Origin of the sequence: Micromonospora sp. A3M-1-15, from assembly GCF_024213425.1 — a bacterium.
Lineage (GTDB): Bacteria > Actinomycetota > Actinomycetes > Mycobacteriales > Micromonosporaceae > Micromonospora > Micromonospora chersina.
Window position 1 is genome coordinate 56,583 of sequence record NZ_JANAVK010000005.1, and the last position, 113,950, is coordinate 170,532.

At 75.4% G+C, this 113,950-nt stretch carries 102 protein-coding genes and 1 riboswitch (2 of these 103 only partly in view); of the genes, 45 read left to right on the top strand and 57 right to left on the bottom strand.

The window, feature by feature from the left end; translation table 11 throughout:
• The 8 genes from NLX85_RS24455 to NLX85_RS33140 form a co-directional block, all read left to right on the top strand.
• Window positions 1–83, top strand: partial view of a Gfo/Idh/MocA family protein gene (locus tag NLX85_RS24455; RefSeq protein WP_254338912.1) — the 3' end only. 1,246 nt of this gene lie to the left of the window's left edge; the window shows 83 of its 1,329 coding nt (coding positions 1,247–1,329); the start codon falls outside the window, past its left edge; the stop codon is at window positions 81–83.
• Between the two features lie 18 nt (window positions 84–101).
• Window positions 102–1,532 carry a glucuronate isomerase gene (gene uxaC / locus NLX85_RS24460; protein WP_254338913.1) on the top strand — a complete coding sequence of 477 codons (1,431 nt, stop codon included), beginning with the start codon at window positions 102–104 and terminating at the stop codon, window positions 1,530–1,532.
• Window positions 1,529–2,830 (top strand): enolase C-terminal domain-like protein, encoded by a 1,302-nt coding sequence (locus tag NLX85_RS24465; RefSeq protein WP_254338914.1) that lies wholly within the window; start codon window positions 1,529–1,531, stop codon window positions 2,828–2,830. Before uxaC ends, NLX85_RS24465 begins: the two co-directional genes overlap by 4 nt.
• Window positions 2,821–4,311 carry a mannitol dehydrogenase family protein gene (locus tag NLX85_RS24470; protein WP_374628336.1) on the top strand — a complete coding sequence of 497 codons (1,491 nt, stop codon included), beginning with the start codon at window positions 2,821–2,823 and terminating at the stop codon, window positions 4,309–4,311. Before NLX85_RS24465 ends, NLX85_RS24470 begins: the two co-directional genes overlap by 10 nt.
• Window positions 4,308–5,534 (top strand): Gfo/Idh/MocA family protein, encoded by a 1,227-nt coding sequence (locus tag NLX85_RS24475; RefSeq protein ID WP_254338916.1) that lies wholly within the window; start codon window positions 4,308–4,310, stop codon window positions 5,532–5,534. Before NLX85_RS24470 ends, NLX85_RS24475 begins: the two co-directional genes overlap by 4 nt.
• Window positions 5,535–5,717: 183 nt before the next feature.
• Window positions 5,718–7,067, top strand: a complete 1,350-nt coding sequence (locus NLX85_RS24480) for a polysaccharide lyase family 1 protein (RefSeq protein WP_254338917.1) — start codon at window positions 5,718–5,720, stop codon at window positions 7,065–7,067.
• 71 nt (window positions 7,068–7,138) lie between these two features.
• Window positions 7,139–8,746, top strand: a complete 1,608-nt coding sequence (locus NLX85_RS24485) for a polysaccharide lyase family 1 protein (RefSeq protein ID WP_254338918.1) — start codon at window positions 7,139–7,141, stop codon at window positions 8,744–8,746.
• A 135-nt stretch (window positions 8,747–8,881) separates the two neighbouring features.
• Window positions 8,882–9,007 carry a hypothetical protein gene (locus tag NLX85_RS33140; RefSeq protein WP_256567476.1) on the top strand — a complete coding sequence of 42 codons (126 nt, stop codon included), beginning with the start codon at window positions 8,882–8,884 and terminating at the stop codon, window positions 9,005–9,007.
• A 40-nt stretch (window positions 9,008–9,047) separates the two neighbouring features.
• Here NLX85_RS33140 and NLX85_RS24490 read toward each other — a convergent pair whose 3' ends face one another.
• Window positions 9,048–9,683, bottom strand: a complete 636-nt coding sequence (locus tag NLX85_RS24490) for a DedA family protein (RefSeq protein ID WP_254338919.1) — start codon at window positions 9,681–9,683, stop codon at window positions 9,048–9,050.
• Window positions 9,684–9,864: 181 nt separating this feature from the next.
• On the opposite strand from NLX85_RS24490, the gene NLX85_RS24495 reads away from it, so the two are divergent.
• Together NLX85_RS24495 and NLX85_RS24500 are read left to right on the top strand one after the other, a co-directional pair.
• Window positions 9,865–10,308: an ATP-binding protein gene (locus NLX85_RS24495; protein WP_308210801.1), complete on the top strand. Its 444-nt coding sequence runs from the start codon at window positions 9,865–9,867 to the stop codon at window positions 10,306–10,308.
• Between the two features lie 43 nt (window positions 10,309–10,351).
• Window positions 10,352–11,071, top strand: a complete 720-nt coding sequence (locus NLX85_RS24500) for an HD domain-containing protein (protein ID WP_254338920.1) — start codon at window positions 10,352–10,354, stop codon at window positions 11,069–11,071.
• A 221-nt stretch (window positions 11,072–11,292) separates the two neighbouring features.
• On the opposite strand, the gene NLX85_RS24505 is transcribed toward NLX85_RS24500, so the two are convergent.
• The 3 genes from NLX85_RS24505 to NLX85_RS24515 form a co-directional block, all read right to left on the bottom strand.
• A complete protein-coding gene (locus tag NLX85_RS24505; protein WP_254338921.1) occupies window positions 11,293–11,724 on the bottom strand; it encodes a barstar family protein in 432 nt (143 codons plus the stop codon).
• Window positions 11,725–11,786: 62 nt separating this feature from the next.
• Window positions 11,787–12,158, bottom strand: coding sequence for a ribonuclease domain-containing protein (locus NLX85_RS24510; RefSeq protein ID WP_370464071.1), 372 nt, complete (start codon window positions 12,156–12,158; stop codon window positions 11,787–11,789).
• Window positions 12,159–12,417: 259 nt separating this feature from the next.
• Window positions 12,418–13,113: a hypothetical protein gene (locus tag NLX85_RS24515; RefSeq protein ID WP_254338922.1), complete on the bottom strand. Its 696-nt coding sequence runs from the start codon at window positions 13,111–13,113 to the stop codon at window positions 12,418–12,420.
• A 362-nt stretch (window positions 13,114–13,475) separates the two neighbouring features.
• Here NLX85_RS24515 and NLX85_RS24520 point away from each other — a divergent pair, with 362 nt between their 5' ends.
• Window positions 13,476–14,561 carry a hypothetical protein gene (locus tag NLX85_RS24520; protein ID WP_254338923.1) on the top strand — a complete coding sequence of 362 codons (1,086 nt, stop codon included), beginning with the start codon at window positions 13,476–13,478 and terminating at the stop codon, window positions 14,559–14,561.
• A gap of 9 nt (window positions 14,562–14,570) precedes the next feature.
• Here NLX85_RS24520 and NLX85_RS24525 read toward each other — a convergent pair whose 3' ends face one another.
• On the bottom strand, window positions 14,571–15,128 hold the full coding sequence (locus NLX85_RS24525) for a M23 family metallopeptidase (RefSeq protein WP_254338924.1): 558 nt from the start codon (window positions 15,126–15,128) through the stop codon (window positions 14,571–14,573).
• 85 nt (window positions 15,129–15,213) lie between these two features.
• Between NLX85_RS24525 and NLX85_RS24530 the strand changes: the two genes are divergently transcribed.
• Window positions 15,214–18,015 (top strand): AAA domain-containing protein, encoded by a 2,802-nt coding sequence (locus tag NLX85_RS24530; protein ID WP_254338925.1) that lies wholly within the window; start codon window positions 15,214–15,216, stop codon window positions 18,013–18,015.
• A gap of 12 nt (window positions 18,016–18,027) precedes the next feature.
• On the opposite strand, the gene NLX85_RS24535 is transcribed toward NLX85_RS24530, so the two are convergent.
• A complete protein-coding gene (locus tag NLX85_RS24535) occupies window positions 18,028–19,821 on the bottom strand; it encodes an ABC transporter ATP-binding protein (RefSeq protein ID WP_305885064.1) in 1,794 nt (597 codons plus the stop codon).
• 82 nt (window positions 19,822–19,903) lie between these two features.
• Between NLX85_RS24535 and NLX85_RS24540 the strand changes: the two genes are divergently transcribed.
• Window positions 19,904–20,326 carry a MarR family transcriptional regulator gene (locus NLX85_RS24540; protein ID WP_254338926.1) on the top strand — a complete coding sequence of 141 codons (423 nt, stop codon included), beginning with the start codon at window positions 19,904–19,906 and terminating at the stop codon, window positions 20,324–20,326.
• A 159-nt stretch (window positions 20,327–20,485) separates the two neighbouring features.
• Here NLX85_RS24540 and NLX85_RS24545 read toward each other — a convergent pair whose 3' ends face one another.
• The 9 genes from NLX85_RS24545 to NLX85_RS24585 all read right to left on the bottom strand — a co-directional run bounded on the left by NLX85_RS24545 (window position 20,486) and on the right by NLX85_RS24585 (window position 28,745).
• Window positions 20,486–21,112, bottom strand: a complete 627-nt coding sequence (locus tag NLX85_RS24545; RefSeq protein WP_254338927.1) for a TetR/AcrR family transcriptional regulator — start codon at window positions 21,110–21,112, stop codon at window positions 20,486–20,488.
• A 138-nt stretch (window positions 21,113–21,250) separates the two neighbouring features.
• A complete protein-coding gene (locus NLX85_RS24550; protein WP_254338929.1) occupies window positions 21,251–22,522 on the bottom strand; it encodes an ABC transporter substrate-binding protein in 1,272 nt (423 codons plus the stop codon).
• Window positions 22,523–22,573: 51 nt separating this feature from the next.
• A complete protein-coding gene (locus tag NLX85_RS24555; RefSeq protein WP_254338930.1) occupies window positions 22,574–23,713 on the bottom strand; it encodes a branched-chain amino acid ABC transporter permease in 1,140 nt (379 codons plus the stop codon).
• Window positions 23,710–24,588 (bottom strand): branched-chain amino acid ABC transporter permease, encoded by an 879-nt coding sequence (locus tag NLX85_RS24560; protein WP_091305667.1) that lies wholly within the window; start codon window positions 24,586–24,588, stop codon window positions 23,710–23,712. Before NLX85_RS24560 ends, NLX85_RS24555 begins: the two co-directional genes overlap by 4 nt.
• Window positions 24,589–24,615: 27 nt before the next feature.
• Complete coding sequence (locus NLX85_RS24565) at window positions 24,616–25,323, bottom strand: ABC transporter ATP-binding protein (RefSeq protein ID WP_254338931.1); 708 nt, start codon at window positions 25,321–25,323, stop codon at window positions 24,616–24,618.
• A gap of 5 nt (window positions 25,324–25,328) precedes the next feature.
• Entirely contained in the window at window positions 25,329–26,150 is an 822-nt protein-coding gene (locus NLX85_RS24570; RefSeq protein ID WP_254338932.1) for an ABC transporter ATP-binding protein, read from the bottom strand.
• A 194-nt stretch (window positions 26,151–26,344) separates the two neighbouring features.
• Entirely contained in the window at window positions 26,345–27,181 is an 837-nt protein-coding gene (locus NLX85_RS24575; protein WP_254338933.1) for an SMP-30/gluconolactonase/LRE family protein, read from the bottom strand.
• Window positions 27,178–28,398, bottom strand: coding sequence for an RNA polymerase sigma factor (locus NLX85_RS24580; protein ID WP_254338934.1), 1,221 nt, complete (start codon window positions 28,396–28,398; stop codon window positions 27,178–27,180). The genes NLX85_RS24575 and NLX85_RS24580 overlap by 4 nt, the downstream gene beginning before the upstream one ends.
• Window positions 28,395–28,745 (bottom strand): YciI family protein, encoded by a 351-nt coding sequence (locus NLX85_RS24585; RefSeq protein WP_091305648.1) that lies wholly within the window; start codon window positions 28,743–28,745, stop codon window positions 28,395–28,397. Before NLX85_RS24585 ends, NLX85_RS24580 begins: the two co-directional genes overlap by 4 nt.
• Window positions 28,746–28,804: 59 nt before the next feature.
• Here NLX85_RS24585 and NLX85_RS24590 point away from each other — a divergent pair, with 59 nt between their 5' ends.
• The 5 genes from NLX85_RS24590 (at window position 28,805) to NLX85_RS24610 (ending at window position 32,936) form a co-directional block, all read left to right on the top strand.
• Window positions 28,805–30,193 carry an FAD-dependent oxidoreductase gene (locus tag NLX85_RS24590; protein ID WP_308210802.1) on the top strand — a complete coding sequence of 463 codons (1,389 nt, stop codon included), beginning with the start codon at window positions 28,805–28,807 and terminating at the stop codon, window positions 30,191–30,193.
• Between the two features lie 111 nt (window positions 30,194–30,304).
• Window positions 30,305–31,051, top strand: coding sequence for a lysozyme (locus NLX85_RS24595; RefSeq protein ID WP_091305642.1), 747 nt, complete (start codon window positions 30,305–30,307; stop codon window positions 31,049–31,051).
• 116 nt (window positions 31,052–31,167) lie between these two features.
• Window positions 31,168–31,842: a peptidoglycan recognition family protein gene (locus NLX85_RS24600; protein WP_254338935.1), complete on the top strand. Its 675-nt coding sequence runs from the start codon at window positions 31,168–31,170 to the stop codon at window positions 31,840–31,842.
• Window positions 31,843–31,935: 93 nt separating this feature from the next.
• On the top strand, window positions 31,936–32,298 hold the full coding sequence (locus tag NLX85_RS24605) for a helix-turn-helix transcriptional regulator (protein WP_254338937.1): 363 nt from the start codon (window positions 31,936–31,938) through the stop codon (window positions 32,296–32,298).
• On the top strand, window positions 32,295–32,936 hold the full coding sequence (locus NLX85_RS24610) for an SRPBCC family protein (protein ID WP_254338939.1): 642 nt from the start codon (window positions 32,295–32,297) through the stop codon (window positions 32,934–32,936). Before NLX85_RS24605 ends, NLX85_RS24610 begins: the two co-directional genes overlap by 4 nt.
• Window positions 32,937–32,987: 51 nt before the next feature.
• Here NLX85_RS24610 and NLX85_RS24615 read toward each other — a convergent pair whose 3' ends face one another.
• Window positions 32,988–33,335, bottom strand: a complete 348-nt coding sequence (locus tag NLX85_RS24615; RefSeq protein WP_254338941.1) for an ADP-ribosylation/crystallin J1 — start codon at window positions 33,333–33,335, stop codon at window positions 32,988–32,990.
• 122 nt (window positions 33,336–33,457) lie between these two features.
• Here NLX85_RS24615 and NLX85_RS24620 point away from each other — a divergent pair, with 122 nt between their 5' ends.
• The 4 genes from NLX85_RS24620 (at window position 33,458) to NLX85_RS24635 (ending at window position 36,493) form a co-directional block, all read left to right on the top strand.
• A complete protein-coding gene (locus NLX85_RS24620; RefSeq protein ID WP_254338943.1) occupies window positions 33,458–34,030 on the top strand; it encodes an NADAR family protein in 573 nt (190 codons plus the stop codon).
• A 10-nt stretch (window positions 34,031–34,040) separates the two neighbouring features.
• A complete protein-coding gene (locus NLX85_RS24625; protein ID WP_254338944.1) occupies window positions 34,041–34,568 on the top strand; it encodes a DUF2199 domain-containing protein in 528 nt (175 codons plus the stop codon).
• Between the two features lie 40 nt (window positions 34,569–34,608).
• Window positions 34,609–35,124, top strand: coding sequence for an NUDIX domain-containing protein (locus tag NLX85_RS24630; protein ID WP_254338946.1), 516 nt, complete (start codon window positions 34,609–34,611; stop codon window positions 35,122–35,124).
• A 97-nt stretch (window positions 35,125–35,221) separates the two neighbouring features.
• Window positions 35,222–36,493 (top strand): sulfite oxidase, encoded by a 1,272-nt coding sequence (locus NLX85_RS24635; RefSeq protein ID WP_254338948.1) that lies wholly within the window; start codon window positions 35,222–35,224, stop codon window positions 36,491–36,493.
• Window positions 36,494–36,561: 68 nt separating this feature from the next.
• On the opposite strand, the gene NLX85_RS24640 is transcribed toward NLX85_RS24635, so the two are convergent.
• The 4 genes from NLX85_RS24640 to NLX85_RS24655 form a co-directional block, all read right to left on the bottom strand.
• Window positions 36,562–37,110: an RNA 2'-phosphotransferase gene (locus NLX85_RS24640; protein WP_254338950.1), complete on the bottom strand. Its 549-nt coding sequence runs from the start codon at window positions 37,108–37,110 to the stop codon at window positions 36,562–36,564.
• Between the two features lie 41 nt (window positions 37,111–37,151).
• Window positions 37,152–38,219, bottom strand: a complete 1,068-nt coding sequence (locus NLX85_RS24645) for a hypothetical protein (RefSeq protein ID WP_254338952.1) — start codon at window positions 38,217–38,219, stop codon at window positions 37,152–37,154.
• Between the two features lie 123 nt (window positions 38,220–38,342).
• Window positions 38,343–39,392, bottom strand: coding sequence for an aldo/keto reductase (locus NLX85_RS24650; RefSeq protein WP_254338953.1), 1,050 nt, complete (start codon window positions 39,390–39,392; stop codon window positions 38,343–38,345).
• A gap of 78 nt (window positions 39,393–39,470) precedes the next feature.
• Window positions 39,471–41,411 (bottom strand): ABC transporter ATP-binding protein, encoded by a 1,941-nt coding sequence (locus tag NLX85_RS24655; protein WP_254338954.1) that lies wholly within the window; start codon window positions 41,409–41,411, stop codon window positions 39,471–39,473.
• A 249-nt stretch (window positions 41,412–41,660) separates the two neighbouring features.
• Between NLX85_RS24655 and pgi the strand changes: the two genes are divergently transcribed.
• The gene (gene pgi, locus NLX85_RS24660; protein ID WP_254339436.1) at window positions 41,661–43,295 is read left to right on the top strand and encodes a glucose-6-phosphate isomerase; all 1,635 of its coding nucleotides are present in this window, start codon (window positions 41,661–41,663) and stop codon (window positions 43,293–43,295) included.
• Window positions 43,296–43,340: 45 nt separating this feature from the next.
• On the opposite strand, the gene NLX85_RS24665 is transcribed toward pgi, so the two are convergent.
• From NLX85_RS24665 to NLX85_RS24675, 3 genes are read right to left on the bottom strand one after another with little or no spacing between them, the layout of a single operon-like run.
• Window positions 43,341–43,751 carry a type II toxin-antitoxin system Phd/YefM family antitoxin gene (locus NLX85_RS24665; protein WP_254338955.1) on the bottom strand — a complete coding sequence of 137 codons (411 nt, stop codon included), beginning with the start codon at window positions 43,749–43,751 and terminating at the stop codon, window positions 43,341–43,343.
• Between the two features lie 40 nt (window positions 43,752–43,791).
• A complete protein-coding gene (locus tag NLX85_RS24670) occupies window positions 43,792–44,334 on the bottom strand; it encodes a GNAT family N-acetyltransferase (RefSeq protein ID WP_254338956.1) in 543 nt (180 codons plus the stop codon).
• A 53-nt stretch (window positions 44,335–44,387) separates the two neighbouring features.
• A complete protein-coding gene (locus NLX85_RS24675) occupies window positions 44,388–45,665 on the bottom strand; it encodes a collagen binding domain-containing protein (RefSeq protein ID WP_254338957.1) in 1,278 nt (425 codons plus the stop codon).
• Between the two features lie 200 nt (window positions 45,666–45,865).
• Between NLX85_RS24675 and NLX85_RS24680 the strand changes: the two genes are divergently transcribed.
• Window positions 45,866–47,200, top strand: coding sequence for an SWIM zinc finger family protein (locus tag NLX85_RS24680; RefSeq protein WP_254338958.1), 1,335 nt, complete (start codon window positions 45,866–45,868; stop codon window positions 47,198–47,200).
• The gene (locus NLX85_RS24685) at window positions 47,197–49,740 is read left to right on the top strand and encodes a hypothetical protein (RefSeq protein WP_254338959.1); all 2,544 of its coding nucleotides are present in this window, start codon (window positions 47,197–47,199) and stop codon (window positions 49,738–49,740) included. Before NLX85_RS24680 ends, NLX85_RS24685 begins: the two co-directional genes overlap by 4 nt.
• 51 nt (window positions 49,741–49,791) lie before the next feature.
• Here the strand turns inward: NLX85_RS24685 and NLX85_RS24690 are convergent, their stop codons facing one another.
• From NLX85_RS24690 to NLX85_RS24700, 3 genes are read right to left on the bottom strand one after another with little or no spacing between them, the layout of a single operon-like run.
• Window positions 49,792–51,513, bottom strand: coding sequence for an acyl-CoA dehydrogenase family protein (locus NLX85_RS24690; RefSeq protein ID WP_254338961.1), 1,722 nt, complete (start codon window positions 51,511–51,513; stop codon window positions 49,792–49,794).
• The gene (locus tag NLX85_RS24695; protein ID WP_254338963.1) at window positions 51,510–52,082 is read right to left on the bottom strand and encodes a PadR family transcriptional regulator; all 573 of its coding nucleotides are present in this window, start codon (window positions 52,080–52,082) and stop codon (window positions 51,510–51,512) included. Before NLX85_RS24695 ends, NLX85_RS24690 begins: the two co-directional genes overlap by 4 nt.
• Before the next feature lie 40 nt (window positions 52,083–52,122).
• The gene (locus NLX85_RS24700; protein WP_254338965.1) at window positions 52,123–53,382 is read right to left on the bottom strand and encodes a hypothetical protein; all 1,260 of its coding nucleotides are present in this window, start codon (window positions 53,380–53,382) and stop codon (window positions 52,123–52,125) included.
• A gap of 199 nt (window positions 53,383–53,581) precedes the next feature.
• On the opposite strand from NLX85_RS24700, the gene NLX85_RS24705 reads away from it, so the two are divergent.
• From NLX85_RS24705 to NLX85_RS24725, 6 genes are all read left to right on the top strand, one after another.
• A complete protein-coding gene (locus NLX85_RS24705) occupies window positions 53,582–55,057 on the top strand; it encodes an NAD(P)/FAD-dependent oxidoreductase (RefSeq protein WP_254338967.1) in 1,476 nt (491 codons plus the stop codon).
• Window positions 55,058–55,125: 68 nt separating this feature from the next.
• Window positions 55,126–55,236: riboswitch (SAM riboswitch) on the top strand.
• A 32-nt stretch (window positions 55,237–55,268) separates the two neighbouring features.
• On the top strand, window positions 55,269–55,400 hold the full coding sequence (locus tag NLX85_RS33145) for a hypothetical protein (protein WP_255509826.1): 132 nt from the start codon (window positions 55,269–55,271) through the stop codon (window positions 55,398–55,400).
• A 102-nt stretch (window positions 55,401–55,502) separates the two neighbouring features.
• Complete coding sequence (locus NLX85_RS24710; RefSeq protein WP_254338968.1) at window positions 55,503–56,360, top strand: ABC transporter substrate-binding protein; 858 nt, start codon at window positions 55,503–55,505, stop codon at window positions 56,358–56,360.
• A gap of 35 nt (window positions 56,361–56,395) precedes the next feature.
• Window positions 56,396–57,175, top strand: coding sequence for an amino acid ABC transporter permease (locus tag NLX85_RS24715; protein WP_254338971.1), 780 nt, complete (start codon window positions 56,396–56,398; stop codon window positions 57,173–57,175).
• Window positions 57,172–57,921, top strand: coding sequence for an amino acid ABC transporter ATP-binding protein (locus NLX85_RS24720; RefSeq protein WP_254338973.1), 750 nt, complete (start codon window positions 57,172–57,174; stop codon window positions 57,919–57,921). The genes NLX85_RS24715 and NLX85_RS24720 overlap by 4 nt, the downstream gene beginning before the upstream one ends.
• A gap of 128 nt (window positions 57,922–58,049) precedes the next feature.
• A complete protein-coding gene (locus tag NLX85_RS24725) occupies window positions 58,050–59,162 on the top strand; it encodes an aromatic acid exporter family protein (protein ID WP_254338975.1) in 1,113 nt (370 codons plus the stop codon).
• A gap of 55 nt (window positions 59,163–59,217) precedes the next feature.
• Here the strand turns inward: NLX85_RS24725 and NLX85_RS24730 are convergent, their stop codons facing one another.
• The 7 genes from NLX85_RS24730 to NLX85_RS24760 all read right to left on the bottom strand — a co-directional run bounded on the left by NLX85_RS24730 (window position 59,218) and on the right by NLX85_RS24760 (window position 64,864).
• A complete protein-coding gene (locus tag NLX85_RS24730; protein WP_254338977.1) occupies window positions 59,218–59,907 on the bottom strand; it encodes a dihydrofolate reductase family protein in 690 nt (229 codons plus the stop codon).
• On the bottom strand, window positions 59,904–60,539 hold the full coding sequence (ribA, locus tag NLX85_RS24735) for a GTP cyclohydrolase II (protein ID WP_254338978.1): 636 nt from the start codon (window positions 60,537–60,539) through the stop codon (window positions 59,904–59,906). Before ribA ends, NLX85_RS24730 begins: the two co-directional genes overlap by 4 nt.
• A gap of 69 nt (window positions 60,540–60,608) precedes the next feature.
• Window positions 60,609–61,586, bottom strand: a complete 978-nt coding sequence (locus NLX85_RS24740) for a lysylphosphatidylglycerol synthase domain-containing protein (protein ID WP_254338979.1) — start codon at window positions 61,584–61,586, stop codon at window positions 60,609–60,611.
• 52 nt (window positions 61,587–61,638) lie between these two features.
• Entirely contained in the window at window positions 61,639–62,448 is an 810-nt protein-coding gene (locus tag NLX85_RS24745; RefSeq protein WP_254338980.1) for an SAM-dependent methyltransferase, read from the bottom strand.
• Window positions 62,445–63,482 (bottom strand): glycosyltransferase family 4 protein, encoded by a 1,038-nt coding sequence (locus tag NLX85_RS24750; protein ID WP_254338981.1) that lies wholly within the window; start codon window positions 63,480–63,482, stop codon window positions 62,445–62,447. Before NLX85_RS24750 ends, NLX85_RS24745 begins: the two co-directional genes overlap by 4 nt.
• A 4-nt stretch (window positions 63,483–63,486) precedes the next feature.
• Complete coding sequence (locus NLX85_RS24755) at window positions 63,487–63,885, bottom strand: 6-carboxytetrahydropterin synthase (protein ID WP_254338982.1); 399 nt, start codon at window positions 63,883–63,885, stop codon at window positions 63,487–63,489.
• A gap of 1 nt (window position 63,886) precedes the next feature.
• Window positions 63,887–64,864, bottom strand: a complete 978-nt coding sequence (locus NLX85_RS24760) for a zinc-binding alcohol dehydrogenase (protein ID WP_254338983.1) — start codon at window positions 64,862–64,864, stop codon at window positions 63,887–63,889.
• A 92-nt stretch (window positions 64,865–64,956) separates the two neighbouring features.
• Between NLX85_RS24760 and NLX85_RS24765 the strand changes: the two genes are divergently transcribed.
• Together NLX85_RS24765 and NLX85_RS24770 are read left to right on the top strand one after the other, a co-directional pair.
• Window positions 64,957–65,859: a CDP-alcohol phosphatidyltransferase family protein gene (locus NLX85_RS24765; protein WP_254338985.1), complete on the top strand. Its 903-nt coding sequence runs from the start codon at window positions 64,957–64,959 to the stop codon at window positions 65,857–65,859.
• 32 nt (window positions 65,860–65,891) lie between these two features.
• Entirely contained in the window at window positions 65,892–67,640 is a 1,749-nt protein-coding gene (locus NLX85_RS24770) for a sulfatase (protein WP_254338986.1), read from the top strand.
• A gap of 51 nt (window positions 67,641–67,691) precedes the next feature.
• Here NLX85_RS24770 and NLX85_RS24775 read toward each other — a convergent pair whose 3' ends face one another.
• The 6 genes from NLX85_RS24775 to NLX85_RS24800 all read right to left on the bottom strand — a co-directional run bounded on the left by NLX85_RS24775 (window position 67,692) and on the right by NLX85_RS24800 (window position 73,308).
• A complete protein-coding gene (locus tag NLX85_RS24775; RefSeq protein ID WP_254338987.1) occupies window positions 67,692–67,970 on the bottom strand; it encodes a hypothetical protein in 279 nt (92 codons plus the stop codon).
• A gap of 96 nt (window positions 67,971–68,066) precedes the next feature.
• Complete coding sequence (locus tag NLX85_RS24780) at window positions 68,067–69,128, bottom strand: ABC transporter ATP-binding protein (RefSeq protein WP_374628353.1); 1,062 nt, start codon at window positions 69,126–69,128, stop codon at window positions 68,067–68,069.
• The gene (locus tag NLX85_RS24785; RefSeq protein ID WP_254338988.1) at window positions 69,125–69,925 is read right to left on the bottom strand and encodes an ABC transporter permease; all 801 of its coding nucleotides are present in this window, start codon (window positions 69,923–69,925) and stop codon (window positions 69,125–69,127) included. Before NLX85_RS24785 ends, NLX85_RS24780 begins: the two co-directional genes overlap by 4 nt.
• Complete coding sequence (gene modA / locus NLX85_RS24790; protein ID WP_254338989.1) at window positions 69,922–70,701, bottom strand: molybdate ABC transporter substrate-binding protein; 780 nt, start codon at window positions 70,699–70,701, stop codon at window positions 69,922–69,924. Before modA ends, NLX85_RS24785 begins: the two co-directional genes overlap by 4 nt.
• Entirely contained in the window at window positions 70,698–71,099 is a 402-nt protein-coding gene (locus tag NLX85_RS24795; RefSeq protein WP_254338990.1) for a molybdopterin-binding protein, read from the bottom strand. Before NLX85_RS24795 ends, modA begins: the two co-directional genes overlap by 4 nt.
• 97 nt (window positions 71,100–71,196) lie before the next feature.
• Window positions 71,197–73,308, bottom strand: coding sequence for a heavy metal translocating P-type ATPase (locus NLX85_RS24800; RefSeq protein WP_254338991.1), 2,112 nt, complete (start codon window positions 73,306–73,308; stop codon window positions 71,197–71,199).
• A 133-nt stretch (window positions 73,309–73,441) separates the two neighbouring features.
• On the opposite strand from NLX85_RS24800, the gene ygiD reads away from it, so the two are divergent.
• The gene (gene ygiD / locus NLX85_RS24805) at window positions 73,442–74,311 is read left to right on the top strand and encodes a 4,5-DOPA dioxygenase extradiol (RefSeq protein WP_254338993.1); all 870 of its coding nucleotides are present in this window, start codon (window positions 73,442–73,444) and stop codon (window positions 74,309–74,311) included.
• An 8-nt stretch (window positions 74,312–74,319) separates the two neighbouring features.
• On the opposite strand, the gene NLX85_RS24810 is transcribed toward ygiD, so the two are convergent.
• Together NLX85_RS24810 and NLX85_RS24815 are read right to left on the bottom strand one after the other, a co-directional pair.
• Window positions 74,320–74,796, bottom strand: coding sequence for a macro domain-containing protein (locus NLX85_RS24810; RefSeq protein WP_254338995.1), 477 nt, complete (start codon window positions 74,794–74,796; stop codon window positions 74,320–74,322).
• A gap of 31 nt (window positions 74,797–74,827) precedes the next feature.
• On the bottom strand, window positions 74,828–75,211 hold the full coding sequence (locus tag NLX85_RS24815; RefSeq protein ID WP_254338997.1) for a DUF1622 domain-containing protein: 384 nt from the start codon (window positions 75,209–75,211) through the stop codon (window positions 74,828–74,830).
• 232 nt (window positions 75,212–75,443) lie between these two features.
• Between NLX85_RS24815 and NLX85_RS24820 the strand changes: the two genes are divergently transcribed.
• A complete protein-coding gene (locus NLX85_RS24820; RefSeq protein WP_187399457.1) occupies window positions 75,444–75,611 on the top strand; it encodes a hypothetical protein in 168 nt (55 codons plus the stop codon).
• A gap of 9 nt (window positions 75,612–75,620) precedes the next feature.
• Here the strand turns inward: NLX85_RS24820 and NLX85_RS24825 are convergent, their stop codons facing one another.
• The 5 genes from NLX85_RS24825 to NLX85_RS24845 all read right to left on the bottom strand — a co-directional run bounded on the left by NLX85_RS24825 (window position 75,621) and on the right by NLX85_RS24845 (window position 80,911).
• Window positions 75,621–76,286: a DUF2238 domain-containing protein gene (locus NLX85_RS24825; RefSeq protein WP_254338999.1), complete on the bottom strand. Its 666-nt coding sequence runs from the start codon at window positions 76,284–76,286 to the stop codon at window positions 75,621–75,623.
• A 104-nt stretch (window positions 76,287–76,390) separates the two neighbouring features.
• Window positions 76,391–77,056: a TcmI family type II polyketide cyclase gene (locus tag NLX85_RS24830; RefSeq protein ID WP_254339001.1), complete on the bottom strand. Its 666-nt coding sequence runs from the start codon at window positions 77,054–77,056 to the stop codon at window positions 76,391–76,393.
• A gap of 38 nt (window positions 77,057–77,094) precedes the next feature.
• Window positions 77,095–78,321: a cytochrome P450 gene (locus NLX85_RS24835; RefSeq protein ID WP_254339003.1), complete on the bottom strand. Its 1,227-nt coding sequence runs from the start codon at window positions 78,319–78,321 to the stop codon at window positions 77,095–77,097.
• Window positions 78,318–78,638, bottom strand: coding sequence for a putative quinol monooxygenase (locus tag NLX85_RS24840; protein WP_254339004.1), 321 nt, complete (start codon window positions 78,636–78,638; stop codon window positions 78,318–78,320). The genes NLX85_RS24835 and NLX85_RS24840 overlap by 4 nt, the downstream gene beginning before the upstream one ends.
• Window positions 78,635–80,911 (bottom strand): FAD-dependent monooxygenase, encoded by a 2,277-nt coding sequence (locus NLX85_RS24845; RefSeq protein ID WP_256567483.1) that lies wholly within the window; start codon window positions 80,909–80,911, stop codon window positions 78,635–78,637. Before NLX85_RS24845 ends, NLX85_RS24840 begins: the two co-directional genes overlap by 4 nt.
• A gap of 259 nt (window positions 80,912–81,170) precedes the next feature.
• Here NLX85_RS24845 and NLX85_RS24850 point away from each other — a divergent pair, with 259 nt between their 5' ends.
• Genes NLX85_RS24850 through NLX85_RS24860 form a run of 3 tightly spaced genes read left to right on the top strand, consistent with a single transcriptional unit; the run spans window position 81,171 to window position 83,610 of the window.
• On the top strand, window positions 81,171–81,632 hold the full coding sequence (locus NLX85_RS24850; RefSeq protein ID WP_254339008.1) for a GntR family transcriptional regulator: 462 nt from the start codon (window positions 81,171–81,173) through the stop codon (window positions 81,630–81,632).
• The gene (locus NLX85_RS24855) at window positions 81,629–82,549 is read left to right on the top strand and encodes an ABC transporter ATP-binding protein (protein WP_254339011.1); all 921 of its coding nucleotides are present in this window, start codon (window positions 81,629–81,631) and stop codon (window positions 82,547–82,549) included. The genes NLX85_RS24850 and NLX85_RS24855 overlap by 4 nt, the downstream gene beginning before the upstream one ends.
• The gene (locus NLX85_RS24860) at window positions 82,546–83,610 is read left to right on the top strand and encodes an ABC transporter permease (protein WP_254339012.1); all 1,065 of its coding nucleotides are present in this window, start codon (window positions 82,546–82,548) and stop codon (window positions 83,608–83,610) included. Before NLX85_RS24855 ends, NLX85_RS24860 begins: the two co-directional genes overlap by 4 nt.
• Here NLX85_RS24860 and NLX85_RS24865 read toward each other — a convergent pair.
• Together NLX85_RS24865 and NLX85_RS24870 are read right to left on the bottom strand one after the other, a co-directional pair.
• A complete protein-coding gene (locus NLX85_RS24865) occupies window positions 83,597–84,661 on the bottom strand; it encodes an alpha-hydroxy acid oxidase (protein WP_254339015.1) in 1,065 nt (354 codons plus the stop codon). The genes NLX85_RS24860 and NLX85_RS24865 overlap by 14 nt on opposite strands.
• A 49-nt stretch (window positions 84,662–84,710) precedes the next feature.
• On the bottom strand, window positions 84,711–86,699 hold the full coding sequence (locus NLX85_RS24870) for a glycosyltransferase family 39 protein (protein ID WP_254339017.1): 1,989 nt from the start codon (window positions 86,697–86,699) through the stop codon (window positions 84,711–84,713).
• Window positions 86,700–86,884: 185 nt separating this feature from the next.
• Between NLX85_RS24870 and NLX85_RS24875 the strand changes: the two genes are divergently transcribed.
• Complete coding sequence (locus tag NLX85_RS24875) at window positions 86,885–87,172, top strand: chorismate mutase (RefSeq protein ID WP_254339018.1); 288 nt, start codon at window positions 86,885–86,887, stop codon at window positions 87,170–87,172.
• A 43-nt stretch (window positions 87,173–87,215) separates the two neighbouring features.
• On the opposite strand, the gene NLX85_RS24880 is transcribed toward NLX85_RS24875, so the two are convergent.
• Window positions 87,216–88,544, bottom strand: coding sequence for a cation:proton antiporter (locus NLX85_RS24880; RefSeq protein ID WP_254339020.1), 1,329 nt, complete (start codon window positions 88,542–88,544; stop codon window positions 87,216–87,218).
• A gap of 418 nt (window positions 88,545–88,962) precedes the next feature.
• On the opposite strand from NLX85_RS24880, the gene NLX85_RS24885 reads away from it, so the two are divergent.
• Both NLX85_RS24885 and NLX85_RS24890 read left to right on the top strand, forming a co-directional pair.
• Complete coding sequence (locus NLX85_RS24885) at window positions 88,963–89,184, top strand: MbtH family NRPS accessory protein (RefSeq protein ID WP_254339022.1); 222 nt, start codon at window positions 88,963–88,965, stop codon at window positions 89,182–89,184.
• Between the two features lie 81 nt (window positions 89,185–89,265).
• Window positions 89,266–91,026, top strand: coding sequence for a fatty acyl-AMP ligase (locus tag NLX85_RS24890; RefSeq protein ID WP_254339024.1), 1,761 nt, complete (start codon window positions 89,266–89,268; stop codon window positions 91,024–91,026).
• A gap of 108 nt (window positions 91,027–91,134) precedes the next feature.
• Here the strand turns inward: NLX85_RS24890 and NLX85_RS24895 are convergent, their stop codons facing one another.
• The gene (locus NLX85_RS24895; protein WP_254339025.1) at window positions 91,135–92,040 is read right to left on the bottom strand and encodes an ABC transporter ATP-binding protein; all 906 of its coding nucleotides are present in this window, start codon (window positions 92,038–92,040) and stop codon (window positions 91,135–91,137) included.
• 117 nt (window positions 92,041–92,157) lie between these two features.
• Here NLX85_RS24895 and NLX85_RS24900 point away from each other — a divergent pair, with 117 nt between their 5' ends.
• The 4 genes from NLX85_RS24900 to NLX85_RS24915 all read left to right on the top strand — a co-directional run bounded on the left by NLX85_RS24900 (window position 92,158) and on the right by NLX85_RS24915 (window position 96,383).
• On the top strand, window positions 92,158–92,712 hold the full coding sequence (locus tag NLX85_RS24900; protein ID WP_254339026.1) for a hypothetical protein: 555 nt from the start codon (window positions 92,158–92,160) through the stop codon (window positions 92,710–92,712).
• On the top strand, window positions 92,709–93,971 hold the full coding sequence (locus NLX85_RS24905) for a sensor histidine kinase (protein WP_254339027.1): 1,263 nt from the start codon (window positions 92,709–92,711) through the stop codon (window positions 93,969–93,971). The genes NLX85_RS24900 and NLX85_RS24905 overlap by 4 nt, the downstream gene beginning before the upstream one ends.
• Entirely contained in the window at window positions 93,968–94,624 is a 657-nt protein-coding gene (locus NLX85_RS24910; RefSeq protein ID WP_107077565.1) for a response regulator transcription factor, read from the top strand. Before NLX85_RS24905 ends, NLX85_RS24910 begins: the two co-directional genes overlap by 4 nt.
• Window positions 94,625–94,904: 280 nt before the next feature.
• Window positions 94,905–96,383: a tryptophan 7-halogenase gene (locus tag NLX85_RS24915; protein ID WP_254339028.1), complete on the top strand. Its 1,479-nt coding sequence runs from the start codon at window positions 94,905–94,907 to the stop codon at window positions 96,381–96,383.
• A gap of 78 nt (window positions 96,384–96,461) precedes the next feature.
• On the opposite strand, the gene NLX85_RS24920 is transcribed toward NLX85_RS24915, so the two are convergent.
• The 7 genes from NLX85_RS24920 to NLX85_RS24950 all read right to left on the bottom strand — a co-directional run.
• Window positions 96,462–97,766 (bottom strand): glycosyltransferase 87 family protein, encoded by a 1,305-nt coding sequence (locus tag NLX85_RS24920; protein ID WP_254339029.1) that lies wholly within the window; start codon window positions 97,764–97,766, stop codon window positions 96,462–96,464.
• Between the two features lie 155 nt (window positions 97,767–97,921).
• Window positions 97,922–98,497, bottom strand: a complete 576-nt coding sequence (locus tag NLX85_RS24925; RefSeq protein WP_254339030.1) for a hypothetical protein — start codon at window positions 98,495–98,497, stop codon at window positions 97,922–97,924.
• Window positions 98,498–98,677: 180 nt separating this feature from the next.
• Window positions 98,678–99,304 (bottom strand): class I SAM-dependent methyltransferase, encoded by a 627-nt coding sequence (locus tag NLX85_RS24930; protein WP_254339032.1) that lies wholly within the window; start codon window positions 99,302–99,304, stop codon window positions 98,678–98,680.
• A gap of 62 nt (window positions 99,305–99,366) precedes the next feature.
• Window positions 99,367–102,153: an amino acid adenylation domain-containing protein gene (locus NLX85_RS33530; protein WP_254339034.1), complete on the bottom strand. Its 2,787-nt coding sequence runs from the start codon at window positions 102,151–102,153 to the stop codon at window positions 99,367–99,369.
• 16 nt (window positions 102,154–102,169) lie between these two features.
• Entirely contained in the window at window positions 102,170–103,030 is an 861-nt protein-coding gene (locus tag NLX85_RS24940) for an SDR family oxidoreductase (protein ID WP_254339036.1), read from the bottom strand.
• Window positions 103,027–103,722 carry a thioesterase II family protein gene (locus NLX85_RS24945; RefSeq protein WP_254339037.1) on the bottom strand — a complete coding sequence of 232 codons (696 nt, stop codon included), beginning with the start codon at window positions 103,720–103,722 and terminating at the stop codon, window positions 103,027–103,029. Before NLX85_RS24945 ends, NLX85_RS24940 begins: the two co-directional genes overlap by 4 nt.
• Before the next feature lie 29 nt (window positions 103,723–103,751).
• Window positions 103,752–113,950, bottom strand: partial view of a non-ribosomal peptide synthase/polyketide synthase gene (locus tag NLX85_RS24950; protein WP_254339038.1) — the 3' portion only. Its footprint extends 16,042 nt past the window's final position; the window shows 10,199 of its 26,241 coding nt (coding positions 16,043–26,241); the start codon falls outside the window, past its right edge — the gene reads right to left on this strand; the stop codon is at window positions 103,752–103,754.

Consider the following 113,950-nt stretch of genomic DNA (forward strand, 5'->3'; position numbering starts at 1 on the left):
CCCTGCTCACCGGCCTGGCCGCGAACCGCTCCCTGGACACCGGCGCCCCCGTCCGCGTCGCCGACCTGCTCACCCTCCCCTGACCGAGGAGTCACGCCCCCGTGCCGACCGTCCCCCGCAGCGACCTGCTCCTGCCCGCCGAACCCGGCCAGCGCGCCCTCGCCCGCGAGCTGTACGCCCTGGCGGCCGAGCAGCCGATCATCTCCCCGCACGGACACGTCGACCCGGCCCTGCTGGCCGAGGACCGCCCGTTCCCCGACCCGGCCCGGCTGCTCATCGTGCCCGACCACTACCTCACCCGGATGCTGCTCAGCCAGGGGGTGCCCCCGGCCGACCTCGGCGTGCCCACCGTCGACGGCAGCCCGGTGGAGACCGACGGGCGGACCATCTGGCGCCGCTTCGCCGCGCACTGGCGCCTGTTCCGCGGCACCCCGTCCCGGCTCTGGCTGGAACAGACCTTCCACGACGTGTTCGGGGTGACCACCACGCTGTCCCCGGCCACCGCCGACACGGTCTACGACGAGCTGGCCGCGCGCCTCGCCGAACCGGGGTTCCGGCCCCGGGCGCTCTTCGAGCGCTTCGGCATCGAGGTGCTCGCCACCACCGAGTCGCCGCTGGACGACCTCGGCCAGCACGCCAAGCTCGCCGCCGACGGCTGGGGCGGGCCGGGCGGCCGGGTGGTCACCACGTTCCGCCCCGACGACGTGGTGGACATGGAGTTCGACAACTGGTCGGCCAACGTGGACCGGCTCGGCGAGGTCTCCGGCGAGGACACCGGCACGTACGCGGGCTACCTGGCCGCGCTGCGGCGGCGCCGGGCGGCGTTCGTCGCGGCGGGCGCGACCTCCTCCGACCACGGGCACCCCACGGCCCGTACCCTCGCCCTCGACGCCGCCGAGGCGGCGGCGCTCTACGACCGGGGCCGGCGCGGGCGGGCCGACGCCGCGGACGCCGAGGCGTTCCGGGCGCACATGCTGCTGGAGTTCGCCCGGATGTCGCTCGACGACGGCCTGGTCATGCAGCTGCACCCGGGCGCCGTGCGCAACCACAACCGCTGGCTGTACACCCGGCACGGCCGGGACGTCGGCGGCGACGTGCCGCAGGCCACCGAGTACGTGCACGGCCTGGCCCCGCTGCTGGACGCGTACGGCAACGACCCGCGGCTGCGGGTGGTGCTCTACACCCTGGACGAAGACACCTTCACCCGGGAACTGGCCCCGCTCGCCGGCGGGTACGCGGCCCTGCACCTCGGCGCGCCCTGGTGGTTCCTCGACTCGCCCGAGGTGCTGCGCCGGTTCCGGGAGGCGGTCACCGAGACCGCCGGCTTCTACAACACCGCCGGGTTCGTCGACGACACCCGCGCGTTCTGCTCCATCCCGGTCCGCCACGACGTGGCCCGCCGCGTGGACGCCGGCTACCTGGCCCGCCTCGTGGCCGAGCACCGGCTGCCCATGGACGAGGCCGCCGAGACCATCGTCGACCTGGCGTACCGGCTGCCCAAGCGGGTCTTCAAGTTCGGGGAGGGTTCATGACCAGGATCACCGACGTCCACGTGCACGACGTCCGGTTCCCCACGGCCGCCAGCGGCGACGGCTCGGACGCCGTCAACCGGGGCGACTACTCGGCCACCTACGTCGAGCTGGCCACCGACGGGGGCCCCACCGGCGCCGGGTTCACCTTCACCAACGGCCGGGGCAACGAGATCACCTGCGCGGCCGTGCGCGCCCTGGCCCACCACGTGCGCGGCCGCAGCATCACGGAGATCGCCGCCGAGCCGGTGGCCTTCTGGCGCTCGCTCACCGCCGACGTGCAGCTGCGCTGGCTCGGCCCGGAGAAGGGCGTCATCCACATGGCGGCCGGCGCGCTTGTCAACGCCGTCTGGGACCTGCGCGCCAAGCTCGCCGGCAAGCCGATGTGGCAGTTCCTCGCCGAACTGCCCACCGACGACCTCGTGGCCAGCGTCGACTTCCACCACATCACCGACGCGCTCACCCCCGACGAGGCGGCCGCCCTCCTCGACAAGGGCCGCGACGGGCTCGCCGACCGGCTCGCGACGCTGGAGCGGGACGGCTTCCCCTCGTACACCACCTCGGTCGGCTGGCTCGGCTACCCGGACGACAAGGTGCGGGCGCTGACCCGCGCCGCGTACGCCGACGGCTGGCGGGCCGTGAAGATGAAGGTCGGCGGCCCGCTCGACGACGACCTGCGCCGGGCCCGGATCATCCGCGCCGAGATCGGGCCGGAGGCGCTGCTCATGATGGACGCCAACCAGGTCTGGGACGTCGACGAGGCGATCACCGCGATGACCGCGCTGGCGGAGGTCGACCCGTACTGGATCGAGGAGCCGACGCACGCCGACGACGTGCTCGGCCACGCCCGGATCGCCCGCGCGGTCACCGAGCTGACCGGCGGCCGGTGCCGGGTGGCCACCGGCGAGGTGGCCGCCAACCGGGTGATCTTCAAGCAGCTGCTCCAGGCCGAGGCCATCGGCGTCATGCAGGTCGACGCCTGCCGGGTCGGCGGGGTCGACGAGGTCCTGGCCGAGCTGCTCATGGCGGCGAAGTTCGGCGTGCCGGTCTGCCCGCACGCCGGCGGCGTCGGCCTCTGCGAGTACGTCCAGCATCTGGCGATCTTCGACCATCTCCGGGTCGGCGCCAGCCTCGACGGCCGGATGGTCGAGTACGTCGACCACCTCCACGAGCACTTCGTCGACCCGGTGCGCACCCGCGGCGGCCGCTACCTGCTGCCCACCGCCCCGGGCTACAGCAGCACCATGAGACCGGAGTCGATCGCCGAGTTCCGCTTCCCGGACGGGCCGGTGTGGCGGTGAGCGCCGGCGCCGACCGGCTCGGCCTGGCCACCCTGCGCCGGCTGCCCGTCGAGTCCCGGCCGCTGCTGCGCCCCGGCACCGTGCCGGCCGGCATCGTCCACCTCGGACTCGGCGCCTTCCACCGCGCCCACCAGGCCGTCCACACCGAGGCGGCGGTCGGCGCGGCCGGCGGGGACTGGGGCATCGTCGGGGTCGCCCCGCGCAGCACCGCCGTGGTCGACGCGCTCGCCGTGCAGGACTACCTGTTCAGCGTCACCACCCTGGCCGCCGAGGGCGCGGCCACCCGGGTGGTCGGCGCCCTGGCCGGGGTACGCCACGCGGCCGGCGACCCGGCCGCCGTGGTGCGCCTGCTCGCCGACCCCGCGATCCGGGTGGTGACGCTGACCGTGACCGAGAAGGCGCACCAGCTCGACCCGGTCACCGGCACGCTGCGCGCCGATTCCGACCTGGTCGCCGACCTCACCACCGACCGGCCGCCGCGGACCGTGCCGGGGCTGCTGGTGCGCGGGCTGCTCGCCCGCGCCGCCGCCGACGCCGGCCCGGTCGCGCTGGTCAGCTGCGACAACCTGCCGGCCAACGGCCGCCGGCTGCGTGGCCTGGTGACCCAGGCGCTCGCGCTGGCCCGGGTGCCCGACGGGCCGGCCGGCTGGATCGAGCGGCAGGTCCGCTTCCCCGGCACCATGGTCGACCGGATCGTGCCGGCCCCCACCCGGGACACGGTGGACACCGCCCGGCGGGCACTCGGCGTGACCGACCTGGCGGCGGTGGCGGCCGAGCCGTACTCCCAGTGGGTGATCGAGGACGACTTCCCCGCCGGGCGGCCGGCCTGGGAGCGGGCCGGGGCGGTGCTCACCGCCGACGCCGGCCCGTGGGAGCGGCTGAAGCTGCGCACCCTCAACGGGGTGCACTCGGCCACGGCCTACCTGGGCGCCCTGGCCGGCGTGGAGACCGTCGCCGAGACCCTGGCGCTCCCGGGGCTGGACGCCGTGCTGCGCCGGCTGGTGGCCGAGGACGTGGCGGCCAGCTTCACCCCACCGCCCGGCGTGTCCGTGCCCGCGTACGGGGAGGAGGTGCTGGGCCGGTTCGGCAACCCGGCGATCCGGCACCGCACCCTCCAGATCGCCATGGACGGCTCGCAGAAGCTGCCGCAGCGGGTGCTGCACACCATCGCCGACCTGCGCGCCGCCGGCCGCCCGGCCCGCTGGGCCGCCCTGGTGGTCGCGGCCTGGCTGCGCTTCCTGCTCGGCCACGCCGACGACGGCCGTCCGCTGCCGCTGGACGACCCGCTCGCCGACCGGATCCGCGCCGCCCTCGCCGCCGCCCCGGGCACCCCGGCCGGGGTGGTCGACGCGCTCTTCGCCCTGCGCGAGGTCTTCCCCGCCGACCTGGCCGCCGACGACGAGGTCCGGGCCGACGTGACCGGCTGGCTGACCGACCTGGAGCGGCACGGCGTCCGGGCCACCCTGGCCGGTGCGGGGTGACCGGCCCGGGCGCCGCGCGGCGCGGTGACGCCGGAGCGGGTCGGGCGGACCCGCCAACGGTCGCGCTGGTCGGCGCGAACGGGCACGGGCGCTGGCACCGGCGGGCCATCGCCCCGCTGCACGCCGCCGGCCGGGTACGCCTCGCCGGCCTGGTCGATCTGCACCCGCTGGAGGACGAGCCGGCCGCCCCGGTCCCGCCCGGGGCGCGGACCTTCACCGACCACCGGGCCATGCTCGCCGCCGTACGCCCCGACGTGGTGGTGGTCTGCACCCCGCCGCACACCCACCTGCCGATCGCGCTCGACGCCCTCGCCGCCGGGGCCGACCTGCTGCTGGAGAAGCCGCCGGTGCTCGACCCGGCCGAACACCGGCGGCTCTCCAGGGCGGCGGAGGACGCCGGCCGGGCCGTGCAGGTCGGCTTCCAGGCGCTCGGCTCGGCGGCCCTGGCCGAACTGACCGCCGCCCTCGCGGCCGGCCGGCTCGGCACGGTCACCGCCGTCGCCACCGTGGCGGCGTGGCGGCGGCCCGACGCCTACTACGCCCGCTCCCCCTGGGCCGGCCGGCGGAGCGTCGACGGCCGGCCCGCGCTCGACGGGGCCCTGGCCAACCCCCTGGCGCACGCGGTGATGCAGTGCCTCGCCGTCGCCGAGGCGGTGGCCGGTGGCCCGGTCCGGCCGGCCCGGATCGAGGTGGAGCGCTACCGGGTGCGGCCCATCGAGGTGGACGACACCGCCGTGCTGCGGGTGACGCCGCGGACCGGGCCGCCGGTGCTGGCCGCGGTCACCCTGGCCGGCGAGGAGTTCATCGCCGGCGAGGTGCACGTCCGCGGCGACCGGGGCCGGGCCGTCCTGGAGTATCCGACCGACCGGCTGCGGCTGCCCGGCGACCCGGCGCCGCGTGAGGTGCCCGGCCGGCGCGGGCTGCTGGAGAACCTGCTCGACCACCGGGCCGCCGGCGCCCCGCTGATCGCGCCGCTGGCGCGTACCGCGCCGTTCACGGCGATCGTGGCGGCCCTGCGGGACGCGCCCGAGCCGGCCCTGCTGGGCGGCGCGCTGGTGCGCACCGAGGGCGACGGGCCGGAGCGGGTGCGGATCATCCGGGGCGTCGACGCGGTGCTGCGGCGGGCCACCGAGACCGGGGCGCTGCCGTCGGAGTCGGGGGTGCCGTGGGCCGTGCCGCCGTACCGGATCGAGCTGCCCGACGGGGAGGCGCCGCAACGGTAGTGCAAACCCCGGCCCGGACGATCCGGACAGATGACCGCCCATCCCGTCGTATCGGGTCGGGGCAATACCGCACACAATCCCCCATTGCAACAAACCTGCACACAATACACATTGACTCATATAAAACAATGACTTTACCGTCACAGATATCGGCCACCAGAAGCTGACAGGACGGTACGAGTCATGCGTAGAACAACAGCGGGCGCCGCGCTCCTCGCCGCCGCGCTCGTGGTCACCGGCGCCGCCCCCGCGCCGGCCGCCCCGACCGACCCGGCCCTGTCCCGGCCCGCCCGGGAACTCGGCCGCCAGGCGCTCCCCGCGAACGACGGCTGGGCCGCCGAGGGCGCCGGCACCACCGGGGGCGCGGCCGCCGCTCCCGACCGGATCCGGCTGGTGCGCACCCGGGCCGAACTGGTCGACGCGCTCGGCGGCGACAACGCCACCAACGCCGCGGACGCCACCCCCAAGATCGTGTACGTGGCGGGCGCCGTCGACGGCTTCGAGGGCCCCGACGGCGCCCTCCTCGACTGCGCCGACCTGGCCGACCCGGAATACACGCTCGACGGCTACCTGGCCGCGTACGACCCGGCGGTGTGGGGGCGGGTCAACCCGAGCGGGCCCCTGGAGGCGGCCCGGGTGCGCTCGGTGGCCAACCAGACCCGGCAGACCCAGGTCAACGTCGGGTCCAACACCACAATCATCGGCCTGCGCGGCGCCCGGCTCACCGGGCTGACCCTGATGATCGACAGGGTCAGCAACGTCATCGTCCGCAACCTCACCCTCGCCGACGCCCGGGACTGCTTCCCGGCGTGGTCTCCCACCGACGGCGACGCCGGCAACTGGAACTCCCAGTACGACCAGATCTCCGTCCGGCGCAGCGAACACGTCTGGGTCGACCACAACACGTTCACCGACGGCGACAACCCGGACAGCGGCCAGCCCACCTACTTCGGTCGGCCGTACCAGGTGCACGACGGGTCGCTGGACGTCACGCACACGGCCAGCCTGGTCACCGCCTCGTGGAACCGGTTCGCCGGGCGGGACAAGCTCATGCTGATCGGCTCGTCCAACACCGTCGGCCCGGACGTCGGCCGCCTCAAGGTGACCGTGCACCACAACCTCTTCGACGGCGACCTCCAGCGGCTGCCCCGGGTCCGGTTCGGCCAGGTCGACGTCTACGACAACCACTACCGGCTCGGCGGCCCCGGCTTCGAGTACGCCCTCGGCGTCGGCGTGCAGTCCGCCCTGTACGCGGAGAACAACTTCTTCACGCTGGCCGACGACGTCGACCCGGCCGACCTGATCCACGACTGGGGCGGCACCGCGCTGACCGAGCGGGGCAGCTGGCTCCGCCAGGCCGGCGGCCCCGCGCACCCGGTCGACCTGCTCGGGGCGTACAACGCGGCCCACGACCCGGACCTCGGCGGCGACGCCGGCTGGACGCCCACCCTGCGCGCCGGCCCCCTGCTGCCCACGCCGCTCGTGCCGCTCGCGGTCGGCGCGTTCGCGGGCGCCGGCCGGCTGCCCCTCTGATCCCCGGCCCGCGTGCGTCCCCCCGCGCGGCGCCCGGCCGTCCCACCCCCACCCACCCTGGAGGAAGCACCGTGCGACTCCGACACCACCACCGAGGAGCGCTGGCCGCGGCCGGCGCCGGCCTCACCGCCCTGCTGCTCGCCGTCGGCATGACCGGCAACGCCGCGGCGGCCACCCTGTTCGGCGACACCTTCGACGACGGCAACGCCGACGGCTGGTCCAAGTCCGGCGGCGACTGGTCGGTCGTCACCGACGGCTCACCCGCGTACCGGCAGGGCAACAACGCCAGCGAGCTGGCCCGCGCCTTCGCCGGCCAGACCGGCTGGACCGACTACCAGGTGCAGGCCCGGGTCAAGCCGCTGTCGTTCAACGGCGCCAACCGGCTGGTCGGCCTGGCGTCCCGCTCCACCAGCTCCACGAAGATGTACCGGCTGGCGCTGACCAACGCCAACCGGGCCGAGCTCCAGATGGTCAACGGCAGCCAGATCTCCGTGCTCGGGTCCGCCGCGCTGACCGTCGCCACCGGCACCTGGTACACCTTGCGGATCGAGGCCAGCGGCAGCACCATCAGGGGCTTCGTCAACGGCACCCAGATCGCCGCCGGCACCGACCCCGCGTACGCGGCCGGCCGGATCGTGCTGGTCACCGCGTACGCCAGCGCGGTCTTCGACGACGTCGCGGTCGACGGCGCCGGCGGCACCCCGACCACGCCGCCGACCTCCTCCTCCCCCACGACCTCGCCGACCACGCCGCCGCCCACCAACCCGCCACCCACCACGGGGCTGGTCGGCTGGGCCACCCAGAACGGGGGCACCACCGGCGGGGCCGGCGGCGGCACGGTGACCGTGAGCGACCCGGCGGCACTGGCCGACGCGGTCGAGGGCGACGTGGCGACCACGGTCCGGGTGAACGGGAACTTCAGCTGCTCGACCGAGATCCGGGTCGGCTCGAACAAGACGGTCATCGGGGTCGGCGCCGGCTCCGGGCTGACCGGCTGCGGCCTCAACCTGCGCGACGCCCGCAACATCGTCGTCCGCAACCTCAAGATCGCCAAGGTACGTGCCGGCGTCGGCAACGGCGACGCCATCCACCTGGACAACTCCACGAACGTCTGGATCGACCACAACGACCTGTCCAGCGACACCACGAGCGGCACCGACTACTACGACGGGCTGCTCGACGTCACCCACGGGTCGAACTTCGTCACCGTCTCCTGGAACCGGCTGCACGACCACGTGAAGTGCTCGCTGGTCGGGCACAGCGACAGCAACTCGGGCGAGGACACCGGCAAGCTGAAGGTGACCTACCACCACAACGTGTTCAGCAACTGCTTCCAGCGGAACCCGCGGGTGCGCTTCGGCAACCCGGTGCACGTGTTCAACAACTACTACGTGAACACCGCCAACCCGTCGTACAGCTACGGCATCGCCACCACCTGCGGCGCCGGGGTGCTGGTCGAAGGGAACTCCTTCGAGAACATGACCGACCCGACGCACGTCGGCGAGGGCTCCTCGCCGCCCGGCAACCTGGTCGAGCGGAACAACCTCTACGTCAACTCGGGCGCACCGCAGACCGCCGGCAGCGTGGCGTCGATCCCGTACGCGTACACCCTCGACGCCGCCAGCACGGTGAAGGCCACGGTGACCGCCGGGGCCGGCACCGGGAAGATCAGCGGCTGACCCCGGCGCCCTCGCCGGGCCGGCGCTCCCCCTCGGGGCAGCGCCGGCCCGGCCGGTAATCCCGTTGCCGCTCGCGGGCGGTCCTGCGACCATCGAAGCCATGATCAAAAGAGAGGGCGTGACCACCTCGGCGCGATGAGCGCGCCGCACCGGCAGCGGGACCAGCACCGCTCCGGACTGTGCAACGGCCCGGCGAACCACCACCGCCGGCACCGGACGGCAGGGCTCCGCGACTGGCTCTGGACCGTCTTCCCCATGTGACCCACGACCACGCTCCCGCCGGCTCGGACCACCGGCGCGGTCAGCGGGGTCCGGCGGCGTGCGCCCGTTCGCGGCGGGCGGCCCGCCGGGCCCGGACCACCCGCACGACCACCACGAGCACCACGAGGGCGAGCAGCGCCTCGCCGCCCCAGCCGAGCCGCCGCTCCAGCAGCCGGAACGACGCCCCGGCCAGGTAGCCGAGCAGCGCCACGGTCACCGCCCACAGCGCGCCCCCGGCCAGGTTCGCCAGGGTGAACGCGCGGCGCGGGAGACCGCTCATCCCGGCCAGCCCGGGCACCAGCGCGCGCAGCGCGGCCGCCCACCGGCCGAACACCACTGCGGCGGCGCCCCGGCGGCGGACCAGGTCCAGCGCCCGCGACACCTCCCCGGAGCGGACGAACCGGCGGGGCGTGCGGGCCAGCAGCCGCCGGCCGTACCGGCGGCCCACCAGATAGCCGACCTGGTCGCCGAGGGCCGCCCCGAGGACCGCCGCGAGGATCACCGCCCAGAGCGGGAGCCGCCCCTCGTGCGCCAGCACGCCGCCCACCAGCACCGCGATCTCGCCCGGCACGAGCAGCCCGAGAAAGGTGGACGCCTCCAGGGCCGGCAGCAGGAACACCAGGGCCAGCACCAGCGCGGGCGGCAGCGCCACCAGCAGATCCAGCACCCGGTCCACCCGCCGATTGTGACCCGCGACCCGGCGGCGCCGCGCCCGCCCGGCGGGATCGGACATCCGGTGGAAACCAACCGCCGGGTCGAGGAATAAGGCCGGCCCCGACCGGGGACAATGACCGACAGGACGGGACGGTGACGGCAAGCGCCCAGGCCCGGGACGTGCGCGGGACGGGGGACCGGACGTGGAGGGTGGGACGGCCGCCGGGCTGGTGCCGGGCGACGACCCGGCCGGGACGGCCCCGGTCTTCACCGTCGACCTGCCCGCCGACCCCGCGCGGCTGGCGCCCACCCGGGAGCGGCTGCGGGGCTGGCTGCGCGCGCACGGGGTGAGCGAGTGGGACGTCGAGACCGTGCTGATCGCCACCGGTGAGGCGTGCGCCAACGCCATCGAGCACGGCTACCGGTTCGCCCCCGAGGGGATCACCGCGCTCCGCGCCGAGCTGCGCGACGACCACCTGGTGATCGAGGTGCGCGACCGCGGGGGCTGGCGGGCGGACGCCGACGGCGACCCCGGCGACCGGGGCCGGGGACGGATGATCATGAAGCGGGTGATGGACGAGGTGAGCATCGTCGGCACCGCGGAGGGCACCACGGTCCGCCTGGTCAAGCGACTGACCGGGAGCTGACCCGGGCCGGCCGTTCCTGGCGAAGATCAGCTATAAGGGACGCATGGAGTTCCCGGCGTACCTGGCGACCATGCCGATGCACGCGATCACCGAGATCCACGGCGAGCCGGGCCTGCTGGCCCGCTTCCGGCTGGAGGTCGAGGCGTTCGACGAACCCGCCCGGGAGCGGCTCACCGCCGCCCTCGACCTCGCCGCCGAACTGCACCGGGACGACCGGCGGGTGCGCGAGCCGTACCTGAACCACCTGCTCCGGGTGGCGATCCGGATGATGCACCACTACCAGGTGCGGGACGTGGACGTGATCGTGGCCGGCCTGCTGCACGACGCCGTGGAGGACCACCCCGCCGAACTGGCCGGCCCGGCCGTCCCGGGCGACCCGACGCCCGCGGCGCTGGCCGCGCTGGCCGCGCGGTTCGGTCCGCGGGTCGCCCGGCTGGTCGGCGCGGTCACCAACCCGGCGTACGACCCGGGGCGCGACCGGAACGTCCAGTACCGGGAACACGTGGCGGCCAGCCTGGACCGGGAGCCCTGGGCGCGGGTGATCAAGGTGTCGGACTTCACCGACAACGGGGTGGGCGTGATCCACACGGTCGGGCCGAAGGTGGCCCGCTCGGCGGCCAAGTACCGGCCGCTGGTGCCCGTCTTCCGTGACCTCATCGCCCGGCCGGACACGCCGCTGTCGGCGCCGGTGAAGCGGCACATCTTCGCCCAGCTCGACCTGGCCGAGGAGCGGTTCAGCGCGATCCTCGACCGGCCGAACTGACCGGCGGGTTGGTTCAGCCGGCGTCCGGGGGCGGGGCGGCGACGCGCTGCGGCCCGGTCGGCCGGCGTCCGCGGGTGGGCGCCGACGCGGCGGACCGGTCAGCCGGCGTCCGCGGGTGGGCGCCGACGCGGCGGACCGGTCAGCCGGCGTCCGCGGGTGGGCGCCGACGCGGCGGACCGGTCAGCCGGCGTCCGCGGGTGGGCGCCGACGCGGCGGCCCCGTCAGTCGGCGTCGGGGGGTGGGGCGCCGACCCGGCCGCCCAGGGCGGCGGTGATCCGGGCCCGCAGCGCGGGCAGCCGGTCGGGGTGGTCGCGCAGCACCACGCGCAGCGACCGGTGGCCGCCGGCGGCGACCCCGCCGAGCACGTCGAGCAGGGTGCCGAGCTGGGCGGGCGGCTCGTCGGCGAGCAGGTCCGCCGCGTCCCGGACGACGAGGGTCAGCGGGCCGGCGTCGAGCCGGTCGGCCAGCACGTCGGCGAGGGCGTCCCAGTTGCGCCCGAACCAGGCGGGCAGGGGCAGGGCCTCGGTCAGCGCCTCGTACAGGCCGGCCCGGGTCCGGGCGCCCGCCCCGGCCACCGGCACCCCGGCCGGCTCGGGCTCCGGCCCGGCGGCGAGGACGAGCCAGGCCGGCGGGTGCGGGGACGCTGCGCCCATCGGTCGATCCTTTCCGGTCGGCGCGGGTCGGGCCCGCCGGCCCGACCCGCTCCGAACGCCTGTCAGAGCCGGTAGAAGTTGGCGTAGTGGTCGGGCGAGAACCAGGTGGCCCCGGTGCTCTTGTTGACCACGATCCGGTACGCGTCCCGGGCCGCGCCGCAGGCGCGCGGGTAGACGTCGTACTCGTAGTAGGTGGCGTTGGTGGGGAGCTGCCCCTCGTAGTTGTAGAACCGACCGCCGGCGAAGTTGCACAGGCCGCCGCTCCAGGAGTACCAGCCGCGGCTGGTCGGGAAGCTCTTGGCGGACCAGCCCGAGCGCGCGGTGCGGGCGTCGGCGCAGCGGGTCATCGTGCACGAGCTGTAGACGGCGGCCTGTGCCGGCTCGGCGAGCCGGGTGGAGACCGCCGGCGGGCCGACGAGCGCGGCGGCGACCATGGCGGTGAGCAGGGCGCACGCGCCGAGGGCCCGGCGTACGCGGGCGCCGGTGGAGCGGAGCGGGGTCGCAAGCGTGGTCAAGGGATCCTCCCCGAACTGGGCGACGGCATCGACCGGTGTCGTTGTCCGGTCGCGCCCAGTCTGGCGGTGATCCTGCCCGGCGTACAGACCCGCGCGGCGACCGCGCCCGGAACGCCGGGTGAACGCTCGATGATCGACCGTGGCCGGGCGGCCCCGTCGGACCGCCCGGCCGGGCCGGTCAGCAGCCGATCCGGGTGGCGCCCAGCGCCACGTCGTCGAACCAGAGCGTGTCGGCCGCGCCGCCGTAGCTCTCCCAGCCGATCTTGAGGTCGGTGAGCTGGGGACGCCAGGTGCGGCCGTACCACTGCTTGGGCGCGGCCCTCATGGCCTCCACGAGCCGCTGGGGCGTGGTGAGCCGGTCGTTGACCGCCCGGATCACCGGCGCTCGCCGCTCGCCGGACGGCAGCAGCGGCCAGGAGTCGACGAGGGCCTGTTCGAGTCGGGTCACGGTGAGGCCCCGCCGGACCACGACGTGCGGCGGATCGAGGAGGAGGCCCTGACGCCGGTGCACGGCCACCCCGGGCCGGCTGCGGATGCCCGCGCCGGCCGGGGCGCTCAGGTGCAACAGGTCCCCGGCCCGCGGCCGGCGCAGCCCCCATGTCGCGAGCGCGCTGAGGTGGCTGAGCGCGCCCCGCCCGTCGGCCCATGCCTGGGCCGCCCGGATGCCCACGGCGGGGTCGAGTCGGCCGATGGCCGGCTGTTCCGGTCGATCATTCAGCAGGTGCGCCGCCACGAACACCTCGGGCAGCACCCGCACCAGGTCACCACTGCCGCACGCCCGCCGCAGCGTCCACTCCGGCACGACCTGCTCGGCCACCGCACGGGTCACCAGTCCCCCGCCCCGCTCCACGAGTTCCCGAAGCGCCGCATTCACACCCCAAGGCTGCCGCCCCCACGGCGCCTCCCCCCACCAACGCACCACCCCCCCTGTGCACAGCCACCACACTGTGGACAACACCCACAAACCCCTCGCAATCCGCTAGGGCAGCCGATCGCTGGCGGCTGGGGTGTCGTGGCGTCGGCGTGTCCGGTCATCGGTCCGTCAGTGATCGAGACGTCCACCAGCGGCGCGCGGCGCCCCGGTCCCGCGCGGCTGCCGGGGGCCGCCGCGTCGGCTTGTTAGCGTGGGACGGCGGAGGGCCGACTCGGCGTCTCCGCACACCCCTCGAACGGCCGCACCGACCCCGTACCGGCGCGGCCGTACGACGCGCGGCTGCTCCAGCGGAGAGGGGTGCGATGACCGGGACGCCCGGCGAGGACGGCGGCGAGACGGACGGCGGCGGCCCGGGCGCCGACCGCGGCCAGGGCGTCGAGGGCGGCCGGGTCGGGGTACCGGCGCCGGACCGGCAGGAGCGGCGGGAGCGGTGGCTCGTCCACGCGCGGCAACTCTGGGCGGTCACGCGGCGCGGGGCGGAGCGGCTGTGGGTGGCGGCCCGGCCCCTGCTGGACCAGTTGCGGTGGCAGGAGGCGGAACCGTCGGCCGTGACGCTCGTCGACCGGCGGGCGGCACCGACCGTGCTGGTGCCGGCGCAGGGGCAGGTCTACCACTTCGTCGTCCGGGCCACCTTCACCTGGACCTCGCACAACGCGCGGCCGGAACTGTTCGGCTGGTACGTCGACCAGTTCCAGCCGCAGGCGCTCCAGCGGTTCCGGCGCATCGCCGTCCGGTGCGCCGCGGACATCCCGCCGGACCGCCCCCGCGCCTTCATGGTCGCGCTGGAGGGTGCGATGACCGGGGACGACGCCCTCCCTTGGGCCTACGAGCGCGGCGAGGTGGCGTTCACCTGCGAGCCGGACGTGTCCGTGTACCTGGACGAGCCGGTCCGCAGGCTGCTCCAGCCCTACTGGGACCAGCGCATCGCCCTGGAGTGGCAGCGCGACCTCGACCGCCGGCGCGCCGAGTACGCCGAGGAACAGCGCGGGCGCCGCCCCGCGGACGCGGGCACCGCGCCAACGGCCGGCATGCCCGAGAACGGTGCCGCGCCGACAGCCGGCATGCCGGAGAACGGTGCCGCGCCGACAGCCGGCATGCCGGAGAACGGTGCCGCGCCGGCGGCCGGCACGCCGGAGGACGGCGCTGCCCCGACGGCCGGCAAGCCGGAGGCGCTCCGGACGGATCACCCGCCGCAGCAGCGGAAGCGCCAGCCGGGCGGCCGGCGGAGTCCCCGGCCGGATGCCCCGGTGGAGCAGTTCACCCCACTCGAACCCTTCCCGCCGCCCGCCCCGCCTCCGGTGCGTCCCCCCGGACCACGACCCGCACCGCCGCAGTCCGGCGAGACCCCGTCGGGCGACCCGGACAACTCCGGGCCGCCCAACACATGAGCCGGCGAATCAGCAGTTGTTGGTGCTGGTCTGGTTGCGCTTGAGGTAGTCGGACCAGGTGACGCCCTGGACGACCGAGACGACGACGCTGCCGTCGTGGATCTGCTCGTAGTGCAGGTGCGGGCTGAGGTCGTAGATCGCCGAGGAGGCGCCGACCTTGCCGATGACGGTGCCCTGGTTCACGGTGTCGCCCGCGGCGACCAGGCGCTCGCTGAGGTGGGCGTACCGGGTGCGCCAGCCGTCGCCGTGCCCGATGACGATGGTGTGCCCGTAGCCGGTGGTGGTCGAGTAGTACGACTCCAGCACGGTGCCGCCGGCGCTGGCGACCACGCGGCGGCCGAAGTCGTCGGCGTTGCCGTTCGCGTCGTAGTGGTTCCAGTCGATGGAGTGGGCCGGGCTGTGCCCGTTCCAGTTGTTGCCCTGCCAGGTCTGGCCGCACAGGAACGGCATCCGGAAGCCCGGCCGGGCGGCCTGTGCGGGCTGCACCCCGGTCAGTGCCCCGACGATGACGGCCACCGTGAGCAGTGCGAGCACGCGCCACCGGGCGGCGGTGAACGGTACGGACATCGGTTCCCCCTTCGAGCGACAGGCATCGATGCTATGCCACGGGGGGCGGGTCGGACGCGTCCGCGTACGGCAGAATCGGCGGGCGATGGAGGCGGCGAGGATCCTCACCGCGCTCGCCGAGCTGGCCCCGGCCGGCGCCGAGCGGTCCTTCGACGTGTCCGGCGCCGGCCGTCCGCTGATCTGGCTGCCCGAGCCCGACCGGGGGCCGCGCGGCACCCGGCTGGACCGGCTGGCGGCCCTGGACGCGCTGCACCGCGACGAGCGGATCCTGCGCCGGGGCCTGGCCTTCGTCGTCGGCGGGGCCGACCTCGACGGGGCCCGCCGGCGGGTCCGGGTGCCGTTGCTGGCCCAGCCGGTGCGCCTGGACCGCACCCGCCGCGGCTACCGGATCGTGCCGGCCGGGGACCTGGAGCTGACGTCGCTGATCGAGGACCGGGATCTCGCCGCCCGGCTGGAGGCCGCCCCGGGCCTCGCCGGACCGGGCTGGCTCGGCGCGCCCGGCACCACGGCGTGGATCACCGCCGCCGCCGAGGCCGCCGGCCTGAAGCTGGAGGCGGTGCTGGCGCGGCCACCGCGCAGCATCGACGAGGGCACGCTCACCGGGGTCGCCGCCGCCGCGCTCTTCACCACCCGCGACGTGCTCGCCGGCCGACTGCGCGACACCCTGCTCGGCTGGGCGGCCCGCCCCGGGCTGGCGGACACGGCGCTGAGCCGGCTCTACGGCGACAGGACCGGAAGCGTCGAAACGCCGGCCGTGTTGCCGGCGCCGACCAGGTCGCTGGACTCGACCGGCCAGCGCGGCCCGGCCGACGACGCCGAGGTGCTGTCGCCCCTGCCGTTGAACAACGCCCAGCGCGACGTGGTGCGGCGGACCAGGACCGAGCCGGTCGTGGTCGTCTCGGGCGCGCCCGGCAACGGCAAGAGCCACGCCCTGGTGGCCGCCGCGCTGGACACCGTGGACCGGGGCGGGTCCGTGCTGGTGGCCACCCAGTCGGTGCACGCCGCGGACGTGCTGGGCGAGCTGCTGCGCCGGCACCCGGGGCCCACGCCGGTGCTGTTCGGCGACGCGGAGCGCCGCGAGACGATCGCCGCCGACCTGGCCGGCGGCGCGGCGGCGGGGGCGGACGACGCCACGCTGCGGGCCGACGAGGCCGCCGTGGCGTCCGCCCGGGACCGGGTGGCGGCCGTGTCGGCCGGCGTCGCCGCCGCCCTCGACGAGGAACGCCTTGCCGCCACGCTGCCCGGTTGGCAGCCGCTGCTGCCCGCCCTGGGCCGGGACGCCCCGAGCCTGTTCGACCCGGACACCGACCTGGCCGCGGTCCGGTCCGCCCTGGCCGGCGCCACCGCGGCCGGCGACGGCTGGTGGCGGCGCTGGCGGCGGGCCCGCGCCGGACAGCGGCTGCGGCGGCTCGTGGGCGGCGACGTGCCGGTGGAGCGGGTGCGGGCCGCCGTGGAGGCGGCGAGCGCGGTACGGGCGGCGGCGCGGCTGGCCGCCACCGGTGGCACCGACCTGGCGGCCGCGTGGCGCGGCCTCGCGGAGGCGGACGCCGCGCTGGCCGACGCCGTCGGCACGGCGATGCGCCACCGGGCGGCCAGCGCCCGGCGGTGGACCGGTACGGCACGGCGCGCGACCAGCGGGCTCGGCGCGGCGCTGCGGGCCGGCCGGAACCGCCGTCGCGAGCTGCTCGCCGGGCTGGACGCGGAGGCGCTGGTACGGGCGCTGCCGCTGTGGGTGGGCACGGTCACCGACGTCGAGGACCTGCTGCCACCGGTCGCCGGGATGTTCGACCTGGTGGTGCTCGACGAGGCCGCACACATCGACCAGCTGCGGGCCGCGCCGGCGCTGGCCCGGGCGCGGCGCGCGCTGGTGGCCGGCGATCCGCGCCAGCTCCGGTTCGTGTCGTTCGTGGCCGACGTGGACGTGGCCGCCACCCTGCGCCGGCACGGTCTGGACCGGTTCGGCGACCGGCTCGACGTACGCCGGTCGAGCGCCTTCGACGTGGCGGCCGGCGCCGCCCCGGTCACCTGGCTGGGCGAGCACCACCGGTCCGTCCCGCACCTGATCCAGTTCTCCGCGCGCCGGTTCTACGGTGACCGGCTGGAGCTGGTCACCCGCCATCCGCGCAACGAGCGCGCCGACGTCATCGACGTGCTGACCGTCGACGGGGCGACCGTGGTCGAGGGTGTCAACCAGGCCGAGGTCACCGCCGCCCTCGACCTGGTGCGGCGGCTCGCCGACGACCCGCCGGCGGGCGGGATCGCGGTGGTCAGCCCGTTCCGCGCGCAGGCGGACGCGCTGGAGGCCGCGCTGCTGGCCGCGTACGACGTCGACGAGATCGAGCGCCTCGGCCTGCGGTCGGGCACCGTGCACGCGTTCCAGGGCAGCGAGGCGGACGTGGTGATCGCCTCGCTGGGGCTGGTCGACGGCGACCCGCCGTCGCGGCACCGGTTCGTGGCCGAGCCCAACCTGTTCAACGTGCTGGTCACCCGGGCACGCGCGCGGCTGGCCGTGGTGACCTCCCTGCGGTCGCCCGAGGGCCTGGTGGGTGACTACCTGGCGTACGCGGGCCGGCCGCCGGCCGCACCCGACGTGGAACCGGCGACGGGCTGGACCGCCGAGCTGGCGGAGGAGCTGCGCCGGCTCGGGCTGCCGGTGCGGCCCGGGTATCCGGTGGGCCGCTGGCGGGTCGACCTCTGCGTGAGCACGGGCGCGGACGCGGTCGGTGTGGTCTGCGCGGTGCACCCGGAGGGGGTGGCGGCGCACCTGGAACGGCAGCGCACGCTGACCCGGGCCGGGTGGCGGCTGCACGACGTGTTCGCGAGCCGCTGGGCGGACGACCCGATCCGGGCCGCCCTGGACCTGGCGTCCCGGATCAAGGCGCGCTGACGGCCCACTCGCTCAGGCGGCGAGCGACGCGTACCGGCCGGCACGGTCGAGCAGGCTGGCGTGGGTGCCGGACTCGACGATCCGGCCGTGGTCGAGCACGGCGATCTGGTCAGCGTCGCGGACCGTGGAGAGGCGGTGCGCGATGGTGACCACGGTGCGGCCCCGGGCCAGCTCGTCGAAGGCCCGCTGCACGGCGCGCTCGGTCTCGGTGTCCAGCGCGCTGGTCGCCTCGTCCAGCACCAGGATCCGCGGGTCGCGCAGCAGCGTGCGGGCGATGGCCAGGCGCTGCTTCTCGCCGCCGGAGAACCGGTGGCCGCGGGAGCCGACCACCGTGTCGTACCCGTCGGGAAGCGCCGCGATCAGGTCGTGGATCTGCGCGGCGCGGGCGGCGGCCTCGATGTCGGCGTCGGTGGCGTCCGGCTTCGCGTACCGGAGGTTCTCCCGCACGGTGGCGTGCAGCAGGTAGGTCTCCTGGCTGACCACGCCCACGACGGCGGCCAGGTCGGCCAGGCGCACGTCGCGCAGGTCGACGCCGTCGACGGTGATCCGGCCGGCGTCGGGGTCGTGCAGCCGGCTGATCAGCGCGGCAAGGGTGCTCTTGCCGGAGCCGGTCTCCCCCACCAGGGCCAGGCTGGTGCCGGCCGGGACGTCCAGGCTGACCCCGGCCACGGCGGCGGTGTCGCTGCCGGGGTAGCTGAAGGTGACGTCGGAGAAGCGCAGGTGGCCGCGGACCCGGGCCGGGTCGAGGGCCACCGGGCGTGCCGGGTCGGCCACCTCGACGGGCAGGTCCAGGTATTCGAAGATCCGGGCGAACAGCGCCATCGAGGCGGTCAGCGAGACGCCGACGTTGAGCAGGCCCATGAGCGGCCGGAACAGGTTGCCCTGGAGGGCGGTGAAGGCGACCAGGGTGCCGATGGTGAGCGTGCCGGCGGTGCCGGGCAGGCCGGCGCCCAGGTAGATGACGGCGGGGATGGCCGCGAAGATCACCGTCATCGAGGCCATCCGCCAGCGGCCGGCCAGCTCCGAGCGGAGTTCCAGGTCGACGAGGCGGGCCGAGGAGGCGGTGAACCGGTCGACCAGGGTCGCGCCGGCGCCGAGGGTCTTGGCCAGCTGCACGCCGCTGATCGACAGCCCCTCCTCGATGGTGACGTTGAGGTCGGCCAGCTCGCGCTGGCGGCGGGCGGTGATCTCGCGGCGCAGTCGGGCCACCCGCCGGGTCAGCCAGATGGCGGGCGGCAGCACGACCACCGAGACGAGGGTGAGCCGCCAGCTCAGCGCGACCATGGCGATGACGGTGGCGACCACGGTGGTGAGGTTGGCGGCGATCGACGTGGCGGTGGAGGTGACCACGGCCTGCATGCCGCCGATGTCGTTGGTGATGCGCGACTGCACCTCGCCGGTGCGGGTGCGGACGAAGAAGCCGATCGACTGGCGCTGGAGGTGGGTGAAGACGTCGGTGCGCAGCCGGTGCATGACCTCCTGCCCCACCTGGGTGGAGATCCAGGTCTGGGCCACGCCGAGCACGGCGGTCACCGCGGCCACCCCGACCATGCCCGCGACCAGCCAGGCCAGCAGGGTCAGGTCGCGCTCGGGAAGGGCCCGGTCGATCACGGTACGCAGCAGGAACGGCGACGCCATCGCGATCACGGACGACGCCATGATGATCGCCACCACGGCGGCGAGGGGGCCGCGATGGTCGGTGAAGAGGCCGCCGATCCGGCGCAGGGACACCTGGCGGGCCTGCGTCTTCTCGGCGGGGGTCACGGTGGTCCGGCCGCCGCCGCGGCCGTCTCGGAATCCGTCCAAGGGTGTGCTCTCTTCCGTCGGGTACATTGCTGAGGTTACCTCATCATGAGGCAACAACAGCATGTGCTGCTACCGTATTCCGGTGACCGGCAGCGACGACGAGGAGAGCCTGGCCGAGACGTTCTGGGCGGTGGCCCGGCGGCTGCGCCACCAGTCCAAGCGCACCCTCGAACCCTGGGAGATCAACCCGGGGCACGCCCGGGCGCTCGCCGTGCTCATGCGGCACGGCGCGGTCCGGCTCAGCACGCTCGCCGAGCACCTGCGCATCGCCCCCCGCTCCGCCACCGAGGTGGTCGACGGCCTGGCGGAACGCGGGCTGGTCGAGCGGCAGCCCGACCCGGTGGACCGGCGGGCCACCCTGGTCGCGCTCACCGGCGAGGGCGAACGGGTCGGCGAGGCCATCCGGGTGGCCCGGGCCGCCGAGGCGGAACGGTTCTTCGGCGCCCTCGACCCGGCCGACCGGGCCGAGCTGACCCGGATCCTGCGCCGGCTGCGCGACGACTGACCGGTATCGAGGGCCCGGCGCGGACCGGCCGGGCCAGGGACCGCGCCGCGCGGCGACCGTCAGCGCGCGCCGGCGACCGTCAGCGCGCGCCGGCGACCGTCAGCGCGCGCCGGCGACCGTCAGCGCGCGCCGGCGACGGTCAGCGCGCGCCGGCGACGGTCAGCGCAGGCCGGCGGCGATGGCGTCGACGAGCAGCGCGCCGATGGTGCGGGCCAGGGTGGCCCGGGCCGCCGCCACGTCGAGGCCCATGGCGTCGCGCATCATGGCCCACGCCGCCCAGGTGCAGGCCACGGTCAGCGCGTCCAGCAACTGCTCGCGCCCCGGGCCCGCGTGCGCCAGCTCCGGCTCGAAGACCAGCTCGATCTCGTGGCGGACCCGGACGATGGCCGCCTCGCGGTTGCGCCGCAGCTGCGGCGAGAACGGTTCCCGCAGCGCCGAGGCGCGCGCCGAGGGGGCCAGGACCTCCAGCATCTCGGCCCGCTGGTCGCAGAACTCCGCGATCCGCCGGGTGAGCGGCAGCTCCGGCGGGATCGGCCGCCAGAGCGCGTCCAGCCGCTCCCCGACCAGCCGCCCGGTCGCGGCGAACAGGGTCTCCATGTCCTTGAAGTTGGTCCACAGGGTGCGCAGTGACACCCCGGCGCGCTCGGCGATCCGCTCCCCGGTGGGCCGCAGGTCGCCCGCGTCGATGAGGGCCAGATGCGCCTCGACGATGGCGGCGCGGGTCCGCTCGGCCCGCGCCGACCGGCCGTCCACCCGCGCCGGCGCGTCGGCGTCCACCTCGATCATGCGACTGCCCCCTGTGCGTGGCTCCCTGACCCGCGCGACCCGCCCGCCCCGGTGGCGTCGCGCCGGACTGCGCAACTCTACGTGCGCGCCGCCGGGCGGCCGTCACCGCGGTGACGGCCGCCCGGCCCGTGGCGCTGGTCAGGTGGTCGGGATGGCGTCCGCCGGCGGCGTGGCCGGCGGCTCGGTGAACTCGGTGACCGCGGCATCGCCGTCGTCGGTGGTGTACGTCGGGCCGAAGTACGCCTGCGCGCCGTTCTGGACCTTGTTCAGCCGCACCCCGCTGTAGCCGGCGTGCACGTCGTCGCTGTACCGGAACGGCGTGAGGCCCGGCCCCCGGAAGCCACCCTTCTGCACGGCCTCGACGAGCTTCTCCCGGGTCGGGTCCTTGCCGGCGGCGAGCAGCGCCTGCACGAAGGTGTACGCCATCGAGTAGCCGTAGATTGCGTTGCCGTCGACGGGGTTGGCCGAGTTGTACTGCTGGTGGATCTTGGTGAACTCCTGGATCCACGGGTTGGCCTTGTCACCCGCCATGGGCAGGTAGTTGTCGGCCACCATGCCCTCGAGGATCACCTTCTTGTCCCCGAGCTGGTTGGAGAGCGTGGTGTAGTCGGCGCCCACGTTGGACACCACCCACTGCGCCCGGAACCCCTGCCCGGCGGCCTGCCCCATGGCCAGCGCCGTGAAGCCCGGGATGCTCGCCGAGATCACCACCTGGCAGCCGGCCGCCTTGAGCGCCCCGATCGCCGGCCCGACCTGCTGGTTGGTGGTGGTGTACGTCTGCTTCGCCGCCACCGCGCCGAGGACCTTCTCGACCCCGGCCAGCGAGTCCCGCCCGAAGTCGTCGTTCTGCCCGAAGTGGCAGACCTTGGCGCCGGGGAACTGCTGCTTGACCCAGGTGGCGAGGATCTTGCCCTCGACGGTGTAGTCGGGCTGCCAGCCGAAGGTGGTCGGGTACTTGTCGGGCTGGTTCCAGTTCCGGCTGCCGGAGGAGACGAAGAGGTCGGGCACCTTCTGGGTCTTGACGAACTCCAGCACGTTGGTGTGGGTGGGGGTGCCGAGCCCGCCGAGGAGCGCGAACACCTTGTCGTCGAGCACCAGCTTGCGGACCACGTTCTCGGTGTTGGCGGGGTTGTAGCCGTCGTCCATGACCTTGTAGACGATCTTCCGGCCGTTCACCCCGCCCTTGCTGTTGACGTGCTCGAAGTACGCCTTGGTGGCGGCGGAGATCTTCGAGTAGCCGGGTGCGGCGGGGCCGGTGAGCGGCTGGTGGGTGCCGATGACGATCTCGGTGTCGGTGACCCCGGGGACGTTCTCGGCGGCCTGCTTCTCGTCGTCGGCGCAGGCCGGCACGGCGGCCAGCAGGGCGAGGCCGGTGGCGGCCGCGAGTATGCGGCGGGTGGTGGGGCGCATGGTTCTCCATTCCGGTGCGGCGGTGCGGACGGGCGGGTGGAACCGGGGTGGTCAGTGCTCCGGCGCGCGGCGGCGGGCCCGCAGCCGGGCGGCGAGGGTACGGAAGGCGCCGTGCAGGCCGCCCGGGGCGGCGAGCATGACGACGATGAGGATCAGGCCGAACACGGCCAGCGCGAGGTTGCCCTCCAGCCGCTGGGCCAGGCCGGACGGGAGGCTGAAGGTCTCGGTGAGCAGGCTCGGCAGGTCCTGGAGCGCGACCAGCAGCACCGCGCCCCACACCGCGCCGGCGAGGCTGCCCAGCCCGCCGATCACGATCGCCATGAGCAGGAACAGCGACAGCTCCAGGGGGAACTTGCCGGGCGCGACGGTGGCGGTGAGCACGGCGTACACGCCGCCGCCGAGGCCGGCGCAGCCGGCGCTGACCACGAAGGCGAGCACCTGGGTGCGGGCGACGTGGATGCCGGCGAGCCGGGCGGCCACCTCGTCGTCGCGTACGGCGCGCAGCGACCGGCCGAACCGGCTGCGGACCAGGTTGGCCAGCAGCAGCACGGTCAGCAGGGCGGCGAGCAGCGCGATCCAGGCCAGCCACCGTTCCGGCTGGAAGTAGGCGCCCAGGAACGCCGGCGGGGCCTCCGCCGGGAAGCGCAGCCCCTGCTCGCCGTTGAACACGCCGGTGAAGATCGTGCTGACGGCCGGCACCAGCGTCGCCACCGCGAGGGTCACGCCGGCCAGGTACGGCCCGCGCAGCCGGGCCGCCGCCAGCCCGATGACCATGCCGGCCAGCGCGGTCGCCGCGACGGCGGCCAGCAGCGACAGCGGCAGGATCCACCGCCCCTGAACCCCCCGCTCGTCGAACCCCCGCTGCACCAGCGCCACGGTGTAGGCGCCGGTGGCCATGAGCGCCCCGTGGCCGAGGGAGAGCTGGCCGTTGAGCCCGACCAGCACGGTGTAGCCGGCGGTCACGCAGAGGAACGCGCAGACCCGGGCCACCTGGAGGTTCTGGTAGGGCGCGAGCTGGTTGGTGAGCAGCACGACGAGGGTGCCGGCGAGCACGGCGACGGCCAGGTGGCGCAGCAGGGTCGAGCCGCGCGCGCCGGCGGTGGCGGGCGCGCCGGGCAGCAGCCGGCGCAGCGGGGACGGCCCGGCGGGCCGGTCCACCCCGGAGCGGGCGGAGGGGCGGGTGGCGGTCACACGTGCCTCGCTCTCGCGCTGGAGAAGAGCCCGCCGGGGCGGACCAGGAGGACGGCCAGCAGCAGCACCAGGACGGCCAGCGGGGTGGTGTCCGGACCCAGGTAGCCGGTGACGTACGAGAGGATCAGGCCGACCAGCAGGCCGCCGACCACCGCACCGGCCGGGCTGTCCAGGCCGCCGACCACAGCGGCGGTGAACGCCACGACGAAGACCAGGTCCATGGCGTGCGGGTGCAGCCCCAGCCCGGTGGGGACGACGAGCATGCCGGCGAGCGCGCCGACCGCGGCGGCCAGGGCCCAGCCGAGGGTGAGCATCCGGGAGACGTCGACGCCGAGCAGCCGGGACACCTCGGGGGCGAACGCGGCGGCCCGCATACGCAGGCCGATCGGCGTGCGGGTGAACAGCAGCGCCAGCAGGACCACCACCACGAGCACCGCGCCGAGCACCCACAGGTCGTACGGCGAGAGCGCGGCGACCCCGCCCACGGTGAGCGCGTCGGTGTCGAACGGGGCGGGCGCCGGCCGGTAGCCGTTGCCGAACACCATGCCGAGCACCGCCTGGATGAGCAGCACCAGACCCAGCGCCACGATGACCTCGTTGAGCGGGTTGGCGTGCCCCACGAAGCGCATGAGCACCCGTTCGACGAGCGCGCCCAGCAGCAGGCCGGCGAGCACGGCCGCGCCCAGGCCCACCCAGTAGGAGCCGGTCGCGGACGCCACCGCGTAGCCGACGTACGCGGTGGCCACGGCCATCGCGCCCTGGGCGAAGTTGACCAGCCGGGCGGCCCGCCAGATGAGCACCAGGGCGAGGGCGAACGCGGCGTAGACCGCGCCCGTGGACAGCCCGCCGAAGGTGAGGAACAAGAACCGGTCCAATGCGGATCCTTCCTGCTCGCCGGGCCGTCAGAACCCGAGGTACGCGTGCCGGAGCTGGGCGTCGTCGCGCAGCCGCTCCGCCGGGGCGGCGGTCACCACCCGGCCCAGCGACATCACCACGCCCTGGTCGGCGACGGAGAGGGCGCTGCGCACGTTCTGCTCGACCAGCAGGACGGTGAGCCCCCGGTCGTCGCAGAGCCGGCGCAGCAGCGCCATGATCTGCGCGGTCACCTTGGGGGCGAGGCCGAGCGACGGCTCGTCGAGCAGCAGCAGCCGGGGACGGGCGATCAGCGCCCGGCCGAGGGCGAGCATCTGCCGCTCCCCGCCGGAGAGCTGGTGCCCGGCGTGCCGGCGCCGGCGGGCCAGGGCCGGGAACAGCTCGTACACCTCGTCCTGGGCCCGCCGGGCGTCGGCCCGGTCGCGGCGCCAGAGCCCGCCGAGGCGCAGGTTCTCCTCCACGGTCAGCTCGGCCACCACGCCCCGCCCCTCGGGCACGTGCGCCAGGCCGCGCCGGACCAGACGCTCGACGCGGACGCCGCGCAGCTCCGCGCCGTCGAAGCGGATCCGGCCGCCGGTGGGCCGCAGCAGACCCGACAGGGTACGCAGCAGGGTGGTCTTGCCGGCCCCGTTGGCGCCGAGCACGGCGGCGATGGTCCCGGCGGGCACCGCGAACGTCACGTCCCGCAGCACCGGGACCGGCCCGTACCCGGCGCTGACGGCCTCGACCTCCAGCATCCCGGTCACGATCCGGCCCCCGCCGCCTCGGCCGGCACGTCGGCGCCCAGGTAGGCCTCGGTGACCAGCGGGTCGTCGCGGACCTGGTCGGGGGTGCCGGCGGCGATGACCCGGCCGAAGTCGAGCACCACCAGCTCCTGGCAGACGGACATGACCAGGTCCATGTGGTGCTCGACGAGCATCACCGAGCAGGCGCCGCCGGCCCGCTCGGGCAGGGTGCGGACCAGCTCGGCCAGCTCGGCCACGTCGTCGGCGCCGAGCCCGCCGGCCGGCTCGTCGAGCAGGAGCAGCCGGGGCCGGGCGATCAGGGCGCGGGCCAGGGCGACCCGCTTGCGGACCGCGTACGGCAGGGTGGCCGGGGCCGTGCCGGCGTGCGCCGCGACGCCCAGCTCGGCGAGGAGGTCGAGGGCCTCCCGGCGCAGCCGCCGCTCGTCGCGGTCGCTGCGCGGCAGGCCGAACAGGGCGGTGGCGAAGCCGGCCCGGGCCGCGTGGCTGGCCCCGGCCACCACGTTCTCCAGCACGGTGAGCCCGGGGAACAGGCCGACGCCCTGGAGGGTTCGGGCGATGCCGAGCCGGGTCAGCCGGTGCGGGCGGGGCCGGAACGGCCGGCCGTCCAGGGTGAGCGATCCGCTGGTCGGCGGGACGAAGCCGCAGACCACGTTGAACAGGGTGGTCTTCCCGGCGCCGTTGGGGCCGATCACGCCGACGATCCGGTCGGGCGGGACCCGCAGCGAGACGTCGTCGAGGGCGACCAGCCCGCCGAACCGGACGCCGACGCCGTGCAGCGCCAGGTCGATGCCGTCCACGGGGGTGGTGGGTGGGCTCATCTTCACCTCGGGAGAGGACGCGGCGTCGGGGGTGCGCGGTGCGGCTCGGGCGAAGCGGGGAAACTTATTACACCGGGAGTGTACTTTTCGGCGAGGGTTCGTCAATGCCTCCCGCAGGGCATGGCGATATCGACGGGATCACGATTCCGCGACGCGCGCGGAGTTGCACCCGTCGTGCAGGGGTCGACCCGGGCTCAGCCGGCGGCCGGAGCGGGCGCCCGCAGCGTGCGCACCTGGCCGGTGCGTGGCCCGCCGGACAGCGCCGCGGGGCTCCACTGTGTGGCGACGAGGTGGAGGGTGCGCCCGTCCGGACCGCCGAGCGCGCAGGCGAAGCAGCCCCGGTCCAGCTCGATCCGGTCGAGCACCCGGCCGCCCTGGGCGACCCGCACGGCGCACCGGTTCGGCACGTCGCCGTACCAGACGGCGCCCGTGGCGTCGAGGCAGATGCCGTCCGGCGCGGAGTCCGGCACCGCCGCCCAGATCCGCCGCCCGCCGAGCGTCCCGTCGGCGGCCACGCCGTACGCGGTGAGCCGGCCGGCGTACGACTCGGCGACGATCAGGGTGCGCCCGTCCGGGGTGAGCGCCATGCCGTTGGGGAAGGCCAGGTCGTCGGCGACGGGCCGGACGCCGCCGTCCGGCGCGACGAGGGCCACCAGGCCCGGCCGGAACTCCCCGCCGGGGAAGTCGAAGCCGATGGTGTTGACGTACGCGTTGCCGTGGGCGTCGGTGACCACCTCGTTCCACGGGTGCGGGACCAGCGCGGCCAGGTCGGCGTGGGTACGCAGCGCGCCGTCGGGTTCCCGGCGCAGCAGCCGCCCGGCGCTCCCGGCGACCAGCAGCAGCCGCCCGTCGGGCAGCCAGTCGAAGCAGATCGGCAGCCCGTCGACCCGGGCGACCACCTCGGTCCGGCCCGCCGCGTCGACGGCCAGCACCTCCCCGGCGCCCCAGTCGGCCAGCCAGAGCCGGCCGTCGTGCCAGCGGGGCGACTCGCCGAAGGCGAGTCCGTCGACCAGGATCTCCGGTGCACTCACGGGTGGCTCCTCAGCAGGTCGCGGGAGCGGCGGAGGAACTCCCGTTCGGCGGTGTTGTCGGTGCGCGCGATCGCCGCGTCGTACGCGGCCACGGCCTCGGCGGGCCGGTCGAGGCGGCGCAGCAGGTCGGCGCGGACCGCGTGCAGCACGTGGTAGCCGGCCAGGTCCAGCCGGTCGACCTCGGCGAGGGCGGCGGCCGGACCGTCCACCTCGGCCAGCGCGACGGCCCGGTTCAGCGCCACCACCGGCCCGGGCGCGTGCGCCACGAGCTGGTCGTAGAGGGCGAGGATCTGCCGCCAGTCGGTGTCCGCGGCGGTCGCCGCGTCACTGTGCACCGCGCTGATCGCGGCCTGGATCTGGTACGGGCCGGGCCGGTCCCGCCGCAGGCAGCGCCGCACCAGGGCCTGCCCCTCGGCGATCAGCGCCCGGTCCCACCGGCCGCGGTCCTGCGCGCCCAGCGGCACGAGCGCGCCGTCCGGCGCGGTCCGGGCGCCCCGCCGCGCGTCGGTGAGCAGCATGAGCGCGAGCAGCCCGAGCACCTCCGGCTCGTCCGGCATCAGCTGGTCCAGCAGCCGCCCCAGCCGGATCGCCTCGGCACACAGCTCGTCGCGGACCAGCCGCTCCCCCGCGCTGGCGGTGTGCCCCTCGGTGAAGATCAGGTAGACCACGGCCAGCACGGCGCGCAGCCGGTCGGGCAGGTCGGCGTCCCGGGGCACCCGGTACGGGATGCCCGCGTCCCGGATCTTCGCCTTGGCCCGGACCAGGCGCTGCGCCATGGTCGGCTCCGGCACCAGGAAGGCGCGGGCGATCTCGGCGGTGCTCAGCCCGCCGAGCAGGCGCAGGGTCAGCGCGACCCGGGCCGGGACGGCGAGCGCCGGGTGGCAGCAGGTGAAGATCAGGCGGAGCCGGTCGTCGCGCACGGGCCCCTCCTCGGCGGGCGGCTCGGGGGCGTACAGCAGGGCGGCCTGGGCGTGCCGGTCGGCGCGGGACGCCTCGCGGCGGCGCCGGTCGATCGCCCGGTTCCGGGCCGTGGTGATGATCCAGCCGGCCGGGCTGGGCGGCGGCCCGTCGACGGCCCACCGGTCGACCGCGACGGCGAACGCCTCCTGGACCGCCTCCTCGGCCAGGTCGATGTCGCCGAGCAGGCGGACCAGGACGGCGACCGCGCGGCCGTACTCCGCGCGGAAGGCCCGTTCGACGTCGGTCGGCCCGGTCATGCCTCGCCCTGGAACGGGCGCACCTCCACCGGCAGGGTGGTGGCCAGGGCGTACCGGCGGCCCCAGTCGAGCGCGGCGTCGAGGTCGGGCGCCGTGATGATGGTGAAGCCGCCAAGGTACTCCTTGCCCTCGGCGAACGGGCCGTCGGTGACGAGCACCTCGTCGCCCTTCGGGCGCAGCACGGTGGCGGTCTCCGGGGCGTGCAGCCCGTTGCCGAACACCCAGCAGCCGGCCTCCCGCAGCTCCCGGCCGATGGCGTCGACCTCGCGCATCACCCCGGCCAGGAACTCCGGGTCCGGCACGCCGCCGCCGGCCGGCTGGTACATGCTGATCAGGTACTGCTTCACGCGCGTCTCCTCACCCGCCGGAACGGCCCGGCGCCGCCCCTTCACCCTCCACACGAACGGTGGACGCCGGTATCGACACGCCGGCCGGAGAAGATTCCACCCGGATCCGGGTATCCCCCGCCGTGCGCGGCAGCCGGGTGGTCGTGGTCGGGGCGGGATTCTCCGGCCTGGCCGCCGCGCTCGCGCTCGCCGGGGCCGGCTGCGCCGTACGCCTGCTGGAGGCCCGGGACCGGGTGGGCGGCCGGACGCTCTCCCGGCCGCTGCCCGGCGGCGGCTGGCTCGACCTCGGCGCGCAGTGGATCGGCCCGACCCAGGACCGGATGTACGCGCTGGTCGCCGCGCACGGCCTGGCCACCTTCCCGTCGCCGGCCACGGGCACGCCGGCCGTGCGCTGGGCCGGGCGGCTGCTGGCCGGGGCGCCCGAGCCGGTGGCCGGGGTGCTCGACGCGCTGGACGGGCTCGCCGGGCGGCTCGACCCGGCCGCGCCCTGGCTCGCCGCCGAGGCGGCGGAGTGGGACCGGACCACGCTCGGTGGCTGGCTGGCCGCCACGGCCCCCGACCCGGTCACCGCCCGCTACGCCGGCCGGCTGCTGGCCGGCGGGCTGCTGGCCGCCTCCGCGGACGAGGTGTCGCTGTTGCAGATGCTGTTCTACCTGCGCAGCGGCGGCGGTACCGGCCTGCTGCTGGGCATGGCCGGCGGGGCACAGCAGGACCGGATCGTGGGTGGCCCCGCGGCGCTGGCCGAGCGGCTGGCCGCCGCCCTGCCGGCGGACTGCCTGCGGCTCGGCGCCGCGGTCGACGGGATCGTCACGGACCCGGCCGGGGTGCGGGTGCACGCCGGCGGCGAGGTGCACCGGGGTGACGCCGTCGTGGTCGCGGTGGCGCCGGCGCTGGCCGGGCGGATCCGGTACGACCCGCCGCTGCCGGCGCTGCGTGACGGGCTCACCCAGCGGATGCCGATGGGCGCGGCGATCAAGGTGCACGCCCTCTACCCGGAGCCGTTCTGGCGGGCCGACGGCCGCTCCGGGGTGGCGACCGCGGACGACGGCCCGGTCACCGAGACCGTGGACAATTCACTGCCCGGCTCGCCGGGCGGGGTGCTCACCGCGTTCAGCTACGGCGCGGAGGCCCGCGAGCTGCGCCGGATGACGCCGGACGCGCGGCGCGCGGCGGTGCTGGACGCCCTCGTCACGCTTGTCGGGCCGGCGGCCGCCCGCCCGGACGACCTGGTCGAGTACGACTGGTCGGCCGACCCGTGGACCCGGGGCTGTTTCTGCGGCATCCTGCCGCCCGGCTCCTGGCGGGACTACGGCCCCGAGCTGCGCCGGCCGGTGGGCCGGGTGCACTGGGCCGGCACCGAGACCGCCACCCGGTGGAGCGGCTACCTGGAGGGCGCGGTCGCGGCCGGCGAGCGCGCCGCCGCCGAGGTGCTGGCCGAGCTCGGCTGAGCCTCCCCAGACAAAGAAAAACTTCCATGTGTCTATTGAAAAGTTTCTCCACCCTGTGACCTAATGTTGACAGTTCCTTTCGTCAGTCTCCCCAACCCCCAGGGAGGAAAGATGAACCGTCCCCTGCGATCGGCGCTGCGTACGGCCGCCACGGCCCTGCTCGCCACCGTCACCCTGGCCGCCTCGGCCGTCGTCGGCGCGACTCCCGCCAGCGCCGCGCCGGCCGGCCTGCCCGGCATGGACGTCTCCAGCCACCAGGGCAACGTGAACTGGTCCGCCGCCTGGAGCAACGGCGCCCGGTTCGCGTACGTGAAGGCGACCGAGGGCACGTACTACACCAACCCGTACTTCGCCCAGCAGTACAACGGCTCCTACAACGTCGGCATGATCCGCGGGTCGTACCACTTCGCCCGCCCGGACACCACGAGCGGCGCCACCCAGGCCAACTACTTCGTGGACCACGGCGGCGGCTGGTCCAAGGACGGCAAGACGCTGCCCGGGGCGCTCGACATCGAGTACAACCCGTACGGCGCCACCTGCTACGGCCTGAGCCAGGCGTCGATGCGCAGCTGGATCGCCTCGTTCGTCAACCAGTACTACGCGCGGACCGGCCGGTGGGCCACCATCTACACCACCACCGACTGGTGGAGCACCTGCACCGGCAACACCTCGCAGTTCGCCGCGAACAACCCGCTGTGGATCGCGCGCTACTCCAGCAGCGTCGGCACCCTGCCGGCCGGCTGGGGGACGTACTCCTTCTGGCAGTGGGCCTCCTCGGGCGTCTTCCCGGGTGACCAGAACGTCTGGAACGGCACCCTGGACCGGCTCAAGGTGCTGGCCTGCAACGGACCCTGCTGACCCGCTCCGGTGGCGGGCCGGCTCTCCGACCCCTCCGGCTCGGCTCGCCCGATGCCGCGACCGGCGAACAGCCGCCCGCCACCGGCGGCGTCCGTCCCCCCGACGAGGAGGCCCCGATGTCCGTCCCCGTTCCCCGCCGGGCCGTGCTGCGCGGCGCGGTCCTGCTCGGCGCCGCCGCCGGCGCCACCGCACTGACCCAGTTCGGCGCCGGCCGCGACGCCCGGGCCGTCGCCACCCGGATCGACCAGCCGACCATCGCCAACTGCGCGACCTGGGGCGCACGCCCGCCGTCGTCGGCGGTGAGCGTGGTGCAGAGCCGGCCCAACAAGATCATCATTCACCACACCGCGTTCCCGAACACCACCGACTACAGCCTCGCGCAGGCCTACCGGAACTCCCGCGACATCCAGAACCTGCACATGGACACCAACGGCTGGCTCGACTCCGGGCAGCACTTCACCAACAGCCGCGGCGGCTACCTCACCGAGGGCCGGCACGGCAGCCTGTACGGGCTGCTGCACGGGCAGACCATGGTGCAGGGCGCGCACTGCGTCGGGCAGAACAGCCAGGCCATCGGCATCGAGAACGACGGCATCTACCTCGACGTGCAGCCTCCGCAGGCGCTCTGGGACAGCCTGGTGTGGTTCTGCGCCTTCACCTGCCAGCAGTACGGCATCCCGCCGACCGAGATCTACGGGCACAAGGACTTCAACAGCACCCAGTGCCCCGGCCTGCTGCACGACCGGCTCCCGGAGCTGCGCAGCACCGTCGCGGCCCGCCTCGGCGCCTGACCGGATCCCGGACACCTTCCGTTCGCCTCGGACGGAAGGTGTCCCCGCGTTTCAGCGCTCGCTTATATAAGGCGGGTCTGATAGAAAGGGGTCGTGCACGCCTTCGACGTCCTCGGGGACCCGGTGCGTCGCCGGATCCTGGAGCTGCTCGCCGAGGGCGAGCAGCCGGCCGGCGCGGTCGGCGCGACCGTCCAGCGGGAGTTCGGCATCAGCCAGCCCGCCGTGTCGCAGCACCTCAAGGTGCTGCGGGAGCACGGCTTCGCGACCGTGCGCGCCCAGGGCGCCCGCCGCCTCTACGCGGTGGACCCGGGCCCGCTGCGCGAGCTGGACGAGTGGCTGGCCGGCTTCCGCCGGTTCTGGACGCCGCCGCTGGCGGCGCTCGCCACCGAACTGGCCCGGGGCCGGCGCGAGCGGCGGCTGCGCGAGGGCAACTCCGAGGAGAGGAACACACCATGATCGACGTGACCGGGCAGATCAGCGCCGTCGAGCGGCGGCTGGGCACCCGCACGCTCCCCGCCGGCGAGGCGCGGGTCATGACCATCAGCCAGACGTACGACGCGCCCGTGGAGGACGTCTGGGACGCCTGCACCAGCGCCGAGCGGATCCCCCGCTGGTTCCTGCCGGTCTCCGGCGAGCTGAAGCTCGGCGGCCGCTACCAGCTGGAGGGCAACGCCGGGGGCACGGTCGAGCGCTGCGAGCCGCCGCACAGCTTCGCCGCGACCTGGGAGTTCGGCGGGGAGGTGAGCTGGATCGAGGTGCGGCTCACCGAGGCCGGCGCCGGGCGTACCCGGTTCGAGCTGGAGCACGTCGCGCACGTCGACGACGCGCGGTGGGCCGAGTACGGGCCGGGCGCGGTCGGGGTCGGCTGGGACGGGGCGCTGCTCGGGCTGGCCTCCCACCTCGCGGCCGACGGCTCCGGGATCACCCCGGACGAGGCCGTCGCCTGGATGGGCTCGGAGGAGGGCCGCCGCTTCATGACGGAGGCCAGCGCCCGCTGGACGGAGGCGAGCATCGCCGCCGGCACGCCCGCCGACGAGGCCCGCGCCGCCGGCGATCGGGTCACCGCCTTCTACACGGGCGCCCCGACCCCCTGACCGGCCCTCGCGACCGTGCCCGCGCCGGGCGGCACGGGCACGGTCGCGAGGTCACGCGGGGTGGAACTCGTGCACGACCTCGATGCGGCCGACGAGGTGGGCGTTGAGGAGGGGCACGTCCTCGGCGGGGATCCAGAGTTCGCGGATCTCCCGGCCGCCGACCTGGCGGACCGGGTAACGGTCGGCGAAGTCCCGCCGCACCGCGAACCGGGTCACGTAGCCGACGCCGGACGCCGGGACGTTCCAGTCCCGGGCGATCAGGACGGCGTACTCCTCGGTGAGCACCGGGTAGAAGATCGGTTGGTCCGGGAGGCGGGGCGGCCACGCCCGCCAGCCGGACGCCTCGACAAGGGCCAACTCCTCCGGCCCGGTCGGCCGCCACAGCGTGATGGTCTCCACCGCCTCCTCCTTCCGCCTCGGGTCCGGGGCAGGCTATCGGCGGTGACGCCGCGCCGCGAGGGGATTCCGGCCCGGGGAGAGGCGGCGGCGGAGTGTCGGTGCCCTCCGGCAGACTGTCGATCATGCCGATCCGGTCCGTCGAAGAGTTGACCGCCGCCGTCCACTCCGGAGCGCGGGTGACATACCTGCACTTCTGGGGGCACCGCCCGCAGCGGGACGGCAGCGTCGGCCCCGGCTGCCTGAGCCAGTGGTGGCCCGTGCCGTTCACGGTGGACGGCCGGACGTACGCCACCGCCGAGCACTGGATGATGTGGCACAAGGCCACCCTCTTCGGCGACGAGCAGATCGCCGAACGCGTCCTCGACGCCGCGCACCCGCACCGGGCCAAGGCGCTCGGCCGGCAGGTCCGCGGCTTCGACGAGGCGACCTGGGCGGCCCGCCGCTACGACATCGTGGTGGCCGGCAGCGTGGCCAAGTTCGGCCGGCACGAGGAGTTGGGCCGGTTCCTGCTCGGCACCGGCGAGCGGGTGCTGGTCGAGGCGAGCCCGCTGGACCGGGTCTGGGGCATCGGGCTGGCCGCCGCCGACCCGCGCGCCGCGGACCCGGCACGGTGGCGGGGCGCGAACCTGCTCGGCTTCGCCCTCATGGAGGCCCGCGCCGCCCTCCGCGCGGACGCCGCCGGCGCGCTCGGCTAGGGTCACGCGGGTGCACGACTCCCCCGGCTACACCTGCGGCACCTGCGGCGCGCGCCACGAGGACCCGCCCCTGTCCTACCGCACCCACGCGCCGGTCTACTGGTCCGACGAGGTGGCGGCGGCGGCCGGCAGCGAGCTGAGCCCGGACCTCTGCGTCATCCAGGGCGAGCACTTCTTCGTCCAGGGCACCGTCGACATCCCGCTGCGCGACGCGGACGGGGCGTTCTCCTGGGGCGTCTGGGTGTCGCTCAGCGCGGCAAACTTCGGCCGCACGGTCGAGCTGTGGGAGAGCCCGGGCCGGGAGTCGGAGCCGCCCTACTTCGGCTGGCTGTCGACCGAGCTGCCGGTCTACGGCCGGAGCACCCTGGAACTCAAGACGCACGTGCACACCCAGCCGGTCGGCCGGAAGCCGCTCGTGGAGGTCGAGCCGACCGACCACCCGCTCGCGGTGGCGCAGCGCACCGGGATGACCATGGCGGACGTCCGCCGCATCGCGGAACGGCTGCGGCACCCGGAGACGCCCCGCACGGGCGGGTGAAGGGGGCGCCGCGGCGCCCGGGCGGGTAACGTGCAGCGGCGTGACCGCCGCACCGTACACGCACTGCTCGTTCTGCGGCGTGGCCTACCCGGCGGAGGCCGGGTGGCCGCGCGTCTGCCTGGCCTGCGGGGAGACGGTGTGGCGCAACCCGCTGCCCGTCGCGGTGGCGGTGCTGCCGGTCCGCACCCCGGACGGCCTCGGCGTGGTGGTGGTCCGCCGGGACATCGAGCCGGCCCGCGGCCAGCTCGCCCTCCCGGGCGGCTTCATCGAGTACGGCGAGGAGTGGTCCGAGGCGCTCGTGCGCGAGCTGCGGGAGGAGACCGGCCTGCTGGCCGAGGCCGACGAGGCGCGGCTGTTCGCGGTGCACGGGGCGCCGGCCGGCGGCACCATGATGGTCTTCGGCGTGCTGCCCGAACGGCCGGTCGGTGACCTGCCTCCGTCGGCGCCGACCGAGGAGGCCACCGAGTGGCTGGTCCTCACCGAGCCGGTCGAGCTGGCGTTCTCCACACACACCCGGGTGCTGGCCGACTTCCTCGCCGGCCAGACCGCCGACTGACCGACCCGGTGACCTGACCCGGACCTCGGCCGACGCCGCGAAAAGTCCTATTGATTGAATAGGAATGGCAGCGTCGCCGAGCCTCCGGAGGTCACCCGTGTCCCACGCCGAAGCCGACCACGACACCCTCCGGAGCCGGCAGTGGCTCGCCGGGGAGGCCCGCGGCGCGGGCGTCGACCGCGACCGGCTGCTGGAGCTGGGAGCGGCCATGGCCGCGCTGACCGCCGCGGCGGACGAGCGCGAGCCGGTCGCGGTGGCCCCGGCGCCGGTCGGCGTCGACCCGGGTACGCCGATCGCCAAGCCGCTGCCCCCGGAGCTGCTGCGCCCGCTGGACACGAACGCCGAGATGCACTGGACGGCGCTGGCCGGGCAGGGGTACGTGGTGCCGAACGACCGGTTCTTCGTCCGCAACCACACCGTGACGCCCCGCCTGGACGCCCACACGTGGCGGCTGCGCCTGTTCGGCACCGGGCTGCGGGGCGCCCCCACCCGGGACGCCCCGGTCGAGTTCGGCCTCGACGAGCTGCGCCGGCTGCCGGCCGAGGAGAGCACCGCGCTGCTCGAGTGCGCCGGGAACGGCCGGCGCTACTTCGCCGAGCAGCAGGACGACCCGGCGCCCGGGGTGGCCTGGGGGCTGGGCGGGGTCGGCGTGGCCCGCTGGCGGGGTGTCCGGCTGGGCACCGTGCTGCGTCTCGCCGGTCTGCGGGACGACGCCGTCGACGTGATGCCCGAGGGGCTGGACCCGGACTACGTGACCGGCGGGGTCAACCTGGGCCGGGTACGCCGTCCGCTGCCGATCGCCAAGGCCCTCGACGACGTGCTGCTGGCGTACGAGATGAACGGCGAGCCGCTCCCCGCCGACCACGGCTTCCCGGTCCGGGTGGTGGTGCCCGGCTGGATCGGCATCTCCTCGATCAAGTGGGTGGGTCCCGTCGAGGTCTCCACCACTCCCCTGTTCTCCCCGTGGAACACCCGGTTCTACCGGATGTTCGGCCCCGGGCACCCGGCCGAGGGCACGGTGCTGGGCGCGCAGCCGGTGAAGAGCGCGTTCGAGCTGGCCTGGGACGCCCGGGTGCCGGCCGGCGCGGACCTGCTGCTGCACGGCCGGTCCTGGTCGGGCAACGGCCCGATCGAGCACGTCGAGGTGGACACCGGCGACGGCTGGCGCCCCGCCGACCTGGTCGCCGTCGACCGGGGCGGCCCCTGGCAGCGCTGGACGGCGCGCTGGCGCCCCCCGGCGCCGGGCCGCTACACCCTCCGCGCCCGCGCCACCGACACGACGGGCGCCACCCAACCCGACCGCGCCGCCCCCAACACCCTCGCCTACCTCTTCGACGCGGTGGTCCACCACCCGATCACGGCCCGCTGACTCCCTCGGGGCGTTGATCATGAAGTTGTTGTCACGACACGCCGGAGTCGGTGGTCATAACTTCATGATCAACGCGCCGGGACCGTCAGGTAGGCCGGTGGGACGGTGTCCGTGAGCCAGACGCCGTTGGCGCTGCGGTAGAAGGGGTAGCCGTTTGCGGCCATGGCGGCGGCGTCGACGGTCAGGATCACCACCGCGCCGGTCCGGCGGGCGCCGACGCGGCGGGCGGTCTCCACGTCCGGGGACAGGTGCACGTGGTGGCGGCGGCCCCGGTGGATGCCCTCGGCGCGGATCGCGGGGAGCACCGTCTCGCTGGTGCCGTGGAAGAGCCGGTCGGGCGGCACGGCCGGGCTCAGGCCGAGGTCGACGGGGACGGAGTGGCCCTGGCTGGCCCGGATCCGGTCGACCCCGCCGGGTCCGCGTTCGACGGCGAAGCGCTGCTTGTCGTTGCCGGTCACCACGGCGTCCAGGTCGGCGCGGGTGATCCGCAGCGCGGCGAGCAGGTCGGCTACCGGCACCCAGCCGGCGCGGTCGAGCGTCAGGTGGAACTGGTCGGGGCGGTGGCGCAGGGCCAGCGACATCCGCTTGCTCACCCGGACCAGGTCACGATGATCCACGGGGACAGTGTGACCCACCGGCCGGGGGCGGTCGACGGATATCAGCCGGTGGCGCCCGAACCGGCGCTCACCATCAGGCCCGCGGCGTCCACCACCTCGAAGTCGCTGCCGCGCAGGCCACCCAGGGCGTGCAGGGCGTCGTTGTCCCAGCGCGGGTCGGGGGCGCCGGAGAGGAACCAGGCCGAGCCGTGGTCGGCGACGATCAACCCGTACCGCTGCATCGCCTCGGCGACGATCCGGGCCTGCCGGGGCAGCCGGGACAGGTCCACCGAGCGCTTGAGTCGCAGCCGCTGGCCGAGCTGCGGCAGCGCCGGGTCGGTGGCCGACGAGGCGGAATGGGTGGCCGGCCAGGTCCAGCCGGTGCGGGTGCGCGGCACGGTCACGCGGACCGCGTGGTCGATCCGGCCGGCGGCCACCTCGTCGTAGCGGACCAGCCCGGCCAGGATGGACAGTCCGGCCGCGTCGGCGGAGGTCCAGCCCGCCCGCCGCAGCTTGTTCGACCGCAGGTCGAAGACCGCACCCGAGCCGGCCCGCCAGCCGGCGCCGGACGGGTGCGCGTCGAACAGCTCGTACGCCCGGCAGGCCGCCCGGTCCCAGACGATCACGTGCCGGTCGCCGGTGCCGTCCGGTCCGCCCTCGATCGCCGCGTCCGGCGGGACCGGGTACGGCCCCGGGTCGCTCTCGTCGGCGTACCCGAAGGTCACCGGGACCCGCCGCTGCCCGGCGGCGACGACGGTGATCGGGATGCCGATCGGCGCGCCCTCCCACCGGCCGGAGCCGAAGTCGGCGTGCACCGTGGCGCCCCCGCCGATCGCGCCGATCATCGCCGTCGAGCGCGGGTGCACGGGCAGCCGGGAGACATCGGCGTGCCAGACGTTGTCGGCCGGGAAGACGGTGCACGGCCGGGCGGTCGGGCTGGGCCGGCCGCCGAGTCCGGCGCGGGCGGCCGGTACGGGCGACGGGTCGGCCGGTGGGGCCGGTGCCGCGCTGACCGCGCCGGTGGGTGTCGGCACGGCAGCCGGCGGGCTGGCCGGGTCGGAGCAGCCGGCGGCGACCAGGGCGAGCACGGCCGCGACGGCGGTGGCGCGGCGGACTGACGGACGGGCCATTCCGCGCATCCTGCCCGAGGGCGGCGTCCGGCGGCAACGGGTCGACCCGGTCCAGCGGGCGGCCGCCGGCGCTCGCCGGCACCAGGAGGCGGCGCACCGGGCGGTCAGGCGGTCGCGGCCGGCTCAGGCGGCGGCGCGGTCGGCCGGGGGCCGGCGGCGGAGAGCCGGGTCGGTGAGCGCGGGCGGGGACCAGACGCCGTCCGGCTGGTAGAGGTTCGTGCCGGGCGGGACGATCTCGTCGATCCGGTCCAGCACCGCGTCGTCGAGCGTCAGTGCCGCGCCCTTGAGCAGCCCCTCCAGCTGCGTCATCGTGCGCGGCCCGAGAATCGCCGAGGTGACACCCGGGTGCGCCACGGTGAACGCGACGGCCAGCTCGGGCAGCGAGCAGCCGACCTCCTCGGCGAGCGCGACCAGTTCCTCGACGGCCGCGTACTTGGCGGCGTTGCCCGGCAGAGCCGGGTCGAACCGGTCCGGGTTGCGCGCCGGCCGACCGGCCGTGAGGTCGACGGCCGCGCCCTGCCGGTAGCTGCCGGACAGGAAGCCGGAGGCGAGCGGGGCCCACACCAGCACGCCCATGCCGTACCGCTGGCAGACCGGCAGGACCGCCCGCTCGATCCCGCGCGCCAGGATCGAGTACGGCGGCTGCTCGGTGCGGAACCGGCCGAGCGCCCGCCGCTCCGCGACCTGCTGCGCCTCGACGATCTCCTCGGCCGGGAAGGTCGAGCAGCCGAAGGCGCGGATCTTGCCGGCCCGGACCAGGTCGGTGAGCGCCCCGAGGGTCTCCTCGACGTCGGTGGTGTGGTCGGGCCGGTGCACCTGGTAGAGGTCGATCCAGTCGGTGCCCAGGCGGCGCAGGCTGTCCTCCACGGCGCGGACGACCCAGCGTCGCGAGTTGCCGCCCCGGTTGGGCCCCTCCCCCATGGGGAAGTGCACCTTGGTGGCCAGGACCACGTCGTCGCGCCGGCCCTGCAGCGCCTTGCCGACGATCACCTCCGACTCGCCCGCCGAGTACATGTCGGCGGTGTCCACGAAGTTGATCCCCCGGTCGAGGGCGGTGTGGACGATCCGGGCGCAGTCGTCGTGGTCGGGGTTGCCGACCGACCCGAACATCATGGTGCCGAGACAGTGGACGCTGACCTGGATGCCGGTGCCGCCGAGGACGCGGTAACGCATGTGGGCTCCCTGGGTTGACGCCGCGCTGACCGGGCGGCGGCCGGTGCGGTCACCGTAGGAGTTCGAGCGCGCTCGAGGTCAACTCTCCGCCGCGGCCTCCCCGGCCTGCGCCAGGTAGCCGGCCGCCTGCAACTCGAACAGCTCCCGGTAGAGGCCCTCCTGGGCCATCAGCTCGTCGTGGTCGCCCTGCTGGATGAGCCGGCCGTGGTCCATCACGAAGATCCGGTCGGCGTGCCGGACGTTGGCCAGCCGGTGGGTGATCAGCACGACGGCCCGGTCGGGGTGGCGCCGCAGGTGCTGGAAGAGGGCATGCTCGGCCCGCGCGTCGAGGGCGGCCGACGGCTCGTCGCAGATCAGCAGCCGGGCGTCCCGGTAGAGACCGCGGGCGGCCACGAGCCGCTGCCACTGCCCGCCGGAGAGGTCCTGCCCGTCCTTGAACTGCCGGTCGAGCAGCGTGTCGTAGCCGAACGGCAGCTCGGTGATCATGTCGTGCGCGGCGGCGTCCCGGGCGGCGTCCTCGATGTCCGGCCCCGGCCGGTCGGTGGGCCGGTCGTGCCGGCCGATCCGGATGTTCTGCCGCGCGGTGAACGGGAACTTCCACCAGTCCTGGCTCATCACCGCCACCTGGGCGGCGGTCTGCCGGGGGTCCAGCTCCGCGGTGTCCACCCCGTCCCAGCGGATCACCCCGGCGGTGGGCCGGTAGAGGCCGGCGATGAGCTTGGCCAGGGTGGTCTTGCCGGAGCCGTTCTCCCCCACCAGCGCGATCACCTCGCCGCGCCGGACGGTCAGGCTGACCTCGTCGACGGCGGCCGTCCCGGTGTCCGGGTAGCGGAGGCTCACCCGGTCGAGGTCGATCCGCTCGAAGCCGTCGACGGGCCGCGTGCCGCCGGCCGGCACCCGCTGCCGGGCTCGGTCCAGGAAGTCCCGGTAGTCCTGGTAGTAGAGCGCGTCCTCGTAGAGCGAGTTGGTGGCGAACACCGCCATGCGCAGGCTGGACCGGGCGGACTGGAGCGCGAGCAGCGCGGTGGCCGCGGCGGCCAGCGCCACCACGCCACCGAGCAGCAGGCCACCGAGGACGGCGTAGACGCCGAACGCGGCGATCCCGGTGACCGACAGGCCGACCGCGCGGGTGACGGTCTGCGAGCGGGCCAGCCGCAGCTGGGCGCGGGTCTCCACGGTCATCATCCGGTGGTATTCGCCGAGCAGGAAGTCACGCATCTGGTTGGAGCGGATCTCGGCGGCGGTGTGCCGGTCGGCCATCAGCCGGGCCAGCAGGTACATCCGCCGGCGCCGGGTGATCCAGGCCAGCAGGGCGAGGTACTGCCGGCGGGCCATCTTCACCGCGGTGGCCGCCTCCGGGACGGCGGCGAGCAGCAGGCAGGGCAGCAGCACCGGCTGGATGACCGTCACCGCGGCGGCGGTGGCCAGCACTCCCACCAGTCCGGTGACCAGGTTGACGGTGTGGTCCACGATCGACGCCGCCTCGGCCATGCCGCGGTCCCGGGCCCGGTCCATCTCCTCGGCGAAGCCGGCGTCGTCGAAGGCGGCCAGTTCGACCGCCGTGGTGGTCTCGAAGAGCCGTAGCTCCACCTGGTAGTTGATCTGCGGGATGAGCCGGGCCTGCGCCCAGCCGGCGGCCACGGTCAGCGCGCCCCGCACGGTCACCGCGGCGGCCGCGAGCAGCAGGGCGGGCAACGCCGCGCGGATCCGGTCGGGCGTGGGGCCGGCGGCGAAGAGCTGCCGGAGCACCCCCGTGGTGGCGAGCAGGCCGAGCGTGGTGAGCACCCCGGCGGCGATGTTGAGCCCGATCGAGGCGACGGTGTCCCGGCGGCTCGTCGCCCAGGCCAGGCTGATGGCCTCGCGGACCAGCGCGGGCAGCCGGCGGGCCACCGCCCAGAAGCTGGTGTGCGCGAACTCGGTGGCCCGGTTCATCCAGTGGCCGTCCGCCAGCTCCGGTAGCGGCGACTCCGCCGTCTCGTCCTCGTCGGACGGGGGGCGCGGGCCGATCACCGTCGTCATGGGGCCTCCTCCGGTACGGTCAGCTTCCGGAGCCTACGTTCCGCGACGAGTCGGTGTCTCCCCGTGTCTGGCGTGTCGAACAGGTGTCCCAAGGGTGCGTCGCGGGGCAGCGCCGGAGCGGGTCCACAGGGTGGGCGATGTCGGGTCGCGTCGCGCGTACCCGCCCCGGGTGGCAGGCTGGTGGGGTCGCCGGCAGCGGGGCGACGCCGGCCCGCTGGCAGACCCGTCGTGAAGGAGAAGATCGACCCGATGGCTGTGGACGTCACCACCACGGACGAATGGCAGGCCCTGCGCAAGCACGCCGAGGCGATGCGCGGCACGCACCTGCGGGAGCTGTTCGCCGCGGACGGGCAGCGGGGCGACCGGCTCACTGGCGAGGTCGCCGACCTGCACGTGGACTACAGCAAGAACCTCGTCACCGACGAGACGCTGGGCCTGCTGACGGCGCTCGCCGAGCGGGTCGGGCTGACCGACCGGATCGCCGCCATGTTCGCCGGGGAGCACATCAACTCCACCGAGGACCGGGCGGTGCTGCACACCGCCCTGCGGCTGCCCCGCGACGCGTCGCTCACCGTGGACGGCCAGGACGTGGCCGCCGACGTGCACGCCGTGCTGGACCGGATGTCGGCCTTCGCCGAACGGGTCCGCTCCGGCGCCTGGCGGGGCCACACCGGCGAGCGGATCAGCACGGTGGTCAACATCGGCATCGGCGGCTCCGACCTCGGGCCGGTGATGGCGTACGAGGCGCTGAAGGCGTACCGGGACGCCGGGATCACCTGCCGGTTCGTGTCCAACATCGACCCGACCGACATCCACGACAAGACCACCGACCTGGACCCGGCCAGCACCCTGTTCGTGGTGGTCTCGAAGACCTTCTCCACCCAGGAGACGCTGGCCAACGCCGACCAGGCGCGGCGCTGGCTGCTGGCCGGCCTGGACGCCGACGACAGCGCCGTGGCCCGGCACTTCGTCGCGGTAAGCACCAACGAGCAGCGGGTCCGCGACTTCGGCATCGACCCGGAGAACATGTTCGGCTTCTGGGACTGGGTGGGCGGGCGCTACTCGCTGCCGTCCGCGGTCGGGCTGTCGGTGATGCTGGCGGTCGGGCCGGCGCGGTTCCGGGAGCTGCTGGACGGCTACCACGCCGTGGACGAGCACTTCCGGAGCACGCCCGTGGCGCGGAACGTGCCGGCGCTGCTCGGCCTGCTCAACGTCTGGTACACCGACTTCCTCGGCGCGGAGACGCACGCGGTGCTGCCCTACTCGCAGTACCTGCACCGGTTCCCGGCCTACCTGCAGCAGCTCACCATGGAGAGCAACGGCAAGTCGGTGACGCGGGACGGCCGGGCGGTCACGTACCCGACTGGGGAGATCTTCTGGGGCGAGCCGGGCACCAACGGGCAGCACGCCTTCTACCAGCTCATCCACCAGGGCACCCGGTTGATCCCGGCCGACTTCATCGCGTTCAGCCAGCCCAACCACGACCTGGGCGACATGCACGACCTGTTCATGTCGAACTTCTTCGCGCAGACCGCGGCGCTGGCCTTCGGCCGCACCCGGGAGCAGGTCGAGGCGGAGGGCACCGCGCCGGAGGTGGTGCCGCACCGGGTCATGCCGGGCAACCACCCGACCACGTCGATCATCGCGCCGAAGCTGACCCCGGCGACGCTGGGCCAGCTCATCGCCCTCTACGAGCACATCGTGTTCACCGAGGCCGCGGTCTGGGACATCAACGCCTTCGACCAGTGGGGCGTGGAGCTGGGCAAGGTGATGGCCAACCAGCTCGCGCCGAAGCTCACCGGGAGCGGGCCGGACCTCGGCGACGTGGACTCCTCCACGGCCGCGCTGATCCGCCGCTACCGCCGGCAGCGCGGCCGGGACTGACGTACGCCCGCGGCCTCCGGCCCGAGGTGGTCGGAGGCCGCGCGGTCAGCCGCGCAGCAGGTCGGCGTGGGCGGCGCGGAGCCGGGCGAGCGCCGCGTCACCGGCCGGCGCGCGGCGGTCCAGCTCGGCCCAGGCCTCCGCGAGGGCGTCGGTGAGCGCGCGCAGCTCGGCGGCGTGCCGCCGGCTGCTCTGCCGGTGCAGCTCCTCCAGCCGCCGGGACCAGCCGGCGCTGATCGCGGCGATCCGGTCGGCGTCGGCGCGGGCCTGCGCCGCGGTGCGCGCCGCCGCGGCGGGCACGATCGCGGCGACCGGGCGCGGATCGCCGTCGCGGGTGACGACGGTGACGGTGTCGGTCAGCTCGGCGAGGGAGACGAGCTGGGTGAGCCGGGTGCGGACCTCGCGCAGCGGCAGGGCGCGCGGCTGGGGGGACCGGTCGGCCAGTGCGGGGACAGCCATGGACACATGTTGACGTCCGGGTACGACAAAACCCCCGCGGTCAGGCCGTCCACTCCGGCGCCAGCACCGACCAGACCTCCATGTCGGCCCGGCCCTCCGGCGTGGGGGCGGCCCCGCGCAGGACCCCGTCGCGGCTCATGCCGAGCCGCCGGGCGACCGCGATGCTGCGCTCGTTGCCGGCCTTGGTGACCCACTCGACACGGTGGATGCCGCGTTCCCGGACCGCCCAGTCGATGATCACGCGGGCCGCGCGGGTGACCAGGCCCTGCCCCTCGGCGCCCGCCTCCAGCCAGCATCCGGCCTCGCAGACCCCGGTGGTGGTGCTGAGCGAGACGAAGAGCACGCCGCCGACCAGGGTGCCGCGCTGCCAGATGCCCCAGATCCCGCCGTCGTCGCGGGCCCACCGGTCGGCGTAGTTCTGCAGGACCCGGCGGGCGGACCCGGCGTCGGTGGCCACGAAGGACGCGCCGACCCAGGGGGCGATGTGCTCCCGGCACCGGTCGAGGTTGGCGAGGAACTCGTCGGCGTGCCACGGCATCAGCGGCCGCAGCTCGGCGTCGTCGGTCAGGGGAAGTGCGAACATCCCCGCAACCTAGTGCGATCATGCCCGCGGCGCACCGGGATTGCGGCCGCCCGTCACCGGGCCACGAGCCGGACCTCCCGGGCGGTGATGGTTTCCCCGGGCCGCGGCTGGAACACCGTCGCCCCGGCCCGGGTCTCCGCGCGGTAGAGCCACACCACGCCGTACCGGTCGCCGCCGTCGAGGCGGACGGTGGTGGGTCGGGCGGGCAGGGCGGACAGCCGCCACCGGCCGTCGGCGTCGGAGCACTGCTGCTGCTGGTACGGCACGGTGTCGCCGTCCCGGCCGGCGAACGCGAGCGGGCAGACCCACTGCACCGGCTGCCGGGTACGCGAGTCGACGACCCGACCGGTGATCGTGGCGCCGAGCGACATGCCGCCGTCCACCCCGGTGACCCGGCCGCCCCGCGGGATGGTCACCACGGTCGCCGAGGCCAGGTCGTCGCCGCCGTGGTACGCCACGGCGTACCGGCCCTGCGGGTCGTAGAAGATCACCCGGAACTGGCCGGGCACGACGTACTCGGCCAGGTAGGAGCCGGTCGCGTCGGTGCAGCCGCCGCTGTACCCGCCGCCGCCGGCGGGATCGACGTTGCGCAGCTCGATGCAGGCGCCCTCGATCGGCTGCCCGGTGGCGGCGTCGGTGATCCGCCCGCTGAGCGTGGCCGGCAGCCAGTAGGTGTCGTCCACCCGGACCGTCGCGCCCGCGTCGACGTCGATGACGGCCGCGCCGGCCCAGTCGGTGGCGCCGTACGCCCAGGCCGGCCAGCAGCAGTCGAAGGAGACCTTGTACGAGGTCGGGTAGAGCCCGCCGATCATCCAGCTGCCGTCCTCGGCGGTGGTGGTGGACCGCCCGAACGCCTCCTCCCGGTTCGCCAGCCAGACGAGCACGTTCAGGCCGGCGGCCGGGGTGCCGTCGGAGCGGGTGAGCGTGCCGGTCAGCGTGCCGGCACGGGGCAGCGCGACGTCGAGGACGGCGGGCGCGACCACCGGCACCGCGTCGCTGCTGGTCGCGGCCCCGGGTAGCCACGTCTGCGCCGGGTACAGGTCACCACCCGGGCTGACCTCGATCCGGTAGCCCACCCCGGATTCCAGGCCGTCGAGGGTGAAGGCGCCGGTCTGCAGGTCCACGCACGTCCCGGCGATGATGCCGCCGCCGTTGGCCTCCCACGCGTAGACGCAGGCGCCGTTCGCGGGCGCCCCGCCGATCTGCGCGTCGAGGACGTGGCCGGTGATGGACGCCGCCGCGGCGGACGCCGGGGTCGCCGGGAACGTGGCCAGGGCGGTGAGCAGGACGGTGAGTGTGACGGCGCAGAGCCGCCGGACGATCGGGCGCATCCCTCTTCCCCTTCCGCACCGCGGTCGCGGGTGGTGGCAGCCGAACGCTAGGGCGGATCCGCCGGCCGGGCCGGGGAGGCGGAGAGGAATTGTTGTCTGTCGACAATTGCCTGTGGTGGGCCGTGACATTTCCGTCCTTCGGGACGCTGCGATCCACTCCCCGGACCGGGTTGTCGGTCGGTCTCTCTACCGTGTGCGCCGTGAACGCCGTCCAGACGTACCGATACCTCCAGCCGTCCGCGCTGGGCGCCGCCGGTCTCGACCTCCAGACCTGCGGCGGCCCGGCGGCCAACCCGCGGTTCTTCTCCGGGTTCCTCACCACCCCCGCGGCCACGGCCGCCGGCCTGCTGGCCGTCGCCGAGGTGGCCCGCACCCGCTATCACCAGCCGGTCAGCCCGGCCAGCCTGGACCCGGTGGTGACCGGCAGCCGCGACCGGCTGCGCTTCGAGTCCTTCTCCGGCTGCTGCGGGGTGTACGCCCGCATGGACGTGCTGCCGGCCGGCTTCGACGGCGAGATCGCCGGGCACGGCACCACCAACGTGGATGTGAACCCGCCGTTGCGCGAGGCGCTGGCCCGGGTCGGCGGGCTCGAACCGCTGCACGCCGCCGTGGGCCCGGACGACCTGACCGTCTCCACCATGGACGGCGCGGTGGTGGAGAAGAAGGTCCCGCTGCCGGGTCGCTGGCTGCGCGGCTTCGCGGAGGTGCAGGTGCTCACCGCGGGGTTCGAGCCGCGCGCGGAGATTCCGGCCGCGGAGGCCGCCGCCTTCCTGCGCCGACTGCCCGGCGGCGCCGACCGCTCGGTGCTCTGGGCGGTGCCCGCCGGGCGGACGCTCCGGCTCACCTCGCGGCCCGTCCCGGGCGCCGTCTGCCTGGCGGGCGCGGGCCGGCTCGCGGCGCTGCGCGGAGTGCTCCGGCACGCGCGGGTCCTGCGGGTCTACGGGCCGGCCGTGCGGCCCGGCTCGCCGGCCGTGCCGAGCACCTGGGAACTCGACACCGGCGCGCTGCGGTTGTCGCTGACCCTCTCCCCCGAGCCCTACCGGGGCTTCTCCGGTGAGGGGGCGGCACTGCTCGCGCTCGCCGGTGACGAGGTGGTCGACGACGCCGAACTGGTCGCGACACTGCTCTCCTGGGACCCGACGATCGACGTCGCCGCCCTCGCCGACGCGGCGGCACTGCCCGACGACCGGGTCCGCGCGGCGCTGGCCCAGCTCGGCACCGCCGGGCGGGTCGGCTACGACGTGGCGGACGCCGGATACTTCCACCGCGTCATGCCCTACGACGCGGGCCGGGCCGAGCGGGACAATCCCCGCCTGGTCGGTGCCCGGGTGCTGGTCGAGCGGGGCGCCGTCGTCCGCGAGGGCGAGCACGCCACGGTCCGCAGCGACGAGGAGGCCTACCGGGTGCGCCGGCTTCCCGATGGCGGCTACGCCTGTACCTGCCGCTGGTGGGCACGGCACCGCGGGGAGCGCGGGCCGTGCAAGCACGCCCTGGCCGTGTCGATGGTCGCGGCGCCGGTGGAGGTGGGGGCGTGACCGACTTCTTCGAGTCCCTGGTCCGGGGCGACGTGCCCGCCGTCCGGTCGGTGCTGCACGCGCTCGACGAGCCGGCCCGCCGGGCGCTCGGCGAGGAACTGGTCGCCCATGTCCGGCGGCGGCGCGACAACTGGTGGTGGGGGAAGGAGGCGACCGCGCTGGCGGTGGCCGCGGTCGGCACGCAGAGCACCGCGACCAAGGCCGCAGCGCTGCTCGGCCGACGGTCGGTGTGGCTGCGGGACGCCGACCCGGAGCCGGTGGTCGCCGCGGCGCGGCAGCGTGGCGTGACCTGGCTGGCCGACCTGGCGTACCGGCTCGCCGAGCGGATGCGCCGCCGCGAGCCGTGGGAGGGCTGGCACTTCACGGCGGCGCTGCTGCGGGCGGAGCAGGCGCCGCCCCCGACCGGGGACGCGTTCGTCGCCGGCTGGGCCAACGCGATGTGGTGGCAGCCGCTGCACGGCCGGCAGCAGCAGCCGCTGCTCGACCGGCTGCGCGAGGATCCGTTCCTGGACACGTTGCTGCCCCGGCTCTTCGAGGTGGACGGGGTCGGCGCCGACCTGTCCGTCGGCGGTGACGGGCAGGCGGTGGCCCGGGCGCTGGTCGCGCTCGCGGCGGAGGGCCGGGTCGACCGGGCAGCCCTGCTGGACGGGGTCCTCGGGCGGCTGCTGCGCGGGGACCGGCCGGCCGCCCTGCGTCCGTTCCTCGCCCTGCACGACCTGCTGGCACCGACGCCGGACGAGGTCGCGGCGCGAGCGGGCGCGTACCTGAGGTTGCTCGCCGACGCGCCCGGCCCGGTCGCCACGACGGCGCAGCGGGCGCTGCGCGGGCTCGGCGACGCCGTGGAGCTGGAGGCCCTGGCGGACGCCGCGCGGGCGGTGCTGACCCGGCCCGAGAAGGGCCTGGTGCGGGCACAGCTGTCCTGGCTGGACGCGCTGGCCCGGCAGCGCCCGGACCGGGCGGCGGAGATCGCGGCGGTCCTCGCGGCGGGGGCCGACCACCCGTCGGCGGACCTCCGGGACCGCGCGGTGGCGCTGGCGGAACGCCACGGGCACCGGCCCGTCCGGTCCGCCGCCGTCGCGGTGGTCGGCGACGACCTGCCACCCCCGATGCCGGCGGCCGAAGCCCCGCCCCCGATCACCGAGGTCGACGAGCTGGTCGAGGAGGTGTCGGCGCTGGTCGGCCGGGGTTGGCCGGCGTCGGCGCTCGAGCGGGTTCTCGACGGCCTGGTCCGGTTGGCCAGCACCGAGCGGGAGCGGCTCCAGGCGGCCCTGTCGCCGGTGTTGCGCCGCCACCAGGTCGGCGCCTACGACCACCCGTGGGCGACGTTCAACGTGCCGGTCCAGCTGCACGGGGTCCTGCTGGCCGCCGCCGCGGCCGACGAGGCGGCCACCCGCCGGGACCAGTGGGCCGCGATCCTCAGCGAGTCGCTGACCCGCAAGCTGCGCCCGTTCTGGCGTCGGCGAGCCGTCGAGCCACCCCGCCGGCCCGCCCTCACGCTGGTCTACTGCTCCCGGCTCGCCGAGATCGGGCAGCGGCTGGACGGGCGGGACGACCCGGGGCTGCTGGCCGCGCCGACCTCGGCCAGCGGCGCCGTCGACCCGACCGCGCTCTACGAGCGGCTGGCCGCCCTCGGCGACCGTCCGGTGTGGCGGTGGGACCTGGCGCAGGCGCTGCTGCGGCTGCCCGCCGGCGTGGACGAGGCGCTCGCGGCGAAGGCGGCGGCGCTCGGCACGACCGCCGGCGACGAGCTCGCCGGCTGGCTGCGCGGAGACGCCCTGCCCACGCCCGTCCAGCGGGTGGAGACGGTCGGCCGGCGGGACCGGGTAGGCGGCTACGACTACGGCTACGACCGGTTGCCCGTTCGGCGCACCGTCGTGGCGAGTGCCCCGCCCGAGGGTGCGGCGGACCCGCTCGGGCTGCTCACCGTGCCGGCGCAGCCGGTCGGCCGCGGGCACGGGGCCTGGACCGACCTGTGGCCGGCGCTGCTGCCGGGGCACCGGGGCATGGTCGCCGCGCACCTGCTGCCGGGGATCGCCGGGGCCGCGCAGGAGGACGTCCGGGAGGCCGCAACGGTCCTGCCGGTACTGGCCGAGTGCGCCGGCCCGGGTGGTCCGGCGCTCGACCTGGCGCTGGCCTACGGGCTGTGCGCCCGCCACGAGGTGGACCGGGTCGCCGCGCTCGACGCCCTGCTGGCGCTGGCGGCCGCCGGCGACCTGGATGCGCCGGCCGTGGGCGCGCACCTGGGCGCGCTCGCCGCGGACGGCCAGGTGACGCTGGCCCGGGCGGCGACCCCGCTGCGGGACGCGGTCGCGGCCGGCGCCCCGCTGAGCATCTGGCGCCTGCTCGCCGGGGCCCTCCCGGCGCTGCTGGCCGCGCCGGCGCCGCCCCGCGGGACCCCCGACCTGCTCACCCTCGCCGCCGAGACGGCCCGGGCGACCGGCGTGCCGATCGCGGTGCCGGGCCTGGCCGAGATGGTGGCCCGGGGCGGTGGCAGCCGCCTCGTGACCGAGGCCCGCCGGCTCGCCGCCGCACTGCCCTGACGGGGCGGTGGATCGGGCCGGCCCCGAGGCGGGCCGGCCCTTCCGATCCGGTCAGGGGTGCATCTCGTACGCGCCGGCGAGGGCGACCACCCGCTGCCACACGCGGTCGGTGCGGTCGGCGTCGACGACCGGCCGCCGGAGGTGGGCGAGCGCCCAGGCGGCCTGCTCCTCGGTGGTGGCCGCCTTGCCGTGCAGTTCGGTGGCGTACGCGGAGAAGTCCCGGACCAGCAGGTCGAAGATCTCGTCCAGCAGGTCGGCGTCGAGACCGGTCAGCTCGGCCTGCTCCAGGATCAGCTGGCCGTAGACGACCAGGGCGAAGAGCTGGCCGACGGTGAGCAGGAAGTCCAGGTCCCGCTGCTGGGCCTCGTCCGGGGCGTGCGCGGCGAGCAGGGCGGTCAGCCCGTCGGCCTGCTCGCGGAACCGGGCCACGTTGGGCAGGTGGGCGTGCGCGTCGTAGGCGGCGCGCCAGTCGTGGAAACGGATCGCGCCGAGACCGCGGGCCGGCCCCTGCGCGAACAGGAACTCGTCGTCGGCCGGGTCCTGCCGGGTCGGCACGGGCGGGTGCTCGGCCGGCCGGAACAGGTAGTTGGGCATGAACTTGAGGATCAGCGCCAGGTTGACGTGCACCGTGCCCTCCAGCTTCGGCAGGCCGCGGATGTCCTTGGCGGCCTTGTCGAAGTAGGTGTCGGCCTCGAAGCCCTTGGCGGCGATCACGTCCCAGAGCAGGTCGATGACCTTCTCACCCTCGGTGGTGACCTTCATCTTGGTCATCGGGTTGAACAGCAGGTACCGCCGGTCGTCCGGGCCGGCCGAGCGGAAGTAGTCCACCGCCCGGTCGCTGAACAGCTTCATGGCCACCAGGCGGGCGTACGCGTCGGTCAGCTCGCGGCGCACGTGCGGGAAGTCGGTGACCCGCCGTCCGTAGAGGATCCGCTGGTGGGCGTGGGTGACCGCCTCGTACATGGCGTGCTCGCAGATGCCGATGGAGGCGGTGCAGAGGTTGAACTTGCCGACGTTGACGGTGTTGAGCGCGGCGTCGAAGGCGGCCGGGCCGGTGTGCAGCACGTCCTCGGCGCGCACCGGGTAGTCCTCCAGGCGGAACTCGCTGACGTACATCTGCGCGTTGACCACGTTGCGGACCAGCCGGTACGCCGGGTGCCGGCTGTCGGCGGCGAAGAAGACGTACCCCTCGGGGCCCTCGACGTCGGCGCGGCGGCCGAAGACGGAGACCAGCCCGGCGACGTTGCCGTTGCCGATGTAGTACTTGCCGCCGGTGGCCCGGAAGCCGCCGTCGGCGTCGGGGGTGAGCAGCAGGTCGGTGGAGTAGATGTCGGCGCCGTGCGGCCGCTCGGAGAGGCCGAACGCCATCACGTGGCCCTCGTCGAGCAGCGCGGCGGCGCGGGCCCGGGCGGCGGTGTTGCCGCTCTGCCAGACCGGACCGAGGCCGAGCACGGTGACCTGCCAGGTGTACCAGTAGCCGAGGCCGTAGAAGCCGAGGATCTCGCTGAGGGCGGCGTTGCGGGCCGTGTCCCAGCGCTTGTCCGGGTCGTCGCCGGCGTCGGCGGCCGGGGTGAGGAAGGTGGCGAAGAGCCCCTCCTTGGCGGCGAAGGCCAGGAAGTCGACGTACCACTCGTGGTGGTTGTAGCTGTCCACGAGGGCCTGCTTGCCGCGGGACTCGAACCAGTCGATGGTGGCGCGCAGCAGCAGCCGGGAGGTCTCGTCGAGGTGGGCGGGGTCGTAGCGGTGGGGGTGGAACAGCAGCGGGTCGGTCACGCCGGTCGCCTTTCTGCGGAGGGGTCGAGGTCGCGGAGGGTGTCGAGGACGTCGTCGAGCCAGGCCAGCACCATCCGCTCGTACGCGATGCCGCCCCGCAGCACGACGTGCTGGAGCGCCGCGCGGGCGTCCCGGTCGGCGGGGTCGGGGAAGTCGCGGCGCTCGCCGGCCAGGTAGCCGGCGAGGGTGGCCTCGTGGTCGGCGCGGTAGCGCTCGACCTCGGCGACCAGGGCGGCCCGGCCGGCCGCGTCGTCGAACGCGGCGCCGCGGATCTTGACGGCCAGCTCGTGCCGGACCGCCTCGGGCTGCACGGGTGCGCGCAGCCAGGTGACCAGGGCGGAGCGCCCGGCGGGGGTGACCGACCAGACCTTCTTGTCCGGCAGGCCCTCCTGGCCGATCTCCTCGGCGGTGAGCCAGCGGTCGCTCTCCATCCGCTTGAGCACCCGGTAGATCTGCTGGTGGGTGGCGGTCCAGAAGCGGCCGATCGAGCGGTCGAAGCGCCGGGCCAGCTCGTAGCCGGACGCGGGCTGCTCCAGGAGCGAGACGAGGATGGCGTGCTCCAGCGACATGCCGGCCATCCTGCTATGCAACGAGTTGCATAGCAAGGGCTCAGATGATGAGGTGGGTCCAGTAGGTGAGCCACACCGCGAACAGCGCGCCCTGGATCAGCGCCAGCCCGGCGGTGAGCCAGCCGTCGAGGCCGGGCCGGCGGGCCCAGCGGGCGAGCACCAGCGCCACCGGGAACGCGGCCAGCAGGTAGCGCAGGAGGCTCTTGTACACCGGCGGGCCCATCGACAGCGGCACCAGCACCACGATCACCGTGTAGGCCAGGTACGGCCAGTCGGCCCGCCGGCGCAGGCCGACGGCCGCCACGGCCAGCATCGCCACGGCGATCCAGACCCGCAGCGCGTTTGCCGAGTTGTCGCCGACTAGCGCCGACCCGGCCACCCCGAGCGGGTTCTGCACCTTGATCCCCCAGCCCTTCTCCTGGGCGTGCTGGTAGGCGAACCAGTCGCCGCTCTGCCAGCGACAGAACGCCATGAAGGTCAGCCAGCCGGCCGGCACCAGCAGCAGCGGCCAGCCCTCCCGCACGTAGCGCGGCAGGCTGCCCGGATTCAGGCGCCAGCCGTGCTGCCGCAGCAGCACGAGGGCCAGCGGGATCACCACCACGAAGCCGACCGAGCGGCTCATCGCCAGGAAGTAGCCGACGATCCCGACCACCAGCCAGCGGCGCTGCTCGGCGTACCAGAACGCGGCCAGGGCGAGGCAGACGAAGAGCGACTCGGTCAGCGCGGCCTGGAACAGGAACGCGGTCGGCAGGAGCAGCAGGTACCGCACGGCCCGCCGCCCGTCGCCCGGGTCCTCGTCGCCGAGCAGCCGGGCCCCCAGCCGGTACGCGAACCACAGTTGGAACAGCAGCGCCACGTTGGCGACCAGCAGCAGCGCCCAGGCGGTGTGCCCGCCGAGCAGCGGCGCGACGGGCCGCGCCAGGAACGGGTAGAGCAGCGGGAAGCCGAAGTCCTTCCACGGCCGGTCCAGCGGCAGCCGGGCCAGGTGGTCGTAGAGGAACGAGTCCCAGGCGAACCAGAGCGAGACCCAGCGGTGCGACGAGATCCGGTCCTGCTGGAGCCGCATCATCGTCTCGTCGGCGGGCGGCGCGCCGGGCACCCCGTCCCAGGCGGTCAGCACCAGCACGCCGACCAGGCTGAGCACGATCTTGGAACCGACGAAGACGGCGAGCACGAAGCCCCAGGGCGCGGGGATCCGCGCGGCCAGCCGCCGGCCCGCCGACGCCAGCCGGGCGCGTGCGCTGGGCCGCAGGTCGGGGCCGGGTACGTCCGCCGTCCCGGCCCGCCGCTCGTCCGCCATCCCGCTCCCACCGGTCGCCCCGCGACCGACCCCCGGACCGGGAAACCGGCCCCGCATCCCCGTTCCGCCCCGGTTCACACCCGCCGGACCCCGAACGGGTGACCCGGGCGTCGCGGATCGCGGGCGCAGGTGAGTCGGGCGGCAGGACGGGTAAGGGCGCTGCCGCATCGGCAGGCTGGCGGCGGGGGGCGCGGACGGCATGGGTGACGGCAACGGGACCGTGATCATCGGGGCGGGGCCCGCGGGGCTGACCGCCGCGTACGAGCTGCTGCGCCACGGCGAGCCGGTCCGCGTCTACGAGGCCGACGACGTGGTCGGCGGGATCAGCCGCACGGTGGAGCGGGACGGCTGGCGGTTCGACATCGGCGGGCACCGGTTCTTCACCAAGGTCTCCCGGGTGGAGGACTTCTGGCACGAGATCCTGCCCGACGAGGACTTCCTGCTCCGGCCCCGGATGAGCCGGATCTACTACCGCGGCGCGCTCTACGACTACCCGCTCAACGCGAGCAACGCGCTGCGCAACCTCGGCCTGCGGGAGGCGCTGCGCTGCGTCGGCTCGTACGGGCGGGCCCGGCTGCGCCCGCCGAAGGACCAGTCGCACTTCGAGGGCTGGGTGTCGGCCCGGTTCGGCTGGCGGCTCTACTCGATCTTCTTCAAGACGTACACCGAGAAGGTCTGGGGGATGCCGGCCGACCAGTTGCAGGCCGACTGGGCCGCCCAGCGGATCAAGAACCTGTCGCTCTCCACCGCGGTGCTCAACGCGCTGCTGCCCCGGCGCAACCGCAAGGACGTGACAAGCCTCATCGAGGAGTTCCAGTACCCGAAGCACGGCCCCGGGATGATGTGGGAGCGCTGCACCGAGGAGGTCGAGAAGCGGGGCGGCACGGTCCGCACCAACACCTGGGTGACCGAGGTGCACCGGGACCCGGCGCGGCGGCGGGCCACCGCCGTCACGGTGATCGACGCCGGGGACGAGCGCACCGAATTGGCCGACCACGTGATCTCCTCGATGCCGATCTCCGCGCTGGTGCGGGCCATGCGGCCGGAGGCCCCGCCGGAGGTCCGGGCCGCCGCCGACGACCTGCGCTACCGGGACTTCCTGACCGTCGCGCTGGTGGTGCCCGAGGAGTTCTCCTTCCCGGACAACTGGATCTACGTGCACGACCCGGCCGCCAAGGTGGGCCGGATCCAGAACTTCGGCTCCTGGTCGCCGTACCTGGTCAAGGACGGGCGGACCTGCCTGGGCCTGGAGTACTTCGTGTTCGAGGACGACGAGATGTGGCGGACCCCGGACGCGGACCTGGTCGCCTTCGCCACCGCCGAGCTGGAGCGGCTGGGCCTGGTCCGGCCCGGCTGCGTGGAGACCGGCTACGTGGTCCGGATGCCGAAGGCGTACCCGGTCTACGACGAGCGCTACCAGCACAACGTGGACGTGATCCGCGGCTGGCTGGCCCGGGAGGTGCCGAACGTGCACCCGGTGGGGCGCAACGGGATGCACCGCTACAACAACGCCGACCACTCGATGCTCACGGCCATGCTGGCCGCAGAGAACATCGTTCACGACGCCGGCCACGACGTCTGGACGGTCAACGTCGAGCAGGACTACCACGAGCAGCGGACGCCGTCGCGGCACGGCACCGGCCGGGACGCCCCGGTCATGCCCGCGCGGCGGTAAGGCGCGCGCGTGAGGGTGGTCATAACGGCTGGACGGCCGGGGCGGGCCTGCTGCTAGCCTTCTCGGCAGGTCATGAGCGCCAGCGTCAAGCCCCGGCTCGCTGGCCGGCAACCCTCCTCCGCGGTGGGGTGCCCCGGGTGAGGACCAGGCACCGGCAGCCGCCGGTGCAAGCGTGGCCTGGTACCCAGGTCATCACCGACCAGAGGGAACCATGTCTGCTCAGCTCCGCACCCCGCCCGCCGACGGCATCGCCTATCCGGCGCGGTTCGCGCTGGTCAAGCGGCGGCACGTCGACCTGATGCGGGTGTGCAGCGACGCCTGTCGCCGCGCCGACGCGCGCTGAGCGCCACTCCCCCACCTTCCGCACCATCCCTTTCCGGCTCGCCCGCCCCGGGCGCGCCGTCGGCGGCCTGCGCCCATGCCGCCTGAGACCCTGGAGACACCTGTGCGAATCCGTTCCGCCCTGACCCGCGCCGCAGCGCTCGGCGCCGCCGCCGTGCTCGCCGCCACCGCCCTCACCGCCTGCGGCGACGACGGCGCCACCAGCGAGGCCGCCAACCCGTACGGCCTGCTCCAGGCCGGCGTGCTGCGGGCCGGCACGCTCACCGACGCGCCGCCGAACGTGTACCTGAAGGACGGCAGGTTCACCGGCTTCGACAACGACCTGCTCACCGCGGTCGCCGGGAAGGCCGGCCTGAAGGTGGAGTTCGTGGGCACCGACTTCTCCGCCCTGCTCGCCCAGGTCAACAACCACAAGTTCGACGTGGGCAGCTCCTCCATCACCATCACCGAGGCCCGGAAGAAGACCGTCGACTTCGGCAACGGCTACGACTTCGGCTACTTCGGCCTCGACGTGCCGGCCGGCTCCCCGATCACCGGCTTCGACCAGCTCGCCGGCAAGCGGGTCGTCGTCGTGCAGGGCACCGTGCAGGACGACTACGCCACCCGGGAGAACCTGAACCCGGTCCGGGTGCCCGACTACAACGGCGCGGTCAACCAGCTCAAGGCCGGCACGGCCGACGCCTGGATCGCCCCGGCCGAGATCGGCGACAAGTCCGCCGCCGACAGCAACGGCAAGATCACGGTGGCCGCGAAGCAGCTCAGCCCCGCCCCGACCGCGTACGCGGTGGCCAAGGGCAACGACAAGCTCCGCGAGGCGCTGAACAAGGCCCTCGACGAGGTGATCGCCGACGGCACCTGGAGCAGGCTCCAGGCGCAGTACTACCCGGGCCGGCCGATCCCGGCCGACTTCAAGCCGGGCAGCGGCACGGTCGCCGTGCCGTCGCCGTCGGCGGCGTCCTGACCGGAACGATCGATTCGAGCGGGGCGGACGGAGACATGGATCCACTGAGCACCCTGTGGGAGACCTTCTTCGACTGGGACTCCATGCGCGAGGCGCTGCCCGAGATGCTGACCGTCGGGCTGCCCAACACGCTGATCCTGGCGGTCTCCGCCGCCCTGCTCGGCTCGGTGCTGGGCATGCTGCTGGCCGTCGCGGGCATCTCGCGTACCCGATGGTTGCGGTGGCCGGCCCGGGTCTACACCGACGTGTTCCGCGGCCTGCCGGCGGCGGCGACCATCCTGCTCATCGGCGTCGGCCTGGCGCCGCTGGGCATGCAGGTGTGGGGCCCGAACCCCTACCCGCTCGGCGTGCTGGCGCTGTCGCTGATCGCGGCCGCCTACATCGGCGAGATCTTCCGCGCCGGCATCCAGAGCGTGGAGGCCGCCCAGCTGGAGGGGGCCCGGGCCCTCGGCTTCTCCTGGGGCGAGGCCATGCGCCTGGTCATCGTCCCGCAGGGCGTACGCCGGGTGCTGCCGGCCTGGGTCAACCAGCTCATCGCGCTGATCAAGGACTCCAGCCTGGTCTACTTCCTCGGCCTGGTGGCCAGCCAGCGGGAGCTGTTCCGGATCGGCCAGGACTACGCGGCCACCACGGGCAACGAGTCCGCGCTGCTGCTGGCGGGCCTGTTCTACCTGGTGCTGACCGTGCCGCTGACCCACGCGGTCAACTGGATCGACCGGCGGCTGCGGCAGGGCCGGGCGGTGGCCGCCCCCGACCTGGACGTCGAACTCGACCCCGCCGGCGCGCCGGCGCCGGCCGGAAAGGACCCCCGATGAGCACCGCCACCACCACCGCCACCTCGGTGAGCCTGGCCGTGCGGGACGTGCACCTGGCCTTCGGGCGCCACCAGGTGCTGCGCGGCGCCGACCTGGAGGTGGCCCGGGGCGGGACGGCCTGCGTGATCGGCCCGTCCGGGTCCGGCAAGTCGACGCTGCTGCGGACGATCAACCGGCTCATCGAGCCGGACCGGGGCGACGTGCTGCTGGACGGGCGCAGCGTGCTGGGCGACGACCCGGACGCGCTGCGCCAGCGGATCGGCATGGTGTTCCAGCAGTTCAACCTCTTCCCGCACATGACCGTGCTGCGCAACCTCACCCTCGCGCTGCGCAAGCTCAAGAAGCTCCCCGAGGACGAGGCCGTGCAGGTCGCCCGGACCCAGCTCGACCTGGTCGGGCTGGCTCACAAGGCCGACGTCCGGCCGGCGCAGCTCTCCGGCGGCCAGCAGCAGCGCGTGGCCATCGCCCGTGCCCTCGCGCTGCGGCCGCAGGTGATGCTCTTCGACGAGGCCACCTCGGCGCTCGACCCCGAGCTGGTCAAGGGGGTGCTCGGGGTGATGGCCGACCTCGCGTCCGCCGGCATGACCATGGTGGTGGTCACCCACGAGATGGGCTTCGCCCGCGAGGTGGCCGACACGGTGGCCTTCATGGACGCCGGCGTCGTGCTGGAGGCCGGCCCGCCGTCCGCCGTGTTCGAGGCGCCGGAGCACCCGCGACTGCGCCGCTTCCTGTCCCAGGTGCTCTGACCCGATCGGGCGAGATCGTCGCCGACGTGGACGGTCCGGTTACGACGATCAACTTCGGGGGTAGGAGCCCCTACGGCCGGACGGAGATTCCGTGGGTGCGCCGGTCCGTGAGAGGGAGGACCGCGCCGGTGCGCGACTGGTGGAAGGCCGCCGTGGGGCGGCTGCGACAGGCGTGGGTGCCGGTGGTGGAGGCCGCGCTCGCCGCCACCGTGGCCTGGTTGATCGCCGCGCGGCTGATCGGCCACCCGGACCCGTTCTTCGCGCCGAGCGCGGCGCTGATCGTGCTCGGCGAATCGCGGGGCCAGCGGGTACGGCAGACCATCGAGCTGGTGCTCGGGGTGGCCGGTGGGGTGCTCGTCGCCGACCTGGTGGTGCACGCCCTCGGCCCCGGCACGGCGACCATGCTCCTGGTCCTGCTGCTCACCCTCGGCGTCACGGTGGCGGCCGGGGCGAGCAGCACCCTGGTCATCCAGACCACGGTCTCCGCGCTCTACCTGGTGGTGGTCGCCGCGCCGAAGGGCGAGTTCACCCCGTTCCGGTTCGTCGACGCGCTGATCGGCGGGGCGGTCGCCCTCGCCGCCAGCCAGCTCGTGGTGGCCCGGGACCCGCTGGCGCCGCTGGTCGCCGAGGCCCGCCGGACATACGCCGACCTCGCCGACCTGCTCGACCGGGTGAACGCCGCGCTGGACCGCTGTGACGCCGAGGCCGCCCAGGCGGCGCTGGACCGGGCCCGGGAGGTGGACGGCTGTGTGGAACGCCTGCGGTCCGCGGTGCGGGCCTGCGCCGAGACCCTGCGCCTACGGGTCCGCCGCCGCCGGCACCTCGGCCAGCTCGACCAGGTCGAGGCCACCGCCCGGCAGCTCGACTACGCGGTACGCAACATCCGGGTGCTGGCCCGCAACGCGGTCACGCTGACCCGGCTGCACACGGCCGCCCCACCGGAACTGGGCGCGGCGATCCGCTCGCTCGCCGAGGCGGTACGCGCCGCCGGCGCGGCCCTGGCCACCGACCTGACCGGCCAGGGCGCCGACCGGCACGCGGGACGGGCGGAGGAGGCCGCCCTGGCCGCGGTGCGGATCGGCGCGCGGCTGCTGGAGTCCGACCCGGCGCTGCCCGTGGTCATGATCGTCGGGCAGGTGCGGTCCACCGCCATCGACCTGCTGCGCGGTGTCGGCACCGACGACGTGGCGGTGCTCAACCGCGTCGATGAGGCGCTCGGGCTGCCGACGCCGGCGTCCTGACCGGCCGCGCGTCACCGAGGTGACGGGGTCGCGGCACACCGGTCCGGGCGCGCCGCTACACCTCGCAGCGGTCGGACAGGGCGTAGCGGGTGAGGACCACGTCGCCGATCTGGCGTACCTCGACGACCCGGGCGCGGCGGCCCGGGTGCCACGGGAAGCGGCCGTCCCCGACGAACCGGGGCGCCCGGCGGTCGCCCACGAAGAACGGCGCGACCACCAGGTGCAGCTCGTCGGCGACACCGGCGGTGAGGAACTGGCAGTGCACGGTGCCGCCGCCCTCCACCATGAGCCGGCCGACGCCGCGCCCGGCCAGGTCGGCGAGGACCGCGTGCGGGGTGACGGGGTCGCCCGCGTCGACCACGGTGGCCACCGCGCCCACCTGCTCCCGGGTCTTCTCCACCACGCCGCTCGGGCAGTAGACCAGCTTCGGCCCGTCGCCCATGGTGAAGAAGCGGGCGGTCGGGTCGAGGTGGCCGCTGGCCGTGACGGTGACCTTCACCGGGGACGGGGGCAGGCCGAGGGCCACCCGCTCGGCCCGCCGCCGCTCGCTGCGCACCAGCAGCCGCGGGTCGTCGCGGCGGACCGTGGCGGCGCCCACCATGATCGCGTCGGCGGCGGCCCGGACCGCGTCGATCCGGTCCAGGTCGGCGTCGTTGGACAGCAGCAGCCGCTCGGCCGTGGCGTCGTCGATGTAGCCGTCGATCGACATGGCGCAGCTGAGCAGCACGTACGGCCGGCCGGTCACGGCACGAAGGGCAGGTCGAGGGCATGGTCGGCGCGGGTCACCTTGGCGGCCAGGTAGCCCGCGTTGGCCGGGGACAGGTGCACGCCCGTGAGCACCCGGTCGACCACCGTGACGCCCAGCCGCTCCAGCTGGGCGGCCTTGTCCGGGTTGTTGCTGAGCAGGGCCACCCGGGTCACGCCCAGCGCCGCGAGCATCTGCGCGGCCACCGTGTAGTCGCGCTCGTCGGCGCCCCGGCCCAGCGCCACGTTCGCCTCGTAGGTGTCCAGCCCGCCGTCCTGGAGGGCGTACGCGTCGAGCTTGGCGTAGAGGCCGATGCCCCGGCCCTCCTGGCGCAGGTAGAGCAGGTAGCCGCCGGCGTCGGCGATCCGCTCGACGGCCTCGCGCAGTTGCGGGCCGCAGTCGCAGCGCTGGCTGCCGAAGACGTCCCCGGTCAGGCACTCGCTGTGCGGGCGGACCAGCGGTGGGGAGGCCTCCGGGTCCCGTCGCTCGCCGAGCCCGATGGCGAGGTGCTCGCGGCCGTCGACCAGGCCGTGGAAGGAGTGCACCCGGGCGGTGGTCACGTACCCGTCGGGGAACCGCAGGGGGACCGCGACCTGCGTTCGGACCGTCGCGGTGGGCAGTGTTTCGTCCAATGCTTCTCCTCAGTCCGGGCTGCCGGACGCGCCGGCAACGCACACCTCGCACCCTCACCGTAGGCGGGATCACCGACAGTCGCCGGGCTCCGCGGTCGTACGCCGGCGGACCAGCAGCACCGCGGCGCCCGGCAGGCTGGCCACCAGGACCAGCGCCCCGTAGACCGTGCCGGTGGCGACGCCCTGCGCGGCGGTCAGGCCGGCCGCGGCGAAGGCCCATCCCGCCACCCCCTCGCGCGGGCCGAACCCGCCAACATTGGTCGGCAGGCCCATGGCGAGCAGGGCCAGCAGGGTCAGCGGCACGAGGCGGGACAGCGGCGCGTCGGCGCCCGCGGTGCGCGCCGCCACCACGAAGGTGGCCAGGTGCCCGGCGACCACCACGGCCGAGGCCGCCACGACCCCGAGCCAGGTGCGCCGGGCGAGCAGTCCGGCCCGGACGTCGGCGACGGCCGTGCGGGCCGCCCGCGCCCAGCGGGACGCCCCGGAGCGGGGCACGGCGCGGGCGGCCAGCGCCAGCGCCAGCGCGGCGGCGGCCAGCCCGGCGGCCACCGCCGGCAGGTACGGCCGGACCGGGGACGGCAGCGCCGCCAGCACGGCCACCGCGATGACCAGCTGGACCACCTGGCCGGCGGTGCGCTCCCACACCACGGCGCGGACGCCCCGGGCCACGTCCCCGGCGTCCCGGCCGTGCCGGACCGCCCGGTGCACGTCCCCGAGCACCCCGCCGGGCAGGGTGGAGTTGAGGAAGACCGCCCGGTAGCAGTGCGCGACGGCGGCCCGCAGCGGCAGCCGTACGCCCAGGCCGCCGGCGACCAGCGACCAGCGCCAGGCGCAGCAGACGGTGGTGACCGCGCCGATGCCGAGCGCGGCGGCGAGCGCCGGCGCGTCGATCAGCCGCAGCCCGGCCAGGAACGGGCCGGTGCCCACCGACCAGACCAGCACGCCGAGCACGGCGAACCCGGCCAGCGGACGGGCCCAGGCCCAGAACGACCGGGACGGTGCGGGCGCGGCGGCCGGGACGGGCCCGGCGACGGCGGCGTGTGACAAGAGCGCTCCTCCCTCGGTCCATCCCTTGTCACGTACCGCCGGCCGCTGCGGTTCACCCGGCGAGCAGGTCGGCGTGGTGCAGGACCACCCGCAGCCGGCCGTCGGCCGCCTCGGCGAGCCGCCGCTCCCGGTACGCGTCGACCACCCCGGCCAGCTCCGGCCGCTCCTCGACGGCCGCGTCGAGCCAGCCGACCAGCCACGCCGCGGTCAGCGCGGCCTGCTCCGGGCCGAGGCGCCACGGGCTGGGCCGGGTCCGCACCTCGACGCCCCGGCGGCGGAAGGCCGCCACGGTGGCGTCCGCGGCGTCCGGGCCGAGCAGGGCGCGCCCGGCGTCGGTGCGCCGCTGGTGGGCGTTGAACGCGGCCTCGAACTCGGCGTCGAGCGGGTCGGCGGGGGTGAACCGCACCCGGCCCAGCACGGTGATCGCGAAGAGGGTGGGGTGGCCGGCGCAGGCCGCCACCGTCCGCTCGACCTCCTCGGCGGTGAGCATGTCCAGCAGCGCCGAGGCGGTGACCAGGTGGGCGTCGGACAGGTCGGCGGCGCCCAGCCGGGTGATGTCGGAACCCCGGACCAGCACGGTGACCGGGCTGCCGTCGGCGGCCACGACCGGCTCGGCGGCGGCCCGGGCGCGCAGGTCGGCGTCCCGCTCGTGCAGCACCCAGCGCTGCGGGCCGGGCAGCCGCGGGGCGAGCCACCGCGCCATCGACCCGGTGCCGCTGCCCAGGTCGTGCACGACCAGCGGCCGGTCGGCGGGCAGCCGGCGGCGGACCGCGTCGAGCAGCTCGGCGGAGCGGGCGGCCGCGTCGGCCGGCTCCCGCAGCCGCAGCCAGTCCGCGAAGTCGGGGGGTAGCAGAGTGCTCATGCCGCCGTGGCCTCCTTGAGGGCTGCCGCCAGCCGGTGCGCGGTGACCGGCCAGCCGGTGAGGGTGTCCCGCCGCTGCCGGGCGGCGCGGCGCAGCCGGTCCCGCAGGCCCGGCTCGGTGAGCCAGCGGCGCAGCGCGCCGGCCAGCGCGGCCGGGTCGGCCGGTGGCACCAGCAGGCCGGGCCGCTCGCCGTCCGGGCTGCGCCCGAGCGTCCCGGGCAGGCCGCCGGTGTCGCTGGCCAGCACCGGTACGCCCCGCGCGAGCGCCTCGGTGACCACCATCCCGTAGGTCTCCCGGCGGGAGGGCAGCACCAGCAGGTCGGCGGCCGCGTACGCGGCCGCCAGGTCGTCCCCGGTCCGTGGGCCGGCCAGCCGGACCCGGTCGGCGAGACCGGTGTCGGCCAGTTGCCGGCGCAGCCGCGCCACGAAGCCGGGGTCGCGGGTGAGCGGGCCGACCCAGTCGCAGGCCCAGGGCAGGTCGGCGACCCGGTGCAGGGCGGCGGCGAGCACGTCGTGCCCCTTGAGCGGGGTGACCGCCGCGACGCAGAGCAGCCGGTCGCCCGCCGGCGAGCCGGGCGTGACCGGCGCCGGGTCCACCCCGGGCGGGGCGACCGTCACCCGGCCGGCGGCGAGCGGGTAGCGGTCGAGCAGCCGGCGGCGGGTCCACTCGCTGGTGGTCACCACGGCGGTCGCGGCGGCCAGCGCCCGGGCCTCGACGTCGTCCTCCAGCGGCAGGTGCACCAGCACCACGAGGCGCAGCCGCCGGGCGTGCGGGGCCAGCACCTCCGGCACGGTCGAGGCGACCAGCCCGTCGAGCAGCACGGCCGCGCCGTCGGGCAGCGCGGCGAGCACGCCGGCCAGCGCGGCCCGGTCCGCCGCGCCCGGGTGCGGCCAGCCGCCCGGCACCGGGTGCTCCCGCACGGTCCAGCCGAGCGCGGCCAGCCCCTGGCAGGCCCGGCGGTCGTATCCGTTGCCGCCGCTGGGGCTCGCCGGGTCGTCGATGTGGCCCGGCAGCACCACGTGCACGACGGTCATCCGGTCACAGCGACCGCTCGTAGCTCGCCCAGGCGACGTGCGACTCGTGCAGGGTGACCGTGATCCCGGCCAGGCCCCGCGCCCCCGCGCCGAGCCGTCCGGCCTGCACCGCCTCGGCCAGCCGGTCGGCCACCGTCCGGGCCAGCACCTCGGTGGTGGTGTTCACCCCGGCGAAGTCCGGCTCGTCGTCCAGGTTGCGGTAGGTGAGCGCGCCGAGCACGGCCTTGAGCTGCTCGGTGGCCAGCCCGATGTCGACGACGATCCCGTCGGCGTCCAGCTCCGGCCGGCGGAAGGTGGCGTCGACGACGAAGGTCGCGCCGTGCAGCCGCTGGGCCGGGCCGAACACCTCGCCGCGGAAGCTGTGGGCGACCATCATGTGGTCCCGGACGGTGACGCTGAACATGTCACTCCTCGTCGTAGGTGATGAGCTGGCAGAGCGCGGGGAGCCGGCCCGAGGCGAGCCGGTCCAGCACGTCGGGCAGGTCGGCGAAGCGGGACCGGCCGGTGATCAGCGCGTCGAACGCCGGGTCGGCGAGCAGGTCCAGGGCCACCGCCAGCCGGTCGGCATAGCTGCGGTCGGCGCGCCGGGGCGACACCGTGCCGACCTGGCTGCTGCGGATGCCGAGCCGCTTCGAGTGGAACGACCCGCCCAGGGCGAGGGTGACCGGGCGGTCGCCGTACCAGCTCAGCTCCAGCACCGTGCGCTCCGGGCGGAGCAGCTCCAGGGCGCGTTGCAGCCCCTCGGCGGTGGCGCTGGCGTGCACCACGAGGTCCCGGTCGCCGGCCGCGTCGGCGGGCAGCGCGAAATCGACGCCGAGCGCCGCGGCCACCCCGGCCCGGGCCGGGTCCGCGTCGACCAGCTCGACGCGCACCCCGGGGAAGCGGGCCAGCACGGCGGCCACGCAGCACCCGACCATGCCGCCGCCGACCACGGTGACCCGGTCGCCGACCAGCGGCGCGGCGTCCCAGAGCGCGTTCACCGCGGTCTCCACGGTCCCGGCCAGCACCGCGCGGGCCGCCGGCACCCCGTCGGGTACGACCACCACGGCGTCGGCCGGCACCACGTACGCGGTCTGGTGCGGGTGCAGGCAGAAGACGGTACGCCCGCGCAGCTCCGCCGGCCCCTCCTCGACGGTGCCGACGCTCAGGTAGCCGTACTTCACCGGGGCCGGGAAGTCGCCCTCCTGGAACGGGGCGCGCATCGTGGCGTGCTGGTCGGCGGGGACCCGACCGGTGAAGACCAGGGTCTCGGTGCCCCGGCTGACGCCCGAGTAGCGGGCGCGGACCAGCACCTCACCGGGGCCGGGCGGGGCGAGCGCGACCGGGCGGAGCTCACCCTCGCCGGGGGCGCGGAGCCAGAAGGCGCGAGCCTCACCGGTCACGAATTCTCCTCTTTTCCGCATCCGGACCGAACCGGACGGCCGAATTTCCCGTGATGACTGGCAGGGTTGTCGATCATAGACACGGAGGCAGGGTGTCCACGGTTCGAAATGGCCCGTTGGTCGGGTTGATCGTGCAGTTCGTCCTGCTGGCCGGGCTCGCCGGCACGGTGGGCGTCGGCGTGGCGGGCTGGCTCGCCGGCCTGGCGTACGCCGGGGTGCTCTGCGGGCTGCTCCGGCGCGGCCTGCGGGCGGCCGGCGCGGACCGGCTGGGTCCCGCCGACCGGGTGACGCTGGCCCGGGCGCTGCTGGTCGGCGGGGTGCTCGCCCTGGTCGTCGGCGGCGGGCCGGCGCCCGTGGCCGTCCTGGTCCCGCTCACCGCGCTGGCGCTGGCGCTGGACGCGGTGGACGGTCGGGTGGCCCGGCGCACCGGCACGGTGAGCGCCCTGGGCGCCCGCTTCGACATGGAGGTCGACTCGTTCCTGCTCCTGGTGCTCAGCGTCCACCTGGCCCCGTCGGTCGGCGGCTGGGTGCTGGTCATCGGCGGAATGCGGTACGCCTTCGTGGCGGCGGCCTGGCCGCTGCCCTGGATGCGCGGCACGCTGCCGCCCCGGTACTGGCGCAAGGTGGTGGCGGCGGCGCAGGGCGTGGTGCTCGCGATGGCCGCGAGCGGTCTGCTGCCGCCGGCGGCGACCGCGGCGCTGGTCGCGGGTGCGCTCGCGCTGCTGGTCGAGTCGTTCGGCCGCGACGTGGCCTGGCTGTGGCGGCACCGCCCGGCCGCCCCGGCGGCCCGGCCCGTCCCCGCCGTCGAGGTCGTCCCGGTGGCCGCACCCACCGCCGCGCCCGCCCTGCCCGCGCTGGACCTCCGCCTCGCCGCGGCCGCGCTCCCCGCCCCGGTCGCCGGACCCTCCGCGACCGCCCTGCCCGCGCTGGGCGTCGGATCGACCGCGCTTCCGCTGCCGGTCGCCGTCCGGATCGTCGCCCACCAGCCGGCCTGACCCCCTTCCTCCCCTCGCCGAAGGACGTCGCCGTGTCACTGCGCATCCGTCTCCGCCGGCCGGCCGGGCCGGCCACCCCCACCCCGGACACCGGGGCGTCCACGCCACCGGGCGACGCGCCGATGTCCGACGCGGGCGCCGCCGACCGGGCGCGGACCGCCTCGCGTGCCCGTCGGGCGGCCGGCGCGGTCCTGACCGGGCTGGCCGCGCTGCTGGTGGTGGCGGCGCTTGTCGCGCCGGACCGGCTGGCCGAGGTCGGGCCCGGCGCCGTGCTGCGGATCCCGGTGGAGGCCCTGGTCGCGGCGGCGCTGCTGCTCGTCCTGCCGGCCCGCGCCCGCCGGCCGGCCGCCGTGGCGCTCGGCCTGGTGCTGGGCCTGCTGACCGTGGTCAAGCTGCTGGACACGGGCTTCCGGGTGGCCCGGGACCGGCCGTTCGACGTGCTGCTCGACTGGGGACTGTTCGACGACGGCTTCGGCTACCTGACCGACTCGACCGGCCGGGCCGGCGCGGTCGCGGCGGCGGTCGGGGTGGTGCTGCTCGTGGCCGGTCTGCCCGTGCTCCTGGCGCTCGCCGTGCGGCGGCTGGCCCGGCTGCTGGCGCGGCACCGCACCGGCGCGGTCCGGGTGGTCGCCGCGCTGGCCGTGCTCTGGCTGGGCTGCGCCCTGTTCGGGGTACGCCTGGCCGCCGGCCCGCCGGTCGCCGACCGGTCGGCGACCGACCTGGTCGCGGCGCACGTCGGCCAGGTCCGGGCCGGCCTGCGCGACCGCGCCGCGTTCGCCGGGGAGATGACGGCCGACGCGTACCGGGACGTGCCGGGCGACCGGCTGCTGACCGGGCTGCGCGGCAAGGACGTGCTCGTCGCGTTCGTGGAGAGCTACGGGCGGGACGCCGTGGAGGACCCCGCGCTCGCTCCGGGCGTGAACGCGGTGCTCGACGACGGCTACCGGCGGCTGCGCGCGGCCGGCTACGACGCCCGTAGCGGCTTCCTCACCTCGCCCACCTTCGGCGGCGGCAGCTGGCTGGCCCACGCCACCCTGCTCTCCGGCCTGTGGATCGACAACGACCAGCGCCACCGGGACCTGCTGGCCGGCGACCGGCTCACCCTGAACGGCGCGTTCCACCGGGCCGGCTGGCAGACCGTCGGGGTGCTGCCCGCCGCCACCCAACCCTGGCCGGAGGGGAAGTTCTTCGGCTACGACCGCTACTACGACGCGGAGAAGCTCGCCTACCAGGGGCCGAAGTTCAGCTACGCGCCGATGCCCGACCAGTACACCCTGGCCACCTTCCAGCGCCGGGAGCGGGACCGGCCGCACGCCCCGCTGATGGCGGAGATCCCGCTGGTGTCCAGCCACTCCCCCTGGTCGGCGATCCCGAAGCCGGTGCCCTGGGACGCGGTGGGCGACGGCAGCGTCTTCCACACGGCGTCCACCAGCACCGGCGGCAGCCGGGACGTGGTGCAGCGGGACACCGCCCAGGTCCGCGACGACTACCGGCACTCCATCGAGTACAGCCTCGGCACCCTGGTGTCGTACGTGCTGACCTACGGCGGTGACGACCTGGTGCTGGTCTTCCTGGGCGACCACCAGCCGAACGCGACGGTGACCGGCGAGGGCGCCGGCCGGGACGTGCCGATCACCATCGTGGCGAAGGACCCGGCCGTGCTGGACCGGGTCGCCGGCTGGGGCTGGCAGGACGGTCTGCGCCCCGGCCCGACCGCCCCGGTGTGGCGGATGGACACCTTCCGGGACCGCTTCCTCGCCGCATTCTCCCCCGCCCACTGACCGGACCGACCGTCCCGGGGACGCGGCACGCCTGCCGCGTCCCCGACGGGCTCAGGCCGCCCGGCGCCGGTCGCGGGCCGTCCGGCCGGTGCTCTCCCGGAACCCGGCGCGCCGCGCGCCGCCCCGCGCCAGCCGCATGGCCCGCCGCGCGGTGACCATCGGCTCGCACGGCGCGCTCGCCCGGGCGCAGAGCAGGCTGGGACAGCGTCCCGTGGCGTCGGGCTGGTGGGCGGCGGCCACGTCGTACGCGGCCCGCCACAGCAGCGGATCGGTGACGTCGTCCGGCAGCACGGCGTCCTGACTGGACCGGAATCGTGTCGTCTCGGGCACCCCGTTCCCCCCTTCGTGGTGGCTCCCGTGTTCAGTGACCGCGAGGGCCCGGATCAAACCTCCCACCGGTGACGGTGGACCGACCAGCGGCGTGCGTCACGCCGGGTACGCCCGGGTCTCCGCGGCCTTGACCGCCGCCCAGACCTCCTGGCCGGGGCGCAGCCCGAGGTGGGCCGCCGCGGCGGGGGTGACGTCGGCGGCCACGGCGACCGGACCGGCGAGCTGGACCCGCAGGTTGTCGCCGTGCCGCTGCACCCCGGTCACGGTGGCCGCCCAGACGTTGCGCGGGCTGCCGTCCGGGCGGCTGGGGTGCAGCGCGACGGCGGCCGGCGGGAACGCGACGAACGCCTCCCCGCGTACGGTGTCCGCCGTGGTGAGGGTGAGCCCGCCGACGGTGACGGCGTGCCCGTCGGCGTGCCCGCGGTGCAGGTTGAGCCCGACCAGCCGGGCCACGTAGTCGGTGCGGGGCCGGGCCGTGACGGTCGCCGCGTCGCCCTCCTGGACCACCCGCCCCTGCTCGACGATGACCAGCCGGTCGGCGAGCACCAGGGCGTCCAGGGGGTCGTGGGTGACCAGCAGGGTGGCGCCGGGGTGCGCGCCGAGGTGCCGCTGGAGTTCGGCGCGGGTGTCGAGCCGGGTCCGGGCGTCGAGCGCGGCGAGCGGCTCGTCGAGCAGCAGCAGGGTGGGCTCGACGGCGAGCGCGCGGGCCAGCGCGACCCGCTGGGCCTGCCCGCCGGAGAGCTGGCGCGGCCGGTGCCGGGCCTGCCCGCCCAGGCCCACCCGGTCCAGCCAGCCCTGGGCCCGGGCCCGGGCGGCCCGCCGGTCGGCGCCCCGGCGGCGCGGCCCGAACGCCACGTTGTCCAGCGCGCTGAGGTGCGGGAAGAGCAGGTAGTCCTGGAACACCACGCCGACCGGGCGCCGCTCGGGCGGGGTCCACACCCGCCGGTCGGGACGGTCGAGGTCGACGCCGCCGAGCATCAGGTGCCCGGCGCTGAGCGGGTGCAGCCCGGCGAGGGCCCGCAGCGCGGTGGTCTTGCCGGCCCCGTTCGGGCCGAGCAGCGCCACCACCTCCCCGGCCTCGATGCGCAGCCGCACGTCGAGGTGGAAGGCGCCTCGGTCGGCGACCAGGTGCGCGTCGAGCAGGGGCGGGGCGGTCACGTCACACCGACCCAGCGGTCGCGCAGCCCGGCCAGGATGGCCACGGAGACGGTGAGCAGGATGAGGCTGAGCACGATGGCGGCCTGCACGTCGGTCTCCAGCGCCAGGTAGACGGCGAGCGGCATGGTCTGCGTCCGCCCCGGATAGTTGCCGGCGAAGGTGATGGTGGCGCCGAACTCGCCGAGCGCGCGGGCCCAGCAGAGCACCGCGCCGGCGGCCACCCCGGGGGCGACCAGCGGCAGGGTGACCCGGGTGAAGGTGGCCCAGCGGCCGGCGCCGAGCGTGGCCGCCGCCTCCTCGTAGCGGGCGTCGGCGCCGCGCAGCGCGCCCTCGACGGCGATGACCAGGAAGGGCATGGCGACGAACGCCTCGGCCAGCACCACCCCGGCGGTCGTGAACGGCAGGGTCACCCCGAAGGTGGCGTCCAGCCAGGACCCGAGCAGGCCACGCCGGCCGAAGACCAGCAGCAGCGCCACCCCGCCGACCACCGGCGGCAGCACGAGCGGCACGGTGACCAGCGCGCGAACCAGCCGCCGGCCGGGGAACTCGACCCGGGCCAGGAGCCAGGCCAGGGGTACGCCGAGCGCGACGCAGAGCAGCGTGGCGGCCGTGGCGGTCTCCAGGGACAGCCGCAGCGCGGTGAGCACGCCGGGCTGGGCCAGCCGCCGGGGCAGCGTGGTCCAGGGCGCCCGGACCAGCAGCCCGGCCAGCGGCAGGACGAGGAAGAGCAGCCCGAGACCGGCGGGGAGCAGCAGGGCCAGCGGCACCCGCTGCCGGCGGCGTACGGGTCGGGTCACCGGCTCGGCGGGGCCTGGAACCCGGCGGCGGTGAGCACGGCCAGGCCGGCGTCGGAGCGGACGTGGTCGACGAAGGCCCGCGCCCCGTCCGGGTTGCCGGCGTGCTTCAGCACCACGATCGGGTAGTCGTTGACCGCCCGGGCGGACTCGGGGAACTCGACGGCGGCCAGCCCGGCGGCGGCGCGCACGTCGGTGCGGTAGACCAGCGCCGCGTCGACCTCGCCGAGCTTCACCTTCGCGAGGGCGCCCTTGACGTCCTGTTCCAGGGTGGCCGGGGTGAGCTGAACGCCGGCCGCGTCGAGGGCGGTTCGCGCCGCCGCGCCGCAGGGCACCTGCTCGGCGCACAGCGCCACCTTCACGCCGGGGCGGGCCAGGTCGGGCAGGCCACCGACCCGGTCCGGGTTGCCCTCGGGTACGGCGATGACGAGCTGGTTGCGCACCAGGACGGCCGGCGCCCCGGCGGCGTCACCCGCGTCGGTGACGGTCTTCATGGTGGCCGGCGAGGCGGCCGCGAACACGTCGGCGGGCGCGCCCTGGGTGATCTGGGTGGCGAGCGCCGAGCTGCCGGCGAAGTTGAGGACGACCCGGGTGCCGGGGTGGGCGGCCTCGAAGTCCCGGCCGAGCTTCGTGAAGGTCTCGGTGAGCGAGGCGGCGGCGAACACGGTCACCGTGCCGCCCGTGCCGGCGGTCGACTCGTCGCCGGCGCCGCAGCCGGTGAGGGACAGGGCCAGCGCGGTCACCCCGGCCAGGGCGGCGCGGATCCGCCGTACGGTCACGGGCTGGTCCTTCCCCTCGGGGCGGGCGCGCGCTCGACCACGACGGTGGTCGACTTGATCACGGCGACGGCGACCGAGCCGACCTGGAGGTCGAGGTCGTCGACGGCCTCGCGGCTCATCAGCGACACGATCCGGAACGGCCCGGCCTGGATGTCGACCTGGGCCATCACGGTGTCCTTGACGACGGCGGTGACGATGCCGCGCAGCCGGTTGCGGGCCGAGGAGAGCTCGGGGTGGCCCGGGGCGCGGACGAACACGGCCAGGTCGGCCCCGTCGAGCACCCGGTGGCCGTGCTCGTCGCGGGTGGCGGGCAGCCGCCCGGCGTCGATCCAGCGGCGGACCGTGTCCGCGCTGACCCCGAGCAGTTCGGCGGCCTCGCCGATCCGGAACACCGTCACGCGGCCACCCTAGCGGCCCGCAGGTGCGGGTGTGAAGCGGCCCGGCGCCTCGCATCCACCAGGAGCGAGGGGCCGGGCCGGTGGTAGGTGCGCCCTGTCAGTCGTCCGCCGGGGTGAGCCGGACCCGGCGGAGCAGCTGGGCGTTGAGCGCCACCACGATGGTGGAGGCGGACATCAGCACCGCCCCCACGGCCGGGCTGAGCGCGACGCCCGCCCACGCCAGGACGCCGGCCGCGAGCGGGATGGCCACCACGTTGTAGCCGGCCGCCCAGGCCAGGTTCTGCCGCATCTTCCGGTACGACGCCCGGGACAGCCGGATGACGCCGGTGACCCCGCGCGGGTCGGAGCTGGCCAGCACCACCCCGGCGGACTCGATCGCCACGTCGGTGCCGGCGCCGATGGCCACGCCCACGTCGGCACGGGCGAGGGCCGGGGCGTCGTTGACCCCGTCGCCGACCATGGCCACGGTCAGGCCGCGGGACTGGAGTTCGGTGACGGCCTTGTCCTTGTCGGCCGGGAGGACCTCGGCGAAGACCTCGTCCACGCCGGGGCGGAAGCCCAGGTCCGCGGCGACCGCCTCGGCGACCGGCCGGGCGTCCCCGGTGATCATGACGATCTTCTTCACCCCCTGCTCGCGCAGTTCGGCGATGGCCGCGCGCGCCTCGGGGCGGACCTCGTCCTCGAGGGCGAACGCGCCGACCACCTCGGGGCGGCCGCCTCCGGGCAGCCGGACCAGGTGCAGCACCGCGGCGCCCCGCCGGGACCAGCCCTCCGCCGCCCGGGTCAGCTCGGCGGGCACGTCGGCGCCCAGCTCGCGCAGCAGGGCCGGGCCGCCCACCGCCCAGTCGGCGCCGTCCACCGTGGCGCGTACGCCCCGGCCGGTCAGCGAGCGGAAGTCGCGGGCCGTCGCCCCCAGGCCCCGATCCTGCGCGGCGGTGACGAGTGCCCGGGCGAGTGGGTGCTCGCTGTCCGCCTCGACCGCGCCGGCCAGGCGCAGCGCGCCGTCGTCGTCGAGCCCGCCCGTGGCGGCCACCCCGGCCAGGGTGTGCCGCCCCTTGGTGAGGGTGCCGGTCTTGTCGAACAGCACCGCGTCGACGGTGCGCATGCGTTCCAGGGCGAGCCGGTCCTTCACGAGGATGCCGGCGCGGGCGGAGAGCGCCGTGGAGAGCGCCACGACGAGCGGGATGGCCAGCCCGAGGGCGTGCGGGCAGGCGATCACGAGCACCGTCACGGTCCGGATCACGGCCTGGTCGGTGTTGCCGAGCACCAGCCAGGCCACGAAGGTGGCCAGGCCGGCGACGGCCGCCACGTAGAACAGCAGCGCCGCGAACCGGTCGGCGAGCACCTGCGCGCGGCCGCCGGAGGACTGCGCCTGGGCGACGAGGCGGCCGATGCCGGCGAGCGCGGTGTCCTCGCCGACGGCGTCGACGCGCACCCGCAGGGCCGAATCGGTGGCCACCGTGCCGGCGACCACCCGGTCCCCGACGGCGCGCGGCACCGGCCGGGACTCCCCGGTGATCATCGACTCGTCCAGCTCGGCGGCGCCGTCGACGATCCGGCCGTCGGCCGGTACCCGGCCGCCGGAGCGGACCAGCACCAGGTCGCCGACCCGCAGGTCGGCCACCGGCACCCGGTGCGCGGCGCCGGACTCGTCGAGGCGTTCGGCGTCGTCGGGCAGCAGCGCGGCGAGCGCCGCCAGGGCACCCTGGGCCTGCCCGATCGCCTTCATCTCCTGCCAGTGCCCCAGCAGCATGATGGTGACCAGGGCGGCCAGCTCCCACCAGAAGTCCAGGTCGAACAGGCCGAGGCTGGTGGCCAGCGAGGCCAGGTAGGCGACGGTGATCGCCATCGAGATCAGCAGCATCATGCCGGGCGCCCGGTCGCGCACCTCGCGGACGCCGCCGACCAGGAACGGCCAGCCGCCGTAGAAGAAGACGACCGTGCCCAGGACCGGACCGACCCAGCGGACGCCCGGGAAGTCCAGCGAGTAGCCGAGCCAGTCCATGACCATGTGGCTGGTCAGCACGATCGGCACGGTCAATGCGAGGCTCAGCCAGAACTTCCGGCGGAACTGCTCGGGGTCGTGCCCCGCGTGCTTGTCGTGCCCGGCGTGCTGGTTGTGCCCCGCGTGCTCGTCGTGCGCCGCGTGCTCGTCGTGTCCCGCGTGCGGTTCGTGGCCCGCGCCGTGGTGCCCGTGTTCCTGTCGCATCGAACTCCACCTCCGCCGCCACCATATACCCCTAGGGGGTATCTGCCAACTCGCGGCCCCGGCGCGGCCGGTGACCCGGACACGCGGCGGCCCTGCGGGTTAGCCTCGGTGCACGGCCGGCCCAGGGAGCGAGATGAGCGAGCAGAACACCCGGACGGTGCTGCCGGCGGCGTTCTTCGGGCACGGCAACCCGATGAACGCGCTGGAGGTCAACCGCTACACCGCCGCCTGGCGGGAGTTCGGCCGGTCGGTGCCCCGGCCGCGCGCCATCCTGGTGGTCTCCGCGCACTGGTACATCGGCGCCACCGCGGTCACCGCGATGCCCCGGCCCCCCACCATCCACGACTTCTACGGCTTCCCGCAGCAGCTCTTCGACGTGCGCTACCCGGCGCCCGGGCTGCCGGAGCTGGCCGAGGAGGTCAGCGACGTGGTGCACCCCACCTGGGTCGGCGCCGACGTGGACTCCTGGGGCATCGACCACGGCACCTGGTCGGTGCTGACCCACGCGTTCCCCGAGGCCGACATCCCGGTGGTGCAGCTCAGCATCAACGCGTTCAAGCCGTTCGACTACCACCTCGACCTCGGCGCCCGGCTGGCCCCGCTGCGCGAGCGCGGCGTGCTGGTGGTGGCCAGCGGCAACGTGGTGCACAACCTGGGCGGGGTCGACCCGCGGCTGACCGACGAGGGCTTCGACTGGGCGCGCCGCTTCGACGACGCCGCCCGGGAGACGGTCCAGGACGCGCCGACCGAGGCGGCCCGGCTGGACGGGCACCGGGACTTCGGCCTCGCGGTGCCGACCCCGGACCACTTCATCCCGCTGCTCTACCTGGCCGGGCTGGCCGGCGCCGCCGGGGACCGCCCCGACGTGCTTGTCGACGGGTACGCGTACGGGTCGCTGTCGATGACCGCGTACACCCTCGGGCTGCGCTGCGGGGGCGAGCAGCCGGCGGGCGGCGCGCCGTCGCTGCCCGGCGGGGTCCCGGCGGACTCCGCCAACATCTGAAGCCCGGTTCAGTCGCGGTCGTAGACGGTGACCGCGATGTCCCGGGCGCAGAGCGTGCGGACCACCAGCGGCTCGACCCGGTCCCAGGTGCCGCCGGCCAGGCCGCAGCCGATCCGGGGCATGTGCACCGACGCGCCGAGCTCGTCGACCCGGTCCGCGAGGGCGGACAGGCAGCGCTCGACCGCGTCGTAGCGGATGGGCGGCCCGGCACTGCCCCGCCGCATCCCGCGCTGGCCGACCATGTTGGCCACCCACACGTCCGGCGCGACCCGCATCAGGCGGATGGCGCCGAGCCCGAAATCGTTGCCGGCCCGGTGCCGGTGCCACTCGCGGTAGTCGCGCTCCGGCTCCGGCCAGCGACGGGAGACGGCCAGCACGAAGCCCTTCCCCCAGCCGCCCAGGTCGTTGCAGACGTGCGCGATCACCTTGCGGCCCTTGGCCTGCGGGCTGGTCGCGTCGCCCTTGATGATCCGGAGCGGTGTCACGGCCACGATCCTGCCCGGCCGGTACGACATCTCAGCGCTCCGGTCGGGACCCCACGCCGGAGCCGCCGACCGGCCCCTTGCCCTGCCACGGCCAGCGGCCGTCCAGTTCCACCTGGAGCGAGACGCTGAGGAACGTCCGGACCAGCACGATGAGCGCCAGCACCCCGACGCTGGTGAAGGTGGGCGACACCGCCACGGTCCGGATGATGTCCCCGGCGACCAGCAGTTCCAGGCCGAGCAGGATGGCCCGCCCCACCCCCTGCCGGTACTCCCGGTAGTGGTCGACGACCTGCCGGGTGCGCCACCAGCGCAGCGCGAAGACGACCGTGGCGATCGCGACGCCGACCGCGATGACCACCACTCCGGCCAGGTCCAGGAGCGTGCCGACGTGCTGGATGATCTCCTTGGTCGGCACCCGACACCCCCGTACCGCCGGCCGCACCCGCGACGGCCCCGCGCGGGCCGTCCGCAGCACCACCCTGTCGCACCGCAGCTGCCGGCGGGCCACTTTTCCCCGAGGCCGCCCGGACGGCGGCCCTCGCCGGCGTTCGCCCACCACGGCACGCCGCCGCGCCTAGGGTGGAAATCGGACCGGACCGTCCCGCCGCCGGCGGGTGGTCACCGACGGCACCTGGCGAGGAGCGGACGTGACGCAGCCGGAAGAGGACCAGGAGAAGAGCAAGAAGACCGACGACGTGCTGTACTCCGCGGACGGGGACCCCCACCACAACCTGGCGCAGGCGCCGCAGCCCGACGAGCACCTGCCCGCCCGGTTCCAGCACGACGGCGAGACGGAGACCGTCGGCGACGAGTGAGCCTCCGGCTCAGGGTCGCGACGACAGGCCGGCGCGCGCCGCCCGGACATCGGCGGCGGGCGGCGCGGGGGCCGGCAACTGGCGGTCATGCAGGCGGCTGAGCAGCGCCAGCGAGGTGATCGCGCCGACCAGCGCCAGGAACATGTCCCACTGGGTGTCCCAGACGTCGCCCTGGGTGGCGAGGAAGTCGTCGGCCGCCGACCCGCCGGCCAGCGCCGCCCACCACTCGATCATCTCGAAAAGGGCGCTGAACGCCAGGCAGGCGCAGACCACCAGCGGGGCGAGCCAGCGGCTGCCGCGCAGCGGCGACCGGCGGACCAGGATCTCGCGGACCAGGATCGCCGGCACGAAGCCCTGGGCGAAGTGGCCGAGCCGGTCGTACGGGTTGCGGGACAGGTGGAACGCCTCCCGCGCCCAGTCGCCGACCGGCGTGCGCGCGTAGCTGTAGTGGCCGCCGACCACGAGGATCAGCGCGTGCGCGGCGAGCAGGCAGCAGAGCAGGGTGGTCAGCGGGAACCGGCGCCAGGTGACCAGCACCAGCGGGACGCCGACGAGCACCCAGACCGTCTCCAGCAACCAGGTCAGCCGGTCGTACGGCCGAATGCCGGAGGCCACGAGGGCGGCGAGGACCAGGACCAGCAGCGCCGGTGGGACGAATCTCCGTGCTCGGGACACCGGCGACCGCCTGTTCACGTCTCACCCGGTGCGGCCCGGCGCCGTCCGGAGAGGCCGACGAAAGCGGGCGGCGGGGGCGCCGTCCGACGCCCCCGCCACGCGGCTCAGTCCTGGGCCTGCCAGCGGTAGAACACCGTGGCCACCGAGTCCTGCGGGCCGTGCCACTCCTCCGGCCGGTACGGGCTGACGTAGGGGGCGAGGTCCTGCATCACCTTGGCGAAGACCGGCTTGGCGTCGTGGTTGTTCCGGGTCGCCTCGGCCGCCGACGTCTCCTGTTCGAGCAGGTGGACGTAGACGTCGTCGATGGAGTAGAGCCAGCGCCCGGTGACGCCCAGTTCGGTCGGCAGCGACCCGGCATCCGACTCGCCGAAGACCCGGGCCACGTCCGGTTCGGCGCCGGGCTTGATCCGCCCGACGATCACGGTCAGCGTGGTGTCGGCGGGTGGCTCCCCCTCCGGGGCCCAGTGGTAGAACTCCTTCGCCACCGAGTCGGACGGGTTCTTCCAGTACCTCGGGTACGGCGTCACGTACGGGCCGATGGCCTCGGCGATCTTCTGGAACGCGGGCAGCCCCCGGGTCTGCCCGGAGATCCTCGGGTCCTGCTCGCGCTCGATGACGTGGATGTAGAGGTCGTGGTGGGACAGCAGGATCCGCCCGATGACCCCGAGGTCCTGGGGCCGGGTGGCCTGGTCGTAGTGGCCGAAGACGTCCCCGACGATCTTGTCGCTGCCGGGGACCATGTGGCAGACGATCACGTTTCGGAAGACCATGGCTGCTCCTTGGTGGATTCGAGTGGGCGGTGGAGGGCTCAGGCGGCGAAGGTGACGGGCAGCTCCAGCAGGCCGCGGAACGGCGACGCGGCCGGCAGCCGGCGCACCTCGTCGAGGGGCACGCCGAGCCGCAGCCCGGGCAGGCGGCGCAGCAGCGCGGCGAGCGCGATCTGCGCCTCCATCCGGGCCAGCGAGACGCCGAGGCAGTAGTGAACGCCGTGCCCGAAGCCCAGGTGCGGGCCGCGGACCCGGCGCAGGTCCAGCCGGTCGGGGTCGGCGAAGTGGGCGGGGTCGTGGTTCGCCGCGTTGATGGCCACACCGACGATGGAGCCGCGCGGGATGCACACCCCCTCGTACTCGATGTCCTCGGTGGCGATCCGCGGGCTGGCCACCGGCAGCGGGCCGTCGAACCGGAGCAGCTCCTCGATGGCCGCGGGCAGCAGCTGGGGCGTGGCGCGTAGCAGTTCGAGCTGCTCGGGATGGGTGAGCAGGGCGAGCACCGCGTTGCCGAGGAAGTCCGCGGTGGTCTGGTGCCCGGCGAACACCAGCAGGAACGTGGTGGTCACCAGTTCCGCCTCGGAGAGCGTCCCGTCGCGGTCGACCGCGTCGATGAGCGCCCCGATGATGTCGTCCGCCGGGTCGTCGCGCTTGGCGCGGACCAGGTCGGCGAAGTAGTGGTGCAGGCGAAGCTGGGCCTCCTGCACGGCCGCCCGTTCCTCCTGCGGCGGCCGCCGGGTCGAGCCGGAGGTGCGGATCACCTGCGTCCAGTCGAGCACCCGGTCGTGGTCGGCCGGCGGCACGCCGAGCAGCTCGCAGATGACCGTCATGGGCAGCGGGATGGCGAAGTCGTGCATCAGCTCGGCCTGGCCCTGCGGGAGCATCTTGTCGATCAGCTGGTCGACGACCTGCGCCACCCGGGGCCGCAGCGCCTCGATCCGGCGGGGCGCGAACGCCTGGGACACCACCCGGCGCAGCCGGGTGTGCTCGGGCGGGTCCGAGTTGAGCATGTTGCGGTTCAGGCCCTCCGAGTTCGGGCCGAAGATCCGCAGGTAGTGCTGCCCGGGGCCGTAGAGGTCCTTGGACAGCCGCGGGTCGGTCAGCGCCGACCGGGCGTCGTCGAAGCGGGTGATCAGCCAGGAGTCGAAGCGCGGGGAGCTGACCGGGCACACCGGCCGGTCGGTGCGCAGCCGCGCGAAGGTCGGGTAGGGGTCGGCGGCGAACCCGTCGGTGTAGAGCTCGCCCGCCGGCACGGCGTCCTCGGTCATCGGTCCTCCTCCGGTGCGCCGCCCACGCTGTGCAGCACCTGGTAGGTGTGCCGCTGCGCGGATTCGCGCAGCTCGCGGATGATGCGCAGCAGCCGGTCCCGGTGCTCGCTGCGGCCGAAGGCGTCCAGCCGCTCGCGGTCCGCCCAGTCGCTGATGATCAGATAGCTGCGCGGGTCGTCGGCGTCGCGCACCAGGTCCTGGTGCAGGCAGCCGTCCAGCGTGCGGATCTCCTCGGCCGCGGTGCGCCACTCCGCCTCGAAGCGCTCCTGGCAGCCCTCCCGGGTCCGCATCGCCAGCACCGTCCGGACGCGGGTCACCGGGCACCGCCGAACACCAGGTGCAGGTGCTTGCGCAGCGCGTCGGGGTCGACCGGCTGGCTGCGGAACCCGACGTGCCCGTCCGGCCGGATCAGGTACAGCCCGGTGCCGGTCACCCCGTACACGGAGCGGAACCGGCCGTCGGCGTCGCGCACCGCCGGCGGGGCGAGCAGCCCCGGCTCGGCGGCGTCCGGGCTGAGCACCAGGTACGCGTCGACCTCCTCGGCCGTCTGCCGGCGCACGTCGGCACAGAGCTCGGCGATCGCCCGCAGCGCCGCCTCGTCGGCCGACTCGTCGGCGTAGAGCAGCAGCGTGTGCCGGGTGCCGCGGGTCAGGTCGCGCAGTCGCAGCGGGTGGCCGACGCCGCGCCGGAGCAGCCCGTCCACGTCGGGGGCGCGGTCGCCGGGGCGGGGTGCGTCGCGCAGGGCGTCCGGGTCGGACACGGTTTCGCCGACCAGCGGGCTGTCCGCGTAGCTGAGCAGCATCGACATCTCCTGGAGGAACTGCCGCTTCAGGTCCTCGCGGTCCAGTTCGTCGGTGAACGCCATCCGCACCGCGCGGCCGACGATCTCCTCGCCCTCCGGCCGCCGCTCGGTCTCGTAGCTGTCCAGCAGGCCGGGCGCGGCGATCCCGCGTACCGCCAGGGCCAGCTTCCAGGCCAGGTTCCAGGCGTCCTGGATCCCGGTGTTCATGCCCTGGCCGCCGGCCGGCGGGTGCAGGTGGGCCGCGTCGCCGACCACGAACACCCGGCCGTCGCGGTAGCGGTCCACGATGCCGTGGCTGATCCGGAACACCGACGACCAGCGCAGGTTCGAGGCGCGGGTGCCGGGCGGGGCGAGGTGGTCGAGGGCGGCCTGGACGTCGGCCAGGGTGGGCGCGCCCAGCTCCGCGCTGAACCCGGGCGGCGCGTCCTGCCCGCCGGTCTGCGCGAAGAAGCGGGGCGGGGCCAGGGTGGCGATCCGGTACCGGCGCTCGCCGCGCAGCGGTACGCAGACCAGCATGCCGTCCATCCGGCCGTCGGTCTCGTGCAGGAACCGCAGCAGGTGGCCGTCGGGCATGTCCCAGTCCACGTCGACGTCGCCGAGCATGAACAGCTGCGGGAACCGGCCGAGCCCGCCGGTGAAGGTCAGCCCGAGCAGTTCCCGCACGCGGCTGTGCGCGCCGTCGCAGCCCACCAGGTACTGCGCCCGGACCGTCTCGGTGCCGCCGTCGGCGGTGGCGACGGTGGCCGTCACGCCGTCGCCGTCCTGGGTGAAGTCGACCAGCTCCGCGCCGCGTTGCGGGCGTATCCCGAGGGTGGCCAGCCGGGCGGTGAGGATGCGCTCCGTCTCGTACTGGGGCAGGCCGAGGTGCGCGTACGGCAGGCCGGGCAGCTCCCAGCTCATCCGGTGGGTCTTCACCCCGTTGACGAAGACCATGTTGCCGGTCAGCCAGATGCCGGCGTCCATGGCCTCCCGGACGACGCCCTGCTCCTCCCAGATCTCCATGGTGCGGCAGTGCACGCCGATCGCCTTGTCGGCCTGGCCGGCCGGGGTGGCCAGCTTGTCGATCACCCGGCAGTCGATGCCCCGCCGGGCCAGCTCGACGGCGGCGGTCAGCCCGGCGGGCCCCGCCCCGACGACGAGTACGTCCGTTTCCCTGTGCACGTCGGCCTCCCTGCCGGTGGTGGGTCGCCTGCCGCCCCCGTCGGGCACGACGTGGAACAGGCGGCGCCGGATGTCGAGAAGGAACGGCGCGATCGGCCCGGCCTGCGCGGAGGCGTGGGCCGGGTCGGCGATCCAGCGGAGGAACTCCGCCGCGCTGTTCCACTCTGCGAAGATGTGGTGCACGTCCGACCCGGGTTCGCGCAGCAGCTGCTCGCGCCGGTACCCGGGTATCCCGGCCATCCGCGCCCGGACCTCGGGGTAGCCGCGATGGAACTCGGCGAGCCGGGGCGCCGGCACGGTGAGCTCCACGTCCACGTAGACCGTCGAGTCGCCGGTCCCGTCCTCCCGCAGCACCGGGTAGCCGTCCGGGCCGGCGGGCTCGGTCAGCGGCCGGACCAGCTCGGCCAGCCGGGCGGCCACCGGCCCGTCCCGGTACGCGCCCAGCGCCGCCTCGTCGGCCCACTCGGTGACGACGACGAACCCGCGCGGGTCCAAGGCGTCGAGCAGCAGCTCGTGCCGGAGGTTGCCGGGCACCCCGCCGATCCGCCCCGCGATCGTGCCCCACGCTGACCGCACGGCGGGCTCGCAGCCCTGACGCGCGCGCATCCGGAGCATCGTCCTGATCATGAGGTCCCCTTCGACGGCCTGCGGGAGACGGTGGAGCTGTCGCGGCCGGTGCCACCCGGACCACCACGTCGTCGCGCTGCGACCCTGCCGGAGGTCGCGTCAACCCGCCGTCACCGGCGACCCCCGAAACGTCCCCGCCCATTGACGCCACCGCGACGGCCGATCCGCTCCGGAGCTTCCTTGCCATGCTGGTTGTCTGGTGTTCTACTCAAGCAGAACAATCTGTGCGACCCGGAGCGCTGACGAGGAGGATCGCCAGGTGATCAACTTTCATGTCGACCGGTCCAGCAGCGTCCCCGCCTATGCCCAGCTGGTGCGGCAGGTGCGCGAAGGGCTACGGATCGGGACGCTGCGGCCCGGGGACCAACTCCCCACCGTGCGCAGCGTGGTGACCTCGTGCACGGTCAACCCGACCACGGTGCTCAAGGCCTACCGGGAGCTGGAGCTGTCCGGCCTGGTGGAGGCGCGGCAGGGGGCGGGCACCTTCGTCAGCGGAACGCTCGGCCACGCGGATCCCCATGTCATGGCCCGCTTACGCGGCAGCCTGGCCCGGTGGCTCGGCCAGGCCCGTGCGGCCGGTCTGGAGGACGAGGACGTCCAGGCGTTGCTCGCCTCGGTGATCGTGGACCAGTCGGCGCGCAGGGCCCAGCCTGGCGGCGACCGGACGCAGGCAGCGCCGTCAGCGGGCGCCGGGTCGCAGAAGGAGGAGGGCGCCGCATGAGCGAGCGGTCCATCGCCGTGGACGCCCGCACCGTGAGCAGGCGCTACGGCGACGTCTGGGCGCTGCGGGAGTGCAGCTTCCAACTGCCCGCGAACCGCATCGTCGCGCTGGTCGGCGCGAACGGCGCGGGCAAGTCGACGCTGATGAGCATCATCGCCGGCACGTTGGCGGCCACATCCGGATCGGTACTGGTCCACGGTCGACCGGTGGTGAAGGGCAGGTCCACGCACGGGGGTGGTTCCGCCGGGAGCCGGGTCGCGATCCTGGCGCAGGACAAGCCGCTGTACCGGGACTTCAGCGTGTCGGAGATGCTCCGCTTCGGAAGGGCCACCAACCGGGTGTGGGACCAGCGGCGAGCGGTGTCGTGGCTGCGGCGCTTCGACATCCCCCTGGACCGCCGCTGCGGCAAGCTGTCCGGTGGCCAGCGGGCGCAGGTCGCGCTGGCGGTCGCCCTGGGCTCCCGCCCGGCGGTGCTGCTGCTGGACGAACCCCTCGCGAACCTGGACCCGGTCGCCCGCACCGAGGTGACCGGCGAGCTCATGGCCGAGACCGCGGACAGCGACATGACCGTCATGCTGTCGACCCACATCATCGCCGAACTCAGTGGCGTCGGTGACCACCTGCTGCTGCTCGACGCGGGCCGGCCCGTGCTCGACGGCGACGTCGAGGAACTGCTCGACAGCCACGTGCGACTGACCGGACCCCGCGCGGACCAGCCACCGGGCCCGGGCGCGATCGTCCAGGCGCAGCACACCGACCGCCAGTCCACGTTCATCCTCCGGCAGCCGACGACACCCGGCGCGCATGCCGTCGTCGCCCCCGGCTGGACCGCCCGGCCCGTCACCCTGGACGAGCTGATCCTGACCTACCTCCGGGCCTCGTCCCAGGCACACCGCGATCTGGAGACAGCAGCATGAGCCCGGTCACCCGAGCGCCCGCCCCCACGAACAGCCAGGACGATCTCGGGTCCGCCGGGGGTGTCCGCGGCCTGCTGTGGCTGACCTGGCGTCAGCACCGCTGGACCCTGATCGGCACGCTCGTCCTGGCCGCGGTCCTGGTGGGCTGGATGACCTACCTGTCCATCGAACTGACCGACCTGTGGCACCAGTGTCACGAGACGCTCTGCCCGGAGAACTCCCCGCAGGGCGAGCGGCTCGCCGGGTCCTCGAACCTGGTCCTCACCCTGGGCGCCCTGTCGCGGCTGGTGCAGTACATGCCGCTGCTGATCGGCCTGTTCATCGGCGTTCCGGTGCTGGCCAGGGAGCACGAGCAGCGCACACTGCTGCTCGCCTGGAGCCAGGACGTCTCCCCGACACGCTGGCTGTGGACCAGGCTCGGGCTCCTCGGCCTGTTCGTGATTGCCGTGACCGCGGCCGTCGCCGGCGTCAGCGACCACCTGGCGCACCTGGAAGCCCAGGTCGCCCCGGTGACCCTCTTCGACTACCTGCCGTTCCTGAACACCGGCATGCTGCCGGTCGCCATCAGCATCTGCTGGTTCGTCATCGGCGTCGCGCTCGGCGCCGCGGTCAAACGCACGCTTCCCGCCGTGTTCGGCATGATCGCGGGCTTCATCGGCCTGACCTACCTCGTACAGTGGCGCTACCCCACCCTCATGACGCCGCTGTCCACGCGCCTGCAGATGGACGGGCCGGACCGCGGCCCGCTGCGCGACAACGCCCTGGTCGTCAAGGGCGGCATGGTCGACTACGGTGGCGACGGACCGTCCGGGGCGTTCGACGCCTCGGGGCGCCAGCTCAGCGGCGTCGAGCTGCAACGCCTCTGCCCGCCCGACAACGACGGCGACAGGATGCTCTCCTGCCTCTCGAACCTCCACCTCCAGCAGCACGTGCAGTACCAGCCGGGCAGCCGCATCCCCGAATTCCATCTGATCGTCGCGACCGGCTATCTGGGCCTGGCCGCGGTGGCCCTCGCCGCCGTCTGGTGGATCGTCCGCCGCACCGACCTCAGCGCGGGCTGACCCCGGCCAGCGGGACACGGGACGGGGCGGGCCGGACCCGCGGGCGGCCGGCCATCAGCATCGCCTCACTCAACTCCTCGGCCAGCAGGTCGAGCACCCCGCGTACGCCGCCCGCCCCGCCCACGGCCAGGCCGTGCAGCACCGGGCGGCCGACCAGCACGGCGTCCGCGCCCCGGTCGAGCGCGACGAGCACGTCCGAGCCGCCACGGATCCCGCCGTCGAGCAGGACCGGCACCGCGCCGGCCACCCGGTCGACGACCGCCGGCAGCAGGTCGAGCGTCGCCGGGGCCGCGCTGAACTGGCGACCGCCGTGGTTGGACACCACGATCCCGTCGACGCCGTGGGCCACCGCCAGGGCCGCGTCCTCGGCCGCCGCCACCCCCTTGACCAGCAGCGGCAGCTCCGTCACCGAGCGCAGCCAGGCCAGCTCGCCCCAGTCCAGCGCCGGGGCGAACGCCCGCCGGCTGTGCTCGCCGGGCGAGACGAGGTCGGCGTCGGGCAGGTTCACCGCCCGGATGCCCGGCGGCAGCCGGAAGTCCCGGCGCAGGTCGCGCAGGCGGCGGGCCAGCCGCGGGGCGTCCACGGTCAGCATCAGCGCGCTCATGCCGGCCGACTCGGCCTGCGCGATCACGTGCCGGGTGACGGCACGGTCGGCGAAGGCGTACAGCTGCAACCAGAGCGGCCCACCGGCGACCGCCGCGATGTCCGCGAACGGCACGGACGCCATGGTGCTCACCACGTACGGCACCGGCAGGCCGGCGGCGCCGCGGGCGGTGGCCCGCTCGCCGTCCGGGTGGACCATGGCGTGAAACGCGGTGGGGGCGATGGCGAACGGCACCGCCCAGTCCACGTCGAGGATCCGCGTGCCGGTCTCCGGTTCGGCGGTCCCGGTGAGGACCCGGGGCACCAGGGTGGCCCGTTCGAAGGCCTCCCGGTTGGCCCGCAGGCTGCGCTCGTCGCCCTGGCCGCCCTCGATGAAGTCCCACACCGGCGGGGACAGCCGCCGGGACGCCTCGGCCGCGTAGTCGTGCAGGGTCAGCAGGGACGTCATCGGCTCTCCTCCCGTCGGGGCGCCGCGACCGGCCCCCCGTGGTGGCCCGTCACGAGCCCGGCCCGCAGCGGTAGACCAGCAGTTCGTCGCCGCCGCCGTGTTCGGCCGCCGGCACCTCGCGGCAGGAGGACAGCACCCAGGTCATGATCCGGGACAGCTCCGAATCGGTGGTGCCGAGGCCGCCGACCCCGCCGAGCAGGACGAACCGCAGCTCCCCCGCGTCCACGAGCGCGCGCAGCCGGGCGAGGGTCGGCTGGGGCACGAGGCCGCTGTACCCGCCCAGCGGCAGGAACGGCTGCCCGGTGGGAAGCACGAACTGCGAAGCCGTTCGCCAGGACGAGGTGGCCGCGACGTAGCGCGCCCCGTCGCGGTGCGCGAGCAGGTAGTCGTCGAGGCGCCGGCGCGGCTCGGTGAGGGTGTCGGTGGTGTCGGCGTCCAGGGCCAGGCCGACCGGACCGCTCGGGCCGGCGCCGGCCTCGAAGGCGGTGCCGGCGTAGCGGCGGTCGAGGACGGACAGGCCCCAGGCGGCCGGCACGGCGAGCACGGCCGCCACGCCCAGCGCGGCCACGGCCCGCCACGGCCTCTCCGTCCGCCGGCCCGCCCCGACCAGCGCCCCGGTGGCCCGACCCGGCCGACCGGGCCGCCGGCCCACGACGACCAGCGCCGCGGTGGCCGCCGCGGCGGTGGCCAGCGCCGGCCAGGTCAGCCACGGCAGGAACCCGGCGTACCGGCCGGCCAGGTGGGCCGTCCACGCGAGCTGGACGAGCAGCACCGCCGGGAGCAGCCAGGTGGCCCACCGGTCCCGCAGCGCGCGCCAGGACAGCACGACCCCGGCGGCGGCGAGCGCGGCCAGCGGCGGAGCCAGCGTGGCCAGGTACGCCCGGTGGGTCAACGTCATCCCGCTGAACACCACCACGGCCGTGGCCAGCCAGCCGCCCCAGAGCACGAAACCGGCGCGGACCGGATCCGTCCGGCCGGCGCGACGGCCCCGCAGCAGCCCCACCAGGAGGCCGGCCAGTGCCAGCGGGTGGAGCCAGCCGATCTGGGTGGCGTACCCCGGGTCGACCAGCTTGTGCCAGGACCCGGCGGGCGACGCGGCCGCGTCGGCGGGGCCGGCCGGGTCCGGGGTGGTGAACCCGGATTCGACCGTGCCCGGCACGTGTGCGCCGAACCGGTCCAGGCCGTTGTAGCCGAAGACCATGGCGACCGCGCTGTCTTTCGTGGTGCCGTCCACGTACGGGCGGTCCCCGGCGGGCACGACGGTGAGCAGCACCACCCAGGCCAGCGACACCGCCACGGTGGCCGCGCCGGCCAGCGCCACCTGCCCGAGCCGGCGCCGCCAGGACGCCGGGGCGAACGCCAGCCAGGTCAGCGCGAACGCGGGCAGCACCAGCCAGGACTGGAGCATCTTCGCCTGGAAGCCGAGACCGACCCACACCCCGGCGAGCACCAGCCGGCCCGTGCGCGCCCCGGCCAGCGCGGCGACGAACGCGTCGGCCGCCAGCACCAGGCACATGGTCAGCGCGGCGTCCTCCATCGGGTGCCCGAACATCGACGCGACGATCGGGGTGAGGGCGAACATCGCGGCGGCGAGCAGCCCGGCCGGCGCGCCGCACCAGCGCCGGACCAGGCGGTACAGCACGAGCACCGACACCACGCCCTCGACCACCTGGGGCAGCGCCAGCGACCACGGGTGGAAGCCGAACACCCGCGCGGCGAGCGCCTGCGGCAGGAAGGCCCCGGCCAGCTTGTCGACGGTCACCGTGGCGCCCGGGTCGAACGCGCCGAACAGGAACGCCCGCCAGCTCACCGACATGCTGCGCACCGCGACCGCGTAGTACTCGGCGTAGCCGGCGTGCCGGACCTGCCAGCCGTAGACGACGGCGGCGAGCACGGCCACGGCGAGTAGCGCCGGGCGGGCCCAGCGGGGCTGGTCGGCCGGCGACCGCCAGAAGCGCAGCCGGGACGCCCGGGTCGGTGCGTCGACGGCGCGTTCCGGCGCCGGCTGGGCGCGCGTCACGGTTCCGGCGTCGGCCACGGCGCTCCCTCCAGGGATCGGTCGGGATGCATGCCGGAAGGACTGTAGGGGCTGGCGTCCCGATTGGGCAGCGCGCCGGCACGCGTACGACTGACGCCCCGACGCAGTCGAACGGCGACCGGCTTCCCGGATCGGGCGTGGACGGTCAGCATCGGCACCGGCCCCGACACCGCACGAGGAGGTCGATGGTGGACGAGACGACGAGTACGCCGACCCGACCGGCCGACGGCCGGCCCCCCGAGATCTCGTCGATGCGACGGCGCATCGACGAGATCGACGCGACGATCATCGGACTGTGGCAGGAGCGCGCCGGGCTCTCCCGGCAGATCGGCCGGATGCGGCTCGCCTCGGGCGGCACCCGCCTGGTCCTCTCCCGCGAGCAGGAGATCCTGGCCCGGTTCCGCGCCGGCATCGGCGACGAGGGCACCCAGCTCGCGCTGCTCGTGCTGCGGGCCGGCCGCGGTCCGCTCTGACCGCGTACCGTCCCGGTGGCCGGGCCGGCGCGGAGGCCGCCGGTCACCGGGGCGGCGCCGACCGCAGCTCCGGCGCCGGCACGGCCCGGGCGGCCTGCCGCAGCTGCTCCTCGGCGGTGGTCTCGACCCGCCGCATGGCGGCGCGCAGCACCGGCGGCGCCATCAGCGAGGTGACGATGGCGACCAGCATGACCACGGTGTACGACTGGGTGTTCAGGACGCCCAGCCGCAGCCCGACCATCGCGATGATCATCTGAACGACGCCCCGGGAGTTCATCCCCGCGCCGATGGCGAGCGCCTCCCACCGGTTGAGCCGGCTGCCCAGCGCGGCGACGAACGTGCCGGCGAACTTGCTGACCACGGCGACGGCGAGCACCGCGAGCGCGGCGAGCAGCACCAGCGGGTCGGCCAGGCCGGTGAGGTCCATCCGCAGCCCGGCCGTGGCGAAGAAGAGGGGCGCGAAGACCGCGAGCACCATGGTCCGCAGCGGCGCCAGCCGGGCCGGCTCCAGTCCGCCGCAGACGTTGATCAGGATGCCGCAGAGGAAGGCGCCGAAGACCGGCTCCATGCCCAGCGCGTGGGTGCCGGCCGCGCCGAGGAAGACGATCGCCGCCGCCGCGGTGAGCGTCGGGCCGGGCTCCGCCGACCGGGTCGTGGCCCGGAACGTCCACCGCACCACCGGCCGGCCGACCACCACGGCGACCAGCAGGATCACCGCCAGGTGCAGCACGGACAGCGCCACCTGCCCGGCGCGCACGCCGGTGGTGGCCATCGCCGCGACGACCGAGAGCATCAGCCAGCCGAGCACGTCGTCGATGGCTCCCGAGGCGAGGGTGAGCTGCCCGACGTTGCGGTGCATGAGGTTCATGTCGAGCAGGGTCTTGGCGATCACCGGGATGGCCGTGACGCAGAGCGCGACACCGAGGAACAGCGCGAAGACCGTCCGGTCACCGGCGCCGGCCACGAAGGACGCCGGCAGCACCAGGCCGACGGCGGTGCCGAGCAGCAGCGGCAGCAGGAAGCCGGCCAGGCTGATCCGGGCGGCCGTGGCCCCCTGCCGGCGGACCATCCGCCAGTCCAGCTCGGTGCCGATGATCCCGACGAGCAGCAGCACGCCGACCATGCCGACGGCGTCGAGCAGGTGGAACTGGGCGGCGTCGCGGGGCAGCAGCCAGTCGGAGACGCCGGGCGCCAGCGGCTCCAGGACCGACGGTCCGAGCAGGACGCCGGCGGACAGCTCGCCGACGATGGCCGGCAGCCGCAGCCGCACGGCGAGCCGGCCGAGCAGCAGCGCGAGCAGCAGCAGCACGCCCAGTTGCAGCAGCAGGAGCAGGACCTGGTCGGCGCTGATCGGGGCGACGGTGGTGGGCATGGTGGCAGCGCTCCTCGAAGGCCGGGTGCCGTGGGGGTCCGGCCGCGCGCGCCGGTCGCGGGCGGGACGACGCCCGGCTGCGGCCGGCGCCGGGGAGTCCCGGTGACGCCGGCGGCGGCGAGCGGCTCGACAGCGGTACGGGGCGTCGGGCCGGCGGCGTCAGCGTTCCAGCCGCCCGGAGGAGGCGTCAACGCGACCCGCACCCGCTGTCCAACCGTCCCGGCCACGCAGTTGTACGCCCCCCGGGCGGCCACCGGGCGCTCTTGTTCGGTCACGCGGAGCTGGTCCATAGTGCTCGCGGTGGAGCCGTGGCCACCCGAGGGGTGGGCCGTGGCCACGCCGCCGGCGGCCCGCGCGGCGGCGTTCGGCGACCACCCGCCACCACCGTGACCCGTTTCGTTCGATGGAGGGCGACGCCGTGCCGAATCCGTTTGAAGACCCCGACGCCACCTACCTGGTCCTGGTCAACGACGAGGGCCAGCACTCGCTCTGGCCCGTCTTCGCCGACGTCCCCGACGGCTGGAAGACGGTCTTCGGCGAGGCCGGCCGGCAGGACTGCCTCGACTACATCGAGAAGTCCTGGACCGACATGCGGCCGAAGAGCCTGATCGAGGCGATGGAGAAGCAGCCGCAGAACTGACCGCGGGGCCGCCGCGCCGTCGCCGGCGGCGCGACCCGCGACCCGGCGTCGGGCCGGCGCCACGACCTGAGGGGACACGTCATGACGATCGACCTCGACGGGTACCGGAGCCTCAGCGAGGCGTTCGCCGCCCGCGTCGTGGCCCGGCCCGACCGGACCGCGCTCACCGTCGCGCACGGACCGGACGAGGAGCAGCGGCTGACCTACCGGGAGCTGGCCCGCCGGGTCGACCGGCGGGCGGCGGCGCTGGCCGGGCGGCTGGCACCGGGCGCCCGGGTGGTGATCGCCCTGCCGACCGGCACCGAGTTCGCCGAGCTCTACCTGGCCTGCCTGCGCGCCGGCCTGGTGGCCGTACCGGCCCCGGTGCCCGGCGGCTCGGCGACCGCCACCGAGCGGGTGGCGGCCATCGCCACCGACTGCGCCCCGGGTCTCGTGGTGACCACGGAACAGGACCTGGCCGCGGTCACCGCGCAGCTGGCCGGGCACGGCCTGGACGCGCTGCCGGTCGAGGTGGTGGGTGACGCCGGCGCCGCGGCGGGGCCGGTGCCCGCCGACCGCCGGCCGGACCGGGACACCGTCGCCGTGCTCCAGTACAGCTCCGGCTCGACCGGTTCGCCCAAGGGCGTGGTGCTCACCCACGGCGCGGTGCTGGACAACCTCGCCGCGCTGGCCCGGCACGACCGCCTGGGCCCGGACGACCGCATCGGCGGCTGGCTGCCGCTGCACCACGACATGGGGCTCTTCGCCCAGCTCACCGCGGGGTTGCTGATCGGCGCCCCGGTGGTCCTCATGCCGCCGGCGCAGTTCGTCCGGCGGCCGGTGGAGTGGTTCCGGCTGCTCTCCCGGCACCGGATCACCGCCACGGCCGCGCCGAACTTCGCGTACGAGCTGTGCCTGCGGCTGGTCCGCGACGACCAGCTCGACGGGCTGGACCTGTCGGCGCTGCGGTACGCCTGGAACGGCTCGGAGCCGATCCACGGGCCCACGATGACCGCGTTCACCGAGCGCTTCGCCCGGATCGGGCTGCCCCCGCACGCGGTGGCCCCCGCGTACGGGATGGCCGAGTGCACGATCTACGTGAGCACCAAGCTGGCCGGCGAGCCGCCCACCGTACGCCAGGTCGACCGGGCCCGGCTGGAGTCGGCCGGGGAACCCGCCCTGCACCCGGTGGACGCGGGCGGCAAGCCGATGGTCGGGGTGGGCCGGCCGGTGCCGTTCACCGCCCGCATCGTCGACCCGCGCACGCGCCGGGAGCTGCCGGCCGGACGGATCGGCGAGATCTGGTTGCGCGGGCCGGGCATCGGCCGCGGCTACTGGGGCCGGCCGGAGGCCACAACGGCCACCTTCGCGGCCCGGCTGGCCGACGGCGGGGACGGCGACTGGCTGCGCACCGGCGACCTGGGCGCGCTGCTCGACGGCGAGCTGTTCATCACGGGCCGGCTCAAGGAGCTGCTCATCGTGCACGGCCGCAACGTGGCCCCGCAGGACGTCGAGCAGGAGGCCCGGGCCGCGCACCACGCGCTCGGCGGCCAGCTCGGCGCGGCCTTCGGCGTCGCCGCCCCGGACGAGCGGATCGTGCTGGTCCACGAGGTCGACCCGAGGACTCCCGCGGCCGACCTGCCGGGGGTGGCCAGCGCGGTCACCCGCCGGCTCACCGTGTCGTTCGGCATCCCGGTGCGCAACGTGGTGCTGGTCCGGCGCGGCACGGTCCGCCGGACCACCTCAGGCAAGATCAAGCGGATGGCCATGCGGGAGCGGTTCCTCGCCGGGAACCTCACGGCGCTGCACGCCGAACTCGAACCGGCGCTCCGCGACGAGCTGCCCGCCAGCTCCCCCGCCTGACCCGCGCCGCGCCCCGGAGACCGCCGTCCGTGGCGACCCCCGGGGCGCGTCCTCACCGCCCGGCGCCGACCAGCCGGCCGCCGTCCGTGGCCGCCCCGGGACCGAGCCTCACCGCCCGGCGCCGACCAGCCGGCCGCCGGGCGCACCCGCCGCGCGGGTCATGTAGGTGAGCACGAGTTCCTCCAGGCGGACCGGCTCCACCGTCCAGGACGGCTCGGGCAGCAGCCGCTCGGCCCGGACCACCGCCCGGCTGTACCGGCCGGTGTGCTCCATCCCGACCACCTCGACCCGCGGGTGCAGCAGGTCCAGCTCGCCGCGCGGGGCCACCACCCGGTGGTGGCCGGCCAGCAGGTCGGCGACGTCGCCGGCGACCTGCACCCGGGCGTCGCAGAGCACGATGAGGTAGTCGCAGACCAGCTCCACGTCGCTGAGCAGGTGCGAGGACAGGATCGCGCTGGCGCCCAGCTCGGAGACGAACTCCATGAGGTTCTGCAGGAAGCCGTTGCGGGCCAGCGGGTCCAGGGCGGCGGCCGGCTCGTCGAAGATGAGCAGCTCGGGGCGCTTCGCCGCGGCGATGGTCAGCGCGAGCTGGGCGCGCTGGCCGCCGGAGAGGCCGCCGGCCTTCTGCGCCGGGTTCAGGCCGACCTGGGCGATCCGCCGCTCGGCGAGGCCCTGGTCCCAGGTCGGGTTGAGCCGGGCGCCCATCCGCAGGTGCTCGGCCACGGTGAAGCCCGCGTACACCGGGGTGTCCTGCGCGACGAAGCCCACCCGGGCCAGGTGCGCGGCGTCGGCGGCCGGCGGCGCGCCGAGCACCCGCAGGCGGCCCGCCGTCGGCGCGGTCAGGCCGCACGCGAGGTTCAGCAGCGTGGACTTGCCGGCGCCGTTCGGCCCGACCAGGCCGATCACCCGCCCGCGCGGGACGTTCAGGTGGCAGTCCGTCAGCGCCGTCCGGCTGCCGTACCGCTTGGTCAGGCCCTCGGCTCGCAGGACCGGCGGGGAGTCGTCGTGTGGCATGGACCCATCCTGCGAACCCGGCCCGGTGGCAGCATCGGCCCAAAGCACGGTTCGCCGCGCCCGCGACCGTACTTTTGACCGGTTCGCCCGGCCCGGAGTTTTTCTAGCCTGGGCGTCATGACCAACACCAATCGACCGGCCGGTGTGGCCGGGATCCTCTTCAACGTCGGCCTCGGCGTGGTGTTCGTGCTCGGCCTCGCCTTCACCGCGTTCATGATCTCGGACAGCTGGGGCACCGGGTACGCGATCTTCAACGGCGCGGTCGGTGTGCTCGTCTGCCTCCTGGCCCTGCTGCGCGGCGTGGACCGGTTCCGCACCGCGGTGGCCGGGATCGGCCTCGCCGCCGCCGCCGTCGTCGTCTCTCTGGTCGCGGACCTGCCGCAGGAGCCCGGCCCGATCACCGGGCTGGCGCTGGCCGTGCTGGTCGGCTCCGCGCTGCGTACCCTGCCGCTCCAGCCGGCCGCCGCGATCGGCGCCGGCGGCCTGCTGGTGGTCGTCGGCAGCTACCTGTCCGCGCTGGACAACCAGAGCGGGTTCAGCGCGGTGACCGTGCTGGACGCGCTGGGCTGGCTGGCCGCCGTGGCCGCCGGGCTGACCCTGCGCGGCAGCGACGCGCGCACGGGCGCCGCGCCGGCACCCGCCGCCTGGACGCCGTCCGCGCGCGCCCGGTGAGCGTGTCCGATCTCGACCAGCTATCCCCGCTGGCCGGCGCCGGCCGGGCCGACGGCGCCCACCGTTCCCGCCCGGCCGGCGCGGCCGGCGGGCCGGGCTTCCGTACCGTGGACGGGGTGAAGATCTGGGACCGGCTCGCCGGCACCGCCGCCGACCTGGGGTTCGTCGTCGCGTTCCTGGTCGCGCTCGGGGTCGAGGCGGTCGCCATCGCGCAGACCTGGGGCGCCCGGTACTGGCTGTTCGGTGGGCTCGCCGCCGTGGTGGTGTGTGTGCTCGCGCTGCTGCGCCGGTGGCACCGGGGCTGGCTGGCCGTCGCCGGGCTCGTCGCCGTGGCGTGCACCGTGCTGGTCGCCCGGCTGGCCCACCTGCCGGCCGAGCCGGGCCCGGCCATGGCGCTCGCGCTGGCGGTGCTTGTCGGCGCGGCGCTGCGTACCCTGCCACCGGCGCCGGCGGGCGCGGTGGGCGCCGCCGGCCTCGCCCTCGTGGTGGTCAGCCAGTTCGCGGCCCGCCCCTCCCCTTCCGGCATCTCCTCGGTGGCCGCCCTGGGCGGGCTGGCCTGGCTGGGCGCCGTCGCGGTCGGCCTCTCGCTGCGCCTGGTGGACGCCCGCAACCAGGCCACCGCCGAGAAGGTACGCCAGGACGAGCGGCTGGAGCTGGCCCGCGAGCTGCACGACGTGGTCACCCACCACATCACCGGGATCGTGGTGCAGGCCCAGGCCGCCCAGCTGGTCGCCGGCAAGCACCCGGAGAAGCTGCCGGCCACCCTGGCCGGGATCGAGCTGGCCGGCTCGGACGCCCTCGCGGCCATGCGCCGGGTGGTCGGGCTGCTGCGGGACACCGAGGACGCGGCGCCCGCCTCGCCCGGCCCGGAGCAGCTCAGCGCCCTGGTCGAGCGGTTCAACCGGCACGGCCCGCCGGTGCGGCTGCGGATGCCGGAGCCGGCCGCGCAGTGGCCGCCGGAGGTGACCACCACGGTCTACCGGATCGTCCAGGAGTCACTGACAAACGTGTCGCGGCACGCCCCGCACGCCCGGTCGGTCACCGTGACCGTCGGCCAGGACGCGCAGGGCATCTCCGTGGAGGTGGTGGACGACGCGCCGCCGGGCCCGGCCCGGAAGGGCCACCGCAGCGGGTACGGTCTGGTCGGGATGCGCGAGCGCGTCCAGACCCTCGGCGGCACGCTGCGGACCGGTCCCCGCGCCGGCGGAGGCTGGTGCGTGCTGGCCACCCTCCCCCTCCCCTCCAGGACGGCACGATGACCATCCGGGTGCTGCTCGCCGACGACCAGGCGATGATCCGCGGCGGCCTGCGGCTGATCCTCGAGGACCAGCCGGACATCAGCGTGGTGGCCGAGGCGTCCGACGGCGTCGACGCCATCGCCCAGGCCCGCCGGCTGCGCCCGGACGTCTGCCTGGTCGACATCCGGATGCCCCGGCTGGACGGCATCGAGGTGACGCGGGCGCTGGCCGGCCCGGGGGTGCCCAACCCCATGCGGGTCATCGTGGTGACCACCTTCGACCTCGACGAGTACGTCTACGGCGCGCTGCGCAACGGTGCGGTCGGCTTCATCCTCAAGGACGCCGGGCCGGCCCTGCTCGTGGAGGCGGTCCGCGCCGCGCACAACGGCGACGCGCTGGTCTCGCCGTCGGTGACCCTGCGGCTGCTCAAGCACGTCACCACGGCCGGGAGACCGGCCCGCGGGCGGCCCACCCCGAACCTTTCGGAGCGGGAGATCGAGGTGGTGCGGGCGATCGCCCGGGGGCGCACCAACCAGGAGATCGCCGCCGAGCTGTTCATCTCGCTGAGCACGGTCAAGAGCCACCTCTCCGGCATCCAGACCAAGCTGGGGCTGCGCAACCGCGTCGAGGTCGCCGCGTGGGCGTGGGAGAACCGCGTGGTGGAGAGCAGCTGACCGGCACCTCCATCCTGGTCGCGATCCGGCGTCCGCGCCAGCCGGCGGGGTTCGACGGTCGCCGATCCGTGCAACCGCCGACACCCGCCGGTCGAACGGTCCCGCGGCCCGGTCCGGCGTGCCTCCCGCCGGCCTGGCGAACACCCGCCGGGACCACCGATCATGCTGCTCGGGTGGTCGCCCGCGGGGGCGACGGGTGACCCACGCCGACGAGCCGCCGTGGGCGGGACGGCTGTCTGCCGTGTCCCGGGCCCCGGCCGCGTGCAAGGCAGGAGGATTCGTGGCAAGCCAACCGGAAGAGTTCGACGTCATCGTCGTGGGTGGAGGGCCGGGTGGGTCGACCGCCGCGTCGCTGACCGCCAAGGCCGGGGCGAAGGTGCTGCTGCTGGAGCGGGAGACCTTCCCGCGCTACCAGATCGGCGAGTCGCTGCTCCCCTCGACCGTGCACGGCATCTGCAACCTGCTCGGCGTGGGCGACGAGATCGCCGCGGCCGGCTTCATGAAGAAGCAGGGCGGCACCTTCAAGTGGGGCACCAGCCCGGAGCCGTGGACCTTCGCGTTCGCGGTCTCGCCCCGGATGGCCGGGCCGACCTCGCACGCCTACCAGGTGGAGCGGCGGCGCTTCGACCAGATCCTGCTGGAGAACACCCGCCGGCTCGGTGTGGACGTCCGGGAGAACTGCGCCGTCACCGAGGTGATCGCCGACGACGAGCGGGTCCGCGGCGTGCGGTTCACGCAGGGCGGGGAGAGCCGGACGGCGCACGCCCGCTTCCTGGTCGACGCCTCCGGCAACAAGGGCAGCCTGCACGGCAGCGTCGGCGGGCAGCGGGAATACTCGCCGTTCTTCCGCAACCTGGCGCTGTTCGGCTACTTCGAGGGCGGCAAGCGGCTGCCCGCCCCGAACAGCGGCAACATCCTCTGCGTCGCCTTCGACGCCGGCTGGTTCTGGTACATCCCGCTGTCGGACTCGCTGACAAGCGTCGGCGCGGTCGTCCGCCGGGAGTTGGCACACAAGGTGCAGGGCGACCAGGAGCGGGCGCTGCACGATCTGATCGCCGAGTGCCCGCTGATCGCCGACTACCTGTCCGACGCCACCCGGGTCACCGAGGGCGACTACGGGCAGGTGCGGGTGCGCAAGGACTACTCGTACTGCAACACCTCGTTCTGGCGCCCCGGCATGTGCCTGGTCGGCGACGCCGCCTGCTTCATCGACCCGGTCTTCTCCTCCGGGGTGCACCTGGCCACGTACAGCGCCCTGCTGGCCGCCCGGTCGATCAACAGCGTGCTGGCCGGCGCGGTGAACGAGGAGCGGGCCTTCACCGAGTTCGAGCAGCGCTACCGCCGCGAGTACGCCGTCTTCCACGACTTCCTGGTCAGCTTCTACGACCTGCACGTGGACGAGAACTCCTACTTCTGGCAGGCCCGCAAGGTGACGCAGAGCAGCGCGCCGGACATGCAGTCCTTCATCGAGCTGGTCGGTGGCGTCGCCTCCGGCGAGGACGCGCTGGCCGGCTCGACGGACCTGATCCGGCGGCAGGGCGCGCACACGGCCGAGCTGGGCGCAGCGGTGAACGCCATCACCCCCGGCGGCAGCGGCTTCCTGGGCCGGTCCAGCCTGGTCGCCGACGCGATGTTCGAGGGCTCGCAGATCCAGGCGGGGGTGCTGTTCGGCGAGGACGCGCCGCAGGAGCCCCCGCTGTTCGAGGGCGGACTCGCCACGGCGGGCAACGGCCTCATGTGGACCGAACCGAAGAACTGACGCCGACCCCGACGCCCCCGGCCCGCCCTCGGCGGCCGGGGGCGTCGCGCGTCGCCGGGTCCGCGGCGCGCGGCGCCGTCAGGCGGGCTGCGGGGCCGGGGTGGGCAGCGCGGCCGGACGGGCGCCGGCCGGGGCGCCGGCGGGGGCGGTGAGCACGTCGCGGACCACCTGGCCGCAGAGGTACGCGGTGACCGCGACCCGGATCAGGATGGCGGCCGGGTACTGCCAGTCCGCGGTCAACGCCTCCCCCAGGTAGCGCCACACGGCCACCCAGTGCAGCACCTCGGCGGCCTGCCAGAGCGCCCAGTCGCGCAGCACCCGCCGCCCCGGCACGTGCCCGCGGGCCAGCACCAGCAGCGGCAGCAGCCAGAGCACGTACTGCGGCGAGTAGACCTTGTTGGTGAGCAGGAACGCCGCCACGGTGAGGAAGCCGAGCTGGGCCAGGGTGGGCGGGCGGCGGGCGTAGCGGGCCAGCGCGGCGACGCCGAGCAGGAGCAGCACGAGCACGCCGAGGGCCACCTCGTTGACCGCCGGCACCGGCGCGCCGAGGAGCTGGAGGGCGTACCAGAGGGCGCCGAAGTCGGCCTCACGGGCGGCGTTGAACCGCCAGAACTCCCACCAGCCGTCCGGGTAGAGCACCATGACCGGAGCGTTGAGGACCAGCCACACCGCGACGGCGGCGGCCAGCGTCCGGGCGAAGTCGCGCAGCCGGCGGTCCCGCAGGCAGAGCAGCAGCAGCGGCCCGAGCAGGAAGAGCGGGAACAGCTTCGCCGCGGTGCCCAGGCCGATCATGGCGCCGGCCAGCAGCGGCCTGTCGTACGCCCAGGCGAGCACCGCGAGCACGGCGGCGGCCACGGCCAGCAGGTCCCAGTTGATGGTGCCGGCCAGGGCCAGCGTCGGGGCGGCCGCCACCAGCAGCGCGTCCCGGGTACGCCCGCCGCTGCGGCGCAGCACCGCGTGCACCGCCCAGACCGTGGCCAGCGCCAGCGCCAGCAGCACCACCACGTTCACCAGGAAGTACGCCTGCGCGGCGGTGGCCTCGTCGGCGCCGGGGGTGAACAGCCGGGACAGCCGCGCCGTGACGTCCATGAGGTACCCGCTGCCGACCGGGTACTCCAGCGGCGGCCCGGCGGGCTGCGGCGCGTACGGGAAGGCGCCGTCGATGAGCCCGCGACCGCGGAACAGGATGGGGATGTCGCTGTAGCAGTAGCTGCCGAAGGCGAGCCGGGTGTCCCAGGGCCAGCCGGCGTAGTGGCAGGGCCACTTCTGCGCGAAGCCGACCGCGAAGGTGAGCACCGTGGCGACGAGCGGAAGCGTCGGGACGCCCCGGCGGGTGCGGGTCGGGGGGCGCTCGGGTGCCGTGCCTCGACCGTCCGCGTCCATGGGTCCTCCCGTCGATTCCGTGTGCCTTTTCCGGCGGCAACGCCGGTTTTCCGCCCGGCGTTTTCGGCGACCGCGGAAAGGCGGCCGGAATACGACGGGAGCGTCGCCGTGCGACCGCGGAGTTCCGGCAGTCGCACGGCGACGAGCGGGGTTTCTCAGGCCGGGCAGGCGCCCTCGATGACCAGTTCGGTGACCCGCCAGCCCTCGGCGGCCTTCGCCAGGGTGGCGTTGACCGCGCTGGGCCCCTGGGCCTGCTGCTGCGGGCCGAGGTTGTCGACCGGCTTGCCGTCGGCCTTCACGAACGGCCAGTCGGAGTTGTCGAAGCAGCCGGTGAGCTTGGCGCTGGTCGGTGCGGTGGCCGGGCTGAAGGCGGTGACCACCGGCTTGCCGATCTTCGGGTTGCCCTGGGTGCGCACACCCTGCTCCCGGTAGGTGGTGAGGATGGTCTTGACCGTGAGCAGCGCCTGACCGGAGGCGTACTTCGGCAGGTCCGGCGCGTCGGCGGCGCCGGCGTTGCTCGCCGCCACGAAGGTGTCGAGCAGCTTGAGGTAGACGTCGACGCCCTCCTGCACGGACGCGGCCGCCGCGGGGTCGGTGGTAGCCACGGCCGAGGGGGCGGCCGCCGACGACGAGGACCGGCCGGAGGCCTCGCCCGACGTCGTGCCGCAGCCGGCCAGCGCCAGCAGCGCCACCAGGCCGACCCCCGTGAACCGACGAACGTGTGCAGCCATGAGTGGCCCTTTCCATGCGATTCGGAAAACGGTCCCGCGCCCCGGAAGCCCCGGCGGGAATCGCCGGGGACGCCATTTCGGCATCACGCGGGCGCAGCACATGGGTACCACAAACAGAGAATGGTCGACACGAATGCGTTCACACGCCTGACGTCCACACCGGACGAATTGCGGCGCCGGTCAGGCGCCGGGCGCGCGGACCGTGCGGAGCAGGAAGCCGGGCAGCGCGAGCCGCTGGCCCTCGGTCTCCGCGGCCACCTGGATCTCCTCGACCTCCGTGCCGACCCACTCCGGCTCGGCGAAGCCGGCCCGCAGCAGGTCCTCGGTCACGCCCCAGCCCTGGCCGTCCGCCAGCGAGACCGCCAGCACGAAGACGGTCGCGCCCGGCGCGGCGAGGCCCGGCAGGGCCGCGAGGTACGCGTCCGCGGCGCCGCCGCCGAGCCGGACGAGGCTGTGCAGCAGGCCGGAGTCGAAGATCGAGTCGAACGGCGCCGACGGCAGCGACAGGCGTGTGGCGTCCTGGACCTCGAAGTGGACCGTGAGGCCCTCGCGGGCGGTCTTGGCCCGGGCCTGGTCGATCGCCACACGCGAGATGTCGACCGCCGTCACCCGGTGGCCGCGGCGGGCCAGGGCGATCGCGAGATCACCGGCGCCGCAGCCGATGTCGAGCACCTTCGGGCCCTTCACCCCGTCGAGCACGGCCGCGAGTGCCGGCTGGGGACCGCCGATGTCCCAGGGCGGGCCGCCCGAGCCGGCGGTGTCGCGGTAGACCTCGTCGTAGTCGACGTCATAGGGCTCGTCGCTCATCGCTGACCCCCTGCGGCCCGCTCGACCGGGTCCGACCAGCATCCCACGTGGCCGTGGCCGCGTCAGCCGGTGCGCAGCGCGTCGGCGAGGCCGCGCAGGGTCGGGTTCAGGTAGAGGGTGCGCGGGTGCAGCCGGGGCAGCCCGCGTTCGCGCATGATGGCCGCCATCCGCACGGCCAGGAGCGAGTTGCCGCCCAACTCGAAGAAGTTGTCCGCGACGCCCACGGGGCGGCCGAAGACCTGCTGCCAGACGCCGAGAAGCCCGCCGGCCAGGTCGTCCCCGGCCGCCTCGGCGGGCGCCTCCGGGGTGGCCGGCTCGGCGGCCGGTTCGGGCAGTGCGTCCCGGTCGACCTTGCCGTTGGCGGTGGTCGGGAGGGCCGGCAGCGCGGTGATGGTGGCCGGGAGCATGTACTCGGGCAGCATCCGGCGCAGCCGCTCGCGCAGCGGCGCGGCCCCACCCGCGGTGAGCACCACGTAGGCGTCGATGCGGCCGGTGGCCGGGTCGTCCGGGTCGGTGCGGCGCAGCACCACGGCCGCCGCCGCCACGCCGGGGCACTCGGTGAGCACGGAGCGGATCTCGTCCAGCTCGATCCGGAAGCCGCGCAGCTTCACCTGGTTGTCGATCCGGCCCAGGTGTTCGAGGGTGCCGTCGGGCAGCAGCCGGCCCCGGTCCCCCGAGCGGTAGGTCCGCTCCCCCGTCTCCGGGTCGACGGCGAAGCGCTCGGCGGTCAGGTCGGGGCGGCCCAGGTAGCCGGTGGCCACGCCGACGCCGCCGACGTGGATCTCCCCCGGCACGCCGGGCGGGACGGGCCGGCCCGCGGTGTCGCGGATCCGGACGGACCAGCCGGGCAGCGGCCGGCCGACGGAGCGGGAGGCGGCCAGCGCGCCGGCCCGGGTGACGTCGCCGGCGGTGACGTGCACGGTGGTCTCGGTGATGCCGAACATGTTGACCAGCCGGCACGCCGACTCCGGGTGGCGGTCGAACCAGGGCAGCAGGCTCCGCGCGTCCAACGGCTCACCCCCGAAGACCACCAGGCGTACGGCGAGCGGGCCGCCCGCCTCCCGGTCGGCCTCGACGAGCTGCGCGAAGCTGGACGGAGTCTGGTTGAGCACGGTGACCCGGCGCTCGACCAGCAGCTCGTGGAACTGCTCCGGGGAGCGCGACACCCAGTACGGCACGACGACGAGGTGCCCGCCGGTGAGCAGCGCGCCCCAGATCTCCCAGACGGAGAAGTCGAACGCGGCGGAGTGGAAGAACGTCCACACGTCCGACGGCCCGAGCCCGAAATCGTCCCGGGTGGCGTCGAGCAGGGCGACCACGTTGGCGTGCGGGACCACGACCCCCTTGGGCCGGCCGGTGGAGCCGGAGGTGTAGATGACGTACGCCGGGTCCGCCGGGCCGGCCGTGCCGTCCGGTGGCGCGCCCGCACCGGCGTCGCCGGCCCCGGCCAGCGCGGCCGGGGTGACCGGCGTGATCCCGTCGACGTCGGGGAACCCGGCGTGCGTGGTGACGAGCACGGTGAGCCCGGAGTCCCGGACCGTGTACGCGAGCCGGTCGGCCGGGTACGCCGTGTCCATTGGCACGTAGACCGCGCCGGCCTTGAGCACCGCGAGCAGGGTGGCGACGAGTTCCGCGGAGCGGTCCAGGCACACGCCGACCAGGTCGCCGTCGCGGACGCCGTGCGCCCGCAGCCCGTGGGCCAGCCGGTTCGACCACTCGTCCAGCTCCCGGTAGCTGACCCGGGCGTCCTCGGCGGAGAGGGCCACCGCGTCGGGGCGCTCGGCCACCCGGTCGGCGAAGACCTCGGGCAGCCGCCGCGGCGTGCTCGCCGGGGGCCGGGCCGGCCGGCCGAGTGCGGCGATCCGCTCCCGCCCGGCCGCGTCGTCGAGGTCGGCGGCGGCGACCGGGGGTGGCGTGGCGTCGGTGACCTGCCGGTGCAGGTGGGCGAGGTGCCGCACGACCTGCGCGGCGACGGCCGGCGACACGGCCCGCAGCGGGTGCCGCCAGCGCAGCTCCACGTGCCCGTCGGCGTCCCGGCCGACGACGACGGTGAGCGGGAAGCGCGGGGCGAGGCAGGGCACGTACTCGTCGGCCGGGTCGCCGAGGTCGAAGGCGAGGCCGACCGGGGCGGCCGGCGGCGGCGACGGGTCGGCCGGCGCGACGAGGCGGTCGCGCAGCCGGGCGGTGAGCGCGTCCAGCGGGAGGTCGTCCGGGGTCGCCACGGCCAGCGCCGTGACGTCCTCCCCGGCCCGGACGCCGAGCGCGCCGACCACCGCGGTCTCCTCCGGCTGGTAGCGGGCGAGCAGCACCGCCAGGGCGGCCAGCCAGCTCGCCGGGTCGCCGCCGGGGTGTCCGGGCAGGACGGTCCGGTCCTCGCCCCAGGCGTCGCCGGCGCGCGGGTCGCCGAGCCCCCACGCGGGGCCGCCGCCGGCCGGGGCGGCCGGGCGGTCGGTGGCCGGGGTGGGCGCCGGGTCGGCCGTGCCGCCGCGGAACGCCGCGCCGAGCCGGCGCAGCGCGGGCGGGTCCCAGGCGTCCCGCCGGGCCACCAGGACCAGGTCGGCGGGGCCGTCGGCGTACCGGATCAGCACCGCCCGCAGGCCGGCGGCAACCGGCCGGGACAGCTCGCGGTCGCGGCGGCGGGCGGCGGCCGGCGAGTCGGCGTCCTCGGGGACCGGCTCCACCCAGAGCCGGGCGGCGCCGGCGTGGGCGGCGAGCCGCGCCCCGACCGTCTCGTCGTCGACCGGCGGGCCGAGCCGGATCCGCAGCGCGTGGCAGTCCGGCGCGCCGGCCGGTGCGGCGGGGTGCCGGCGGGGCCCGGAGGCCGGCGGGGGCGGCTGGAGCGTACGCACATGCTCTCCCTGGGGTTCAGCGGGTGGTGAAGCCGCCGTCGACGGTGAGGACGGAGCCGGTGACCTGCCGGGACTCGTCGGAGGCCAGCCAGACGGCGGCCGCGGCGACGTCCTCCGGCTCGATCAGGGCGTTCATGGGCTGCGCCTGGAGGAAGGTCTCCTCGTGCTCGGCGACCGGCACGTCGAGGGAGCGGGCGATCTCGGAGAGCATCCGCCCCTCCACCGCGTGGTCGTCGCGGACCGAGCCGGGGCAGAGCGCGTTGACCCGGACCTTCATGGGGGCGTAGTCCAGGGCGGTGGCCCGGGTGAGGCCGACGATGCCGTGCTTGGCCGCGACGTACCCGGCGAAGTGCCGGTAGCCGACCAGCCCGGCGGTGGAGGCGACGTTGACGATGCTGCCGGCGCGCCGGGCGGTCATCACCTTGCCGACGGCCTTGGTCATCCGCCAGGCCCCGGAGAGGTCGACGTCGATCATGAGGGACCACTCGTCCTCGGTGATCTCGTCGGCGGTCTTTCCGGACGGCGCCGCGATGCCGGCGTTGTTGACCAGCACGTCGACCGTGCCGAAGCGCTCGCACGCCTGCTCCACGGCGGCCACCAGCGCGGCCAGGTCGCGGACGTCGGCGCGGACCGGCAGCACGGCGGCGCCCAGGTCGCGGCAGAGCGCGACGGTGTGCGCGAGCTGGCTGGCGGTGCCGAGCGGGTAGGGCACCCCGGGCAGGTCCTCGGCGCGGTCGAGCAGCACGAGGTCGGCGCCCTGGGCCGCGAAGGCGGTGGCGCAGGCCCGGCCGATGCCTCGCGCCGCGCCGGTGACGACGGCGGTCTTCCCGGCGAGCCGCGCCCCGCCGGCGGTGCTGGTGGTGGCGTCGGCGCTCATCCGCGGGCCAGCTCGCTCTCGACGAGCCGGAGCAGCCCGGCCGCGTCCTCGGTGAGGTACATGTGCCCGCCGTCGACCTCGACCTGGGTGAACTCGCCGCTTGTCGCCTTGCTCCACTCGCCGGTCTGCGCGGTGGTGACCAGTTCGTCGTCCCGGCCGTGCACGGCCGTGATCGGGACCGGCAGCGGCTCGTCGCCCCCCGGCCGGTAGTTCTCGTGCATCTCCACGTCGGCGCGGAGGATCGGCAGGATCAGCTCGCGCATCTCCTCGTCGGCGAGGGCCTCGTGGTCGTAGCCGGCGAACTCGCGTACCCGGAGCAGGAAGTCGTCGTCGGCGAGGCCGGTGGCCCGGTTGGTCCGTGCGGTCCACGGGCCGGGGCTGCCGCTGACGATCAGCCGGGTGACCGGGGCGCCGCGGGCGACCAGCCGGTGCGCCAGCTCGTACGCGAGCACCGCGCCGAGGCTGTGCCCGAACAGCGCGACCGGCCCGTCGACCTGCTCGACGAGGCCGGGCAGCAGCCCGTCGGCGGCCGTCGCCACGTCGGTGTACGGCTCCTCGGCGAGCCGCCACTCCCGCCCGGGTGGCTGGAGCGCGACGATCCGCAGCCGCTCCCCGACGAGCGCGGCCCACGGGTGGAAGAAGGAGGCGCCGGCGCCCGCGAAGGGTACGCACACCAGCGAGGTGGGTTGCATGTCGTTCCTCTCTCCGTTGGGGTGGTGCGTCAGGCCGACGGTCCGTCGTCGGGCAGCCAGGCCGCGACGGCCTGCCAGACCTGGCCGAGGATGTCGGGGCGGACCAGTTCGTCGTGCGAGCAGGGCAGGGCCCGCTCGGTGACGGTGCCGGTGACGTGCCGGGCCCACCGGCCAGCGACCGGCTCGCCGTCGGGGGCGCTGTCGGTGGAGGTGAGCAGCAGCGCGTCGCCGTCGAACACCCGGTAGCGGTGCCCGGCGCGGACCACCGTGTTGTTCTGCACCACCCGGGCCAGGAGGCCGACCTCGTCGTCGGAGAAGCCGGCGATCACGTGCCCGAACTCGGCCCGGATCAGCTCCTCCCAGGGCACGTCCTCGGCCGCGGCCTCGGGCTCGTCGTCCTCGTCGGGCGGGTAGGAGTCCATGATGACCAGGAACACCCGCTCGCCCTGCTCGCGGAGCTGCACGGCGATCTCGTGGGCGGGCGCGACCCCGAAGGAGAAGCCCACCACGAGGTACGGCCCGGACGGCTGCACCGCCCGCATCCGCGCGACGTAGTCGGCGGCCATCTCGGGCAGCGAGGGGGCGAGCGCCCCGACGCCGTCGAGGCCGCTGGCCTGGAGGCCGTAGATCGGGTACGCCTCCGGCACGTGCCGGGCCAGCGGCATGTAGCACCAGCTCAGGCCGCCGGCGGGGTGGACGCAGAACAGCGGGGGCCGGTCGCCGCCGGTGCGGATCGGCAGCAGCACGTCCAGCGAGGCCCGCACCGAGGAGAGGCTCAGGGTGTTCATGAGCCCGGTGACGGTGGGGCTCGCCATCACCTCCTGCACGGTCACCGAGATGCCGCGGACCTTGAGCCGCTGCACCAGGGCGACGGCGAGCAGCGAGTGCCCGCCCAGGGTGAAGAAGTCGTCGTCGACGCCGACCGTGGGCAGGCCGAGCACCTCGGCGAACGCCTCGCAGATGCGTTCCTCCAGCACGGCGAGGGGGCCGGGGGCGACGCGGGCGGTCCCGCCGCCCGCCCCGGGCGTGCCGGGCGCGGGCAGGGCGGCCCGGTCGAGCTTTCCGTTGCCGGTGAGCGGCAGCGCGTCGAGTGCGACGAACGCGGCCGGCACCAGGTACGCGGGCAGCCGCTCCTCGACGTACGCGCGCACGGTGTCGGTGACGTCCGCGCCGGCCTCGGCCGGGACCAGGTAGGCCACCAGGCGCTTGTCGCCGGGGGTGTCCTCGCGGACCAGCACGGCCGCCTGCGCGACCGCCGGGTGCGCGGCCAGCACGGCCTCGACCTCGCCGGGCTCCACCCGGTAGCCGCGGATCTTCACCTGCGCGTCCGCCCGGCCGACGAACACCAGTTCCCCGTCCGGGCTCCAGCGGACCTGGTCGCCGGTCCGGTACATCCGGCCGCCGGAGAACGGGTCGGCCACGAACCGGTCGGCGGTCGGCCCGGGCCGGCCGGCGTAGCCCCGGGCCACACCGGCCCCGGCCACGTACAGCTCGCCCGGCACGCCCACCGGCACCGGTTGCAGGCGGTCGTCCAGGACGTACACGCGGGTGTTGTCCAGCGGGCGGCCGATGGGCAGGACGTCGCCGACCTCCGCCGGGTCGGTGACCACGTGGTGCGTGGCGCAGAGGGTGATCTCGGTCGGGCCGTACATGTGCCGGACCGTGACCCCCGGGTTGGCCTCGAGGACGCGGCGGACCGCCGGTGCGGGCACCACGTCGCCGCCGGTGAGCACCTCGCGCAGCCCGGCGAAGCAGGCCGGGTCCTGCTCGGCGAGCACCCGCAGCAGGCCGGCCGTGACGTGCACGTGGGTGAGGTCGTGGCCGGTGACGAGGTCCCGCAGCACGGCCGGTTCGATCGCGCCGGCCGGGGCGACGACCACGGTCCCGCCGGAGAGCAGCGGCACCCAGATCTCGTAGGTGGATGCGTCGAAGGCGTGCGGCGCGTGGAACAGCACCCGCGGCGTCGCACCCCACCCCCGGTCGTACGCGAGGCGCACCACGTCCCGGTGGGTGGTGACGACGCCCTTCGGCACCCCGGTCGAGCCGGAGGTGTACATCGAGTACACGGCCGCCGACGGGGTCACCGGGGGCAGCGCGACTCCGGGCGCGTCCTCGTCGGTGTCGGCGGCGACGATCACGGCGTCGCCGGGCGTGGTGACGAACTCGTGCCCGGCGGTCGGCGCGTGCACCAGGACGACCCGGGCGCCCGCGTCGGCGGCCACCGTGCGCATCCGGGCGAGGGGCCAGGCCACGTCCAGCGGCAGGTGGACACCGCCGGCCTTGACCACGGCCAGCAGCGCCACCAGCAGCTCGGCGGAGCGTTCCATGACCACGGCCACCGGCGATTCCGGCCGGACGCCCGCGGCGACCAGGCGACGGGCCAGCCGCCCGGCCCGGGCGTCCAGCTCGGCGTAGGTCAGGGTCACGTCGCCGGCCACCACGGCGGTCCCGTCCGGGTCGGCCGCCACGCGCGCGGCGAACGCCTCGGCCACCGTCAGGTCCGCCACCGGCGTCGCCGTGTCGTTCCAGTCGACCAGGACCCGCCGCCGCTCGGCCGGGTCGAGCACGTCGACGCCGGTCAGCGGGAGGTCGGGCCCACCGTCGAGCCCGGCCTCCAGCGCGTCCACCAGGTTCGCGGTGGCGGTCGCCAGCAGCGCGCAGACCTCGTCGGGACGGACCGGGGAGACGGCGTTGACGTTCACCCGCAGCCCCGCGCCGTCGTCGTCCACGGCGACCGACAGCGGATAGTTGGTGCGCTCCCGCATGGACAGCGCGCGGATGCCCTCGATCTCCTCGTCGCCGTGCGCCGCGGCCTGGCCGGGGGTGTTGTGCCGGTAGTTGAACAGCGCGGTGAACAGCGGCGCGCTGCCGGCCAGGCCGCTGGCCTGCTGCGCTGTGGTGAGCAGCGCGTGCTCGTGTTCCAGGAGCGCGGCGAGCTGGTCCCGCATCGCGGTGACCGCGGCCGCCGCGCCGGTGCCGCCGACCCGGACCCGGACCGGCAGGGTGTTGATGAACGGGCCGGGCACCCGGTCCGCGCCCGTGCTCAACCGGCCGAAGAGGATGGTGCCGAACACCACGTCGTCCCGGCCGGCCACGGCGGCGAGCACCCGGGCCCAGGCCACGTGCAGCACGGTCGCCGGGCTCACCCCGAGCCGGCGCGCCACGTCCCGGACCCGCGCGGACACCTCGGGCGCCAGCGGCAGCCCGGCGCGGACCAGGCCGGCGCCGTCGCCGTGCACGTCGAGCAGGCCGTACGGGGCGGTCGGCTCGGTCACGTCGCCGAGCAGATCGGCGAAGTAGCGCTGGTGCTCGTCGGTGGAGATCCCGCCGCGGGCCTGGGCCACGAAGTCGCGGAACGGCACCGGCGGGGGCAGCTGGTCGCCGCGGCCGAGCAGGATCGCCCGGACCTCGTCGAGCAGCACCTCCAGGCCCATGTGGTCCTGGACCATGTGGTGCACCCGGAGCAGCGCCAGCCAGGTGCCGTCGGGGCGGGGCGTGGCGTGGATGCTCAGCAGCGGCGCCGCGCCCAGGTCCATGGCCAGCCCGACGGTCTCCCGGAGCCGGTCGGCCTCGTCGCCGTCGCCCGGTTCGAGGGTCACCTCCCGCACCGGCAGCGTGGCCCGCCGCCACACCACCTGCACCGGCTCGCGCAGCCCCTCCCAGACCACCGCCGAGCGGTAGACGTCGTTGCGGTCGATGACCTGCTGCAACGCGGCCGCGAAGGCGTCCAGCCGGGCCCGGGAGTCGAACTCCACGAGGGCCGGCATGACGTAGACGTCCTCGCGGTCCGCACCCGCCATGAGGTGGTGGAAGAGCATGCCCTCCTGGAGCGGGGCGAGCGGGTAGACGTCGGCGACGTTGGCCGCGCCGCCCGCCACGGTGGCGACCACCGTGGCGATCTCCTCGTCGGTCAGGTCGACCAGCGGCAGCATCTCCGGGGTGAGCCGGTCCGCGCCGGCGGGGATCCGGTTCGCCGGCACGGCCAGCTGCTCCCGGCCGGCGGCGGCGGCCAGCCCGGCCACCGTCGGGGTCTGGAACAGCGCCCGCACCGACACCGACACGCCGCGCTGGCGCAGCCGCTCGACAAGCGTGACGGCCAGCAGCGAGTGCCCGCCGAGGGCGAAGAAGTCGTCCTCCACGCCGACCGCCGGCAGCCCGAGCACCTCGGCGAAGACCGCACAGATGATCTCCTCGCGGGGGGTCTCCGGGCCGCGCCCGGCGCCCGCGCCCGCGCCGAACTCGGGGGCCGGCAGGGCGCGCCGGTCGAGCTTGCCGTTGGCCGTCACCGGCAGCGCGTCGAGGACCACCACGGCGGCCGGCACCAGGTACGCGGGCAGCCGCCCGGCGAGGTGCCCGCGGACCGCCTCGGGCAGGCCCGCCGCGTCGACGTCCGGGCCGGCCGGTACGACGTAGCCGACCAGCCGCGGGTCGCCCGGCACGTCCTGGCGGGCCAGCACCACGGCCTCGGCCACGTCCGGGTGGGCGGCCAGCGCGGCCTGCACCTCGCCCGGCTCGATGCGGAACCCGCGGATCTTCACCTGCTCGTCGACCCGGCCGGCGAACACCAGCTGGCCGTCGGCCGACCAGCGCACCCGGTCGCCGGTGCGGTACATCCGCTGCCCGTCGCCGTCGAACGGGCAGGCCACGAAGCGTTCGCCGGTGAGCCCGGCCCGGCCCAGGTAGCCGCGGGCGAGCTGGGCGCCGGCCAGGTACAGCTCGCCGACCACGCCCGGCGGGACCGGGGTGAGGTGGTCGTCGAGGACGTACGCGCGGGTGTTGGCGATGGGCCGGCCGACGGGCGGGACGCCGGCCACGTCGTCGTCGGTCCACCAGGCGGTGGCGTAGACGGTGGCCTCAGTCGGGCCGTAGATGTTGGCCACCCGCACCCCGGGCAGCGCGCCGCGCACCCGGTTGACCGCCGACGCGGTGAGGGCCTCGCCGGCCAGCACCACGGTGCGGGCGGCGGCGCGCACGTCGCCGCCGAGCACCCGGGACAGCGCGGAGGGCACCGCGCTGATCAGGCTCGCCGACCAGCCGGCGCCCGCCCGGTCGGTCAGTGCCAGCAGGTCCGGGACCACCTCGATGCTGCCGCCGGAGACCAGCGGGCCGAACAGCTCGAAGACCGACACGTCGAAGTTGAGCGAGGTGGCGGCGAGCACCCGGGAGAACTCCTCCCGGCTGAACGTCCCGGCCGCCCAGGTGAGCAGGCCGACGGCGGTGCGGTGTTCGACCACCACGCCCTTGGGCCGGCCGGTGGAGCCGGAGGTGTAGATGACGTACGCCCGGTGCCCGGGCAGCAGCGGGGCCCGCCGGTCGGCGTCGGTGAGGTCGGCGCCGGGCAGGCCGGCCAGCTCGGCCGCGACGGCCGGGTCGTCCAGCAGCACGGTCGCCGGCGCGCCGGCGGGCAGCGTCGCCGCCGGGCCGTTCGCGGTGAGCACGCAGACCGCCTCGGCGTCGCCGAGCAGGAAGCCGATCCGGTCCGCCGGGTACGCCGGGTCGACCGGCAGGTACGCGGCGCCGGCCTTCCAGACGCCCAGCAGGGCGGCGATCGTGTCGGCCGAGCGGGGCAGGCAGACCGCCACCACCGACTCGGGTCCGACGCCCCGGCCGACCAGGTGCCGGGCGATCCGGTTGGCCCGGGCGTCCAGTTCGGCGTACGTCAGCCGGGTCGCGCCGCAGGTCACCGCGACCGCGTCCGGCGTGCGGGCGACCTGGGCCGCGAAGAGCGCCGGCACGGTGGTGTACGGCACCGGCAGGTCGCTGTCGTTCCAGCCGGCGAGCACCGCCCGCCGCTCGTCGGAGTCGAGCACGTCGACCTGGCTGACCCGCAGGTCCGGGTCCTGGGCGACGGCGTCGAGCACCCGGACCAGGCGGTCGGCGATCCGTTCCGCCGAGGCCGGGTCGAACAGGTCGGCGGCGGCGATCAGCGCGCCGCCCAGCCCGGCGGGGCTGCCGTCGGCGTCGAACGCCTCGCCGATGGTCACCTCCAGGTCGAACTTGGCCGCGGTGAGCCCGACCGGCAGGCCGTCGGTGCGGGCCCCGGCCAGCTCGCCGCCGGCCGCGGCCGTGTTCTGGAGGGTGAGCATCACCTGGAAGATCGGGTGCCGGGCCAGCGAGCGGGCCGGGGCCAGCTCCTCGACCAGCCGCTCGAACGGCACGTCCTGGTTCTCGTAGGCGGCCAGGCCGGTGGCGCGGACCCGGGCCAGCAGCCGGCGGAAGGTGGGGTCGCCGCTCAGGTCGGTGCGGATCACCAGGGTGTTGACGAAGAACCCGACGAGTTCGTCGAGTCCCTGGTCGGTGCGGCCGGCGACGGCCGAGCCGATCGGCACGTCCCGGCCGGCGCCGAGGCGGGACAGCAGGGTCGCGAAGGCGGCCTGGAGCACCATGAAGACGGTGACGCCCTCGGCCCGGGCCACCTCGCGCAGCCGCGCGTGCACCTCGGCGGGCACCCGCAGCGGCACGTCGTGGCCGCGGTGGCCGGCCTCGGCGGGGCGGGGCCGGTCGACCGGCAGCTCCAGTTCCTCCGGCGCGCCGTCCAGGGCGGCCCGCCAGTAGGCGACCTGCCGCGCCAGCACGCTCTCCGGGTCGTCGTCGGCGCCGAGCAGCTCCCGCTGCCAGAGCGCGTAGTCGGCGTACTGCACCGGCAGCGGGGTCCACTCCGGAGCCCGGCCGGCGCGGCGGGCCGCGTAGGCGGTGGCGAGGTCGCGGGCCAGCGGGGCCATCGACCAGCCGTCGCCGGCGACGTGGTGCACCAGCAGCACGAGCACGTGCTCGGTCGGGCCGGCGGTGAACAGCCAGGCGCGCACCGGCAGGTCGACGGCGAGGTCGAAGGGGGTGGCCGCCGCCTCGCCGGCCGCGTCGGCGAGCCGGTCGGCGGGGGTCGGCACCACGCGGAGCGCGAAGCCGCACCCGTCGAGCGGCAGCACCCGCTGGTACGGCTCGCCGTCGGCGACCGGGAAGACGGTACGCAGCACCTCGTGCCGGCCGACCACGTCACGCAGCGCGGCGGCCAGCGCGTCCGTGTCCACCGGTCCGTCGATCCGCTGCGCGAGGGGGATGTTGTAGGTGGCGTTCGACCCTTCGAGGCGGCCGAGGAACCACAGCCGCCGCTGCGCGTACGACAGGGGCGTCCGGTCGGGGCGGGGTCGGGGGGTGAGCGCGGGCCGGTCGGGCGCGGCGGCCCGGGCGAGCCGGTCGGCCAGGCCGGCCGGGGTGGGCGCCTCGAACACCGCGCGGATGGGCAGTTCCGCCCCGAGCACCACCCGGACCCGGCTGACCAGCCGGGTGACCAGCAGCGAGTGGCCGCCGAGGGCGAAGAAGTCGTCGTCCGGCCCGACCGTGGGCCGGCCCAGCACCTCGGCGAAGACGCCGCAGAGGATCTCCTCCCGGGCGGTGGCCGCCGGCCGGCCGCTCCCGGCGCTCTGCTCGGGGGCGGGCAGGGCGGCCCGGTCGACCTTGCCGTTGACGGTCAGCGGCAGTGCCGGCAGCGGCACCACGGCGGCGGGCAGCAGGTAGTCGGGGAGCCGGTCGGCGGCGTGCGCGCGCAGCGTGGCCACCAGGGCGTCACCCGGCGTGGACGGGTCGGCCGGCACCACGTACGCGACGAGCCGCTTCTCCCCGGGGGTGTCCTCGCGGACGGTGACCACGGCGCGGGCCACCTCCGGGTGGCCCGCGAGGACGGCCTCGGCCTCGCCGGGCTCGACCCGGAAGCCGCGCAGCTTGATCTGCGCGTCGGTCCGGCCGACGAAGACCAGCCGCCCGTCGGGGTCGCGGCGCACCCGGTCGCCGGTGCGGTACATCCGCTCCCCCGGCGCGAACGGGCAGGCCACGAAGCGTTCGGCGGTGAGGCCCGGCCGGCCGGCGTACCCGCGGGCCAGGCCGGCGCCGGCGGTGTACAGCTCGCCGACCACCCCGGCCGGCACCGGCCGCAGCGCCGCGTCGAGGACGTACACCCGGGTGTCCGGGATGGGCGCGCCGATCGGCACGGCCCCGGACAGGTCGTCGGGGCGTACCGGGTGGACGGTGGTGAAGGTGGTGTTCTCCGTCGGGCCGTACCCGTTGACGAGCTGAACGTGCGGCAGCCGCTCCAGCAGGGCGCGGCAGTGCGCCGGGGAGAGCACGTCGCCGCCGGCGAGCAGCCGGCGCAGGCCGGCCAGCGCGGTGACGTCGGCGTCGACCACCTCGTGGAAGAGGCCGGCGGTCAGCCAGAGGGTGCTGACCCGCCGGTCGGTGAGGAAGGCGCCCAGCTCGGCCACGGACAGCGCCCCGGGCGGGGCCACCGCCAGGGTGGCGCCGGTGAGCAGGGCGCCCCAGATCTCGAAGGTGGCCGCGTCGAAGGAGACGGAGGCGAGCTGCGCGACCACGTCGCCGGGGCCGAGCGGGGCCACCCCGGGGGCGCGGACCAGCCGGTCGATCGCCGCGTGCGGCACGACCACGCCCTTGGGCCGGCCGGTGGAGCCGGAGGTGAACATGACGTACGCCGGGTGGTCGGGGCGCGGTTCCGCGGGCCCGGCCGGGTCGGCGGCGTCGAGCGCGGCCCGGGTGGCCGGGTCGTCGAGGACCAGCCGGTCGACCGCCGCCGGCAGCGCGGTGGTCACCGCGCTCGTGGTGAGCACCAGCCGCGGCGCGGCGTCGGCGACCATGTCGGCGATCCGGCCGGCCGGGTAACCGGAATCGACGGGCAGGTAGGCGCCGCCGGCCCGGAGGATGGCCAGCAGCGCCACCACCAGCTCGGCGGAGCGGTCCAGCAGCACGCCCACCACGGTCTCCGGCCCGATTCCGCGGTCGCGCAGCAGCCGCGCCAGCCGGCCGGCGCGGGCGTCCAGTTCGGCGTACGTCCAGGCGCCGGCCGCGTCGACCAGGGCCACCCCGTCCGGGGTACGCGCGACCTGCGCGGCGAACGCGGCCGGGACGGTCAGCGGCGGCACGCCCCGGCCGGTGTGGTTCGGCTCCTCGACCAGCCGCCGGTAGCCGTCGTCGTCCAGCACGGGCACGGCGGCCAGCGGGGTCTCCGGCGCGTCGGTCAGCGTGGCGACCAGGTGTGCCAGGCAGGTGTGCAGCAGCGCGCACACGTCGTCCGGGTCGGCCGGGGCCACCGCGTCGACGCTGAGCAGGAACCGCTCCCCCAGGTCGTCGACGGAGACGGTGACCGGGTAGTTGCTCCGCTCCCGGGAGGCCACCTGCTCGATGCCGTCCACCCCGTCGTCGGCGGGCCCGTCCACCGGGGGCGCGCTGTGCCGGAAGTTGAACAGGGCGGTGAACAGCGGCTGCCCGTTCGGCACCCCGCTGGCGGTCTGGGCCAGGGTGAGCGGGGCGTGCTCGTGCGCCAGCAGCTCGGCGAGCTGGACGCGCAGGGCGGCCAGCGCGTCGCCGGTGCCGCCGTCGAGCCGGACCCGCACGGGCAGGGTGTTGATGAACGGGCCGAGAACCCGGGCGTCGCCGCCGCCGGCGCCCAGCCGGCCGGAGAGGACGGTGCCGAAGACCACGTCGTCCCGGCCGGCGAGGGCACCCAGGACCCGTGCCCAGGCCAGGTGGAACAGGGTGGCCGGGCTGACCCCGTGGGAGCGGCCGAGCCGGCGTACCCGGTCGGCCAGGTCGTCGGCGACGAAGCGCTGCGCGCCGCGCAGGTCGGCGGCGTCGCCGTGCGCGTCGGTGAGGCCGTACGGGGCGGTGGTCTCGGTGACGTCGCCGAGCAGGGCCCGGAAATGTGCCTCCTGCTCGTCGCGGGAGGAGCCGAGCCGGGCCCGGGCCACGAACTCGCGGAACGGCAGCGGGTCGGGCAGCTCGTGGCCGCGCCCGGTCAGGAACGCCAGCACCTCGGCGAGCAGCGTCTCCAGGGCGGTGTGGTCCTGCACGAGGTGGTGGATGCGCAGCAGGCCCAGCCAGCGGCCGGTGCCCGGCTCGGCGGCCACCCGCATCCGCAGCAGCGGCGGGCGGTCCAGCGCCAGCCAGGCGCCGCCGTCGGCGAGCAGCGCGGCGACCGGGTCGGCGGCGCCGGCCAGGCTCACCTCCTCCACCGGCAGCTCGACGTGCCGGGCCACCACCTGCACCGGCTCGCGCAGCCCGGCCCAGACCACGGCCGTGCGGTAGATGTCGTGCCGGCGCACCACCGCCGACAGGGCGGCGAGGAAGTCGTCGAGCCGGTCCCGGGTGGCGAACCGGAGCACGGTGGGCAGCACGTAGACGTCGTCGCCCTCCCGGTCGGCCATCAGGTGGTGGAAGAGGATGC

Excerpts from the sequence above, each read along its gene's own strand:
- NLX85_RS24465 (WP_254338914.1), top strand. The coding sequence starts at position 1,529 with ATGACCAGGATCACCGACGTCCACGTGCACGACGTCCGGTTCCCCACG.
- NLX85_RS24480 (WP_254338917.1), top strand. The coding sequence starts at position 5,718 with ATGCGTAGAACAACAGCGGGCGCCGCGCTCCTCGCCGCCGCGCTCGTG.
- NLX85_RS33140 (WP_256567476.1), top strand. The coding sequence starts at position 8,882 with ATGAGCGCGCCGCACCGGCAGCGGGACCAGCACCGCTCCGGACTGTGC.
- NLX85_RS24500 (WP_254338920.1), top strand. The coding sequence starts at position 10,352 with ATGGAGTTCCCGGCGTACCTGGCGACCATGCCGATGCACGCGATCACC.
- NLX85_RS24505 (WP_254338921.1), bottom strand. The coding sequence starts at position 11,724 with ATGGGCGCAGCGTCCCCGCACCCGCCGGCCTGGCTCGTCCTCGCCGCC.
- NLX85_RS24510 (WP_370464071.1), bottom strand. The coding sequence starts at position 12,158 with ATGGTCGCCGCCGCGCTCGTCGGCCCGCCGGCGGTCTCCACCCGGCTC.
- NLX85_RS24520 (WP_254338923.1), top strand. The coding sequence starts at position 13,476 with ATGACCGGGACGCCCGGCGAGGACGGCGGCGAGACGGACGGCGGCGGC.
- NLX85_RS24525 (WP_254338924.1), bottom strand. The coding sequence starts at position 15,128 with ATGTCCGTACCGTTCACCGCCGCCCGGTGGCGCGTGCTCGCACTGCTC.
- NLX85_RS24530 (WP_254338925.1), top strand. The coding sequence starts at position 15,214 with ATGGAGGCGGCGAGGATCCTCACCGCGCTCGCCGAGCTGGCCCCGGCC.
- NLX85_RS24545 (WP_254338927.1), bottom strand. The coding sequence starts at position 21,112 with ATGATCGAGGTGGACGCCGACGCGCCGGCGCGGGTGGACGGCCGGTCG.
- NLX85_RS24550 (WP_254338929.1), bottom strand. The coding sequence starts at position 22,522 with ATGCGCCCCACCACCCGCCGCATACTCGCGGCCGCCACCGGCCTCGCC.
- NLX85_RS24565 (WP_254338931.1), bottom strand. The coding sequence starts at position 25,323 with ATGCTGGAGGTCGAGGCCGTCAGCGCCGGGTACGGGCCGGTCCCGGTG.
- NLX85_RS24570 (WP_254338932.1), bottom strand. The coding sequence starts at position 26,150 with ATGAGCCCACCCACCACCCCCGTGGACGGCATCGACCTGGCGCTGCAC.
- NLX85_RS24580 (WP_254338934.1), bottom strand. The coding sequence starts at position 28,398 with ATGACCGGGCCGACCGACGTCGAACGGGCCTTCCGCGCGGAGTACGGC.
- NLX85_RS24595 (WP_091305642.1), top strand. The coding sequence starts at position 30,305 with ATGAACCGTCCCCTGCGATCGGCGCTGCGTACGGCCGCCACGGCCCTG.
- NLX85_RS24600 (WP_254338935.1), top strand. The coding sequence starts at position 31,168 with ATGTCCGTCCCCGTTCCCCGCCGGGCCGTGCTGCGCGGCGCGGTCCTG.
- NLX85_RS24610 (WP_254338939.1), top strand. The coding sequence starts at position 32,295 with ATGATCGACGTGACCGGGCAGATCAGCGCCGTCGAGCGGCGGCTGGGC.
- NLX85_RS24620 (WP_254338943.1), top strand. The coding sequence starts at position 33,458 with ATGCCGATCCGGTCCGTCGAAGAGTTGACCGCCGCCGTCCACTCCGGA.
- NLX85_RS24645 (WP_254338952.1), bottom strand. The coding sequence starts at position 38,219 with ATGGCCCGTCCGTCAGTCCGCCGCGCCACCGCCGTCGCGGCCGTGCTC.
- NLX85_RS24650 (WP_254338953.1), bottom strand. The coding sequence starts at position 39,392 with ATGCGTTACCGCGTCCTCGGCGGCACCGGCATCCAGGTCAGCGTCCAC.
- NLX85_RS24655 (WP_254338954.1), bottom strand. The coding sequence starts at position 41,411 with ATGACGACGGTGATCGGCCCGCGCCCCCCGTCCGACGAGGACGAGACG.
- pgi (WP_254339436.1), top strand. The coding sequence starts at position 41,661 with ATGGCTGTGGACGTCACCACCACGGACGAATGGCAGGCCCTGCGCAAG.
- NLX85_RS24665 (WP_254338955.1), bottom strand. The coding sequence starts at position 43,751 with ATGGCTGTCCCCGCACTGGCCGACCGGTCCCCCCAGCCGCGCGCCCTG.
- NLX85_RS24670 (WP_254338956.1), bottom strand. The coding sequence starts at position 44,334 with ATGTTCGCACTTCCCCTGACCGACGACGCCGAGCTGCGGCCGCTGATG.
- NLX85_RS24675 (WP_254338957.1), bottom strand. The coding sequence starts at position 45,665 with ATGCGCCCGATCGTCCGGCGGCTCTGCGCCGTCACACTCACCGTCCTG.
- NLX85_RS24695 (WP_254338963.1), bottom strand. The coding sequence starts at position 52,082 with ATGTCGCTGGAGCACGCCATCCTCGTCTCGCTCCTGGAGCAGCCCGCG.
- NLX85_RS24700 (WP_254338965.1), bottom strand. The coding sequence starts at position 53,382 with ATGGCGGACGAGCGGCGGGCCGGGACGGCGGACGTACCCGGCCCCGAC.
- NLX85_RS24705 (WP_254338967.1), top strand. The coding sequence starts at position 53,582 with ATGGGTGACGGCAACGGGACCGTGATCATCGGGGCGGGGCCCGCGGGG.
- NLX85_RS33145 (WP_255509826.1), top strand. The coding sequence starts at position 55,269 with ATGTCTGCTCAGCTCCGCACCCCGCCCGCCGACGGCATCGCCTATCCG.
- NLX85_RS24715 (WP_254338971.1), top strand. The coding sequence starts at position 56,396 with ATGGATCCACTGAGCACCCTGTGGGAGACCTTCTTCGACTGGGACTCC.
- NLX85_RS24720 (WP_254338973.1), top strand. The coding sequence starts at position 57,172 with ATGAGCACCGCCACCACCACCGCCACCTCGGTGAGCCTGGCCGTGCGG.
- NLX85_RS24745 (WP_254338980.1), bottom strand. The coding sequence starts at position 62,448 with ATGAGCACTCTGCTACCCCCCGACTTCGCGGACTGGCTGCGGCTGCGG.
- NLX85_RS24750 (WP_254338981.1), bottom strand. The coding sequence starts at position 63,482 with ATGACCGTCGTGCACGTGGTGCTGCCGGGCCACATCGACGACCCGGCG.
- NLX85_RS24755 (WP_254338982.1), bottom strand. The coding sequence starts at position 63,885 with ATGTTCAGCGTCACCGTCCGGGACCACATGATGGTCGCCCACAGCTTC.
- NLX85_RS24800 (WP_254338991.1), bottom strand. The coding sequence starts at position 73,308 with ATGCGACAGGAACACGGGCACCACGGCGCGGGCCACGAACCGCACGCG.
- ygiD (WP_254338993.1), top strand. The coding sequence starts at position 73,442 with ATGAGCGAGCAGAACACCCGGACGGTGCTGCCGGCGGCGTTCTTCGGG.
- NLX85_RS24830 (WP_254339001.1), bottom strand. The coding sequence starts at position 77,056 with ATGGTCTTCCGAAACGTGATCGTCTGCCACATGGTCCCCGGCAGCGAC.
- NLX85_RS24835 (WP_254339003.1), bottom strand. The coding sequence starts at position 78,321 with ATGACCGAGGACGCCGTGCCGGCGGGCGAGCTCTACACCGACGGGTTC.
- NLX85_RS24845 (WP_256567483.1), bottom strand. The coding sequence starts at position 80,911 with ATGATCAGGACGATGCTCCGGATGCGCGCGCGTCAGGGCTGCGAGCCC.
- NLX85_RS24855 (WP_254339011.1), top strand. The coding sequence starts at position 81,629 with ATGAGCGAGCGGTCCATCGCCGTGGACGCCCGCACCGTGAGCAGGCGC.
- NLX85_RS24860 (WP_254339012.1), top strand. The coding sequence starts at position 82,546 with ATGAGCCCGGTCACCCGAGCGCCCGCCCCCACGAACAGCCAGGACGAT.
- NLX85_RS24865 (WP_254339015.1), bottom strand. The coding sequence starts at position 84,661 with ATGACGTCCCTGCTGACCCTGCACGACTACGCGGCCGAGGCGTCCCGG.
- NLX85_RS24875 (WP_254339018.1), top strand. The coding sequence starts at position 86,885 with ATGGTGGACGAGACGACGAGTACGCCGACCCGACCGGCCGACGGCCGG.
- NLX85_RS24880 (WP_254339020.1), bottom strand. The coding sequence starts at position 88,544 with ATGCCCACCACCGTCGCCCCGATCAGCGCCGACCAGGTCCTGCTCCTG.
- NLX85_RS24890 (WP_254339024.1), top strand. The coding sequence starts at position 89,266 with ATGACGATCGACCTCGACGGGTACCGGAGCCTCAGCGAGGCGTTCGCC.
- NLX85_RS24895 (WP_254339025.1), bottom strand. The coding sequence starts at position 92,040 with ATGCCACACGACGACTCCCCGCCGGTCCTGCGAGCCGAGGGCCTGACC.
- NLX85_RS24900 (WP_254339026.1), top strand. The coding sequence starts at position 92,158 with ATGACCAACACCAATCGACCGGCCGGTGTGGCCGGGATCCTCTTCAAC.
- NLX85_RS24910 (WP_107077565.1), top strand. The coding sequence starts at position 93,968 with ATGACCATCCGGGTGCTGCTCGCCGACGACCAGGCGATGATCCGCGGC.
- NLX85_RS24920 (WP_254339029.1), bottom strand. The coding sequence starts at position 97,766 with ATGGACGCGGACGGTCGAGGCACGGCACCCGAGCGCCCCCCGACCCGC.
- NLX85_RS24925 (WP_254339030.1), bottom strand. The coding sequence starts at position 98,497 with ATGGCTGCACACGTTCGTCGGTTCACGGGGGTCGGCCTGGTGGCGCTG.
- NLX85_RS24930 (WP_254339032.1), bottom strand. The coding sequence starts at position 99,304 with ATGAGCGACGAGCCCTATGACGTCGACTACGACGAGGTCTACCGCGAC.
- NLX85_RS24940 (WP_254339036.1), bottom strand. The coding sequence starts at position 103,030 with ATGAGCGCCGACGCCACCACCAGCACCGCCGGCGGGGCGCGGCTCGCC.
- NLX85_RS24945 (WP_254339037.1), bottom strand. The coding sequence starts at position 103,722 with ATGCAACCCACCTCGCTGGTGTGCGTACCCTTCGCGGGCGCCGGCGCC.